99 protein-coding genes, 2 tRNA genes, 3 pseudogenes and 1 riboswitch (1 of these 105 running past the window's edge) are annotated in these 114344 nt (G+C 62.2%); of the genes and pseudogenes, 39 read left to right on the top strand and 65 right to left on the bottom strand.

What is annotated here, in order from left to right; genetic code table 11:
* Positions 1-3151 carry the 5' portion of a molybdopterin-dependent oxidoreductase gene (locus tag ACNFIC_RS22695; RefSeq protein ID WP_416782106.1) on the bottom strand. 863 nt of this gene lie to the left of the window's left edge, so only the first 3151 of its 4014 coding nucleotides appear in the window; the start codon lies at positions 3149-3151; its stop codon lies off the left edge, out of view.
* Positions 3152-3459: 308 nt separating this feature from the next.
* On the opposite strand from ACNFIC_RS22695, the gene ACNFIC_RS22690 reads away from it, so the two are divergent.
* The 4 genes from ACNFIC_RS22690 to ACNFIC_RS22675 are packed head-to-tail and all read left to right on the top strand — an operon-like array spanning position 3460 to position 7819.
* The gene (locus ACNFIC_RS22690; RefSeq protein WP_138219594.1) at positions 3460-3663 is read left to right on the top strand and encodes a ParD-like family protein; all 204 of its coding nucleotides are present in this window, start codon (positions 3460-3462) and stop codon (positions 3661-3663) included.
* Complete coding sequence (gene map / locus ACNFIC_RS22685) at positions 3660-4439, top strand: type I methionyl aminopeptidase (RefSeq protein ID WP_416782105.1); 780 nt, start codon at positions 3660-3662, stop codon at positions 4437-4439. Before ACNFIC_RS22690 ends, map begins: the two co-directional genes overlap by 4 nt.
* Positions 4440-4496: 57 nt before the next feature.
* Positions 4497-5189 carry a DUF1266 domain-containing protein gene (locus ACNFIC_RS22680; RefSeq protein WP_416782104.1) on the top strand — a complete coding sequence of 231 codons (693 nt, stop codon included), beginning with the start codon at positions 4497-4499 and terminating at the stop codon, positions 5187-5189.
* A complete protein-coding gene (locus ACNFIC_RS22675; protein ID WP_416782103.1) occupies positions 5186-7819 on the top strand; it encodes a molecular chaperone DnaJ in 2634 nt (877 codons plus the stop codon). The genes ACNFIC_RS22680 and ACNFIC_RS22675 overlap by 4 nt, the downstream gene beginning before the upstream one ends.
* On the opposite strand, the gene ACNFIC_RS22670 is transcribed toward ACNFIC_RS22675, so the two are convergent.
* From ACNFIC_RS22670 to ACNFIC_RS22660, 3 genes are all read right to left on the bottom strand, one after another.
* On the bottom strand, positions 7813-9519 hold the full coding sequence (locus ACNFIC_RS22670; protein WP_416782102.1) for an Hsp70 family protein: 1707 nt from the start codon (positions 9517-9519) through the stop codon (positions 7813-7815). The genes ACNFIC_RS22675 and ACNFIC_RS22670 overlap by 7 nt on opposite strands.
* Positions 9520-9675: 156 nt before the next feature.
* A tRNA-Asp gene (locus ACNFIC_RS22665) sits at positions 9676-9752 on the bottom strand.
* A gap of 13 nt (positions 9753-9765) precedes the next feature.
* Positions 9766-9841, bottom strand: a tRNA-Val gene (locus tag ACNFIC_RS22660).
* A gap of 206 nt (positions 9842-10047) precedes the next feature.
* Here ACNFIC_RS22660 and rdgC point away from each other — a divergent pair.
* Both rdgC and sugE read left to right on the top strand, forming a co-directional pair.
* Positions 10048-10968 carry a recombination-associated protein RdgC gene (gene rdgC, locus ACNFIC_RS22655; protein WP_138219599.1) on the top strand — a complete coding sequence of 307 codons (921 nt, stop codon included), beginning with the start codon at positions 10048-10050 and terminating at the stop codon, positions 10966-10968.
* 251 nt (positions 10969-11219) lie between these two features.
* Positions 11220-11537, top strand: a complete 318-nt coding sequence (gene sugE / locus ACNFIC_RS22650) for a quaternary ammonium compound efflux SMR transporter SugE (protein WP_138219600.1) — start codon at positions 11220-11222, stop codon at positions 11535-11537.
* 18 nt (positions 11538-11555) lie between these two features.
* On the opposite strand, the gene ACNFIC_RS22645 is transcribed toward sugE, so the two are convergent.
* A complete protein-coding gene (locus ACNFIC_RS22645) occupies positions 11556-13430 on the bottom strand; it encodes an MFS transporter (protein WP_416782101.1) in 1875 nt (624 codons plus the stop codon).
* Between the two features lie 268 nt (positions 13431-13698).
* Here ACNFIC_RS22645 and ACNFIC_RS22640 point away from each other — a divergent pair.
* Positions 13699-14763: pseudogene (locus ACNFIC_RS22640) on the top strand (methyl-accepting chemotaxis protein); the annotation flags it as partial.
* Positions 14755-15618, top strand: coding sequence for a methyl-accepting chemotaxis protein (locus ACNFIC_RS22635; RefSeq protein ID WP_416782123.1), 864 nt, complete (start codon positions 14755-14757; stop codon positions 15616-15618). The pseudogene ACNFIC_RS22640 and the gene ACNFIC_RS22635, both read left to right, overlap by 9 nt.
* Positions 15619-15677: 59 nt before the next feature.
* On the opposite strand, the gene ACNFIC_RS22630 is transcribed toward ACNFIC_RS22635, so the two are convergent.
* The 5 genes from ACNFIC_RS22630 to ACNFIC_RS22610 form a co-directional block, all read right to left on the bottom strand.
* Positions 15678-16514, bottom strand: a complete 837-nt coding sequence (locus tag ACNFIC_RS22630) for an amidohydrolase family protein (RefSeq protein ID WP_138219603.1) — start codon at positions 16512-16514, stop codon at positions 15678-15680.
* A gap of 133 nt (positions 16515-16647) precedes the next feature.
* The gene (locus tag ACNFIC_RS22625) at positions 16648-17922 is read right to left on the bottom strand and encodes an MFS transporter (RefSeq protein ID WP_138219604.1); all 1275 of its coding nucleotides are present in this window, start codon (positions 17920-17922) and stop codon (positions 16648-16650) included.
* Between the two features lie 132 nt (positions 17923-18054).
* Positions 18055-18786, bottom strand: coding sequence for a GntR family transcriptional regulator (locus tag ACNFIC_RS22620; protein ID WP_138219605.1), 732 nt, complete (start codon positions 18784-18786; stop codon positions 18055-18057).
* 166 nt (positions 18787-18952) lie between these two features.
* Positions 18953-20107 carry an alginate O-acetyltransferase AlgX-related protein gene (locus tag ACNFIC_RS22615; protein ID WP_416782100.1) on the bottom strand — a complete coding sequence of 385 codons (1155 nt, stop codon included), beginning with the start codon at positions 20105-20107 and terminating at the stop codon, positions 18953-18955.
* Between the two features lie 7 nt (positions 20108-20114).
* Positions 20115-21548 (bottom strand): MBOAT family O-acyltransferase, encoded by a 1434-nt coding sequence (locus tag ACNFIC_RS22610; RefSeq protein WP_416782098.1) that lies wholly within the window; start codon positions 21546-21548, stop codon positions 20115-20117.
* A 346-nt stretch (positions 21549-21894) separates the two neighbouring features.
* Between ACNFIC_RS22610 and ACNFIC_RS22605 the strand changes: the two genes are divergently transcribed.
* Complete coding sequence (locus ACNFIC_RS22605; RefSeq protein ID WP_416782096.1) at positions 21895-22890, top strand: glycosyltransferase family 2 protein; 996 nt, start codon at positions 21895-21897, stop codon at positions 22888-22890.
* Positions 22887-23225 (top strand): 4-amino-4-deoxy-L-arabinose-phospho-UDP flippase, encoded by a 339-nt coding sequence (locus ACNFIC_RS22600; protein ID WP_416782094.1) that lies wholly within the window; start codon positions 22887-22889, stop codon positions 23223-23225. The genes ACNFIC_RS22605 and ACNFIC_RS22600 overlap by 4 nt, the downstream gene beginning before the upstream one ends.
* 77 nt (positions 23226-23302) lie before the next feature.
* On the opposite strand, the gene ACNFIC_RS22595 is transcribed toward ACNFIC_RS22600, so the two are convergent.
* The 7 genes from ACNFIC_RS22595 to ACNFIC_RS22565 are packed head-to-tail and all read right to left on the bottom strand — an operon-like array spanning position 23303 to position 32183.
* Complete coding sequence (locus ACNFIC_RS22595; RefSeq protein WP_416782092.1) at positions 23303-24748, bottom strand: hypothetical protein; 1446 nt, start codon at positions 24746-24748, stop codon at positions 23303-23305.
* The gene (locus tag ACNFIC_RS22590; RefSeq protein WP_416782091.1) at positions 24745-26013 is read right to left on the bottom strand and encodes a glycosyl transferase; all 1269 of its coding nucleotides are present in this window, start codon (positions 26011-26013) and stop codon (positions 24745-24747) included. The genes ACNFIC_RS22595 and ACNFIC_RS22590 overlap by 4 nt, the downstream gene beginning before the upstream one ends.
* Positions 26010-27650, bottom strand: coding sequence for a hypothetical protein (locus ACNFIC_RS22585; protein WP_416782089.1), 1641 nt, complete (start codon positions 27648-27650; stop codon positions 26010-26012). Before ACNFIC_RS22585 ends, ACNFIC_RS22590 begins: the two co-directional genes overlap by 4 nt.
* 10 nt (positions 27651-27660) lie before the next feature.
* The gene (locus tag ACNFIC_RS22580) at positions 27661-29334 is read right to left on the bottom strand and encodes a hypothetical protein (protein ID WP_416782087.1); all 1674 of its coding nucleotides are present in this window, start codon (positions 29332-29334) and stop codon (positions 27661-27663) included.
* A complete protein-coding gene (locus ACNFIC_RS22575) occupies positions 29316-30020 on the bottom strand; it encodes a sulfotransferase family protein (protein WP_416782085.1) in 705 nt (234 codons plus the stop codon). The genes ACNFIC_RS22580 and ACNFIC_RS22575 overlap by 19 nt, the downstream gene beginning before the upstream one ends.
* 5 nt (positions 30021-30025) lie before the next feature.
* Positions 30026-31357 (bottom strand): ABC transporter ATP-binding protein, encoded by a 1332-nt coding sequence (locus ACNFIC_RS22570; protein WP_416782083.1) that lies wholly within the window; start codon positions 31355-31357, stop codon positions 30026-30028.
* A complete protein-coding gene (locus ACNFIC_RS22565) occupies positions 31347-32183 on the bottom strand; it encodes an ABC transporter permease (protein ID WP_416782081.1) in 837 nt (278 codons plus the stop codon). Before ACNFIC_RS22565 ends, ACNFIC_RS22570 begins: the two co-directional genes overlap by 11 nt.
* A 361-nt stretch (positions 32184-32544) precedes the next feature.
* Between ACNFIC_RS22565 and cysC the strand changes: the two genes are divergently transcribed.
* Together cysC and ACNFIC_RS22555 are read left to right on the top strand one after the other, a co-directional pair.
* Positions 32545-33144, top strand: coding sequence for an adenylyl-sulfate kinase (cysC, locus tag ACNFIC_RS22560; protein WP_416782079.1), 600 nt, complete (start codon positions 32545-32547; stop codon positions 33142-33144).
* A gap of 220 nt (positions 33145-33364) precedes the next feature.
* Positions 33365-34363, top strand: coding sequence for a glycosyltransferase family 2 protein (locus tag ACNFIC_RS22555; RefSeq protein ID WP_416782078.1), 999 nt, complete (start codon positions 33365-33367; stop codon positions 34361-34363).
* 155 nt (positions 34364-34518) lie between these two features.
* Here the strand turns inward: ACNFIC_RS22555 and ACNFIC_RS22550 are convergent, their stop codons facing one another.
* Positions 34519-35658: a TDT family transporter gene (locus tag ACNFIC_RS22550; protein WP_416782077.1), complete on the bottom strand. Its 1140-nt coding sequence runs from the start codon at positions 35656-35658 to the stop codon at positions 34519-34521.
* A gap of 161 nt (positions 35659-35819) precedes the next feature.
* Between ACNFIC_RS22550 and ACNFIC_RS22545 the strand changes: the two genes are divergently transcribed.
* On the top strand, positions 35820-37010 hold the full coding sequence (locus ACNFIC_RS22545) for an MFS transporter (protein ID WP_416782076.1): 1191 nt from the start codon (positions 35820-35822) through the stop codon (positions 37008-37010).
* 117 nt (positions 37011-37127) lie between these two features.
* Positions 37128-40604, top strand: coding sequence for a PAS domain-containing hybrid sensor histidine kinase/response regulator (locus ACNFIC_RS22540; protein ID WP_138219612.1), 3477 nt, complete (start codon positions 37128-37130; stop codon positions 40602-40604).
* On the opposite strand, the gene rmuC is transcribed toward ACNFIC_RS22540, so the two are convergent.
* Together rmuC and ACNFIC_RS22530 are read right to left on the bottom strand one after the other, a co-directional pair.
* Positions 40576-41934, bottom strand: a complete 1359-nt coding sequence (gene rmuC / locus ACNFIC_RS22535; protein WP_171030951.1) for a DNA recombination protein RmuC — start codon at positions 41932-41934, stop codon at positions 40576-40578. The two genes, ACNFIC_RS22540 and rmuC, sit on opposite strands and share 29 nt — an antisense overlap.
* A 186-nt stretch (positions 41935-42120) precedes the next feature.
* Positions 42121-42540 (bottom strand): tetratricopeptide repeat protein, encoded by a 420-nt coding sequence (locus ACNFIC_RS22530; protein ID WP_138219614.1) that lies wholly within the window; start codon positions 42538-42540, stop codon positions 42121-42123.
* 921 nt (positions 42541-43461) lie between these two features.
* Here ACNFIC_RS22530 and ACNFIC_RS22525 point away from each other — a divergent pair.
* The 3 genes from ACNFIC_RS22525 to ACNFIC_RS22515 all read left to right on the top strand — a co-directional run bounded on the left by ACNFIC_RS22525 (position 43462) and on the right by ACNFIC_RS22515 (position 45837).
* Positions 43462-43686, top strand: a complete 225-nt coding sequence (locus ACNFIC_RS22525; protein WP_138219615.1) for a hypothetical protein — start codon at positions 43462-43464, stop codon at positions 43684-43686.
* Between the two features lie 244 nt (positions 43687-43930).
* Positions 43931-44413 (top strand): hypothetical protein, encoded by a 483-nt coding sequence (locus ACNFIC_RS22520; protein ID WP_416782074.1) that lies wholly within the window; start codon positions 43931-43933, stop codon positions 44411-44413.
* Between the two features lie 146 nt (positions 44414-44559).
* Positions 44560-45837: an OmpP1/FadL family transporter gene (locus ACNFIC_RS22515; protein WP_138219617.1), complete on the top strand. Its 1278-nt coding sequence runs from the start codon at positions 44560-44562 to the stop codon at positions 45835-45837.
* 167 nt (positions 45838-46004) lie between these two features.
* On the opposite strand, the gene ACNFIC_RS22510 is transcribed toward ACNFIC_RS22515, so the two are convergent.
* A complete protein-coding gene (locus tag ACNFIC_RS22510; protein ID WP_416782072.1) occupies positions 46005-46934 on the bottom strand; it encodes a LysR family transcriptional regulator in 930 nt (309 codons plus the stop codon).
* A gap of 114 nt (positions 46935-47048) precedes the next feature.
* On the opposite strand from ACNFIC_RS22510, the gene ACNFIC_RS22505 reads away from it, so the two are divergent.
* Positions 47049-47309 (top strand): DUF2798 domain-containing protein, encoded by a 261-nt coding sequence (locus ACNFIC_RS22505; RefSeq protein ID WP_138219619.1) that lies wholly within the window; start codon positions 47049-47051, stop codon positions 47307-47309.
* Positions 47310-47321: 12 nt separating this feature from the next.
* Here ACNFIC_RS22505 and ACNFIC_RS22500 read toward each other — a convergent pair whose 3' ends face one another.
* The 14 genes from ACNFIC_RS22500 to cobO all read right to left on the bottom strand — a co-directional run bounded on the left by ACNFIC_RS22500 (position 47322) and on the right by cobO (position 58545).
* A complete protein-coding gene (locus tag ACNFIC_RS22500; protein WP_416782070.1) occupies positions 47322-47873 on the bottom strand; it encodes a glutathione peroxidase in 552 nt (183 codons plus the stop codon).
* 46 nt (positions 47874-47919) lie between these two features.
* Positions 47920-48042, bottom strand: a complete 123-nt coding sequence (locus tag ACNFIC_RS22495) for a hypothetical protein (RefSeq protein WP_276610554.1) — start codon at positions 48040-48042, stop codon at positions 47920-47922.
* Positions 48039-49241 carry an MFS transporter gene (locus ACNFIC_RS22490; protein ID WP_138219621.1) on the bottom strand — a complete coding sequence of 401 codons (1203 nt, stop codon included), beginning with the start codon at positions 49239-49241 and terminating at the stop codon, positions 48039-48041. Before ACNFIC_RS22490 ends, ACNFIC_RS22495 begins: the two co-directional genes overlap by 4 nt.
* A 64-nt stretch (positions 49242-49305) precedes the next feature.
* Positions 49306-49710 (bottom strand): MarR family winged helix-turn-helix transcriptional regulator, encoded by a 405-nt coding sequence (locus ACNFIC_RS22485; protein WP_138219622.1) that lies wholly within the window; start codon positions 49708-49710, stop codon positions 49306-49308.
* 75 nt (positions 49711-49785) lie between these two features.
* Entirely contained in the window at positions 49786-50514 is a 729-nt protein-coding gene (locus tag ACNFIC_RS22480; RefSeq protein ID WP_138219623.1) for an adenosylcobinamide-GDP ribazoletransferase, read from the bottom strand.
* A 1-nt stretch (position 50515) separates the two neighbouring features.
* Positions 50516-51085: an alpha-ribazole phosphatase family protein gene (gene cobC / locus ACNFIC_RS22475; RefSeq protein WP_138219624.1), complete on the bottom strand. Its 570-nt coding sequence runs from the start codon at positions 51083-51085 to the stop codon at positions 50516-50518.
* A complete protein-coding gene (gene cobT, locus ACNFIC_RS22470; protein WP_416782066.1) occupies positions 51082-52137 on the bottom strand; it encodes a nicotinate-nucleotide--dimethylbenzimidazole phosphoribosyltransferase in 1056 nt (351 codons plus the stop codon). Before cobT ends, cobC begins: the two co-directional genes overlap by 4 nt.
* Positions 52134-52655, bottom strand: coding sequence for a bifunctional adenosylcobinamide kinase/adenosylcobinamide-phosphate guanylyltransferase (gene cobU, locus ACNFIC_RS22465; protein WP_138219626.1), 522 nt, complete (start codon positions 52653-52655; stop codon positions 52134-52136). The genes cobT and cobU overlap by 4 nt, the downstream gene beginning before the upstream one ends.
* Entirely contained in the window at positions 52648-54108 is a 1461-nt protein-coding gene (locus ACNFIC_RS22460) for a cobyric acid synthase (protein ID WP_416782064.1), read from the bottom strand. Before ACNFIC_RS22460 ends, cobU begins: the two co-directional genes overlap by 8 nt.
* Positions 54105-55097: a threonine-phosphate decarboxylase CobD gene (gene cobD / locus ACNFIC_RS22455; RefSeq protein ID WP_416782063.1), complete on the bottom strand. Its 993-nt coding sequence runs from the start codon at positions 55095-55097 to the stop codon at positions 54105-54107. The genes ACNFIC_RS22460 and cobD overlap by 4 nt, the downstream gene beginning before the upstream one ends.
* Complete coding sequence (cbiB, locus tag ACNFIC_RS22450) at positions 55090-55998, bottom strand: adenosylcobinamide-phosphate synthase CbiB (RefSeq protein ID WP_416782061.1); 909 nt, start codon at positions 55996-55998, stop codon at positions 55090-55092. Before cbiB ends, cobD begins: the two co-directional genes overlap by 8 nt.
* Positions 55995-56645, bottom strand: coding sequence for a 5,6-dimethylbenzimidazole synthase (bluB, locus tag ACNFIC_RS22445; protein WP_138219630.1), 651 nt, complete (start codon positions 56643-56645; stop codon positions 55995-55997). Before bluB ends, cbiB begins: the two co-directional genes overlap by 4 nt.
* Positions 56642-57937, bottom strand: coding sequence for a cobyrinate a,c-diamide synthase (locus ACNFIC_RS22440; RefSeq protein ID WP_416782059.1), 1296 nt, complete (start codon positions 57935-57937; stop codon positions 56642-56644). Before ACNFIC_RS22440 ends, bluB begins: the two co-directional genes overlap by 4 nt.
* The gene (gene cobO / locus ACNFIC_RS22435) at positions 57934-58545 is read right to left on the bottom strand and encodes a cob(I)yrinic acid a,c-diamide adenosyltransferase (RefSeq protein ID WP_138219632.1); all 612 of its coding nucleotides are present in this window, start codon (positions 58543-58545) and stop codon (positions 57934-57936) included. Before cobO ends, ACNFIC_RS22440 begins: the two co-directional genes overlap by 4 nt.
* 110 nt (positions 58546-58655) lie before the next feature.
* Positions 58656-58876, bottom strand: a riboswitch (cobalamin riboswitch).
* A gap of 147 nt (positions 58877-59023) precedes the next feature.
* On the opposite strand from cobO, the gene ACNFIC_RS22430 reads away from it, so the two are divergent.
* Positions 59024-59602: a hypothetical protein gene (locus ACNFIC_RS22430; RefSeq protein WP_138219633.1), complete on the top strand. Its 579-nt coding sequence runs from the start codon at positions 59024-59026 to the stop codon at positions 59600-59602.
* A gap of 128 nt (positions 59603-59730) precedes the next feature.
* Here the strand turns inward: ACNFIC_RS22430 and ACNFIC_RS22425 are convergent, their stop codons facing one another.
* The 5 genes from ACNFIC_RS22425 to ACNFIC_RS22405 all read right to left on the bottom strand — a co-directional run bounded on the left by ACNFIC_RS22425 (position 59731) and on the right by ACNFIC_RS22405 (position 64156).
* Complete coding sequence (locus ACNFIC_RS22425; protein ID WP_138219634.1) at positions 59731-60264, bottom strand: C40 family peptidase; 534 nt, start codon at positions 60262-60264, stop codon at positions 59731-59733.
* Positions 60265-60409: 145 nt separating this feature from the next.
* Positions 60410-61048: a C40 family peptidase gene (locus tag ACNFIC_RS22420; RefSeq protein WP_138219635.1), complete on the bottom strand. Its 639-nt coding sequence runs from the start codon at positions 61046-61048 to the stop codon at positions 60410-60412.
* A 127-nt stretch (positions 61049-61175) separates the two neighbouring features.
* Positions 61176-61880 carry a DnaA regulatory inactivator Hda gene (hda, locus tag ACNFIC_RS22415; protein WP_138219636.1) on the bottom strand — a complete coding sequence of 235 codons (705 nt, stop codon included), beginning with the start codon at positions 61878-61880 and terminating at the stop codon, positions 61176-61178.
* Positions 61881-62023: 143 nt separating this feature from the next.
* Positions 62024-63097, bottom strand: coding sequence for an AI-2E family transporter (locus tag ACNFIC_RS22410; protein WP_416782057.1), 1074 nt, complete (start codon positions 63095-63097; stop codon positions 62024-62026).
* A 12-nt stretch (positions 63098-63109) separates the two neighbouring features.
* Positions 63110-64156 (bottom strand): DUF2066 domain-containing protein, encoded by a 1047-nt coding sequence (locus ACNFIC_RS22405; RefSeq protein WP_416782055.1) that lies wholly within the window; start codon positions 64154-64156, stop codon positions 63110-63112.
* A 321-nt stretch (positions 64157-64477) separates the two neighbouring features.
* Between ACNFIC_RS22405 and purM the strand changes: the two genes are divergently transcribed.
* The 4 genes from purM to ACNFIC_RS22385 all read left to right on the top strand — a co-directional run bounded on the left by purM (position 64478) and on the right by ACNFIC_RS22385 (position 67311).
* Positions 64478-65536: a phosphoribosylformylglycinamidine cyclo-ligase gene (purM, locus tag ACNFIC_RS22400; RefSeq protein WP_138219639.1), complete on the top strand. Its 1059-nt coding sequence runs from the start codon at positions 64478-64480 to the stop codon at positions 65534-65536.
* On the top strand, positions 65536-66189 hold the full coding sequence (purN, locus tag ACNFIC_RS22395; protein WP_416782054.1) for a phosphoribosylglycinamide formyltransferase: 654 nt from the start codon (positions 65536-65538) through the stop codon (positions 66187-66189). Before purM ends, purN begins: the two co-directional genes overlap by 1 nt.
* 8 nt (positions 66190-66197) lie before the next feature.
* On the top strand, positions 66198-66908 hold the full coding sequence (locus ACNFIC_RS22390) for a DUF3108 domain-containing protein (protein WP_416782053.1): 711 nt from the start codon (positions 66198-66200) through the stop codon (positions 66906-66908).
* Positions 66909-67128: 220 nt separating this feature from the next.
* Entirely contained in the window at positions 67129-67311 is a 183-nt protein-coding gene (locus tag ACNFIC_RS22385) for a hypothetical protein (protein WP_138219642.1), read from the top strand.
* 45 nt (positions 67312-67356) lie between these two features.
* Here the strand turns inward: ACNFIC_RS22385 and ACNFIC_RS22380 are convergent, their stop codons facing one another.
* The 7 genes from ACNFIC_RS22380 to ACNFIC_RS22350 form a co-directional block, all read right to left on the bottom strand.
* Positions 67357-67899 (bottom strand): DUF2058 domain-containing protein, encoded by a 543-nt coding sequence (locus ACNFIC_RS22380; RefSeq protein ID WP_138219643.1) that lies wholly within the window; start codon positions 67897-67899, stop codon positions 67357-67359.
* A 27-nt stretch (positions 67900-67926) separates the two neighbouring features.
* Positions 67927-68760: a nucleoside triphosphate pyrophosphohydrolase gene (mazG, locus tag ACNFIC_RS22375; protein ID WP_416782051.1), complete on the bottom strand. Its 834-nt coding sequence runs from the start codon at positions 68758-68760 to the stop codon at positions 67927-67929.
* Positions 68761-68824: 64 nt separating this feature from the next.
* A complete protein-coding gene (gene relA, locus ACNFIC_RS22370) occupies positions 68825-71065 on the bottom strand; it encodes a GTP diphosphokinase (protein WP_138219645.1) in 2241 nt (746 codons plus the stop codon).
* A 99-nt stretch (positions 71066-71164) separates the two neighbouring features.
* Positions 71165-72523 (bottom strand): 23S rRNA (uracil(1939)-C(5))-methyltransferase RlmD, encoded by a 1359-nt coding sequence (rlmD, locus tag ACNFIC_RS22365; RefSeq protein ID WP_138219646.1) that lies wholly within the window; start codon positions 72521-72523, stop codon positions 71165-71167.
* Entirely contained in the window at positions 72523-73422 is a 900-nt protein-coding gene (cysM, locus tag ACNFIC_RS22360; protein WP_138219647.1) for a cysteine synthase CysM, read from the bottom strand. Before cysM ends, rlmD begins: the two co-directional genes overlap by 1 nt.
* 953 nt (positions 73423-74375) lie before the next feature.
* Entirely contained in the window at positions 74376-75722 is a 1347-nt protein-coding gene (locus ACNFIC_RS22355; protein ID WP_138219648.1) for a sensor histidine kinase, read from the bottom strand.
* Between the two features lie 2 nt (positions 75723-75724).
* On the bottom strand, positions 75725-76444 hold the full coding sequence (locus tag ACNFIC_RS22350; RefSeq protein WP_138219649.1) for a response regulator transcription factor: 720 nt from the start codon (positions 76442-76444) through the stop codon (positions 75725-75727).
* A 246-nt stretch (positions 76445-76690) separates the two neighbouring features.
* Here ACNFIC_RS22350 and ACNFIC_RS22345 point away from each other — a divergent pair, with 246 nt between their 5' ends.
* The 4 genes from ACNFIC_RS22345 (at position 76691) to ACNFIC_RS22330 (ending at position 81416) form a co-directional block, all read left to right on the top strand.
* Positions 76691-79444, top strand: a complete 2754-nt coding sequence (locus ACNFIC_RS22345) for a response regulator (RefSeq protein ID WP_416782047.1) — start codon at positions 76691-76693, stop codon at positions 79442-79444.
* A gap of 111 nt (positions 79445-79555) precedes the next feature.
* Positions 79556-80545, top strand: coding sequence for a 2-hydroxyacid dehydrogenase (locus ACNFIC_RS22340; protein WP_138219651.1), 990 nt, complete (start codon positions 79556-79558; stop codon positions 80543-80545).
* 31 nt (positions 80546-80576) lie between these two features.
* Positions 80577-81011, top strand: coding sequence for a hypothetical protein (locus tag ACNFIC_RS22335; RefSeq protein WP_138219652.1), 435 nt, complete (start codon positions 80577-80579; stop codon positions 81009-81011).
* Positions 81012-81416: an META domain-containing protein gene (locus ACNFIC_RS22330; RefSeq protein WP_138219653.1), complete on the top strand. Its 405-nt coding sequence runs from the start codon at positions 81012-81014 to the stop codon at positions 81414-81416.
* An 82-nt stretch (positions 81417-81498) separates the two neighbouring features.
* On the opposite strand, the gene ACNFIC_RS22325 is transcribed toward ACNFIC_RS22330, so the two are convergent.
* The gene (locus tag ACNFIC_RS22325) at positions 81499-81966 is read right to left on the bottom strand and encodes a TlpA disulfide reductase family protein (RefSeq protein WP_138219654.1); all 468 of its coding nucleotides are present in this window, start codon (positions 81964-81966) and stop codon (positions 81499-81501) included.
* An 86-nt stretch (positions 81967-82052) separates the two neighbouring features.
* On the opposite strand from ACNFIC_RS22325, the gene arsC reads away from it, so the two are divergent.
* Genes arsC through ACNFIC_RS22310 form a run of 3 tightly spaced genes read left to right on the top strand, consistent with a single transcriptional unit; the run spans position 82053 to position 83408 of the window.
* Entirely contained in the window at positions 82053-82406 is a 354-nt protein-coding gene (gene arsC, locus ACNFIC_RS22320) for an arsenate reductase (glutaredoxin) (RefSeq protein WP_138219655.1), read from the top strand.
* Positions 82403-83008: an NAD(P)H:quinone oxidoreductase gene (gene wrbA, locus ACNFIC_RS22315; protein ID WP_138219656.1), complete on the top strand. Its 606-nt coding sequence runs from the start codon at positions 82403-82405 to the stop codon at positions 83006-83008. The genes arsC and wrbA overlap by 4 nt, the downstream gene beginning before the upstream one ends.
* Positions 83001-83408: a DUF2069 domain-containing protein gene (locus ACNFIC_RS22310; RefSeq protein ID WP_138219657.1), complete on the top strand. Its 408-nt coding sequence runs from the start codon at positions 83001-83003 to the stop codon at positions 83406-83408. Before wrbA ends, ACNFIC_RS22310 begins: the two co-directional genes overlap by 8 nt.
* Before the next feature lie 49 nt (positions 83409-83457).
* Here the strand turns inward: ACNFIC_RS22310 and ACNFIC_RS22305 are convergent, their stop codons facing one another.
* Together ACNFIC_RS22305 and ttcA are read right to left on the bottom strand one after the other, a co-directional pair.
* Positions 83458-84129: a DNA-3-methyladenine glycosylase I gene (locus tag ACNFIC_RS22305; RefSeq protein ID WP_416782043.1), complete on the bottom strand. Its 672-nt coding sequence runs from the start codon at positions 84127-84129 to the stop codon at positions 83458-83460.
* Positions 84130-84133: 4 nt separating this feature from the next.
* Complete coding sequence (gene ttcA, locus ACNFIC_RS22300; RefSeq protein WP_138219659.1) at positions 84134-84958, bottom strand: tRNA 2-thiocytidine(32) synthetase TtcA; 825 nt, start codon at positions 84956-84958, stop codon at positions 84134-84136.
* Positions 84959-85219: 261 nt separating this feature from the next.
* Between ttcA and ACNFIC_RS22295 the strand changes: the two genes are divergently transcribed.
* A complete protein-coding gene (locus ACNFIC_RS22295; protein WP_138219660.1) occupies positions 85220-85819 on the top strand; it encodes a Yip1 family protein in 600 nt (199 codons plus the stop codon).
* A gap of 174 nt (positions 85820-85993) precedes the next feature.
* Positions 85994-86488 (top strand): SprT family zinc-dependent metalloprotease, encoded by a 495-nt coding sequence (locus tag ACNFIC_RS22290; RefSeq protein ID WP_416782042.1) that lies wholly within the window; start codon positions 85994-85996, stop codon positions 86486-86488.
* Positions 86489-86506: 18 nt separating this feature from the next.
* Here the strand turns inward: ACNFIC_RS22290 and ACNFIC_RS22285 are convergent, their stop codons facing one another.
* The 5 genes from ACNFIC_RS22285 to ACNFIC_RS22265 all read right to left on the bottom strand — a co-directional run bounded on the left by ACNFIC_RS22285 (position 86507) and on the right by ACNFIC_RS22265 (position 93742).
* Positions 86507-88960 (bottom strand): M10 family metallopeptidase C-terminal domain-containing protein, encoded by a 2454-nt coding sequence (locus ACNFIC_RS22285; RefSeq protein WP_416782041.1) that lies wholly within the window; start codon positions 88958-88960, stop codon positions 86507-86509.
* A gap of 189 nt (positions 88961-89149) precedes the next feature.
* Positions 89150-90475: a dicarboxylate/amino acid:cation symporter gene (locus ACNFIC_RS22280; protein ID WP_138219663.1), complete on the bottom strand. Its 1326-nt coding sequence runs from the start codon at positions 90473-90475 to the stop codon at positions 89150-89152.
* A 532-nt stretch (positions 90476-91007) separates the two neighbouring features.
* Positions 91008-92354: an ATP-binding protein gene (locus tag ACNFIC_RS22275; RefSeq protein WP_416782040.1), complete on the bottom strand. Its 1347-nt coding sequence runs from the start codon at positions 92352-92354 to the stop codon at positions 91008-91010.
* Positions 92351-93028: a response regulator gene (locus ACNFIC_RS22270; protein WP_416782039.1), complete on the bottom strand. Its 678-nt coding sequence runs from the start codon at positions 93026-93028 to the stop codon at positions 92351-92353. Before ACNFIC_RS22270 ends, ACNFIC_RS22275 begins: the two co-directional genes overlap by 4 nt.
* A 108-nt stretch (positions 93029-93136) precedes the next feature.
* Positions 93137-93742, bottom strand: a complete 606-nt coding sequence (locus ACNFIC_RS22265) for an outer membrane protein (protein WP_416782038.1) — start codon at positions 93740-93742, stop codon at positions 93137-93139.
* 132 nt (positions 93743-93874) lie between these two features.
* On the opposite strand from ACNFIC_RS22265, the gene ACNFIC_RS22260 reads away from it, so the two are divergent.
* Entirely contained in the window at positions 93875-94666 is a 792-nt protein-coding gene (locus tag ACNFIC_RS22260; protein ID WP_138219667.1) for a dienelactone hydrolase family protein, read from the top strand.
* A gap of 55 nt (positions 94667-94721) precedes the next feature.
* Positions 94722-95417: a 4'-phosphopantetheinyl transferase family protein gene (locus ACNFIC_RS22255; protein WP_416782036.1), complete on the top strand. Its 696-nt coding sequence runs from the start codon at positions 94722-94724 to the stop codon at positions 95415-95417.
* On the opposite strand, the gene ACNFIC_RS22250 is transcribed toward ACNFIC_RS22255, so the two are convergent.
* Both ACNFIC_RS22250 and ACNFIC_RS22245 read right to left on the bottom strand, forming a co-directional pair.
* The gene (locus ACNFIC_RS22250) at positions 95414-97018 is read right to left on the bottom strand and encodes an ATP-binding protein (protein ID WP_416782034.1); all 1605 of its coding nucleotides are present in this window, start codon (positions 97016-97018) and stop codon (positions 95414-95416) included. The genes ACNFIC_RS22255 and ACNFIC_RS22250 overlap by 4 nt on opposite strands.
* A complete protein-coding gene (locus ACNFIC_RS22245) occupies positions 97015-97725 on the bottom strand; it encodes a response regulator transcription factor (protein ID WP_138219670.1) in 711 nt (236 codons plus the stop codon). Before ACNFIC_RS22245 ends, ACNFIC_RS22250 begins: the two co-directional genes overlap by 4 nt.
* Before the next feature lie 769 nt (positions 97726-98494).
* Between ACNFIC_RS22245 and ACNFIC_RS22240 the strand changes: the two genes are divergently transcribed.
* From ACNFIC_RS22240 to ACNFIC_RS22230, 3 genes are all read left to right on the top strand, one after another.
* Complete coding sequence (locus ACNFIC_RS22240; RefSeq protein ID WP_138219671.1) at positions 98495-101371, top strand: ribonucleoside-diphosphate reductase subunit alpha; 2877 nt, start codon at positions 98495-98497, stop codon at positions 101369-101371.
* 149 nt (positions 101372-101520) lie between these two features.
* Positions 101521-101652 (top strand): hypothetical protein, encoded by a 132-nt coding sequence (locus ACNFIC_RS22235; RefSeq protein WP_276610562.1) that lies wholly within the window; start codon positions 101521-101523, stop codon positions 101650-101652.
* A gap of 465 nt (positions 101653-102117) precedes the next feature.
* Positions 102118-103368, top strand: a complete 1251-nt coding sequence (locus ACNFIC_RS22230; protein WP_138219672.1) for a ribonucleotide-diphosphate reductase subunit beta — start codon at positions 102118-102120, stop codon at positions 103366-103368.
* Between the two features lie 229 nt (positions 103369-103597).
* Here the strand turns inward: ACNFIC_RS22230 and ACNFIC_RS22225 are convergent, their stop codons facing one another.
* The gene (locus ACNFIC_RS22225; RefSeq protein ID WP_416782032.1) at positions 103598-104200 is read right to left on the bottom strand and encodes a hypothetical protein; all 603 of its coding nucleotides are present in this window, start codon (positions 104198-104200) and stop codon (positions 103598-103600) included.
* Between the two features lie 419 nt (positions 104201-104619).
* Between ACNFIC_RS22225 and ACNFIC_RS22220 the strand changes: the two genes are divergently transcribed.
* Positions 104620-105159, top strand: coding sequence for a Bro-N domain-containing protein (locus ACNFIC_RS22220; RefSeq protein WP_416782031.1), 540 nt, complete (start codon positions 104620-104622; stop codon positions 105157-105159).
* A 425-nt stretch (positions 105160-105584) separates the two neighbouring features.
* Entirely contained in the window at positions 105585-105737 is a 153-nt protein-coding gene (locus ACNFIC_RS22215; protein ID WP_416782030.1) for a hypothetical protein, read from the top strand.
* A gap of 120 nt (positions 105738-105857) precedes the next feature.
* Here ACNFIC_RS22215 and ACNFIC_RS22210 read toward each other — a convergent pair whose 3' ends face one another.
* The 7 genes and pseudogenes from ACNFIC_RS22210 to ACNFIC_RS22180 all read right to left on the bottom strand — a co-directional run bounded on the left by ACNFIC_RS22210 (position 105858) and on the right by ACNFIC_RS22180 (position 113949).
* A complete protein-coding gene (locus ACNFIC_RS22210; RefSeq protein ID WP_138219679.1) occupies positions 105858-106757 on the bottom strand; it encodes a LysR family transcriptional regulator in 900 nt (299 codons plus the stop codon).
* Between the two features lie 81 nt (positions 106758-106838).
* Positions 106839-108854 (bottom strand): pyridoxamine 5'-phosphate oxidase family protein, encoded by a 2016-nt coding sequence (locus ACNFIC_RS22205; RefSeq protein WP_416782028.1) that lies wholly within the window; start codon positions 108852-108854, stop codon positions 106839-106841.
* Between the two features lie 27 nt (positions 108855-108881).
* Positions 108882-109511 (bottom strand): glutathione S-transferase family protein, encoded by a 630-nt coding sequence (locus ACNFIC_RS22200; protein WP_416782026.1) that lies wholly within the window; start codon positions 109509-109511, stop codon positions 108882-108884.
* A gap of 300 nt (positions 109512-109811) precedes the next feature.
* Complete coding sequence (locus ACNFIC_RS22195) at positions 109812-110366, bottom strand: UPF0149 family protein (protein WP_138219682.1); 555 nt, start codon at positions 110364-110366, stop codon at positions 109812-109814.
* Between the two features lie 66 nt (positions 110367-110432).
* A pseudogene (locus ACNFIC_RS22190) lies at positions 110433-111007 on the bottom strand (asparaginase domain-containing protein); the annotation flags it as partial.
* Positions 111007-112126, bottom strand: a pseudogene (locus tag ACNFIC_RS22185) (FAD-dependent oxidoreductase); the annotation flags it as partial. The pseudogenes ACNFIC_RS22190 and ACNFIC_RS22185, both read right to left, overlap by 1 nt.
* Before the next feature lie 179 nt (positions 112127-112305).
* A complete protein-coding gene (locus ACNFIC_RS22180) occupies positions 112306-113949 on the bottom strand; it encodes an acetolactate synthase large subunit (protein WP_138219684.1) in 1644 nt (547 codons plus the stop codon).
* Positions 113950-114344 lie beyond the last annotated feature (395 nt).

The following is a 114344-nucleotide window of genomic DNA, read 5'->3' as shown; positions in this document are numbered from 1 at the left end:
CGTGCCCCTTGAGTTCGACTTCAACGTGACCATCGAAGCCCATCAACCCCAGCAGCTCTTCGACCAGCGCCGGGCAGTTGCGCGGCCACACCCCCAGGGCATCGCCGGGCCTGTAGGTAAAACCACTGTCGCCAAGGTCGAACACCAACTGGCGGGTTTCCTTGTTGGAGCCGGGGCCATTGAGCAGGCGGTTTTCCACCAGCGGCGCCAGCAGCGGCTGGCGCTTGCTGAAAGCCGCACCCGGCGCTGACGTATCGGCGGCAGGTAGCGCGGTGCCCAGCTGCTTCGACAACTTCTCCAGCCAGCCGGCGAAGGCCTCGTCGAAGTCAGGCTCACAATCGACCCGCTCCAGCAGACGACGGGCACCCAGCGCGTCAAGGCGCTGATCGAGCTTGCGCCCAAAACCACAGAACTGGTCGTAGCTCGAATCCCCCAATGCCAGCACGGCGTAGGGCAACGCCGCGCAGTGACTCCCCTGCTCGCCTTGCAACGCTTGCCAGAACGCCGCGCCACTGTCGGGGGCATCGCCATCGCCGAACGTACTGGCGATCAACAGCACGCTGGCGGCTCCCTGCAACTGCGCAGGCGCAACCTCCTCCATGCTGCTGAGTTCGACGTTCAAGCCAGTGGCGCGCAGGTGTTCGGCGCAACGCTCGGCCAAGGCTTGGCCGTTGCCCGTCTGGGAGGCCCACAGGATGCGATGGACAGGCGTTGCCGTGGCCGCCAGGGTGGTACTGCTCGGCTGTGCGAACAGGCCAGCCAGCAGGCCATCGACGAACAGTCGTCGGCTCGGCGCCAGCGGTGCGCTGGCCGGCAGGCTCGGCACCCCCTCGGCACGCGCCTGGCCCAAGCCGAGTAGAAAGCCCTGCAGGTAGTGGCGCTCCTCTTCGGCCAGCACCGGTACCGGTAGTGTATCCAGGCCAAGCAAACGGGACAGGGTGGAGGTCGGCATAGCGGCAGGCTCCGTGGCGGGGGGCAGTTCAAGGGTTTCGATACGCTCGCCGGCAACCCGCTCCAAGGCCACCGCGCAATGCTTGAAGGCCGGTTGCAGCGACGTCGGGTCGACCGCATCGCAGGTCAGCGCATTGATCGCCAACTGCTCGCCGTACAGGTCGTTCCAGTGAAACGGCGCGAAGCAGTTACCCGCCTGCACGCGGTCGCTGAGCCGAGCGGGCAGCACGGCCTGGCCACGGCGCGAACGGATCGCCACCTGATCCTTGTCAACGATCCCCAGGCGTTTAGCGTCTTCGGGGTGTATCTCGACAAAGGGCCCCGGTTCGAGCTTGTTCAGGCTGGGCACCTTGCCGGTCTTGGTCAGGGTGTGCCACTGGTGCTGCACACGGCCAGTGTTGAGCACGAAGGGGAACGCCTCGTCTGGCAGTTCCGCAGGCGCCAGCCAGGGCCGGGCGAAAAACCGCGCCTTACCGCTTTGGGTAGGGAACGCCAGGGCGGGTACGTGGCCGTCGGCGTCACGCCACAATGTCTGGCTAACCCCGTCGTTGTGGTAGCGCAGCGGGCTGCGCTGATCCTCGCGCCCAGGTGCGCAGGGCCACTGGCGTGGCTGTTCGCGCAAGCCGGCATAGTCGATGCCGCGCAGGTCGTAGCCCGTGGCCGGGTTCCAGAAGCGCCGGATCTCATCGAACACCGCTTGCGCGTCGGGGTAGTCGAACGCTGCCTCATAGCCCATGGCACAGGCGATCTGAGCGATGATCCGCCAGTCCTCCAGGCTCTCGCCGGGAGGATCGACGGCCCGTGGCATAAGGGTCAGGTTGCGCTCGCTGTTGATCATCACGCCCTCGCCTTCGGCCCACAGTGCGGCGGGCAGGAGGATATCGGCATACCGGTTGGTCTCGCTATCAAGGAAGGCGTCCTGGCAAATCACCAGTTGTGCCTGGCGCAGGCCATCGATCACCTGCTGGCGATTGGCAACGCTAGCCACCGGATTGCTGCAGATGATCCAGCAGGCTTTGACCTCGCCGCTGTTGAGCTGCTCGAACAGCGCCACGGTGCCCTCGCCGGCTTCGCTGCGCAGGCTGCCGGCTGGCAATTGCCACTGTTGCTCGACGAAGGCGCGATCAGCCGCCACCTGCGCCGAACGCTGGCCCGGCAACCCCGCCCCCATGTAGCCCATTTCACGCCCGCCCATGGCGTTGGGCTGACCGGTCAGCGAGAACGGCCCGCTGCCTGGGCGGCAAATCGCCCCGGTGGCCAGGTGCAGGTTGCACAGCGCATTACTGTGCCAGGTGCCGTGGATACTCTGGTTCAGGCCCATGGTCCAGCAGCTCATCCATTCCCCGGCCTCGCCAATCAGGCGTGCGGCCTCGCGGATGGCGGCCGGCGTCAACCCAGTGATGGCGGCGACCCGCTCGGGGGTGTAGTCGGCCAGGAACGCCGGCAGGTCTTCCCAGCCTTCGGTGTGCCGGGCGATGAAACCAGGGTCGGTGTGACCGTTGGCATGCAGCAGGTGCAACAGGCCATTGAGCAACGCCAGGTCCGAGCCGGGGCGCAGTTGCAGGAACAGGTCGGCCTTGTCGGCGGTGGCGCTGCGCCGCGGGTCGACGACGATCAGCTTGGCGCCCGCCTTGAGGCGATCGAGCAGACGCAGGAACAGGATCGGGTGGCAATCAGCCATGTTCGCACCAATCACCAGGAACACCTCGGCGCGCTCGAAATCCTGGTAGCTGCCCGGCGGGCCATCGGCGCCCAACGACTGCTTGTAGCCACTGCCAGCACTGGCCATGCACAAGCGCGAGTTGGACTCGATGTGGCGGGTGCGGATAAAGCCCTTGGCCAGTTTGTTGGCCAAGTACTGCGCCTCCAACGACATCTGCCCGGACACGTACAGCGCCACGGCATCGGGGCCATGGGTGTCGATGATCGTCCGCAGTCGATGTGCCGACTCGGCAATGGCCGCCTGCACGGCACAACGCACCGGCGGTTGCTCGCGCTCGCGGCGCACGAAGGCCTGCGCCATGCGCCCGCTGTCCAGTGGCACGTGGGCGGTCAGGCCCTTGGTGCAGAGCCGCCCACGATTGCTCGGGTGCTGCTTGTCACCGCTGACCTTCACCACCTTGCCGTCGCGTACGCTCATCACGATGCCGCACCCCACCCCGCAATACGGGCAAACGCTGCGCACCTGGCTGTTGCTCATCGGCGATCTCCTGCAGATGAAAAACGACGAAGGCGCCGGCCACCCTGCCTGCATGCGCAAGCGGGGCAACACGGCGCCTTCGTCGTGATAGGAAGCGGCCATCGACGTTGATGGCCTGTATGCAGTCGTGCCAGCAAAACCTGGGCCAGTTCGGCGTCGCCCACCTCTCTGGGCGCAACGCCGTGATAGCAAGGTGTTCGGCGAGCTGCGATGCACCGAGACGGTGAGCCGCGCACCAACGGGTGGCACGCACGAGGATGACGAAGATATGCTTCGCATACGTTTCATATCATCGGATGGATTGCACCATGGGCATCGTCAAGATCTGCGACGACCTCCACGAAGACCTGCGCATCGCCAGCAGCGCCCTGTCGCGCTCGATCAACGCCCAGGCAGAGCACTGGATTCGCATCGGCATGCTGGCCGAACTGCATCCGCAAGCCACCTACCAGGAACTGCTACGTCAGTTGCTGCGCCAGGAACAGGCCAACCTCAAGGCGTACCTGCAATGAGCCAGGTGATACTCAAGAACGCTGCGCAACTGGCCCTGATGCGCCACGCCGGACACTTGCTGGCCCAGGTGTTCGAGCATCTGGATGGGTTCATCCGCCCCGGCGTGACCACCCTGCAGATCAACGACCGCGCCGAGGCGTTCATCGTCGATCAGCTCAAGGCTCGACCGGCCAGCAAGGGCCAGTACGGCTTTCCATATGCCCTGAACACCTCGGTGGACCATGTCGTCTGCCACGGCATGCCCAAGGCCGACGAGGTGCTGCGCGAGGGTTCGATCGTGAATGTCGATATCACCCTGGAACAGGGCGGCTACATTGCAGATTCATCGAAGATGTACGCCATCGGACACATCAGCGACGAGGCCCGGCGACTGGTGGATACCACCTATGAAGCCTTGTGCAAGGGCATCGCACAGGTGCGGCCGGGGGCCACGCTGGGAGATATCGGCCACGCGATCCAAGTGCATGCCGAAGCCGCTGGCTACAGCGTGGTACGCGAATACTGCGGGCATGGCATCGGGCAGCAGATGCACGAGGCGCCCGAGGTGTTGCACTACGGCCATCCGGGTATGGGGCTGCGGCTGCAAGCGGGGATGGTGTTCACCATCGAGCCAATGATTAACCAAGGCGGGCGTGGCACCCGGGGGTTGCGCGATGGCTGGACGGTGATCACCCGTGATCGCAGCCTGTCGGCGCAGTGGGAGCATACCGTGGCGGTCACCGAGCAGGGCTATGAGGTGCTGACACGGCGCCAGGAAGAGCGCCAGCTGTGGTGACAGCTTCCTTGCTTTACAATGCCCCGCCAGATCACCGGGCCCGAGGGAACACTGTTCATGGACGACACCGCGCAAAACTGGCTACATGCACTGTCCGCGCCGATGGCCGCGCTGAACGGCGCCAGCTATACCGCGCCTGACTTCTACGAAGGCGAAGACCATGCCGACCTCGAGCGCTGGTGGGGCATCACCACCCGCGCCCAACTGCTGGACACCCTGGGCATGGCCGACACCGGCCATGCCACCGAGCTGAGCGCAGCTTACTGGCAGTACCAGCGTCTTCTCCCCAGCCAGTGGCAAGCCCTGCTCGAGAGCCTGACGCCGCACCAACGCGTCCTGCATGAATACGCTGCGCGCACTTTCCCCGACTGCGGCCCGGGCGGCACCCGCGCCTGGGACCTGGGACGCATGAGCTACCTGCTGCGTACCGGGTTCAAGAAGGGCTTGATCACCCGCGAAGAAAGCCTCTACCTGCATTACCGCCTGGCCCTGCGCGCCCGCCACTACTACAACAGTTGGGACCGCTACCTGGCCGGTTACCTGTTCGGCAAGGCTCTGTGGAACCTGGGTAGCGAAGACACGCCGGGGCTGGCCGCCGACCTCGAACGACAGGGCAGCGATCACTGGAACCGCTGCATCATGCTCAACCTGCATCATGGCGCCCGCGAGCTGCTCATGGATCTGGCGTGGGACCTGTATCTACCTGAACCACCCCGCCCTGCCACGCTGGAAGAGGAATGCTGGTCATGAGTTGCTGGATTCGCCTGGGGATCGAGCCGACCCAGGACCTGGACGCTATTCGCCTGGCCTACCGTGGCCGCCTGCCAGCGCATCACCCCGAGACCGACCCGGAAGGTTTCCAGGCCCTGCGCGAGGCCTACGAACAAGCCCTGCGTCTGGCCCGCGAGCATGACCTGGCCAGCGCCAGCCAAGAGCAGCCGGCAGCAGACACCCCGCACCCTGCCCTGCTGCGCTTCTACCAATTGCTCGAAGCACCAGCCCTGCGCTTCGACCCGCAGGCCTGGCAGCGCTATATCCTCGAACTCGACGAGTTGCCCCTGGACGAGCTGGATCAGCTCAGCGGCCAGTTGCTGCATTGCCTGCACGACTGCGGGCCGCTGTCGCATCAATGCGCACGCTTGCTGGCCGAGCGCCTGGCCTGGGCCGACCAGTTGCTGCGCATGGACAATCCGCAAGCGGCCGAAGCCCTGCTCGAACGCCTGCAACAACCTGACCCGTTCGACACCGGGCTGATGCGCGACTGGCCAGCTATCGCACAAATGGAAACCCTTTGGTTCTTCCGCAGCCTGGAATACAGCTTCCACCAGCGCCCGCTGTTCGAGTACCAAGCGTTCGCCAACGTGCACACCTGCCTTGCGATTCCCGATGACCCGGCGCTGATCCAACGCGTGCTGGTGCAGTGCTGCCACGCCGGCGTTGCAAGCCCGACCTTCCATGCACAGTTGCTGGAACGCCAGGCGCAAGGCGAGGACACCCAGGACTTGCTCTACCTGCTGGCCCGCCAGGCCACACTGCTGGGCGCTGAGCAGGATGCACTGGCGCTCTGGCTGCGCCTGCACCAGGAACACCAGCACCCGCACGCCGAGCGCTGGCTGATCGACCTCTGCACACGCCAGCAGCCCCAGCGCCTGCCGCTGTTGATCCAGTCGCTGGACTGCCTGACGTCCCCCGCCAGTTGGCCAGACGATCTGGCCGATCCGGCCCAGGCCTGGGGCAGCCCGGGCCAGTCAGCGCAAACCTTGGCACGTTGGGCCGAAGCCGGACGTCACCCGCTGGAGGGCATCGCCCGCGTGTTCATCGAATGGCGCCTAGATGGCGACGATGAGCTGCCGTTACTCGCCTGGCTGCTCCAGGAGCAGGCAGACCACGACCTGCACCGGCTGTACTGGTACGCCTGGGCACTGCAACGCGGCGACACCGGGCTGCTGCACCTGATCCTGGCGCAGCAGCCCGGCGCGGGCCCGCTCGACGCGCTGATCCTCACCGGCTTCCAGCGTCAGGCGGCGCAACAACTGCATTGGCTGGAACACTCACCGGTGGCCCGGGCGCTGACGCACTACTGCGCCAACCTCGAGCCCGACACCCCGCTGCCAGCCGGCCTGCTCGCAGACCCTATCCGCCCACTGTGCCGCGAGTGGCTGCGGCGCATGCGCCAATACTCGGCCCAGGCCATCTACGCGCTCAACCAGCATTTCGACATGCAGCGTATGTTCACCACGCCGTTCACCCTGACCTTGCAAGGGCATATGGCTGAGGCAGGCCTGGTGCTGCCGCCGATGGCTTCCGGCGAAGCGCTGTGGGAGTGGCACCGCCAGCAGTTGTTCATGCTGGCCGCGCTCGACCAGCCAACACGCTGGCAAGCGATGATCGATCCGGCCCTGACCGAACAATTGCGCTACCCCGACGATCACCCGTTCGCTGCGACCCACGCGCTGCTACTGCGCCATCCGAACGGCGGCCTGCTGGGTAGCCTGGACCGCCAGGATCCGATGCAGACGTTCCTCGCCGCGCGCCTGTCGACTCTGCCGCGCGCCCTGGAGAGCGAACGCCTGCCTGACGCCGCGCAACTGTTTGATTGCCTGGACAACGATGACGGCAGCCTGCTCGAACATCACCCACTGGGCTATCTTCTGTTCTGCCTGACGCTGTACCACTGCCGCGCCCTGGGCGAGCAACAGCGCGCCGAACTGGGCGAGCGTCTGGCAGCAGTGAGCCTGCCTGGAGCTTGGTTCGAGCCCTGGCGCCAAGGGCTGATGGAGGGAAAAACCCGCCACCTGCCGGCCAAGGTGCTGAACGAACTGGGCCTGGAAAGCCGCCCGGTCAATGACTTGCTCGATGCCCTGGACCATCTGCTCAACCACGCCAGGCCACCCAAGACCCGAGCCCTGCGCGCCCTGCAGAAGGTCAAGGACGACCCGAACCAGGACCCCGGCCTGCGCTGCGCGATCATGGCGGTTTTGGGCTGGACCGAACGCATGCTGCTCAACGAACTGCAGCAGGCTCCAGCGCCGGCCTGGGCGTTCTGGACACTCAACAGCCGCCTGAACCGCACCGGCTTCGCCCTGCACCTGCTGGCTGCGGTTGGCTGCGTGAGCCTGTCCACCCAGTTACCGGCACTCAACGTGGTGATGGCCATACTGGTGATCAGCGGTGCGCTACGCCGGCTACGCGATTTCGGCCAGGGTGTGCCAACACTTGCGCTGCTGTTGGTGCTCAGCCGCGTCTTGCCAGCGGTGCCGTTGTTCCTGCTGGGCATGCCCGGTGACAAGCTGCCCAACCGTTATGGCCCGGTGCCAGGCCAAGGGGAAGCGCTCGAAGGTGGCCTGCAGGCCACCTTGCGCCGGTTCGATAATCAGTAGCGCAACTCGTCGAGCGCCTGGCTCAAGGCCTTGCGCTCACGCTCGATAGCGCTGGGCTGCTGCGCGGCAAGTATCTGGTTGAAGGCATCCATCCAGCTGGCGATCAGTGCACGCTCATCGCCCAGGCTCTGCATCCAGGCGCGCTCCAGGCGGGCCAGCAGGGTGCGGTTGGGCAGGCTGTCGCGCGGGTGGATCTTCAAGGTCGCCAGACGCGCCTGGCTGGCCTGGCGCGCCTCGGCATCCAGCCCGGTGGGGCTGCGGTCGATGCTGTGGCTATGCTTGCGGCCACTTTCGATGAAGGTCACGTCCACTTCGAGCAAGCCATTGATGTCGTAGCTGAAGCGCACATCCAGCGACTGGATCTCACCGGTCGGCTGCAACGGGACCTCGAAGCTGTCGACCAGAATATTGTCACGCACCCAAGGCCGTTCGCCCTGGTACACCGCGATACGGACCACCTTCTGCTCGGGATGGGCACTGTAGAAGCGCTGCACCTTGGAGGTGGGAATGATGGTATTGCGCTCGATGATCGGTGTGAATGCTCCGCTGACGTCCTCGCCACGGGACGATGCAATACCTAGGGTGTAGGGGCACACGTCGGTCAGGATCAGTTCGTCGATGGCCGCGTCACGGGCCTTGCAAGCCGCCTGGCTGGCCGCGCCGAGGGCGACCAGGGTATCCGGGTCCAGGTGCCGGTACGGCAGGCGACCGAACAGCTTGGCCACCAGTTGCTGCACCTGTGGCATGCGCGTGGCACCGCCCACCAGCACCAGGCTATCCAGCTCGCGCGGGCTCAGCCGGGCATCGCGCAGGGCCTGCTCGATAGGCGCGCGCACCCGCGCCAGCAAAGGCGCGAAGATCGTCTGCAAGGTGATTTCGTCGACCTGCCATTCACGCACCTGGCCAGCGCCGCTCCAACTCAGCGTGCCACCGCCCTCGCCCGCGTCGCGCTTGAGCTGCTCGATGGCATCGTACAGGCTGGCCAGGGCCTGGGGGGCGAGGTCTTCGGGCTTGAGCTGCCAGTCGCGCAAACAGGCCTGCAACAGGGCGTCGGTGAAATCCTCGCCGCCCAGGTAGTTATCGCCCGTGGAAGCATGCACCTCGATCAACGGCAGGGCGTATTCCAGGACCGTGACGTCGAAAGTGCCACCGCCCAGGTCGAACACCAAGGTGCGCTCGAACTTCTGCTCGTGCAGGCCGTAGGCCATGGCCGCAGCAGTGGGTTCGTTGATCAGGCGCTGCACCTTGAGGCCGGCGAGTTCGGCGGCGAACAGCGTGCGCTTGCGCTGCTCGTCGCTAAAATAGGCCGGCACCGAGATCACTGCCTCGTTCACCGGGCAGCCCAGGTACGCTTCGGCATCCTGCTTCAGGGCTCCGAGCACCAGGGCCGACAGCTCCTCGGGGGTGAAGCGCTGCTCGCCCAGAGTGAAATGCTTATCGCTGCCCATGAAGCGTTTGAACGCCGCCGCCGTATGCTGCGGGTGGGTGGTCAGGCGGGCGCGAGCGGCTTGGCCGACCAGCACGCTGCCGTCGCTGTCGACGCTGACCACCGACGGGGTCAGCACCTCGCCCATGGCATTCGGGATCAGGCGCGCGGCACCGTCCTGCCAGACGGCGATGAGGCTGTTGGTGGTGCCCAGGTCGATACCCAACAGTGGCATGGCGGGCGTTGCGGGGGGAGAGAGGCTGGCATCCTGCATGGTCGGTCTCTTGCTTGCGAAAAGACCCGGCGCATGACCTGCTGGCCGAATGCGGCGGGCAGGGCATTCTGACGCAATGCTGGAAACAAAAAAAGCGACCCTAAGGTCGCTTTTCTTGTAACTTCCGGGTGTTCAGTGGGCCCTGGAAGTTGAATATGGCGCGGCGGACGGGACTCGAACCCGCGACCCCCGGCGTGACAGGCCGGTATTCTAACCGACTGAACTACCGCCGCGCTATACATCGAGTGGTGGGTGATGACGGGATCGAACCGCCGACCCTCTGCTTGTAAGGCAGATGCTCTCCCGGCTGAGCTAATCACCCTTCGTCTCGGTGTGGCGCGCATTCTACGGAGGACCCTCTACCCTGGCAAGCACTTTTTCCAAATTTTTTTGAATATTTTTCAAGGACCTAGCTCGCCGCAGTTTTTCTTCCTTATAGGCAGGCTACTGGCCCTCTGACAGGGTTGGCCTGGAAGCACCGCTCGGAGAATAATGCCCGCCTTATGTATTAAGGAGAGATTCCCCCTCATGTGGTTCAAGAACCTGCTGACCTATCGCCTGACCCAGGATGTTCCATTCGAGCCTGAAGCACTGGAAGCCGCCCTGGCCAGCAAGCCGGCCCGCCCCTGCGCCAGCCAGGAACTGACCACCTACGGTTTCGTCGCCCCGTTCGGCAAGGGCGAAGACGCCCCGCTGGTGCACGTCAGCGGTGAATTCCTGCTGATCGCTGCGCGTAAAGAGGAGCGCATCCTGCCCAGCAGCGTGGTCAACGATGCGGTCAAGGAGAAGGTCGAGGAAATCGAGACCGAGCAGATGCGCAAGGTCTACAAGAAGGAACGCGACCAGATCAAGGACGAGATCATCCAGGCCTTCCTGCCGCGTGCGTTCATCCGCCGTTCGATGATCTTCGCCGCCATCGCCCCGCGTCAGGGACTGGTGCTGGTCAACTCGGCCAGCGCCAAGCGTGCCGAAGACCTGCTCTCCACCCTGCGTGAAGTGATGGGTTCGCTGCCGGTGCGCCCGGTCAGCGTGAAGATCGCACCGGTCGCGACCATGACCGATTGGGTCAAGTCGCAAAGCCCTGCCCCGGACTTCTTCGTACTCGACGAATGCGAGCTGCGTGACACTGCCGAAGACGGCGGCATCGTGCGTTGCAAGCGTCAGGACCTGACTGCCGAGGAAATCCAGCTGCACCTGAGCACCGGCAAGGTGGTCACGCAATTGGCCCTGGCCTGGCAGGACAAGCTGTCGTTCGTGCTGGACGACAAGACGGTGATCAAGCGCCTGAAGTTCGAGGAACTGCTACAGGAGCAGGCCGAGCAGGATGGCGGCGACGAGGCCGCGCAGCAATTCGATGCCAGCTTCCAGCTGATGATGATGACCTTCCGCGAATTCCTCCCGGCGCTGTTCGAGGCGCTGGGTGGCGAGGACATTCCGCAAGGCGTCTGAGCATAGCTGCAAGCTGCAAGCTGCAAGCTGCAAGCTGCAAGCTGCAAGCTGCAAGCAACATCAAAAGCCAGCGCGATGCTGAATGCAACACCGTCGCGCTTCAGCTTGGGGCTTGGGGCTTGAAGCCCTGGCTCTGACTTGCCCGCCAACCGCTAAATCGGCACCATGCACCGACAGTGGGGACGACCTCACGACGCACCGCGTGACCATTCCGGGGACGGCCCCATCCTTGAAAACGATGGAGACGTACCATGTCCTGGATCATCCTGTTCTTCGCCGGCCTGTTCGAGGTCGGCTGGGCGGTCGGCCTGAAATACACCGACGGCTTCAGCCGCCCACTGCCCACCGCCCTGACCATCGCCGCCATGGCCATCAGCCTCGGCTTGCTGGGCCTGGCCGTCAAAGAGCTGCCACTGGGCACCGCCTATGCCATCTGGACCGGCGTGGGCGCCGTGGGCACGGTCATCGCGGGGATCATTCTGTTCGGCGAGTCCATGGCCCTTGTCCGGCTACTCAGCGTGGCATTGATCGTCGCCGGGCTGATCGGGCTGAAGGTCAGCGCCAGCTGACCTTCTCCTTGGCGAGTCTCAGCGCAGATCGCCACGCAGCAGGCTCACCTGTTCACGCAGCGCATCCGGCTTGGCGGCCTCGGCCGGGACAGCCGGGCCCGCGACGAGGGTCACCCGCGACCATAGACGCTTGAACAATCCCTTGTTCGGATCGCGACTGAAGAAACTGCCCCACAGCCCCTGCAACGCCAGCGGAATCACCGGCACCGGAGTCTCCTTGAGGATGCGGTTGACCCCGCTCTTGAACACATCGATCTCACCATCGGCGCTGAGCTTGCCCTCGGGGAAAATGCACACCAGCTCGCCATCGGCCAGGTACTGGGCGATACGGGCAAAGGCTTGCTCGTAGGTGGCCGGGTCTTCGCGCAGACCGGCGATGGGGACGGCCCCGGCCGTGCGGAACACGAAGTTGAGCACCGGCAGGTTGTAGATCTTGTAGTACATGACGAAACGGATCGGCCGGCGAATGGAGCCGGCGATCAGCAACGCATCGACGAACGACACGTGGTTACACACCAGCAGCGCGGCGCCCGTGTCGGGGATGCGCTCAAGCTCACGGTGCTGCACCCGGTACATCGAGTGGCTGAGCAGCCAGATGAGAAAACGCATGGTGAATTCCGGCACGATGCGGAAAATATAGGCGTTGACCGCCACATTGAGCAGCGACACCACCAGGAACAGCTGCGGGATGCTCAGTTTGACGACGCTCAGCAGCACGATGGTGATGATCGCCGACACCACCATGAACAGCGCATTGAAGATGTTGTTGGCCGCGATTACCCGGGCACGCTCACCTTCGGCGGTGCGCGCCTGGATCAGCGCATACAGCGGCACAATGTAGAAGCCGCCGAACACCCCGAGGCCGATGATCGACAGCATGATCCACCAAGCTTCGCGCATGCCCAGCAGCGTCAACCAGCCGTGCGCGGTGCCGGTGTCGGGCACATCGCCCGAGTGCCACCACCACAACAGCCCGAACAGAGTCAGACCGAACGAGCCGAACGGCACCAGGCCGATCTCCACCTTGCGTCCGCTCAGGCGCTCGCACAGCAGTGAGCCGACGGCAATGCCGACCGAGAACAGTGTCAGCACCAGGGTCACCACGGTCTCGTCGCCGTGCAGCCAGTCCTTGGCATAGGCTGGGATCTGGGTGAGGTAGATGGCGCCGACGAACCAGAACCATGAGTTACCGACGATCGAACGCGACACCGCCGGGGTCTGCCTGAGCCCCAGGCGTAGCGTGGCCCACGACTGCCTGAAGATGTTCCAGTCCAGACGCATCTGCGGTGCAGCAGCCGTAGCCCGCGGGATCCAACGGCTGGCCAGGTAGCCCAGCACTGCTGTGCCGACCACCCCGCCCGCCACCACCGTGGCGTAGCTGGAGGAGGACATCATCACTCCGGCGCCAATCGTGCCCGCCAGAATCGCCAAGAAGGTGCCCATTTCCACCAGGCCGTTGCCACCTACCAGTTCTTCTTCGCGCAAGGCCTGCGGCAGGATCGAATACTTCACCGGGCCGAACAGTGCCGAGTGGGTGCCCATGGCGAACAACGCGATCAGCATCAACACCAGATGGCCGGTGACGAAGCCAACGGCGCCAGTGGCCATGATGACGATCTCGGCCAGCTTGATCGCGCGAATCAGCCGGTCCTTGGCGAATTTCTCACCGAACTGACCGGCCAGCGCCGAGAACAGGAAGAACGGCAGGATGAACAGCAAGGCGCACAGGTTGACCCAGATCGAGCGGTCGCCCTCGAGGCTGAGTTTGTACAGGATCGCCAGGATCAACGACTGCTTGAACAGGTTGTCATTGAAAGCACCCAACGATTGGGTGATGAAGAACGGCAAAAAGCGCCGCTTGCCGAGCAGGGTGAATTGCGAGGGGTGACTCATCGTCCGTGTACCTGATTGGGCTTTGTCATTGGAGGCACGCACAGCGCGTAAAGCCACAAATCTGCACGCGAAGCAGTGGTCAGGCAAGTCATGAAGCCAACGCATGGCACCCTTCAAACGCAGACAATATCAATGTGACATCATCTTTTCACACGTTTGGTTTCAGGTTTCGCGTATCCTTGCCGACAATTCATATAGATGACTACATCTAAAAAAGGAACAGACCTTCGGTCTCCTCCAATACCTCGGAAAAGGAGCTCAGCAGCATATGTTCAGGTGGTTCGGCGATTTGAAAATCGCGCACAAACTCGCCCTCGGCTTCGGGCTGGTGCTCGCGCTCGCCCTGGCGCAGTCGCTGGTCAGTTGGGACGGGCTTTCGAACCTGGTCCGACGCAGCGAGGTGGTGAATGCCGTCGCCGGACTCAACGATGCCCTGGGCGACTTGCGTGAGGCGCGGTTGCGCCACGCTATGAGCAACGGCGGCGAACCAGAGGCTGAGTCGCTGCAAAAAGCCCTCGACGCGTTCCAGACGCCGCTGGCCAAACTGCGCGCGCTCATTCGCACCCCAGAAAACCTGGCGATCCTGGGCAAAGCCGAGCAGCACCTGCAGACCTACGCTGGCAACCAGGCGTTGAGCGTCGAGGCCTATCGGAAAATGCGCGCGGCGCAAAAGGAAATGGGCAGCCTGGCCACCACCGCCTTCGCCGACATCGAGCAGATTCGCAAACAGGTACGCGCCCTACCCGACGCCGAGCAGCGTGCCGTGCGCATCGAGGCGATCAATCAGGTACGCGAGAACCTGATCCTGTTGCGCTACCACGTACGCGGCTACACCGGTAATACCAACGCCGAAACCGAAAAGCTGATGAATACGCAGATCGCCACCACGGTGAACGACCTGCCGACCCTCGTGGCGCGCTTCGACGGCAGCTATGCCGGGCAGTTCCAGCAGTTGCAAAACCAAGTTAGTACTTATGCCAGCGCCGTCGAAGCGTTTCGTGGTGAAGTCAGCAAACTGGTGGACTACCGAGCGGCCATGGGCGCTGACGTCGAAGGCTTGAACGTCTTGATCGGCCAGTTGCTCGACAGCCAGGCCAGGTTCGTGCGTGAGGACAGCCACTTCGCCAAGACCCTGCAACTGGCCACCACCGCCCTGGCCCTGCTGCTGGGCATCCTCGCCGCCGTGCTAATCGCCCGGCAGATCAGCCAACCGTTGCAACGCGTGCTGCAAGCCATGGAGCGCGTGGCCGCCGGTAACCTCACCGAGCAACCTGACAGCCCGCGTCGCGATGAACTGGGCCAGTTGCAGAACAGCCTGCGCAGCATGACCGCCAACCTTCGCCAACTGATCAGCGGCGTGCGCGACGGTATCGGCCAGATCACCAGTGCCACCGAAGCGCTGTCGGCGATCACCACGCAGACCAGCGCCGGGGCCAATAACCAGAAGATCGAGACCGACCAGGTGGCCACTGCCATGCAGGAAATGGCGGCTACCGTCCACGAAGTAGCGCGCAATGCCGGCGAGGCCTCGGTCGCCGCCAGTGCCACCGACCAGGAAGCCCGCGAGGGCGACAGCGTGGTCAACCGCGCCGTGGCGCAGATCGATCGCCTATCTAGCCAGGTGGACGCTACCAACCAGGCGATGGACGCCCTGCGTAGCGAGAGCCAGCGCATTGGCAAGGTAATGGACGTGATCAAGGCGGTGGCCGAGCAGACCAACCTGCTGGCGCTCAATGCTGCCATCGAAGCCGCACGTGCCGGCGAAGCCGGACGTGGCTTCGCCGTGGTCGCCGATGAAGTGCGTGGGCTGGCACAACGCACCCAGGCCTCCACCGAGGAGATCGAATCGGCGATCAGCAGCTTGGAGCAAGGCACCCGTTCGGTCAGCGACCTGATGGAGCAAAGCCAGAGCCTGACCGCCAGCAGCGTGGCGCTGGTGCGCGAAGCCGGCATGGCACTGGAGGGCATCACCCAGCGGGTTTCGGCAATCGAATCGATGAACCAGCAAATTGCCGCCGCCTCCGAGCAGCAGAGCGCCGTGGCCGAGCAGATCAGCCGCAGCGTGGTGACGGTGAGGGATATTTCCGAACAAACCGCCGAAGCCAGTCAGCAGACCTCGGTGTCCAGCGTGGAGCTGGCGCGCCTGGGAGGGCAGTTGCAGACGATGATCAGCCGGTTCCGCTTCTGATCGACACACACCATTACGGGGCACGCCAGCATGCTGACGTGCCCCGTAATACCTTCAGCTCAATCGAATCTGAACAATGCGCGCGCCGTGTCTACCAGCAGCGCCTGACGCAGCTGTGCCGAACACCCTAGCGCCTCGAACTGCTCCACCACCGAACTGAAGTTCACCGTAGACTCGTGCTGGGTGTGCGGCCAGTCGCTTCCCCACATCAGCCGCTCGGCGCCGTAGTGCGCCTCGAGCGCGCCCAGCGCCTGCTGGGCAAAACGCAGGTTCTCCCGTGGCGTACCTTCCAGGCGATAGATACCCGAGACCTTCAGCCACACCTTGCCCTCCCCGCCCAAGGTCAGCAATTCGGCGAAGCCCGGCTGCCCAAGGCCTCGACGGGCGTCGGCACGGCCAAAGTGGTCGATGACGATGTCCAGCCCGTACGGGCGCAACGCCCGCACCAGCGCTGGCAGGTCGGCCACCTGGCGATGCAGCTCCAGGTGCCAGCCTTGCTCGCCGATGCGCTCAAGCAGTGGCCGCCATTCGGCCGCCGTGAGGTCGGGCAACTGCACCTGGCCCATCAAGTTCAGGCGCACCCCGCGTACTCCCAGGCGCGCCATCTCATCAAGGGCTTCTCGCTCGACGTCCCGTTCGAGCATCACCACGCCACGTAGCTGTTCAGGCGCGGTGCGCAGCGCACTGAGCAGGTAGCGGTTGTCGGTGCCCAGAAAACTGGGCTGAACCAGCACGCCATGACTAAAGCCATGGCCGTGGAGTTGGGCAAGGTAGTCGCCCAGTGGCGCATCGTAGGCCGGTGCATAACGGCGCTCGGCCGCCAGTTGCAAACCTCGGCTAAAGACGTGTGCGTGGCTGTCGATGGCCGTGATCGGTGAAACAGGGACGTCAGGCATGGGGCTCTTCGGGAAACGGGGTTGAGGTCGACGTTTTCAGGATTGGGGCTGCTGCGCAATGCCGCTTCTACAGACGCATTCATCTGTAGGAGCGGCCTCGTGCCGCTAAGGGACCGCAAAGCGGTCTCAGGGTTTACTTGGCCAGCGCTCCAGCCACCACAGGCTCCGGCTTGGCTTCAAGGTTACGGCCACGGGTTTCCGGCAGGCACAGCGCGGCGATCACCGCCACGCCATAGGCGATGCCGGCATCGATGCCGATGGCCGCGCCCAGCGACATGGACTCGCTCATGTGGCCGACCAGGAACGGGAACACTGCCGACAGCACGCGGCCAAAGTTGTAGCAGAAACCCACACCAGCGCCGCGCACGTCGGCCGGGTACAGCTCGTTGAAGAACGCCCCGAGGCTGGCAGGGATGCCTGCGGCGAAGAAGCCCAGCGGGAAGCCCAGGAACAGCATCTGGGTGTTGCTCAGCGGGAAAAACACGTAGGCCTGCACGGTGAGTACGCAGCACACAGCGAACAGCAGGATGTTCTTGCGTCGGCCGATGCGGTCGATCAACAGGCCGCTGACCACACAGCCGCACCAGAAGGCAAAGATGATCACCGCCAGGTAGCCGCCGGAGTTGAGCACCGACAGGTTGCGCTCGGTCTTGAGGAAGGTCGGCAGCCAGGTCATCACCGCATGGTAGCCGCCGTGGGCGCCCAGACCGAGCAGACCGCCGAGCAGGGTCACACGCAGCAGTTCGGGGCGGAAGATGCCAGCCATGGACTTGAAGAAGCTGCCCGCAATGGCCTTTTCTTTTTGCAGGCGCTGGAAGCTGTCCGGCTCTGGCACATTGCGGCGCACCCAGATGATCAGCAGCGACGGCAGCAGGCCGACGAAGAACATCACCCGCCAGGCGAATTCCTGCGGCACCAGCGAGTAGATCAGGGTGAACAGCGCCACCGCCAGGCCCCAACCCACTGCCCAAGCGCTCTGCACCGTGCCCATGACCTTGCCGCGGTATTTCGGGTTGATGGTCTCGGCCATCAACACGGCGCCGGCGGCCCATTCACCGCCGATGCCGAAGCCTTGCATGGCCTTGACGAACAAAAGCGGGTAGAACCCGGTGACGAACGCCGAGAGGAAGGTGAACGTGGAGAACCAGAGAATCATCCACTGCAGGGTGCGCACCCGGCCGTAACGGTCGGACAGCGTACCGCCGAGCCAGCCACCGATCGCCGAGGTGACCAGGGTCACCGCGCTGATCAAACCGGCATCGCCTTTGCTGAGCGAGAACGCGGCGATCAACGCCGGGATGGCCAAGCCGAACATCTGCACTTCAAGTGCATCCAGCGACCAGCCGCCGAAACAGGCCCAGAACGTCTTGCGCTCCCGCGAGGTGATTTGGCGATACCAGCTGAACATGGTTGTTATCCTTCTAGTCGTGTTGTGTAGCGACCGGGCGCACCGAAGCTCTTGGCACGCGTCGGCCGGGCAGGCAGAACCACGGCGCCGTGCAGGCACGGCGCCGAACATCAAAGGGGGTAAAGCGTTTTCTTATCGAATGTCGATGCGGTAGCGGAAGTGCTGGGCATGACCGCGCGAACGCCGCCACTCCAGCGGCTTGCCTGCGTAGTCACGGGCCAGACGCTCGATCACCACCACCGGGCTGCCTTCGGGCAGTTGCAGCAGGCGCCCGTGCGCCGGGTCGACCGCTTCGGCGGTGAGGGTCTCCTCGGCAGCAGCCACGACCTGGCCGCACAGTTCTTCGTAGATCGGATAGAGCAGCGGGCCCTTGCGGTCTAGCTCGACCTCCAGCAGTGGCTGGAAGGTCTGGCGTGGCAACCAGATGTCTTCGGCCAGCACCGGCTGGGCGCCGAGCAGACGCAGGCGGATGATGTGGATGACCTCAGCCTCGGCTGGCAGCCCCAGGGCATGCGCCACCGCCGAGGGCGCGCGCATCGGGTCGATGGAAAGGATGCGGCTCTCCGGCACGGCGCGCTCGCCATTGGCCGACTCGAAACGGAAGAAGCGAAACAGCGAAGACTGGAATTGCGGCCGGCGAATGAAGGTGCCGCGACCCTGCTGACGTTCCAACACGCCCTCGGCTACCAACGCATCGACCGCCTTGCGCACGGTCCCGACCGACAGGTCGAACTCGGTGGCAAGCGCCGCCTCGGTGGGAATCGCCTCGCCCGGACGCCAACGGTTGTTGGCGATCTGCTCGACCAGGTGGTCGCGCAACTGTTGGTAACGGGGCAGGCGCGCATCGGCTGACAAGGCGTTCATGGGCGGCTCTCGGTGAATGTCATGTAGACATATATATGAATTTTTTCGAGAGTATTCCCCCTAGCAGGATGACTGTCAATCCTCCGGCTGTCGTCAGATTGGAAAGCCGCAGCCGGCACCCAGAAATTTTGATGGCCGCATAGCTGCCTATTTCTGGGTGCGCGGCTCAGGGTTGCAAGTCGGGGAGCGGGTTCATCACGAACCGGGCACCCGTTGAAATGATCTCAAGTATCACTGCATCGGGCTTGTAGCGCTCAACCAGGTCGGCGCGGAAGAAACCGTCCTGTGCATGCACCACGATGATGTTGCTGAAATGCGCCTTGAGGAACGGCAGCATTTCGTGGGAGAAGGAATCGCGAATCAACAACAGAGTCTTTCCCGACTTGGACTCGGTATGCAGGATAGCTGGCGCTGTCCAGTCATGGCGCTCACTCAAAAACGTAGTTTTGTCCGCCTCATGCTCAGGGACAGTTGCATAGGTCACGATAGAGGGCAGTCGATTCAAACCCAACATCAGAGCCATGTTTCTCGGTTGTTGCTCTGGCGGGATATTGACTGCCTTGAAGGCCGTGATCGGCAGCGGTGCCATATCTGGGAAATCTTCGGCCACTCGCGCCATAAGGGTCTTGTAACCGATGTATCCCCCTAGCCCGGTCCAATGGGTGTCATAACGCGAGTACAACTGCTCGATGTCCCCGCTGGCTAGCATTTCGGGACGCGGATCGACTAGTTGTGTGTAACCCGCTGCACGGGTGACCCGCAGGAAATCGTCGATTTCGGTGGTGACACGTCCCTCAGGCATCCAACCGGGGCGGTACTGCGCCAGAATGTCCTCCTTCACCGGCCCCATGATCATATAGAAAGGAATACCCCGGCCCTTGAGATATCTGACCCTCTGCTCGAAACCTTGCAACCAGATGGCAAGGTTGGCAGCGTCCATACGCACTTTACCGGCAGTAATCCCCAGATGGTCATCCGTATCGTAGAACAACCAGCCATCCTTACCCACAATGACTCGCTTGCTGCCACTGTATCCCAATTCGTAGCGGGCCATGTTGAGCGCCGAGATCAGGTAAGGACGGAGAGGGAAGTGGTCCGCCACATAACTGTCCAGCGTGGACGGAAGGCTAGCCCACTCCTTGATCGACGTCGGCAATGTCGGACGCTCGCTCAGCACCCGGTTCTCTTGAAGCTCGGGCGGCGTGAGCGGCAACAGCGGAAACACCAGCACCGCAATAACAATCGCGATCATGCTGAAAATGAGTGACCAGTCGCCCCTTTCTTGAGGCCGGCCCAGCGAAGATACGACAAAATTGTTCATCGTGGCCTCAGAATCGGAAGTAGAGGAAGGGATTGAGCGTGGTACTGGCCAACAAAGTCACACACAGGAGCAGACCAGTGATCAGGACCAGCGTTGGCAAGGCATGCACATAAACGGTTTCATGGCGTGCGGCAGGCAAAGAGGCTCCATGTATCTTTGGCATGCGTAGCTTTTCCAGCACTGCAGGTAGCACTGGGAAAGACAATAGGCAACCCAAAACAAGCGCGACCAATGTTTCGGGTGTCACCCACACCATCAACGGCTGCCAACTGGCAGGTTCGGCGCCAAATCCGGCGAGTGCCTTTACTACCATGCTGGCCTGCTGGAAATCGTGCGCACGGAAAAACACCCAGCCGACCATGATGACAGTCAGTGTGTAGAGACGCGCAATAATTTGTGGCGATGCTTCAAGTACACCTTTGAGTGCCACCCGCTCCAGAACCACGAAGAAGCCGTGGAACAGCCCCCAGAAGACGAAAGTCCACGCGGCGCCATGCCACAATCCAGTGACCAGGAAGACGATCAGCAAATTTCGAATGGTCTTCAACTCGCCGTAGCGGCTTCCTCCCAGAGGAATGTACACATAATCGCGGAACCAGAACGACAGCGACATGTGCCAGCGACGCCAGAACTCGGTAATTGATCGCGAGGCATAGGGATAGTCGAAGTTTCTGGGGAACCTGAAGCCCAGCATGAATGCCAGACCGATTGCCATGTTCGAGTAACCACAGAAGTCGAAATAAATCTGCAGCGTATAGGCCAACGTTCCGACCCAGGCCTCGAACGTGGTGATCTCCGACGAGGGCAACCCGAACAGGTGATCTGCGGCAGGTGCAACGCTGTTGGCAATCATGACTTTCTGGCACAAGCCAACGATGAAGTACTGAATCCCCACCGCGACGTGATGATGATTCATCGCACGGTGATGCAGTTCTTGCTGAATATCGACGTAGCGCACAATCGGGCCCGCGACCAGATGCGGGAACATCATCACATAGGTGGAGAGGCGCACAAAATTTCGCTCGGGCTCAATAGTGCCGCGATGTACTTCCACCAGGTAGGACACTAACTGGAAGATGAAGAACGAGATACCCAAGGGTAGATGCAAAGCAACATCGGGCGCCTGGAATTGCCCGACGCTGGCCGCGATATCCATCAGGAACTGGCTGTACTTGAAAACGGCAAGTACCAGTACGTTGCCCGTGACAGCAGCGGTGAGCAATGCGACCCGCACTCGACCACTCGCACCACCGATCAGCCGACCTGCGACACTGTTGAATGCCAGCAGTGCAATCAACAGAAAGATATAGTGGCCTTCACCCCAAACGTAGAAAATCGTACTGCCAGTCAGCAACACCGAGTTCCTGATGCCGGTCAAGTAGTAGAACAGCAAAAAAATCGGCAAGAAATAAAATATGAAGGCAACCGAGCTGAAAACCATAACCTCTCCATTTGTCGTCACTGGCACGTCAATGCCCGTGCTCGCCGCCCACCAGGGCTTGCGGCCACGGATGTTAACGCATTTGCCTTTTGCAAGAACAGAAATGGCGGCCCTGAAAACCGCTTACCTCCCCTTGCGATCACACGCAGCGGTTCAAGCCCGACAGGGACCCAAAAGGAATCCTGAGCAGGCACGCAGTGCTCCGCCATTGCCACCAGCAATTGCAACACTCTAGAATCCCCCCGGCACGGCAAGGCACCACTTCGACGGAACGAATTCATAACTCTGCTTACCCACCCGGTCATCGAGCACAGCGGTTTCCGGAGCAACGCAACGGCGTACCCCCATGACCCTCTCAGAAGCAAAAATTGCTGTCATTATTCCCTGCTACAAAGTCACCTCGCATATTTTGGGTGTCATTGACGAAATCGGCAGTGAGGTCATCAAGATCTACGCGGTGGATGATGCCTGTCCGGACCGCTCCGGAGACTTCATTGAGGCCCACTGCAGCGACCCGCGCGTCGTTGTCGTGCGCAACGCTCAAAACCAAGGTGTGGGCGGTGCGGTGATGGCCGGCTACCAGGCGGCGATTGCTGACGAGATGGACATCTTGGTCAAGATCGACGGCGACGGGCAGATGGACCCGAGCCTGCTACCGGACTTCGTCGCCCCGATCCTCTGTGGAGAAGCCGACTACACCAAAGGCAACCGCTTCTTCGACCTGGAAGAAATCCGCCAGATGCCGAAGGTTCGTTTGTTCGGCAACGCCGCCCTTTCGTTCTTGACCAAACTGTCATCCGGTTACTGGGATTTGTTCGACCCCACCAACGGCTATACCGCCATTCATCGTGACGCTGCCAGGCATCTGCCCTTCAACAAGATCAGCCGGCGCTACTTCTTCGAGACCGACATGTTGTTCCGCCTCAACACCTTGCGGGCCGTGGTCATCGACATCCCGATGGACGCAAGGTATGCCGACGAAGTCAGCAACCTGAAAATTTCGAAGATCGTTGGCGAGTTCCTCGTTAAACACATGCGCAACATGGGCAAGCGTATTTTCTACAGCTACTACTTGCGCGATATGTCACTGGCGTCCCTTCAGCTCCCATTGGGCCTACTGCTGGTGGGACTCGGCGGGCTGTTCGGGCTCTCTCACTGGATCAGCTCGATCAACTCGGGAGTACCCACGCCTGCCGGTACGGTCATGCTGTCCGCATTGCCAGTGATTCTAGGCACCCAGTTCATCCTGGCTTTCGTCGGCCACGATGTTCAAGCCGTCCCCAAGCGGGCATTTCATCTGCAACGCAAAAGCAAAGCCGCCAAAGAGCCGAAACTAAAATGACTTACTTCATTGCGCTCATCTGCGTCATCGGCATTGCCGCTGGTCAGATCCTGTTCAAGCTCAGCGCCGCCACCCTGCAACGTACCGGCAGTTTTTTCCACCTGAGCACGCTTTCGACGCTATTCGCTGCGTTCGCCCTGTACGGCATCACGACCATTGCCTGGGTCTGGGTGTTACAAAAAATCGAACTGGGCAAGGTGTACCCGCTGATGGCAATGGCTTTTGTCCTCGTTCCGATTGGCAGCCATCTGATATTTGGCGAGAAATTCCAAGTCCAATATTTCATCGGCGTGGCTGTCATCATCACGGGTATCCTCATTACCGTGAAGGCCTGAGGGCGCTCCCCCTCAGGAAACCCAAAAGGCCTACCAGATCAGATCTGACAGGCCTTTTGGGTTTTAGAGCGCTTGACTCAGATGCGCTTTCGAGCACCGCCCAGCAATACGACCAGCGCCAGCAACATGACCAGCGGAATCCCGCCGAATAGATACCTGAAATCGGCTGCAATCGCAGTCGGCAGATAAGAAGCGTATAGCAGCGACGCCGCCAGAGCGATCAATCCACCGATCACCAGCAGACGCCGTTGCAGGCACGCGACGGCACCCACGACGACAACCACCGCCAGTAAGCTGAACCAAAAGACATGGCGATAAAGCACAGTGGCAAAGAAGCCTCGAGCAATGTCATAGATCAACTGAGTGCGTTGATTACGCCCCTGCTCCATCCCCACCTGCGCCAAATAGTCGGCATTGCCCTCGACGCCGATGTGAATCGGCAAGGTTCCTTCGATACCGTCCAATCCCATCAACTTGGAATATGCAGCAAGCCGGTGCTTGAGATAGGCGCTGGGATTCTGCTTGAGCATAGCCCACCAAGCTTGCCTAACCTCGTCATTGGAGAGCCCGGAGAGCCATTCGTCGATGAATGGCGTATGACTAAGAGTATCCACGCGCTCTGGAGTATAAGCAGATCTGACCGCGTTCAACTGTTCGGGCGTAATCGGCAGTACATATTCTTCAGCGCTGCGGGACGACTGGCTGACCATACCCGCCAGATCGAAAGTCATTAGGCTACGTAAACCAACGGAAGATGCCACATACGCTGGCGGCTTAATTGCCTTGTCAACCGCACGCGACAACAGGCTCTCAACAGTCATGAACGCTCCAAACACAACGAGCGCCAGCACAATGCCCTGCCGCAACTGACCACGCCACAGCGCTGCTATCACAGCCAGTATTACCAGAGGAACCATGAAAACTCCCTGCTGGCGCGTGATCAACGCACCTGCCAGGAGCACCAAGGCAACCAGTGCACAAGCATATCGGCGAAAAGCACCGCCTGCGCTTGCTGCAATAGTGAAGGCACAGCCACTGGTCAGCAGCGAGGCAAACAACACATCCTTCCAGACAATACCCGCATACAGAAACACCATGGGGTTAAGAATCACCAGCAACGCCAGCGCTGCGCGCCATGTTGGCAGTGGACCCAAGCCACGTACTTCCCTCATGAGCGCAATCGAGACTGCCACCAGAGCAAAACTGCCGTATAACAGCACCGTGTTGATCATCACCAACAGCGAGGTGGCGACTGAGCCGCCCCCCAGCCAATGCAGCAATGCCGACATAAAGGGTGGATTGAAGCTGATCGACTGTCCGGTAAGTGCCTCGAATAGCTGTACGCTGGTGTCCATCGAAACTTGGCCAGGAGCATGCAGGGCAATCGTGAGGCACGCCATCATACCTGCGACAATTGCAACCATCACGGCAACCCTGCGTGATGAGACATAGGCTAGGCTCTGACGCCGCTCAATTCCGGCCAAGGTCACAGCCTCACCTTTCAACGGATGGCTGGCAGTCATTTCGAAACCCGTTTGACGATTCCAGAAACGCCTTCGGTGCGAAGCACTTCCCAGGTCCGGCGGGCAAGATGAGCCGCATGCAGGGGGTTGTCCATTACATTTCCAAGGTGCTCACGCACCCGGCCGGCATTCACCGTAGCCCCGCTGTTACCGGCCCGATAACCAGGTGTCAGTGCACGGGTCAAGCGAAGCATCGCCTCACCCTGCGTTTGCTCCTCGAACAGTTCAGGATACTCCACTCTTCCCTGGGACTCCCACCAACCCTTATAGCCACCATTGACGGTCGAGAACGGATCAGGGAACGCCTGCTGTAGGTCCAAGCGTTCGCGATAAACAAGACGAGCCGGCTTACTGATCGGGCTGCCGTCTTCGAATCGCGAGAACGCCCACACGACCTGGCTCAGCGGATCTTTGCCAAGTAATGCAATGGTTTCGGTATACCACTGGATCAGCGCTTGTACGGTTTCCTGCCCGGCTGCATTCTTGCGTGCCATGACGCGGTGATCGCCACTGTCAAAACCTGTGAAATGGTAAAAGCCCAATGGCTGGCCGTCGACCATGACAGCATCCGGCAACTGCCCAGTAATCTGTCGTGTGGTCATGTTCCAGGGAGCCACATTCAGACGCGAAGTACGCAGGATGCAGACACCATCAAAGAACGCGGGAACCAAATCGATCCAACGTTGGTCTGTAAACAGGCCATTGTGGATCTCAGCGCGACAGAAGTAGTACAGGCGATCAGACCACCACCGCGCAAACTGCTTGCCTACATCGGTCGGCGCAACAGCGACAAAACCAAGATTATAGATTCCATGCTTGAGACTGGAAATCTCGTTATCCATGATGGCAGTGAGCGTTGGCTCCGGGACAACCTGGTGTGGCGTTAGAGCGATGTTGGAATGACCGATCGCCTCAACAACATCATTCAAGGGCGAAAAGAGTACGGTATCCGGGTCCAGATAGATCACACCGGCACAATCATCCCGTTCCAGCAATTGCGCCAGTAGGAATGGCTTGATAGCCGTCGAAAGCTCGACAATCGTATGACAGAACGCCCACCCCACAGAATCGGCAATACCAAGACTGCTCAGAGGGTGAATTTCATCGAAGGGTTCGCCCGACAGATCGAGGCCGGCGGGAATTTCATCCGACAAAGCCAAGTGAACGACCCAATCAGGATGAAACTTGCGAATCGACTCGATAAGTGCACGAACCTTTGGGATGTAATTGCAAGCAGCGCTCGTGTAGACGTGAATTTTTTTCAAGAGAGAACCTTAAGACTAAGCGGATGTAAGTGGCGATCGAAGGCAATGAGTTCCTGCATTAATCCAGGCCCATCTTGCCGCAGCGCGACACGCCCTGCAGACTGGCTACGTGCAAGATCGGCTTGCGCACCCAAGTCCAGACACATAAACGGCAGCCCCATGGACACAATTTCATGGGCGACGTAGGAGAAAGTCTCAGGACAGATAGATGGTAAAAGGGCGATGTTTATTTTGTGCTTTTCAACGATCTTCGGTAGATCATCCTGCGCGTAAGGGCCTGTCTGACTGACTACACCAGGCGGACAGGCAGCATCCACACTGCCGATCACCACAATCTTCATCTCAACCCCTGCATCGATAATTGCATTGGCCAAATCAACCACCACGCTCGCGCCCTTGTGATAGGAAATTGAGCCAATCACACCCACCGTCAGACACGCCCGTTCCACCCGGGTATCGCGCACAGGTCTCAGCGGTTCGACCTCATGGGGAATGAGCGTAGCGCGCTCGGCAATGCGCGGATAAGCTCGCGCCAGCAACCGCCAAGTGGACTGGGAAAAACAACGGACTTCATCGGCCACGTCAAGAAGCTCGCCCCACAGTGCTCGCCAACTGCCCATTGAGCGTTCACCAGTCAGAGATACGAAGCCATCTTGATGGGCTGCCAAGCACTCATTGCAGCGATCGGAGGAAGGGATACCGCAGAACTTGCCGGCGTCGTCCAGCAGGAAGGGTGAAGGGCACACAAGGAAGTAATCATGCATCACCACAATCAAGTCGGCACGTGACCTGGACTTTATATCCAGCAACACTTGCTGCAACTGTCTAGGGCGTGGGAAAGACACTGCACAATTGAAGAAAATTTGCTTGATCGAGGCACTTTCGACAATTGGCCCCAGACTTTCCAGAGACTCTAGTTTCGACAGGATTGTACCCTGGCGATCACGCACCTCAATGAAAGCGATCATGGATGCCATACGAAAACTGACCAGCACGACGGTTTGCCCATCGGCCAACCATTGGGCGACCTGCGTCTCCCGGTAGTGGTTGGCACCGCCCCCCATGGAGTGATCAATCAGTATCAGGCAATCGCGCCCCTTGAGTCGGGCAGCCACGGCAGCCTCGTCGGCACTTCCGAAGCGCGGATTGCGACGACCATAGCCAATCGTTTTTCGCAGCAGAAGCCTAAACTTCCCCTGGCGCAAGTAAGCACAAGCGCGCCTGAAGAGATAACGATGCTCTGAAACACCTGCCCGCGGCGAGGACTCATCCGAAACCCTCACCAGATCCCTGCGCACCTCGCGTCCATCACCAAGCTTAAATACCAACTCAACGCTTTGCGGCGCATCGTCGGGCCAACCAGCCATCAGCATGAAGCCTGAATGAGCGGCTTGAGGATGATCCGAAAATGCGATTGCCACATCCTCACGAGCACGTCCAGTCGATACCTGAACTGTCTGGCGGGTTCCGTTGGCATGGCAGACCTCGAGCGAGGCCCGACAAAGAAGCCCCTGTGGGTCCAATGCCCAACCAAAGCCGAAAACCCCATGCGAATGCCAGGCAATATGGTCCACCTGGCAGATCAACGTGTCAGGCAACACCTGCGGCTGCAGTCCTTGCTCTATATCGGTAATCACTTACGTGCCTTTAAGTTTCCTGCGATACCGAATGCGTAGCAACCAGACGTTGTGCCTGAGCTAGCGAATCGGCTACCTGTTTCAACTCTTCGTTTAAACGATTGATTTGCTCAAGCCGGCTGAAAGCAAACTGCTCCGCTTGAGCCAGCCCGGCTGACAAAGCGCGCTCACGCTCAAGATGCTGGCGCCCCAACAACTCAATCTCTGCCTGTCGCTGCAAGGCAAGCCGCTCCAAATCCTGGATCTGGTTACGCTGGGAGGACAACTGGCAAGCCTGCTCCTCCACAATCTGGCGGGCATGCACCAAACCTTCTGTCGTACGACCTACCTGCTCATCAAGCGCCTGCATCTGCTCCAGCCGCTGATGAGCCAGTGTTTCGAGATCTGCTATACGCCTCTCTTGCACCGCGACCTGAGTGGATTGCATATTCACAACACATTGCTCAGCATGCGCCAACGCCGCGCCAGTAGCATGCAGTTGCGCATCCAATCGTTCTATAACTGCCAAACGTTCGAACGCAAGCGCTTCGCACCGCTCAAGACCGAACGAAAGCTGCTTAACGGTCTCTTCGAGGATTGCCTTATCATGGCTCCATGTAGTTGGCTGCTCAGCATGTTCAAGCATTTGCTGGCGATGCAAGGCCAACTGCTCTGCGAACGCCAACGCCCCACTGGTTTTTTTGAGTTGGCTATCGAGTTTTAGCACTTGATCGAGACGATCAAATGCCAGACGCTCCGATACCGCCAGCGCTTGGCTCAAACTCCCTATGCGACCTTCAAGAACAGAAAGCTGACTATCACCATCAAAGAATTGTCGAATTAGCGACAGACGCGGCAACACCAGCTCCTCAAATTCTCCTTGAATCGATAACCACTGGGGGTCAACCAAAGCTGCCGAGATAGAGCCCCGACAGGCTGCCACAGCCTGCCAGTAATCGAAAGCTCGCATCACCAGTGATGGTATCCGATCAGCGTAGCCAGCATCCCCGTGGCTCAACTGGGGAGCGATAAAATCCGATGCGAAGTGATTGATCGTCTCATGATCAGGTGTCAACCCCACCCACTCAGCCACACCAATCATCGTCGGTGCTGGAGAGCGCAACAACTCAGCAAAATCGATCATATATGAATCAGATCGCTCATCGACATATTGCAGGCTGCCGAGCAAATGAGTGAACCAAAGCCAGGCAGATCGCTCAACGGAGATACCATCTCGGCGCGCAAGCGAGTGAGCGACCTCAGCCGGGTTACGCAGCACCAGGAGCAATCGCGGAAAAATCTCTCGCGATGCCAGTAGCGGCTTCCAGAAAGCGCCCAGCAAGCACATGCGAGGGTCTTTGAAGCCCCATAGCGCGGCATCACCGAAAATATCGTCGAGCAAGTCAACGGCAGCGGCGTTCTCGCTCTGCCACACATGCGTCGCTTCAGGTCCAGGCAGCGTCACAGCATCCCAGCGCAATCCGCCAAGGCTAAGGAGGCGATTGTTGAACTCAACGATTCGCCTCTCCTCGAAGTAGCCTTTCGGATTCCACTCATCCGCCTGCAGCAATGCACTGCCCATCACTACGCCAAGCTGTTCGAGCCCGGCAGCCACCGCGCTGGTACCGCTGCGATGCATACCCAATACGAGCACCGAACGACCGCCCATGCCACCTTGACCGGCTATCAACGAATCTTCTTCCATTGCGAGAAGTCTTCTCCGAGAAACTGACTCAGAGCATCAATCTTATCAGCGTAAAGCTCAAGGAGCACTTCAGCCAGAGCAGCGCTCAACGCATGGCCTCCACCCTCAAATACGGGTCTGGACAACGCCTCTCGGTGGCTCTCATCAAAGAGATCATCCAAACCAATATGCCTCAGAACCTGGTTAGCCAGCGCCACAGGCTCATTGACGACCTCTTCGTATCGCGCCAGCAGAAACTGTTGTGCAGGATAAACCGCCATCCAATTTTTCAGACAGGTGGTGTAATCGCCACGTTTCAGCGAGCCCTGTGAGCGAAAATGATCGATGAACCATTGGTCCGAGGCTTCGGAAAACTCCATTTCAGCTCGACGAAGCGCCATCCGCGCCGATGACCATGCACGTTGAATCGGGTTACGCATCAGATAAACCAAGCGTAACTCCGGAAAATGCTGATGGATTTCCCGAATTGTTTCCGGAGCAAGGATCGCATAAGCAGGAGTGATATCACCATTACACCGATCAGCGCTGAACAATGCTTTGTACCAGGCCACACCATTTCTGTGATGCGCATCCCAGAAATGTACTTCTTTGCCACCAGGAAAACCGACCGATGGATGTTGGCTTAGCACTTCGTGCAACCAGCTCGTACCACTTTTCTGTGCGCCGATACCGACAAACTTCAACATCCCGCTTACCCCATTAGCGACCATTCCGGAGAACAGGAAAAATCCACAACACCAAGACCAAAACGGTCAGGTTGTGGATTGACTCTGAAACACAGCGCATCCACCAGTCTATGCAAATGGTGAAAGCCCTCTCCACAATCGCCCGAGACACCGGCATTGAGGAAGTACACGCCCTCATTCAATCTGCAAACGAAACTATACTCCATCAATAATACAGAACCCGCTTCAACATGAGAAATTCCGTCAAATACTTGCTTGGCCGAGGTAGCGCCACCCAGCTCAACACCCGTGGTAGTTTTGACCAACATGCCAAAGCGCACATTGTTCGCAGAGCGCTCGAATTTTACGAGATACTGATAGCGATAGCGCTCGCCAGCCTTGAGACAATTCACCTGCTGACCGTGAGCATTGATTATCATCGGACTGCTAATATATGCACCACGAGACTCGTAGGACAGAGCAGTTTTGGAGACCAAGTGAGGATCAAGATAATCCTCACCCGGCGCGGCGACCAACTCGCTGGACGCTCGCGGTAAGTCACCGCTGGGCACAACCTCACCCTGACCATCGAGCAAACGCTGACGTATTTCGCCTGCTTTGTCAGGAGGTGCATTGAGCAGACGTTGATACAACCCAACTACGGCCTTGGGCGAACCTTCACTGAGCTTGCGGCCAGCGTCTAGCAGAATGGCGCGGTCGCACAAACTCAATACGGTATTACTGGCATGGGAAACAAAGAGAATAGTCGCCCCCTGCGCTTTAATATTTTCGATGCGAGCATAGCATTTTCTTTGAAACAGCTCGTCACCGACTGCAAGTGCTTCATCAACGATCAGTATCTGCGGATCCACGTTGATGGCCACAGCGAAAGCCAGTCGAACTTTCATTCCACTTGAATAGTTTTTTACCGGCTGATCTATAAAATCACCAATCTCCGCAAAGGCTTCGATAGATGCAAAACGCTCTGCGATTTCAACGTCACTGAGCCCAAGTACCGCAGCATTCATAAAAACGTTTTCGCGACCACTGAAATCCGGGTTGAAGCCTGCTCCCAGTTCAAGCAAAGCTGCAATGCGCCCATGAGTCAAGACTTCGCCACTACTGGGCGTCAACGTCCCGCAGATGATCTGCAGTAACGTCGACTTTCCACTACCATTGCGTCCGACGATGCCAACTGTCTCACCCTTGTTGATGACCAACGACACACCGTCAAGCGCAACAAACTCTTTGTAGCACGGCTTCCTGCGAAAGGCCTGCATCAGGCGAGCCCGCGGACTATCGTATACTCGGAAGCGTTTACCAATATTGCTGACTTTTATCGCAACTTCAGAGGACATCGGCAAAACCTCGACGAGCTTTCTGGAAACAGATGAACCCCCCCCAGAACACACCCAAAGAACAGATAAAATACTGCAACAAACCAACAAAGTCAGGTAACTGCCCCCATATCAAAACCGCCCTGGACTGTTCAATAACGAATGTCAGGGGGTTGAGCATAATCAATGGACGCACACTAGCCGGCAGCGACTCGACAGGGTAGAACACCGGCGCCAAAAACAACAGTATGGTGGTGACAATAGATACCGTCTGACCGACATCTCGCAGGTATACGCCCATGGAAGCCAACACCCACGCAACCCCAATAGAAAGCAAAATCAACGGAGCGACTACTAGCGGAAAGAAAATCACCTGCCAAGCGGGCATACCGATGAGTACAACGTAAGCCAGTAACCATACGACGAGACTAACCAGTGCATGAAATGCTGCCACACCGGCAACCACCACAGGCAAAATTTCGAGCGGAAAGACAACTTTTTTTACATAATTTACATTATGGTTAATCACATCAGCAGCACGATTTAGAACTTCCGAAAACAAACCGTGCACAATCATGCCAACAAATAGCACAATTGCAAACATCACCTTACTTTCCTCTGCCGCATGCTCGCCCCCCCAGCGGGCCTTGAATGCGATGGAAAAGACAAACGTATAAACGCTCAACATAAGCAAGGGATAGACAAATGACCACCCCAACCCCAAAACCGAGCCCTTGTATCGACCAATAACGTCACGCCTGATCATACGAATAACCAATTGCCGGGAACGCCACAAACTTTCAACCATGGCACGAGGAGAAAGCGAAGGCAAAGCATGAGGATTCACTAATTTTCCGCTCCGAATACTGAAGCGCGGGGAATAGCATCGCCTCTGATAGAGATACACATCATGATGAAATCCAGTCCAATGTGTTCATACTGCTCGTTTCTGATTTGGGGCTACGCAGCCCAGCATGCTACTGACGCGCGAGGGGTGCAGGCTACTCATTACGCGTGCCGCCGTCATCCGTCCGGCACAGGAAACCCATATACGATACGTCTTTTTTTGCTCAAGTCCCAGCAAATTGCTGAGCGCCGCACGCGCTGTGGTAGGATGGTGCGGCAGCCCCTTAATACCAACGGCGCGGCTGATCGCGACAAGCATTTGTAGCGCAGCGAGCAGCAGACCGTGTAAAGCCAGCAGCCCCATGGAGAGGCACGTGTTGAGCGAAACCTACTACTATCAAACCTCGGTATCGCGAGATGCGAGAGCGCATCTCAAGCAGCAACGGCCCAGCGCAATATGGATGACGGGCCTCAGTGGCGCCGGCAAGTCGACGATAGCCAATGCACTCGAAGTGGCACTGGCTGCACAGCACAAACATACCTACCTGCTGGATGGAGACAACATCCGTAGCGGCTTGTGCCGTGACCTGGGCTTCAGCGATCAGGCGCGAGAAGAAAATATTCGCCGTGTTGCCGAGGTTGCCAAGTTGTTTGTCGACTCAGGCCTAATCGTCATTACAGCCTTCATTTCGCCCTTTCTGCAAAACCGAGCAGCAGCCCGGCAAATCATCGGCGATCGTGATTTTATCGAAGTTTTCATTGACACCCCACTTGAAGAGTGTGAGCGCCGAGACCCAAAAGGACTTTACAACAAGGCTAGAAACGGCCAGCTAAAAAGCTTCACCGGCATTGATTCAGACTATCAGCCGCCTCTGAATCCAGACATAAGAATTTGTACCGTCGAAGAATCCGTTGAGGATGCGGTCAGGCGTATCATGGATTTCCTAACAGCGCGCGCATGACGCCCCATGAGATGCAACAGACCATAATGCGCTCACCCCTTACGAAAAATTATACGCAATCAAGGCATCATGACTCAATCAAAAAATGGACGGCGCGAGAGAAAAGCCACTCTCCATTACATTCCAATAAAAATTATGCCTCCATTTAATAGCCGCCTTTCCGTCGGCACAAAATTAGCATCAGATAGGAAAATAGCCGACTCGCTACGGATGGCGCATCATGAATAGTGTTTACCATAGTACTGAGGGTGATTCATACAACACATCCGGCGAGCACCCCACAGGACCGACAGGCAACGTTGCGCATGTCGCGATCCTGATGTGCACGTACAATGGCGCCAAATTTTTACCACAGCAACTTGAGTCCTTTGTTCGGCAAACTCACACTCAATGGTCGCTGCACGTCTCTGACGATGGCTCATCGGACGAAACACTCTCTCTACTAGAAACCTATACCCTCTCCAATCGTCGGCAAAAATGCCAAGTGATCGAGGGACCTAGAGCGGGCTTCGTACGAAATTTTCTATCTTTAAGCTGCCGCTCGGACATTCAAGCAGACTACTACGCTTGGTCCGATCAAGACGATATATGGAAAGATGAAAAACTAGAGGTTGCCGTAAAGTGGATGCAGGAGGTGCCCCCACATATACCGGCCATTTATTGCGGACGCACCCAACTCATCGATGAGGATAATAGCCACATTGGCATGTCTCCGAATTTCTCTCGCCCGCCCCACTTCAAAAACGCTTTAATACAAAGTATTGCTGGAGGCAATACCATGCTTTTCAACAAAGCAGCGCGGGCGCTAATCGTTAAAGCCGGGGCACACCTTACCGTTCCTTCGCATGACTGGTGGTGCTATCAACTGGTCTGCGGGGCTGGGGGCATCGTGCACTACGACCCGGTCCCTCAGGTGCTCTACCGGCAGCATACCGGCAACATCATAGGTAGCAACGCCGACTGGCGGGCGCGAGCACAACGCCTTGTGATGGTTTTCGAGGGTCGATTTTATGACTGGAACACTCAAAATATAAAAGCGCTCGAATCGATGTGCCACCAACTTAGCGAGGAACACCGCAAAACACTCGCGCTCTTCAAACGCACTCGAAAACAGCGGCTGCCTGCACGCGTTTTGAATATGCTCAGGACAGGCCTTTATCGCCAGACACTCCTCGGTAACTTAGGGCTAGCCTTGGCGACACTGCTGCGGAAGATCTGACTTGGTCGCATGCAAGACGAGTAGCGAAAAAGAGTAGGCAGGCACACAGGCAACATATCTAACTTCGACTGACTGCGAGCGACCGGGAACTTTTCTCTTCTGAACTCCACCAGACCATTCTCTTTACCTTCAGCAATGCTACTGATAGCGCTACCTCAGCGCATGGCGATGCACGGCGAGACGAACAGCTCGCCGCACCATGCCCCGCGCACGGTACGGCTGGCCACCAGCACCCAAAGCATTGCCAGCGCCACCACCAGCACCTGAGCGAACACGCTGAAGAACCCAAGTCCCAGCCACTGAGCAAGCTTGAAGGTGGCCATGCAGTACACCCCAAGCGGAAAGGTGAAGCCCCACCAGCCCAGGTTGAACGGCATGCCCTGGCGCAGGTAGCGCAGGGTGATTAGCACCGCTGTCAGCAACCACCACAACCCCGCGCCCCACAGCACGATCCCCGCCACCAGGCCCAGGCCGCGGGCCACCTCGCCCAGGCTGCCCAGACCGTTGGCGGCGAACACCGCCGGGGCGTCGCTGCCGAGTACCAGCATACCCAGGGCACCGGTGCCGATCGGCCCCAAGGCCAGCCAGCTGGACGCCGCCATATTGGCCGGAGGCAGCTTGTGCAGCGCCATGCGCAGCATGAGGATGGTGAGGATGCTGAACGCCACCGGCAACGACACCGCCCACATCACGTAGCTGGTCACCAGCACCTGGAACTGCCGGTGCGCATCCGCCAGATGCGGCGCCAGCAGGCCACCGCTGGCGGCGGCCACCTCCGCCGCCACCACCGGCAGCAGCCACACGGCGGTCATCTGGTCGATGCTGTGCTCCTGGCGGGTGAACATCAGGTACGGAATCGCCACGCCGCACAGCAGTGCCAGGCCCACGTCCAGCCACCACAGCGCTTGCACCCATGGCACCACGGCTTCGCCCCAACGGGCTAGGCCGAACACCAGCGCACCGTTGAGCAAGGTGGCCAGGCCCATCGGGATGGTGCCGAAGAACATCGACACGGTGGAATGCGCGAAGATGCGCCGCGCCTCGTCGAAGAACAGCACCCAACGCGCGCCGTACAGCACGCAGAACAGAACGAACAGGCCGATGCTCAACCACCACAGGCCCTCGGCCAGACTATCGAGCAGCGGGATGCGCAACTGATGGAAGGCCAATGCCAGTACGCCGGTGCCCATGGTCGCGGCGAACCAGTTGGGGGTGAACTGGCGGATCACTTCGAGGGGATGGGCCAGTTGGCTGAAGGGGCGCCAACTGGCGGCGCGGGGCTGGGTGCAGGGCATGGGGTTGTCTCCGGCCTTTTGTAAGGTGGATTCATCTTATGCCGTAAAAGAATATCTATATAACGCGTATTTTCTCTAACTGTTATCTGCTTTACAGATATAGGCTTAACCCTGCGCCCTGGCATATGCTTGGGCCGGCTTTCCGCTCACAAGGATGCGTCATGCTTGCCGCTCTCAAAGGCTACCCCCAGCCAGTACGCCTGCTGCTGATCACCACCTTCACCCTGACCCTGGCGCGTGCACTCACCCTGCCCTACCTGGTGGCCTACCTGTCGGCACACATGGACCTGTCGGTCGCCCAGGTCGGCGTGCTGGTCGGCGGCGCGATGTTCGTCTCGTCGGCCTTGGCGCTGTATGGCGGGCACCTGGTCGATACCCTGCGCAACCACACGCTGATCGTCAGTTGCACGCTGCTGTTCGCCCTGTCTTTCGTGGGCATCGTGGCCAGCACCACGGCGCTGCCGTTCTTCTGCTTCCTGGTCCTGGCCTACCTGGCACAGACCGTGGTGGACCTGGCCGCCAAGGCTGGCTTCTGCGCCCTGCTGCCGGTCGAGGCACGCGGCGAGGTGTTCGCCATCAAGTACACCCTTAACAACATTGCCTGGGCCGGCGGGCCGATGCTTGGGGTGCTGCTGATCGAAGCCAGCGACCATCTGCCCTTCTACCTCTCGGCCCTGATCGGCCTGGGCCTTGGCCTGTTCTACCAACGCCTGGGCGAGCGCGAGCTGCTGAGCCGCACCGACGAAGCACCTGCGGCAGGCTTCGTGCAGGTCGCCTTGGTGCTGCTGCGCGATCGACGGCTGGTCTGCTTCACCTTGGGCGGCGTACTCAGCGCGGTGGTGTTCGGCCAGTTCACCGCCTATCTGTCGCAGTACCTGGTCGTGACCACCCAGGACCCGGCGCGTGTGGCACGCCTGGCCGGCTATCTGGTAAGCACCAACGCGGTCACGGTGATCGCCCTGCAATACCTGGTCGGCCGGCGCATCACCCGCCAACACTTGATGCCCTGGTTGCTGGCCGGAATGGGGTTGTTCATCGTCGGGCTGCTGGGATTCTCGGTGGCCGACTCGGTGCCGACCTGGTGCCTGGCCATGCTGGTGTTCACCCTCGGCGAGATCATCGTGATCCCGGCCGAGTTCATGTTCATCGACCTGATCGCGCCGGAGCCACTGCGCGGCATTTACTATGGCGCGCAGAACCTGTCCAATCTGGGGGCTGGGTTGGGGCCGATGCTGGTGGGCGCGACGCTGGGCTCGATGACGCCGCAGGCGGTGTTCTACCTATTGATCGGATCGGTGCTGATGGCGACGGTTTTCTATTGGCTAGGCACGCGCACCCCGTTAAAACGCTGAGGTCGGCGCGGACTGCGACGTCCTGCCACTGCGACCATGGTCTGCGCTGACGAACCCTGCGCTGCGTGCCAGACTGATTGATCGGGACCGCGTTCTATTCATTGCCTCGGAGTTTGCATGTCGTTGTCCAGCGGGCTGATCGCCGTGGTCGCCCTGGCCTATATGGCCATCATGTTCGCCATCGCCTTCTACGGTGACCGCCGCAGCACGCCGCTGCCGCCGCGCCTGCGCGCCTGGGTGTATAGCCTGTCGCTGGCGGTGTACTGCACCAGTTGGACCTTCTTCGGCGCGGTCGGCCAGGCCGCCGAGCAGCTCTGGGCGTTCCTGCCCATCTACCTGGGCCCGGTGCTGCTGCTGATGTTCGCGCCCTGGGTGCTGCAGAAAATGGTGCTGATCAGCAAACAGCAGAACATCACATCCATCGCCGACTTCATCGCCGCCCGCTACGGCAAGTCGCAGACCCTCGCGGTGGTGGTGGCACTGATCTGCCTGGTCGGCGTGCTGCCCTACATCGCCTTGCAGCTCAAGGGCATCGTGCTGGGTGTGAACCTGCTGATCGGCGCCAACGCCGACGCCACCGGCAGCCGCGTGCAGGACACCGCGCTGGTGGTGTCGCTGGTGCTGGCGCTGTTCGCCATCGTGTTCGGCACCCGTAGCCTGGACGTCACCGAGCACCACCGGGGCATGGTCCTGGCGATCGCCTTCGAATCGCTGGTCAAGCTGCTGGCCTTCCTCGCAGTCGGCGCCTTCGTGGTGTTCAACCTGTACGATGGCTTCGATGACCTGTTGACCCAGGCGCGCCATTCGGTGCACCTGGACAGCTACTGGCAAGAAACCATCAACTGGCCATCGATGGTGGTGCAGACCGCCGTGGCGATGATGGCAATCATCTGCCTGCCGCGTCAGTTCCACGTGACCGTGGTCGAGAACATCGAGCCCCAGGACATGCGCCTGGCGCGTTGGGTGTTCCCGCTGTACCTGGGGCTGGCGGCACTGTTCGTGGTGCCGATCGCCCTGGCCGGACAAATGCTGCTGCCCGGCACGGTGATCTCCGACTCCTTCGTGATCAGCCTGCCGCTGGCCGAGGCGCACCCGAGCCTGGCGCTGCTGGCATTCATCGGCGGCGCTTCGGCGGCCACCGGCATGGTCATCGTCGAGGCCGTGGCGCTCTCGACCATGGTTTCAAACGACATGCTGCTGCCCTGGCTGCTGCGGCGCAACAATGCCGAGCGGCCCTTCGAGGCGTTCCGCCACTGGATGCTGTCGGTGCGCCGGGTCACCATCGTGGTGATCCTGCTGCTGGCCTATGTCAGCTACCGACTGCTGGGGTCCACTGCAAGCCTGGCAACCATCGGCCAAATCGCCTTCGCTGCGGTCACCCAGCTCACACCCGCCATGCTCGGTGCGCTGTACTGGAAGCAAGCCAACCGCCGCGGGGTATTCGCTGGGCTTGCTGCCGGTATCTTCCTGTGGTTCTACACCTTGGTGCTGCCGATTGCCGCGCATAGCCTCGGCTGGTCGCTGAACGTGTTCCCGGGCCTGGCCTGGTTGCACGGCAACCCGCTGGACCTGCCGATCACCCCACTGACCCAGGGCGTGGTGCTGTCGCTGGCGGGTAACTTCACGCTGTTCGCCTGGGTTTCGATCCTGTCGCGTACACGGGTGTCCGAGCACTGGCAGGCCGGGGCCTTCATCGGCCAGCAGACCAGCGCCCGCCCCAGCAGCAAACCGCTGCTGGCGGTACAGATCGACGACCTGCTGAATCTGGCCGCACGTTTCGTCGGCGAAGAACGCGCCCGCCAGAGTTTCATCCGCTTCGCCTACCGCCAAGGCAGGGGCTTCAACCCCAACCAGAACGCCGATGGCGACTGGATCGAGCACACGGAACGGCTGCTGGCTGGCGTCCTGGGCACCTCCTCGACCCGTGCGGTGGTCAAGGCCGCCATCGAAGGCCGCGAGATGCAGCTCGAAGACGTGGTGCGCATCGCTGACGAAGCCAGCGAGGTGCTGCAGTTCAACCGTGCCTTGCTGCAAGGGGCGATCGAGAACATCAACCAGGGCATCAGCGTGGTCGACCAGAATTTGCACCTGGTCGCCTGGAACCGTCGTTACCTGGAACTGTTCAACTACCCGGACGGGCTGATCAGCGTTGGCCGGCCGATTGCCGACATCATCCGCTACAACGCCGAGCGCGGCCTGTGCGGCCCGGGCGAGGCACAAGTGCACGTGGCACGCCGCCTGCATTGGATGCGCCAGGGCCGCGCCCACTCCTCCGAGCGCCTGTTCCCCAACGGCCGGGTGATCGAGCTGATCGGCAACCCGATGCCCGGCGGTGGCTTCGTCATGAGCTTTACCGACATCACCCCGTTCCGCGAAGCCGAGCAGGCCCTGCGCGATGCCAACGAAAGCCTTGAACAACGGGTGGCCGAGCGCACCCACGAGCTGTCGCAGCTCAACCAGGCGCTGTCCGAGGCCAAAAGCCGCGCCGAAGCCGTAAGCCAGTCCAAGACCCGCTTCCTGGCCGCCGTCAGCCATGACCTGATGCAGCCGCTCAACGCCGCGCGGCTGTTCTCCGCAGCGCTGTCGCAGCAAGCCGAGGGCATGAACGAGGAGGCCCAGCAACTGGTGCAGCACATGGACAGCTCGCTGCGCTCGGCCGAAGAGCTGATCAGCGACCTGCTGGACATCTCGCGCCTGGAGAACGGCAAGATCACCCCGGATCCCAAGGCCTTCGCCCTCAACGATCTGTTCGACACCCTCGGCGCCGAGTTCAAGGTACTGGCGGCCGAGAAGGGCCTGACATTCCGCTTGCGTGGCAGCCGCCTACGCATCGAAAGCGACATGAAACTGCTACGCCGAGTGCTGCAGAACTTCCTCACCAACGCGTTGCGCTACGGCAAAGGGCCAATCCTGCTGGGCGCACGCCGCCAAGGCGGGCAACTGTGGCTGGAAGTCTGGGACCGCGGCCCGGGCATCGCCGACGACAAGCTGCAAGTGATCTTCCAGGAATTCAAGCGCCTGGACAGCCACCAGACCCGCGCTGAAAAAGGCCTGGGCCTGGGCCTGGCGATTGCCGACGGCCTGTGCCGGGTGCTCGGCCACCCGTTGCAAGTACGCTCATGGCCAGGCAAGGGCACGGTGTTCCGGGTCGGCGTGCCGATTGCCCGCAGCGCCGCCCCCGTGGCACCCGCGCCAGTCGAGCAGGCTGGCCAGCCGCTGGCCGGATTGCAGGTGCTGTGCGTGGACAACGAAGACAGCATCCTGATCGGCATGAACAGCCTGCTCAGCCGCTGGGGCTGCCAAGTGTCCACCGCGCGCAACCAGGCCGAATGCGAGGCGCTGCTGAGCAATGGGCTGCGTCCGCACCTGGCGCTGGTGGACTATCACCTGGACGATGGCGAGACCGGCACGGGACTCATGGGCTGGCTACGCGCGCGACTGGGCGAGCCTGTGCCGGGGGTGGTGATCAGCGCCGACGGGCGCAACGAAACCATCGCCCTGGTGCATGCTGCAGGCCTGGACTACCTGGCCAAGCCGGTCAAGCCGGCCGCCCTGCGCGCCTTGCTCAATCGGCATCTGAGCCTGGTGCAGTAAGCACTTCGTCGCTCAGGGCGCGCTCGATCAGCTCGCTCGGCAGGCTTTTACTGGCACGGGCGCCAAGCAGCTTGAGCTGCTCACTGCGACTGACCAGGTTGCCGCGCCCTTCGCAGAGCTTGTTACGTGCTGCCGCATAGGCCTTGTCCACCTGGGCCAGGCGGCTGCCCAGCTCGTCCAGATCCTGGATGAACAGCACGAACTTGTCGTACAGCCAGCCGGCGCGCTCAGCGATCTCACGCGCGTTCTGGCTTTGCCGCTCTTGTTTCCACAAGCTGTCGATCACCCGCAAGGTGGCCAATAGCGTGGTGGGGCTGACGATCACGATCTGCCGGTCGAAGGCTTCCTGGAACAGGTTCGGCTCGGCCTGCAAGGCTGCCGAGAACGCCGCTTCGATGGGCACGAACAGCAGCACGAAATCCAGGCTGTGCAGGCCATCGAGGCGGTTGTAGTCCTTGCTCGACAGCCCCTTCACGTGACTGCGTAGCGACTGCACGTGCTGCTTGAGGGCGGCCTCGTCATTGTTGGCGACGAACTGCTGATAGGCCGTGAGGCTGACCTTGGCGTCGACCACCACCTGCTTGTCGCCCGGCAGCATGATCAGCACATCGGGCTGGAAGCGCTCACCATCGGCGCTCTTGAGACTGACCTGAGTCTGGTACTCGCGGCCCTTCTCAAGCCCCGCGTGCTCCAGCACGCGCTCCAGAATCAGCTCGCCCCAGTTGCCCTGGGTCTTCTGGCCCTTGAGCGCCTGGGTCAGGTTGGTGGCTTCGTCGGACAGGCGCAGATTCAGCTGTTGCAGGCGCTCAAGCTCCTTGCTCAGCGAAAAACGCTCGCGGGCTTCTTGCTGATAGCTCTCCTCGACGCGCTTTTCGAAGGCCTGGATGCGCTCCTTGAGCGGATCGAGCAGTTGGCCCAGGTGCTGCTGGCTGGTCTGGGCGAAACGCTGCTCGCGTTCGTCGAAGATCTTGCCGGCCAGTTCGGCGAACTGAGCCCGAAGCGTATCGCGCGCGCCTTGCAGGTCTTCCAGACGCTGCTGGTGGCTGTCTTGCTGCTCGCGCAGCTCAGCCTCAAGGCGCGCGGCCTGGGCTTCGAGGCGGCGCAGTTCGGCTTCGCGGTTGGCCCGCTCCAGGTGCCAGGCGTGGGCGGCGTCACGGGCGTTGTCGCGGTCGATCTGCAACAGTTCCAGTTCCCGGCCTTGGGCGGCCAGTTGGGTCTGCTTGAGCGTATTGGCTTCGCTGAGGTCGCTGATCTCGTCGCGGCTGGCCTCCAGTTGCGCTTGCAGGCCCTCCTGGGCCAGCACCGCGCTGTTCAGGCGCTCTTCGAGCAGCGTCCGCTCAGCGCTGTGGGCGCCCTGGCGGCGTTGGACCTGCATGACCCACCCCAGACATGGCAAGACCCCCACCAATACGCCCAGCACAATGCTGGTCAGATCCACTGCCATGCTTACCCCGCACGATCATAGACGAATGCAGCGCAGCTTATCGGGCTGCCTGTTCGGGCGCCATCGCAGGCTTCAGTCCTGAGCGCCTTGCCTGAGCAACCGCCGCGCCTCTTGCGAGCCCTGGCCGGCTGCCAATTCCAGCCAGTAGCGCGCCTGCTCGGGCGCCTGGCCTTGGCACAGACGAGCGTACTCCAACTGGGCGCGGCGGTCGCCTGCACGGGCGGCCTGGCGCAACAGCTCATGGCCGATGCGCCGATCCCGCGCATTGCCACATTCACGACACAGCATCTGCCCCAGGCGACTCTGGGCCACGACCACACCTTGGCGTGCCGGCTGCTTGAGCATCCGTCCAGCCAGGTGCTTGACGCTGGGTTTGTCGCCCAGACGAGGGCTATCGAGCAGCCACAGGGCCACTTTCAAGGAGAAGTGTTTTTTTTCAGACCGTGTTGTACAGGCAACGGGACGTGCGTGGGGTTTACCGCGAAGCTTCATGACCGACAGCGATGATGACTCGAGAGGCGCGCCACTCTACGCCTTTTTCATGCGCTTGACCCGGCCGATGCACTGCCATGGACTTTTTTTTTCGATGGTTTTTTCTTGACGCCTGGATAGCAAGAATGCACATACGCAAGCCTGCGACCGATTGTCGGACATTTCTGCAAACAGCTGGCACGCCCGTGCTAGAGCAAGTGCTTTGGACAATCCACAGATCCTGTGGATAACTCGGTGGACAACCCCCTGCCATAGCCCGCAAACCCTTGCAAAATGGGGCTTACAGTCAAACTGACGATTTTTTCACCAGTCAAAATTAGTGTTTTTTTTCATTGACTTAAGCGGTCAGTCAAGGCATTGGCGAAGCATCCTTAGCGTGGTGCAAGCCGCTTACAACTGGCACGCCAAGTGTGTACAAGTGCACCGGCAAGCAGCACGTCCCTGCACGAAAACAGCACATTCACTGTGTTGAAACGGGGTTTTACCCGCTTCACAGCAGGCTGTGAAATCGGCATAATGGTCGGCTTAACGAAATCCGGCTAAAAAAGCTTGTCAGCTTAGCTACATTGCTGTAGGGTGCGTCTGGTTAGTACCCAGCTGAAAGTCAATTCAGGCCCCAAGGTCTTCGCAGCGACGCTGCCCCTCCCGACCGGCCCATTCGCTGATTCACTCCGCAGCACACTGCCCGAGCGCGAATCACGTATCAGATTGATCAGGATCTTCCCCGGCGCCTAGAACCCTGGCACCGGTGTGCTGCCTGCCTTTTGTCGTACCTACCAGCCAGCCCAGCGCCCACTTGATATGCGCCCCTCTGGCTGTCCTGTTCCAGTCAGGTTCTGCGTCTCCTTAATAAAGACGTCACTGGAACGTTTCTATTGTGCACGGATCGAAATCCGTGTCTTACGCAGGAACATCCAAACCATGAGCAAACAACAACAGATCCAAACCGCCTTCGGCACCCTCTCTCAGGCCTTCGCTCCACTGAAGTGCCTTATTGTCGCTCCACGCAAGGGCAGCTTCAGCTTTACCTTGGTCGATGAGCATGGCGTAGCCTGCCATACCGAGCGCCTGTACCCAGAGCAGTACAACCGCGCAGAACCCCTGCAGGCCGTGATCGAGCGTACCCGCCAATCCCTCACTGCATGAATGAATGGCGGCAAATTCACACCATGAATATAGGCCCGGCCACGCTGCCTGATGGTTCTTGGCGTAATTGCCAACGGGCATATCGCCCGTGCCGTCAGGCCGCAATCGATTTAAAAACAGCCCTTTACGCCACGCTTATCACACTACACTTCAACTCGAGCGGCATTGACCGCTTCCGGCGGGCCTGACCACTCACCAGCTGCCAAGCTCCAGCGCCCGTCGGCCCTTTTCAGATGAGGGCGCCATGGGTATCGCTGCGAACGAGTTGAGTCAATACGTCATCCGGCCAACGCTGATCTATCTGAATCGCCACTGCGAAAGCGCTGAAGCTTTGTTACTGGGGGTTGCAGCCAGCCAGTCCGCACTCGGCTCGGCTCTGCATGATCGGCGCGGCCATGGCCTGTACCGCATCACCGGTCAACGTCACCAGTTGTTATGGGACGATTACCTAGCCCGCGACCCCGAACTCGCCAGCCTGGTAAGAGGCCTGGCCAGTCAGCACGCCTTCCTCGGTGGTCCGCATCTGGAGCTAACCGTGAACCTACGCTACGCCACCGCCATCGCCTGGATGCTGATCGAGGCGCAAGCCACCGCGCTTCCCCCCGCCGATGACCTGATCGGTCTGGCGCGCATCTGGCGCCAGACCTTCAACCCCCAAGGGCGTCTGCGCGACTTCACCCGAGCCTGGCAACACTGTATCGAGCCTGCGCACGTTCTGGCCTCTTGAGAGCAACTCGCATCTACAACCGAAAAAAAGGGAATTTTGGTCGGATTGTCCTACAAAACCGCTCTATCTCCTGCGTTATGGCCTATAGCGTGGAGCGTGATTTGTTGGTAGCTTTTCGCCCCGGAGAACCCAAGGAGTTTCTAATAATGAAAAAAGTAATGCTCAAAACCTCCCTCGGCATCGCCGTTGCCGTCGCTTCCAGCCAACTGCTCGCCAGCGGTTTCGCTCTCAACGAACAAAGCATCAGCGGCATGGGAACAGGTTTCGCGGGTCGTTCTTCTTCTGCCGAAGATGCCAGCACCGTGTATGGCAACCCCGCTGGCATGTCGCGCCTCAAGCGCGAACAAATCACCGTCGGAGCCGCTGCGGTCATCGCCAAGTCCGATATCTCCGGGCCGGGCAGCAGCAAAGGGGGGGAAACCGACGGCGACATGGTCCCGCTCGTCGGTGTACCGATGGGCTACTACGTCAAACCACTGGATGATCACTGGAGCGTCGGTTTCGGCGTCTACGTGCCGTTCGGCCTGGTGACCGACTACGGTAGCGACGACGCTGCACGCTACTGGGGCAAGAAGAGCCACGTCGAGGTGGTGACCTTCCAGCCAACCGTGAGCTATGCCTTCAACGACAAAGTCTCGATCGGTTTCGGCCCGACCATCAACCGGATCAAGGGTGAACTGGGCTCGAACCTGGCTAGCATCTCGCCACTGGCGCCTGCCGATGGTGAAGTGAAGATCAAGGGTGACGACACTGCAGTCGGCTACAACATCGGTATCCTGGTTCAGGCCACCGACCGTACCCGCGTGGGCCTGACCTACCACTCGATGGTGGACTACAAGCTCGAAGGCAAGACCAAGATCAACTACCCGGTGCTCGGCCTGAACGACAGCAAGTTTGACGCGAGCCTGAAGATCAAGACCCCTGAATCGGTCGACTTCTCGATCACCCACGAACTGGATGACCGCTGGACCCTGTACGCCGGCAGCACCTGGACACGCTGGAGCCGTCTGGAAGCGATCACCGTCAACAACGAGGGGACCTCGGGCGCTTCGGCGCAGTTCGGCACCATCAGCGAAGAGCAGAACTGGCACGACACCTGGGCTCACGCCATCGGTGCTTCGTACAAGCTGAACAAGGAGTGGACCCTGCGCACCGGTTTCTCGGTCGACCAGTCGCCCACCAACAACACCAATCGCTCCCCACGCATCCCCACCGGCGATCGTAAGATCTTTAGCGTCGGTGCCGGCTGGAGTCCATCGGATGACCTGACCATCGACGTGGCCTACTCCTACCTGTGGGAAGAAGACACCAAGGTCAACAACCAGCCCGACAGCCCGATCGAAAACGCACTCAAGGGTAGCTACCAGGCCAAGTACGAGAACAGCGCCCACGGCGTTGGCGCGTCGCTGACCTACCGCTTCTAAGCGTTACCGCCTGAAAAAACCGGGGCCGCTGTGCGGCCCTTTCGCGGCACTAGGCCGCTTCTACACCGACCGCGCAAGCCAATGCGGGCGGACTCTGGAGGAGCGACCTCGCCGGAGCGCCGGACCGACCGCGAAAGGGCTGCGAAGCAGCCCCAAATGGCAGTTTTTCACGCCTGCACCCGCCAACTGTCGCCCAGGCAATCCTGTAGATAATCCATGAACACCCGCACCTTGCCCGTCATGGCGAAGCGGTCGGCCAGGCACAGGTACACGTCCATCGGCTCGGGCCGCGCATAGGCCAGGGCATCAGGGCTGAACTCGAACAGCGGTACCAGCCGGCCGGTATCCAGATACGGGCGGACGATGAACTCGGCCAGACGCGTAATACCGCCGTCATTCAGCGCCATTTGCGTCAAGGCGTCGATGTCATCGCTGATCAGGACCGGGCCGAATTGCGCCTCGAAACGCAGGCCGTCACGCATGAAGCCCCAGGTTAGAAAACGCCCATCGACCGGATAGCGAAACACCAGGCAGCGGTGCTCGCGCAGCGCCTCGGGCGTGGCCGGCCAACCCGCACTGGCGAGGTAACCGGGAGAGGCGCAGCAGATGAACGGAATCCGCGCGACATGCCGGGCCAGCAAGTGATCTTCCAACTGCGGGGTGATGCGCAGGCTGACATCGACATCTTCTCGTGCATGGTTCACCTTACGGTCAGTCATCATCAACTCTATCGAAAGCTGCGGATAACGGGCAGCGAAGGCGGGTATCAGCGGCGCCAGCACATGGCGGCCGAACGCCGAGCTGGAAGCAATGCATAGGCGCCCCTGTGGCTCGCTGTCGGGCGTGGTGACCGCCTGCTCAGCCATGGTCAAGTCCCGCTCGATATGCCTGACCCGCTCGTAGTACAGGCTGCCAGCCGGCGTCAGCGCCATGCTGCGGGTAGTGCGCGAGAGCAGACGCACCTGCAAGTGGGCCTCCAGGCGCGCCAGGTTCTGGCTCACGGCAGCGGGGCTCAACCCCAGCGCACGGGCGCCGCCGGCGATGCTGCCTGCCTCGACCACCTTGATGAAACTACGGATGGCATTGAGCAAGTCCATGCTGAGCCTCGGATTCGTAAGTTTTTCTTTATAAAGAACTCAGTCGCCAAGGTCTACAGGTGCTCACACAGGCATTGATAACCTGCGCCCTCACCTACCTGCACAGGAGCTAGCATGACCGAACTGTCCTCCGCCCGTAGCCGGCGCAAGCTGCGCCCAGGCGCCACGCCCTACGTCTTCGCGTTCTACATGTCGGCAATCATGGCACTGTTGATGAGCTTCGTGATCACGGCAGCCAATGCCGGCATCGACCCGCAGTACCTGAGCAACGTGCTCAAGGCCTACCAGTTGGCAATGCCGGTGGCGTTCGTCTGCGTGCTGATCGTAAGGCCGGTGGTGATCCGCCTGGTGGCATTGACCGTCCACCCGCACTGACGCGTCGCTCTGTCATGGCTTGGAGGCAATGGCTTTGTCGATGGCGGCGGTGAACGCTGGATCATCCGGTTTGGTCAAGCTGGAGAAGCTTGCGATGACCTTGCCCTGGCGGTCGACCACGTACTTGTAGAAGTTCCACTTCGGCGCGCTGCTCTGCTTCGCCAGCTCGGCGAACAGTGGGATCGCATCCTTGCCACGCACTGGCTGAGCCTTGGTCATGGTGAAGGTCACACCGTAGTTGGCATAGCATACCTTAGCGGTCTTCTCGGCGTCGGCGTCTTCCTGCTTGAAGTCGTTGGACGGCACGCCGAGCATCTCCAGGCCCTGCGCGTGGTACGCCTTGTAGGTACCCTCCAAGCCCTCGAACTGCGGGGCGAAGCCGCAATAACTGGCAGTATTGATAACCACCAGCGGTTTGCCGGCAAAACGCTGGCAAAGATCGATCTGCGCCTTGCCGCGCAACTCGGGCAGGCTGCCTTGCAGCAGTGCCGGGCAGTCCGCCGCCCAGCTCGAAGCACTGGCGGCCAGGGCCAGCACGGGAATCGTCAGCCAGGGTGCACGCATTGTCGGTTCTCCTCCAAGACGGTTACATGAAGGTGCAGGTTAGTCCTTAACACAGACTCATGCCCAACTGCATCAACGCCAGACCGCCCTGTTGCCATCCCCACCACACCAGGGCCAGCAGCAACAACGCCGCCAAGGCCAGCAGGCCACGCACGACAAAGCGGCTCATGCGGCCTGGGCCTGCAAGCGGGCCACTGGGCGTTCGCGTACGGGCCAATTGAGCGCAGCAGCCAACAGGCTGAGCAGGATCGAGATCTGCCAGACCAGGTCGTAGTTGCCGGTGTGGTCGTACACCACACCGCCCAACCAACCGCCCAGGAAGGCGCCCAACTGGTGCAACAGGAACACGATGCCACCGAGCATCGACAGGTTACGCACGCCGAACAGCGTGGCCACGGTGCCATTGGTCAACGGCACCGTGGACAACCACAGCAGGCCCATGGCGATGCCGAACAGGTAAGCGCTGAACTGGGTGACCGGCGCCCACAGGAACAGCACGATCACCACGGCGCGCAGCAGGTACAGCGCGGTCAACAGGCGCGGCTTGGACATCCGCCCGCCCAACCAGCCAGCGGTGTAGGTACCAACGATGTTAAACAACCCCACCAACGCCAGCACCGTGGTACCAGTGGTGGCCGGCAGGTGCTGGTCGACCAGGTAGGCGGGCAGGTGCACACCAATGAACACCACTTGGAAGCCGCACACGAAAAAGCCCAGGGCCAGCAACCAGAACCCGGAATGCGAGCAGGCTTCACGCAGCGCCTGGCCGAGGGTTTGCTCGGCGCCGTGGGCCGGCAGCGGCGTGTCCCGCAACAGACCGACAAAGGGCACGATCAGTGCCACCAACAGACCCAGTACCAACAGTGCCGCCGACCAGCCCAGCCATTGGATCAGGCCGAGGGTGCCAGGCAGCATGGCGAACTGGCCGAAGGAGCCCGCCGCACTGGCGATGCCCATGGCCATGCTGCGCTTCTGCGCCGGCACGGCGCGGCCCACCACGCCGAGAATCACCGAGAACGAAGTCCCTGACAGACCGATGCCGATCAACAGCCCCGCACTCAACGACAGCGACCAAGCCGAATCAGCCATGCCCATCATCACCAGGCCCGCCGTGTAGAGGATCCCGCCAATGATCACCACACGTGCCGCACCCAACCGATCAGCCAGGGCTCCGGCGAACGGCTGGGCCAGACCCCAGATCAGGTTCTGCAGGGCAATGGCAAAGGCGAACACCTCGCGCCCCCAGCCGAACTCCGCGCTCATCGGCGCGAGGAACAGGCCAAAGCCGTGTCGCACGCCCAACGACAGCGCGAGGATCAGCGCCGCCCCCAGTAACACCCAACCGCTGGTCCGCCACACGGAAGTCATTGTCGTTATCTCCAGCCCATCGCAAGGTTGATGCGGGTATATACCCGCTTAGGGTCGTTCATATTCAGGCCAGCTGTTCCAGCAAGCGCACCAATTCGTCACGCGGGCCTTCACCCAGGCGCGCCACCAACCCGGCCTGGGCCTGCTCCCACGCAGGCTGTGCCGCCAACAGCCGAGCCTTGCCCGCCGCGCTCAGCAGTACCACACGGTTGCGTTGGTCGTCGCCATCAGCCAGTTGCACCAGACCTTCGGCCTCCAGCACCCGCAGGTTGCGCCCCAGCGTGCTGCGCTCAAGGCCCATCGCCTCGGCCAGGCTGGTGATGCTCGGGCGGTCCAGCCGCTGCACACTGCGCAGCAGGGAAAACTGGGCGACATTGATGCCGAAGCCGGCCAGGGCTTCGTCATAGTGCCGGCTTACCCCTCGGGCGGCGCGGCGTAAATGGGTACAGATACATTCACTGGTCAGCATGAATACGTGTATATACCCGCACCTGGGATGTTGCAAGGAGTTTCAAACTTGTCGAGCAAACTGCCCCAGGGCTCATCAAGCAGCCAGCGCTACCACGACCGCCAACTCCAACAACTCCAGCAACGCGCCAGCAGTATCCCCGGTCGTTCCTCCCAGCCGCTGACACATCAGCCGACGCAGGCAAGCGAAGGCCACTAGCGCCAACGTCAGCGCCCACAGCGCCTGCATGCCTCCAAGCAGGACACAGGCCAGTCCACACCCCAGCAACACCCGGCCTGCTGCACGACGCGGCAAGTGCTCGGCCAGCGCGGCGCCCAAGCCGCCTTGACGCACGTAGGGCGTACTCAAGAACAAGCCCAGCATCGCCGCCCGTCCAACCACCGGTGCCAACACCAGCCAGGCCCCTGCGCCACGCTCGACCAACACCCACAACGCGCAGAACTTGAGCAGCAGCACCAACACCAGAGTCACGACGGCAATCGGCCCACTGCGCGGGTCCTTCATGATCTGCAAGGTCCGCTCGCGATCGCCGAAACCACCCAGCCAGGCGTCGGCGCTGTCGGCCAGGCCGTCCAGGTGCAAGCCACCACTGAGTAGCACCCAGAGCGCCAGCAGCAATGCCGCGTGCAGCGGCGCGGCCATACCGTGCATCAGGGTACTGGCCAACCAAAGCAGCATGCCGAACAGCGCACCCACCACGGGATAGAACAGCAACGAGCGGCCCATCTCGCGCGGCGCCGGCATACCCGGCAGGCTCACGGGCAAGCTGCTTAGAAATTGCAAGGCAATCCAGAACGGCAGCATCTCAACACGCCTCGTGCAGTTGCCCATCGAGCGCCACATGCAGGCGCACCAGCGCCGCATGCGCCACCTCGACCTGCAACAACTGCGCACGTGGCATCCCCCGGGCCTGGGCGAGCAACAGCCGCATCACCCCGCCATGGGTCACCAGAAGCACACGCTGCCCCGCGTACTCACCAGCCAGTCGCCGAATGCTATTCAACACCCGCTCGGCAAACGCGAGCACCGGCTCGCCGCCCGGCGGCGTAAAGGCATAGGGGTCATTCCAGAACTGCCCAAGGGCATCGGCCTGGGTTTGCATGATCTGCGCCGCACTGCGCCCTTCCCATTCACCGAAGTGCAACTCGCGTACCCCGGCCTCACGCTGTACCGGCAGACCCAGGCGTGCGCCCAGTTCGTCAGCGAACAAGCCACAGCGTTGCAGCGGCGAGCTGACCAGCACATCCCACGGGCCGGCCGCATCGACGGCCTGGCGCATCTGTGCCCAGCCATGCTCGGTCAGCGCATCGTCCAGGCTGCCGCGCAGCCCGCCGCCCAGTTCGGTCTCGCCATGACGCAGCAGGTCGAGGATCATGCCGGGCGGTCCGCCACCGCCGCTTCGGCGAAAGTCGCCATCTGCCCGTGCAGGGCACAGGCCAAACGCAGCAACGGCACGGCCAGGGCAGCGCCACTGCCCTCCCCCAGGCGCAGACCCAGCGCCAGCAATGGCTCAGCCTCGAGCGCTGCGAGCAAGGCCTTGTGACCAGGCTCGGCACCCTGGTGGGCGAACAGCAGCCAGGGTGCCAGCCCCGGGTTCAGGCGTACCGCCACCAACGCAGCGACGCTACAGATGAAACCGTCCACCAGCACCGCCACGCCATGCTGGGCGCAGGCCAGGTAGGCGCCTGCCAAGGCAGCGATTTCGAAGCCTCCGACACACCCCAAGGCCTGCAACGGCGCATCGGCACGCAGGCCATGCAGCACAAGCGCGCGCTCGATCACCTCGGCCTTGTGCCGTACCCCGGCACTGTCCAGGCCTGTGCCGGGCCCGCTCAGCTCACGCGCCGGGCATTCAAGCAAGATGCTGGCCAGGGCCGCAGCGGCGGTCGTGTTGCCGATCCCCATTTCACCGCCGATGAACAGCTGGGCACCATTGGCCACTGCGCGCAGGGCGCTGTCGCGACCGGCCTGCAGGGCGGCCAGCAACTGCTCCTCGCGCATCGCCGGCTGGCGCGCGAAGTTGGCGGTGCCAGCGCCCAGGCGCAGGTGGTGCACTCCCGGCAGCTCCAGCGTCGGGTCGATGGTGCCGAGGTCAACTACTTCCAGGCTGGCACCCAGCTGACGCGCCAGCACACTGATCGCCGCGCCACCACCGACGAAGTTGCGCAACATCTGCCCGGTCACCGCCTGCGGATAGGCCGAGATCCCCTCCTCCACCACGCCGTGGTCACCGGCAAAAATGCTGATGGCAACCCGTTCCAGCTGAGGACGTTCGAGGCCTTGCAAGCCCGCCAGGCGGATCGCCAAGCGTTCGAGCTGGCCAAGGGAGCCAGCGGGCTTGGTCAGTTGCTGCTGACGGGCACGCGCCTGATCCATGGCGGCGGTGTCGAGGGGTTGGCAGGCATCGAGCCACCACATCTGGGTCATAGAGCGGGTCCTTTGAGCATGAGAGGAAGGCCGGCCACGCTCAGCACCACGCGCTGGCAGCGTTCGGCAGCGGCCTGGTGCAAGAGGCCCGCCGCATCGACATAGCGGCGGGTCAACTCGCCCATGGGCACCACGCCCAGGCCGGTTTCGTTGCTGACCAGGATGATCGTGCCAGGCAACTGTTCAAGGCAATCGAGCAGCGCATCGCACTCCTCGGTCAGGCGCTGCGGGTCGTCGAGCATCAACAGGTTGGTCAGCCACAGGGTCAGACAGTCCACCAGTAGGCAGCGCTGCTCAGCGGCCTGGGCACGCAGCACGGCGGCCAGGGCTAGCGGTTCCTCGATCAGGCCCCACTCGGCAGGACGACGCTCGCGGTGCAGGCGCACGCGCTCGTTCATCTCGCTGTCTTGCGGCGCGCTGGTGGCAATGTAGGTGACCGGCAGGCCGCTGGCCACGGCCAGTTGCTCAGCCAGGCGACTCTTGCCCGAGCGGGCGCCGCCGAGGATCAGGTTACGCATGGGCGACTCCACACAGTTCGCGCAGGCGCGCGGTGTCCAGATGCTGTTCGATGAGATCGGCTAGGCGTTCGATATCGCGCTCGCGCAGGGCCTCGTAGTCGACAGGCTGAACCTCGGCGAGCCCTGCCCAGCGCAACAGCGCCGCGCACGACTGGCTGCCTTCGAACAGACCATGCAGGTAGGTGGCAAGGATCTGTCCGTCATCGCTGATGGCGCCGTCGCAACGGCCATCGGCCAATTGCAGCGCAGGCTGTGCAAGCGCAGGGCCTGTGGTGACCCCCGCGTGAATCTCATAGCCGACCACCGCTGCCTGCTCCAGTTCGAGGGTGCCGGTCACGTTGCGCAGTTGCTTCTCGGCTTCCAGCACCGTGACGTAGTCCAGCAGCCCGAGGCCATCACTGCTGCCGGCCGCCCCTTCCAGGCCCAGCGGATCGCAGACCTCGCGACCGAGCATCTGCAAGCCGCCACAAATACCGATCAACTTGCCGCCGTAACGCAGGTGTCGGGCAATCGCGCTGTCCCAGCCACGCGCGCGCAGTTGCGCCAGGTCCCCGCGCACACTCTTGGAGCCCGGCAGGATGATCAGGTCGGCAGGCGGAATCGGCTCACCTGGGCCAATGAACTGCAGATCAACCTGCGGGTGCAGGCGTAGCGGATCGAAATCGGTGTGGTTGCTGATACGCGGCAACACCGGAACGATCACCTTGAGCACCCGTTCACCCTTCTGGCCCTGGCGCCGGTCGATACCGTCCTCGGCCTCCAGGTGCAGGTCGGTAACAAACGGCAGCACGCCCAGTACCGGCTTGCCGGTGCGTTGCTCCAGCCAGTCCAGGCCCGGTTGCAGCAAGGCGATATCGCCCCTGAAGCGGTTGATGACGAAACCCTTGACCCGCGCCTGCTCGCTGGGTGACAGCAGCTCAAGGGTGCCAACCAGGTGGGCGAATACCCCGCCGCGGTTGATGTCGGCCACCAGGATCACCGGGCAGTCGACCGCCTCGGCAAAGCCCATGTTGGCGATGTCGCCGGCACGCAGGTTGATCTCGGCCGGAGAGCCTGCGCCCTCTACCATCACCACTTGATACGCCTCGCACAGGCGCGTGTGCGATTGCAGGACCGCCTGCATGGCGATGGCCTTGTAGTCGTGATAAGCCACCGCGTTCATGCTGGTCACGGCACGGCCATGCACGATCACCTGGGCACCGGTGTCGCTATTGGGTTTGAGCAGCACCGGGTTCATGTCGGTGTGCGGCGCCAGCCGGCAGGCTTGGGCCTGCACGGCCTGGGCACGGCCGATCTCGCCACCGTCGGCGGTCACCGCGCTGTTAAGTGCCATGTTCTGCGGTTTGAACGGCACCACGGCAATGCCTTGGCGCAGCAGCCACCGGCACAGGGCGGTCACCAGGGTGCTCTTGCCGGCATCGGACGTGGTGCCTTGCACCATGAGCGTGGTCATGTGGTTTCCTTGTGGTAGTCCGCCAGGGCCTGGGCCAGGCGCTGCTCGTCGGCCATGCTCGGAGCCAGGCCAAAACGCAGGGCCTGTGGCTGCTCGAACATGCGCACCAGAATGCCGCGACGGGCGAGAAAATCATGCAGGTGCGCGGCGCGTTCGCTGCGCACATATTGAAACAGCGCGCAGCCACCGCTCGGCGCCAACCCACTGGCGCTCAGCAGGTCAGCCAGGCGCTGGCTGGCGGCGGCGCAGCGTGCGATCTGCGCCTGCTGCTCGCGCTGATCGGCGTAGCAGGCCTGGCCCAGCACCCGGGTCGGGCCGCTGACGGTCCAGGGGCCGAGCACGTCGGCCAAACGCTGCAACAGCGCAGGCTCGGCGGCAACAAAGCCCAGGCGCACCCCGGCCAAACCGAAGAACTTGCCGAACGAACGCAACACGATCAGCCCTGGCTGCCCGGCCTGATCGACGATGCCATGCTCCGGGGTGTTGTCCATGAACGCTTCATCCACCAGCAGCCAGCCGCCGCGCGCGGCCAGGCGCGCATGCCAGGCCAGCAGCCGCGCGCGCGGCAGCGTGCGGCCAGTGGGGTTGTTGGGATTGACCAACAGCAGCACATCGAGGCTGTCGAGTTGCGCCTCGACCTGCTGCTCGTCCAGTTCGAGCAACGCATGACCGGCGCGCTGCCAGGCATGTGGGTGCTCGGCGTAGCACGGTGCCAGCACCCCGACACGCCCGGCTGGCCGCAGGTATGGCAGGGCCTGGATTGCCGCCTGGGAACCGGCCACCGCCAACAGTGGAGTGGCACCGTAATAGGTGCGAGCGGCCTGTTCGAGACCATCCTCGACCTCCGGCAGGCGCGCCCAGGCGTCCAGTGGGATCGGCGCAATCGGGAAGGCCCACGGTGCGATGCCACTGGACAGGTCCAGCCAGTGCTCGCGGGCAATACCGTATTGCTGCACCGCGCGCAGCAGACGACCGCCATGTTCAAGCATTCAGATAGCCCCCCAGGCAGATCACCAGCAGCCACAGCCAGACCCCGCGCTGCACCAGACTCCAGCCGCGCTCGATGGCGTCGGCATCGGCCATCGGTCCTTCGCCTAGGCGTGGCCGCTCGTGCAGCTCGCCGTGGTACACCGCAGGGCCGCCCAGCTCTACGGCCAGCGCGCCGGCACCGGCTGCCATCACCGGGCCCGCGTTGGGGCTGTCCCACAGCGGCCCTTGCTGGCGCCAGCAACGCAGCGCCAGACGGGTCTTGCCGAGCAGCGCGTAGGTCAGCGCCACGAGCCTTGCCGGCAGGTAGTTGAGCACATCGTCAATGCGCGCGGCGCACCAGCCAAAGCGTTCGAAACGTTGGTTGCGATAGCCCCACATTGCATCCAGGGTATTGCTCAGGCGGTACAGCACGACGCCCGGCGCACCTGCGACGATGAACCAGAACAGCGCCGCGAACACCGCGTCGCTGCCATTTTCCAGAACCGATTCAGTGGCCGCGCGGGCCACAGCGGGCTCATCCAGCTCGCGGGTTTCACGACTGACCAGGTAGCCCACGCGCAGGCGAGCTTCATCCAGGTCGCCCTGGCGCAGGGCCTGGGCCACCGGCAGCACATGCTCGCCCAGGCTGCGCAGGCCCAGGGCGCAATACAGCGCCAGGACATCGACCAGCCAGCCGATATACGGCAACCACGACAGCAGCAGCGCGACCAGCGTCAGTGGCACCACGGCGATGAACCAGGCGCTGACGCCATGGCTGCGCCAACCGCGCCCGCCCGCGTTCAATCGGCGTTCGAGGTGCTTGGCCAGGTTGCCGAACCCCACCAGCGGGTGGCGTCGTTTCGGCTCGCCGAGCAGCGCGTCCAGGGCCACACCTGCAACGGTCAACAGGGCCACGCTCATGGCCGTTCTCCCCAATGGTTTTCGTACAGCATTTCACTCAAGGGGCGCTCTTTGGCCCAGTGTTCCATCACCAACATCGGCGCCGGGTAGAACTCGATCACCGGGCCCAGGCACAACACCGCCACGGGTTTTGCCCCGGCAGGCATGCCCAGCAGCTCGGCCAGCGCCTGCGGGTCGAACAACGACACCCAGCCCATGCCCAGCCCTTCGGCGCGGGCCGCCAACCACAGGTTCTGGATCGCGCAGGATAGCGAAGCCAGATCCATTTCCGGCAAGGTACGCCGGCCAAAGATATGCGGCTCGCGGTTGTCCATGAGCGCGGCCACCAGCACCTCGGCGCAATCGCCGATACCTTCGACCTTGAGCTTCATGAAATCGTCGGAACGCTCGCCCAGCGCCTCGGCGGTCAGCACACGCTCCTGTTCCACCAAACCCTGGATGCGCTCGCGCAGCGCACGCTGGCTGATGCGGATGAAGCGCCACGGCTGCATCAGCCCCACGCTGGGGGCCTGGTGCGCAGCGGCCAGTAGGCGGCCAAGCAGCGCGGGGGCCACCTCCCCCCCGGCGAAGTGGCGCATGTCGCGGCGCTCGCCGATAGCCCGGTAGATCGCCGCGCGTTCGGCCTCGCTGTAGGCGTGATCGCTCATGGTCGCAACAGCGCCGCCGCCGCATCGGGATTGGACGGGAAGTAGAAGTGCACGTAGGAGGCAGTCAACCGGCCCAGGCGATAGACCGCCTCGTTGCCTCGCCCACCGTTGGGGCTCAGGCCTCGAGCGATGGGCTCCAGCACGGTGCTGGTCAGCGAGTGGTGGTAGGTGTGCCCACGCAGGGTGCCTTCGGGCAACTCGACCGCTTGCAGCGCCAGGGCAGCCAAACGCTTCTGCATGGTTGCCTCACCAGGCAGCACACCAAGCAGTTCGGCACGTTCACCGGCCACATCGGTCAGCGCGTCGAGTAGATACAGCATGCCGCCGCACTCTGCCAGCAGTGGCTTGTCCTGGTCATGGTGGGCGCGAATCGCTTCGAGCATCGGCGCGTTGGCCGACAGTGCACGGTGATGCAGTTCAGGGTAGCCACCAGGCAGGTACAGGCTGTCTACCAACGGCAGCTCGCGGTCGTGCAGCGGCGAGAAGAATTCCAGTTGCGCGCCAAGGCTACGCAGTACGTCGAGGTTGGCGCCGTAGAGAAACGCGAAGGCTTCGTCACGGGCCACGCCGATGCGTACGCCGGACAATGATGCCGCGTGGCTGAGGGGGGCGGGCGCAGCGAAGCTCACCGGCGGAGGCAACGTTGCGTCACAGCTGGCGCCCAAGGCTTCGGCGGCGGCGTCCAGGCGAGCGTCAAGGTCGTTCAGCTCGCTGGCCTGCACCAGCCCCAGGTGTCGGCTGGGCAGTTCGATGCCGCGCTCGCGGGACAACCCGCCATACCAGCGCAGGCCTTCAGTCAGGCTACCTTCGAGCAACTGTGCGTGGCGCAAGCTCCCGACGCGGTTGGCCAGCACCCCTGCAAAGGGCAAGTCCGGCTGATAACGCGCCAGGCCAAGGGCCAGGGCGCCAAAGGTCTGGGCCATGGCCGTGCCGTCGATCACCGCCAGCACCGGCACGCCGAAATGCCGGGCCAGGTCCGCGCTGGACGGGGTGCCGTCGAACAGCCCCATCACCCCTTCGATCAGGATCAGGTCGGCCTCCTCGGCCGCCTCCCAGAGCAAGCGGCGGCTCTCGTCAGCGCCGATCATCCACAAGTCGAGTTGGTACACCGGTGCGCCACTGGCACGTTCGAGGATCATCGGGTCAAGGAAGTCCGGCCCGCACTTGAACACCCGCACCTTGCGCCCGAGGTTGCGGTGCAGGCGCGCCAGGGCGGCAGTGACCGTGGTCTTGCCCTGGCCCGAGGCCGGGGCGGCGATCAGAACCGCAGGGCATTGACGCGGCTGACTCACAGTTCAACGCCCTTCTGCGCGCGGATACCGGCCTGGAAAGCGTGCTTGAGCATGCCCATCTCGGTGACGGTGTCGGCCATCTCGATCATTTCGGGCTTGGCCCCACGGCCGGTGACGATCACGTGCTGCATCGGCGGGCGGGCCTGGATGTCGGCCAGTACCTGGTCAAGGTCGAGGTAGCCGTGCTTGAGGGCGATGTTCAGCTCATCGAGCACCACGAACTGTACCGAGGCATCCTGCAACAGCTGGCGCGACACGGCCCAGGCAGCTTCGGCGGCGGCGATGTCACGGGCACGGTCCTGGGTCTCCCAGGTAAAGCCCTCGCCCATCACGTGGTAGCGCACCTGCTCGGGGAAACGGCGGAAGAACAGCTCTTCGCCAGTGCTGTTGCGGCCCTTGATGAACTGCACCACGCCGCACTGCATGCCATGCCCGAGCGCGCGGGCGAGCATGCCGAAGGCCGAGCTGCTCTTGCCCTTGCCGTTGCCGGTCAGTACCAGCAACAAGCCGCATTCGTTGGGGGAATTGGCGATGCGTTCGTCGATGATCGCCTTCTTGCGCTGCATGCGCGCCAGGTGACGTTCGTCGCGTTCGGGGGATTCGCTCATCAGGGGTCTCCGCTGTCTGGCGCCAGGCGGCGACAGGTGAAAGGCGGGCAAACGGAGAACGCGCAGGGGCCGTGGCACAGGCCACATCGCACCGCGCATCACCCTCCGTGATGCCGTTGGCAGTTGCAGGCCGGTCTCCGGGCTCATGAGCGGGCCACAGGCCCTGACCGCGCGCCTTCCCGGGCCTAGGGCCCAGTGGCCTTGCGCGGCCTTCGACTCACCTACCGTTGCGGGGGCAGCGCCGGAATCGCACCTTGCAGGCGCACACCGGCTTCCCAGTTTCACCCCACCAAGCCAAGGCTCGCGAGGCACCTGAAACACGCGGCGAAGGTTAGAGGGTTGCACCGGGAGCGTCAATGAACGAAGGCCCGACTGAACCGGACCAATGGCCAATCTACCGGCTTGTGCCACACTGAGGGCAGTGATATCACTTAGCCAGCACTTAGGCGAATATCAAAACAAGAACAAGGAGCGCTGCATGCAGGGTCTAATCATCAACAACCCGAACCTCGAATTCCTGCGCCCGGCACTGGAACGTTGGGTCGACTGCATCGACCGCTTCAACCAGTTCCAGGGCGATAACGATGCGCCCTACTGGCATGGCACCACGGCCAACGTGGGCTTGCTCGCCGCCGCCGCCTGGCAAGGTGAACTGGTGGCACTGCCGCAATCGACCAGCAAGAAACAGCGTGATGAAGGCGACCGCGAAGGCCGCTGCGACCTGACCCTCTGCAGCGCCGAGGCGACGATTCACCTGCATGCAGGTCAACGCTGGCCGCGCCTAGCCCGCCTGGACCTGTCCGCAGCACTGCTGGAAACGTCCCTGCAGGCCAAATGTATCGCCTACGCCAGCCAACTCAAGGCCGGTGCGCTGTTCGCCACGCCCTGGAAAGCCGGCCAGCACGCCAGTCCCGAGGAACTGCAAGACCTGGTCGACGACCTGCACAAGCACAGTGCCTGCGCGGTGGCCTGGTACTTCCCCTATGCCTATCGCAAGCTGCACAACGAATTGGGGCAATACTTCCCCGGCGTGGCGCTGCTGCTCAAGCAGGCCTGAAGGGAAACCGCGCGCAGGCTTGCGCAAAAACGGCGTGTCGTGCGCCGACCGCAGGCCTTGGCGGGTAGCGACGGGCTACGTGATCTGGTTCATCTGCCAGGCCCGAAGCACCTGGCAAGCGCGGAAACTTATGGGTTCTGCGCCAGATGCCCCGCAGGCAGCACGCGCTTGGCTTGCAAGTAAGCCTTCGACCAATAGCTGTTGGACAGATAATCCAGACGCACCGTGCCGCCGGTAGAAGGTGCGTGCACGAAACGGCCTTCGCCTACGTAGATGCCAGCATGGCTCACCTGCCCGCCGCCATTGGTGGCGAAGAACACCAGATCGCCAGATTGCAGGGCATTGATCGCCACGCTTGGCGCGCGCATGCCAATCATGTCACGGGTGGTGCGCGGCAAGCTGATGCCAGCGGCGTCGCGGTACACATAGCCGATCAGGCCGCTGCAGTCGAAACCCGAGTCCGGGGTATTACCGCCCCAACGATAGGGCGTTCCCACCAGACCAATCGCGCGAAACAGCACATCTTCGGCCACCGGCGAGGACGGTTGCGACTGATTGAAGGTGACGGGAGGATAGACCGGCGCCGGGGCCGGAACATGGCTGGAACAGGCCGCCAGCAGGGCCACCAGCCAAAGCAATGCGAAACGCGCCAACATCGCCATGATCGAACATCCTGTCGTGAATACTCCGGCCGCAGCCGAAGGCGAAAAGAGTTGAGAAATTAGATTAGACGCTTTCTGTAAATGCGCACGGCGGCGAGCTTTTCAGCTACGCCGCCGTGGCAGGGTACAGCATTTTGACATCAAATCAATTGCGCGAGAGCGTGGTGCTCGGGGCCATCGCCAGGGCGCGCTTGGCTTCGATGAAGGTCTTGCTCCAGTAGCGATCGCTCAGGTTGTCGATGCGCACACCACCGCTGCGGCGGCTGCTGGAGTGGATGAACTGGTTGTCGCCCAGGTAGATGCCGGCATGGCTGACGCGACCACGGCCGTTGGTGCTGAAGAACAGCAGGTCACCCGGCTTGAGCTTGTTGCGTGCGACCTTGGGGGCATCGACGTTGATCATTTCGCGAGTCGAGCGCGGCAGGTTCATGCCTGCTTCTTCGCGGAACAGGTAGCCGATGAAACCGCTGCAGTCGAAGCCGGACTTCTCGGAAGTACCGCCGAAGCGATAGCGGGTACCGATCAGCGACATACCACGCTCGAGGATGCTGTCGGCCAGCACCGGAAGCTGATAAGGCTTGCTGTTGCTGGAGAAGGCGTCGAGGTCTTCTTCATTAGCCAGCTCTTCCTCGGTGAATACGGAAGAGGTGGGCGCCTTGATCTTGGCCGATTGCTCGGCGACCAGGCGATGATCCTGTGATTGAGTGGCCGGACCTTGGGAGGCGCAACCGAACAGCAGGGTGGCAAGTGCAAGTGGCACGAGGGGTGCGAAGCGCTTCAGCATGGGCACGACCGTGTCTGTAGTCCTTTAGAAGGTGGAAACTATGCCCTCTATCGTGACCATTTGCAAATTTTATCGAAAAACATGTGACTTTTGCGTTTTTCCGCTCTGGTGCCGTGTTTTCAAGGGCTTACCAGCCCAGGGTTTCCTTGAGAAACGGAATGGTCAGCTTACGCTGGGCTTGCAACGAGGCCTGATCGAGGCGTTCGAGCAGGTCGAACAGTGCGCTCATGCTGCGCGTGCCACGGGTGAGGATGAAGTGGCCGACCTCGTCGGTCAGGTGCAGGCCGCGACGCGAGGCGCGCAGTTGCAGGGCACGCAGCTTGTCCTCGTCGGACATGCCGCGCATCTGGAAAATCAACGCCAGGGTAAGCCGTGACTTGAGGTCGGCCAGCTTGATCGGCAACTCGCGCGGCGAGCTGGAGGCGGCTAGCAACAGGCGCCTGCCACTGTCACGCAGGCGATTGAACAGGTGGAACATGGCCTCTTCCCAATCGGCCTTGCCGGCGATCACGTGCAGGTCGTCGATACACACCAATTCGTACTGTTCGAGGTGATCGAGCAGTTCGACGCCACGTTCGAGCAGTTGCGCCAGCGGCAGGTACACCGCCGGCTCGCCCAGTTGCTGGAAGCGCTGGGTGGCAGCTTGCAGCAGGTGGGTACGCCCCACGCCCTGCTTGCCCCACAGGTAGATGAGGCTTTCGGTCCAGCCGGCGTCGGCTTCGCACAGCCGCTCGACATAGCCCAATGCCGCGGCATTGGCGCCCGGGTAGTAGTTGATGAAGGTGGCGTCATCGCGCAGACGCACACCCAAGGGCAACTGGATCGGTTTCATGCTCGCGGGTGGTCGCAGGGACCACAGGGGGCCTTTGATGAACAGTGTGCAAAGTCTATACCCGCAACGCGGGCGGCACAATCGGGCAGCGCAAGAGCGTCAGTAAAATCAAGCAGTTGCGCATTACGATGCGTGCCGCGCGGTCAAAGGTCCGGATCGATTTGCCCCGCGTACATGTCCGACTCTTTATAGAGCGCGTGCACATGGCGCAGCAACACCATGATCACCGCCGCCACCGGCAGCGCCAGCAGCACGCCGGTGAAGCCGAACAGCTCACCGCCAGCAAGAATCGCGAAGATCACCGCAACGGGGTGCAGGCCGATGCGGTCCCCCACCAGCAGCGGCGTGAGCACCATGCCCTCGAGGGCCTGACCGACCATGAACACGGCCACGATACCCAGCATCGGGTACAACTCGCCGCCGAACTGGAACAATCCGGCGACGATGGCCGCGCCGATGCCAATGATGAACCCCATGTACGGCACGATGGCCGCCAGTCCCGCGAGCATCCCGATCAGCAGACCCAGCTCCAGCCCCACTAGCATCAGTCCGGTGGAATAGATGACGCCCAGCGCCAGCATCACCAGCAATTGCCCACGCACGAATGCCCCTAGCACCTCATGGCACTCCCCGGCCAGTGCCACCACCTGCGGCTCGCGCTGGCGCGGCAGCAAGCTGCGCAGCTTGGCCATCATCAGGTCCCAGTCGCGCAGCAGATAGAAGCCCACCACCGGGATCAGCACCAGGTTGGCCAGCCAGCCGATCAGCGCCAGGCTCGATGCGGTGGCCTGGGACAGCAGCATGCCGACGATATCGGTGGTTTGGCCGACGTGATCGCCGATGGCAGCCTTGATCTTGTCGAATTTCCAGAAGCCATCGGCCAGGCCCAGGCGACTCTGGACCCACGGCAGCGCCACATGTTGCAGCCAGTCGAGCATCTGCGGCGCCAACTCGTAGAGACGCACCAGTTGCTTGGCCAGCATCGGGATCAGTACCAGCAACAGGGCGAGCAAGACCAGGGTGAACAGGCCGAACACCACCACCACGCCCCAGGTGCGCGACAAGCCGATGCGCTCGAGGCGATCGACCAGCGGGTCGGCCAGATAGGCCAATAGAATACCCACCAGAAAAGGCGAGAGGATGTTGTGCAGCAGATACAGCAGCACGGCGCCCAGCAGGGCGGCGCCCAACCCAATCCAGCGACGCAGGTCAGTCATTGCAGGGCTTCCTCACCAACGAAAACGCAGGCCATCGAACGGTTTGGCGGCAGCGGCAGGCGCAGCGCCCGGCTCGGCCTGTGGCGCTGGGGCGACAGGCGCAGGCTCGGCGGGCAGCTCTTGCAGACGGGCCAGCGCCAACTGCGCGCGCAGTTGTTCGCGGTTGCCGCTGACGGCATAGGTCAAGGTGCCACCGTCGGCCATCTGCAAGCGCGCGCCGTAGGGCTCCAGCACGCGGCCAAGCTCGGCATAATGCGCAAGGTTCATGCCCTCGACCTGTACCAGCAGCTCGCTGCTGGCGCCTGGACGGGTCACATAGCGCGGCGCCAGACGATTACTCACTGCCAACAGCACGGCGTCGGCCAGGGCGGCTTGGTCAGCCCCCTCCGCACTGCCCTGCTCACGCTGCTCGCCCAACCACAGCTGCCACTTGCCCTGCCATTTGCCATCAGCTTCGTGGGCATGGACGGCCAGGAGCGCATCAGCCCCGTAGCGCTCGGAAGCCTCGCGCAGCGGTGCGGGATCGGCGCTGTCGATCTGCTTGGCATTGGCCACCAATTGCTCGGACAAGTCAGCCAACGGCAAGCGCAGCGGCAAGCCACGGTGCTGGGCTGCGCGGCGCAGCGGCTCGGCGCTGCTCTGGCCATCACCGACCAGACTGCTGCCCTCGACACTGTCGTTCAGCCACCAGCCGAGGATCGACGGCCGGTTGCTGCCCCATAGCGCCAGGCCCGCCTGACGCAAGGCGCGCTCGGTACTGCCCGGATCGAACTCCACCAGCACCGACTCCGGCGGCCCAGCTTCGGTGCCGACTTGGTTGACGATCGCTTGCGGGTCCTTGCGCAGGGTGGCCAGGGCTGGGCTTTGCGGTGCCTTGGCGTCACCGGTCAGGCGCAGCACCAGGGTATCGAACGCCCTGCTGGTAGCCTGGGCGCGTGCGTCGCTGCCCTGCCCCTGGAGCGGCTCGTGTACCTGATAGAGCCCAGAGACGGTTTCGGCCTGGCCGTTCAGGCAGACCAGCGCCAGGCAACCGGCCGCGAAGTGATTGAAAAGACGCATGGGGGATTCCTGTCCGGATGTGCTTCAAGCTTCGAGCTTCAAGCCTCGAGAAAGTGCAGGTGATGCCTCAAACTGCCTGCTTGCAGCTTGAAGCCCATGGCTTGCAGCTTATACAGAAGAGGCCGAACCAACCACCTGCACTGTTTTTTCGCCAGATTTACGCCCTGCCCGTCGGCCTGAGGATGGCCGCTGGGGGGCAACCCTGATAAAATCGCGCGCCTTCGCAGACCAGTGACGTTCAGACCGCCGCCGCTTCCTTGAGCCGGCCTTGGCCGTCCCGGTCGTTTTCTAAGAATCCCTCCCTCTTAAAGGCCTGGATCAATGAGCAAGCAACCCTCCCTGAGCTACAAAGACGCCGGTGTAGACATCGACGCCGGCGAAGCACTGGTCGAACGCATCAAGGGCGTCGCCAAGCGCACCGCACGCCCTGAAGTCATGGGTGGCCTGGGCGGCTTCGGCGCCCTCTGCGAAATCCCGGCCGGCTACAAGCAGCCGGTGCTGGTCTCCGGCACCGACGGCGTCGGCACCAAGCTGCGCCTGGCGCTGAACCTGAACAAGCACGACAGCATCGGCCAGGACCTGGTCGCAATGTGCGTCAACGACCTGGTGGTGTGCGGCGCCGAGCCGCTGTTCTTCCTCGACTACTACGCCACCGGCAAGCTCAACGTCGACGTCGCCGCCACCGTGGTCACCGGCATTGGTGCAGGTTGCGAACTGGCCGGCTGCTCGCTGGTCGGTGGTGAAACCGCCGAAATGCCAGGCATGTACGAAGGCGAAGACTACGACCTGGCTGGCTTCTGCGTCGGCGTAGTAGAAAAGGCCGAGATCATCGACGGCTCCAAGGTGGTCACCGGCGACGCCCTGATCGCCCTGCCCTCCTCCGGCCCGCACTCCAACGGCTACTCGCTGATCCGCAAGATCCTCGAAGTCTCCGGCACCGACATCGAGAACACCCAGCTCGACGGCAAGCCGCTGACCGACCTGCTGATGGCCCCAACCCGCATTTACGTCAAACCACTGCTGCAACTGATCAAGCAGACCGGCGCCGTCAAGGCCATGGCCCACATCACCGGTGGTGGCCTGCTGGACAACATCCCGCGCGTACTGCCCAAAGGCGCCCAGGCGGTGGTCGACGTGGCCAGCTGGCAGCGTCCGGCGGTGTTCGACTTCCTGCAAGAAAAAGGCAACGTCGACGAGCACGAAATGCACCGCGTCCTGAACTGCGGCGTGGGCATGGTCATCTGCGTGGCCCAGGATCAGGTCGAAGCCGCACTGAACGTACTGCGCGCCGAAGGTGAGCAACCGTGGGTGATCGGCCATATCGCCGTGGCCGCCGAAGGCGCCGCCCAGGTCGAGCTGCAGAACCTCAAGGCACACTGATGCCCGGCAAGACCTGCAATGTCGTGGTACTGCTGTCGGGCTCCGGCAGCAACCTGCAAGCCCTGATCGACAGCAGCCAAGGCGCCGACAGCCCGCTGCGCGTCGGTGCGGTGATTTCCAACCGCGCCGACGCCTACGGTCTGGAACGCGCCAAGGCAGCTGGCATAGACACCGCGGTGCTCGAACACACCGGTTTCGCAGGTCGTGAAGCCTTCGACGCGGCGCTGATGGCGCTGATCGACGGCTTCAACCCGGACCTGGTGGTACTGGCCGGCTTCATGCGCATCCTCAGTGGCGGCTTCGTGCGTCACTATCAAGGTCGCCTGCTGAACATACATCCGTCACTATTGCCCAAGTACAAAGGGCTGCACACCCACCAGCGCGCCCTGGAGGCCGGTGACACCGAGCACGGTTGCAGTGTGCACTTCGTCACCGAGGAACTCGATGGCGGGCCACTGGTCGTACAGGCTGTAGTTCCAGTAGCCGCAACTGACACCGCGCAGACGCTCGCCCAGCGGGTGCACCTGCAGGAACACCAGATCTACCCCCTGGCGGTACGCTGGTTCGCCGAAGGTCGCTTGTGCCTGGGCGAACACGGTGCGTTACTCGATGGACAGCCGCTGCCGGCCAGCGGTCATTTGATTCGATCCTAGGAGAATTTATGCGTCGCGCCCTGCTCTTGGCTCTCGCCGTGCTCGCCCTGCCGCTGCAGGCAGCTGATCTGAAGCCGTTCTCGGCCAGCTACACCGCCGACTGGAAGCAACTGCCCATGAGCGGCACTGCCGAGCGCAGCTTGGTCAAAAATGCCAACGGCAAGTGGGACCTGAACTTCAAGGCTTCCATGATGATCGCTAGCCTGACCGAGCAAAGCACCCTGCGCATGGACAACGACACCCTGCTGCCGCAAAAGTACCACTTCGAGCGCGGCGGCCTGGGCAAGGCCAAGAAAGTCGACCTGACCTTCGACTGGACCGGCAAGAAAGTCACCGGCACTGACCGGGGCGATGCCATCAGCCTGCCGATCAACCGCGGCGTGCTGGACAAGTCCTCGTACCAACTGGCCCTGCAGCATGACGTGGCCGCTGGCAAGAAGAGCATGACCTACCAGGTGGTCGACGGTGACGAAATCGATACCTACGACTTCCGCGTATTGGGCACTGAGAAAGTCAGCACCAAGAACGGCCAGGTCGAGGCGATCAAGGTCGAGCGCGTGCGCGACCCTAGCCAGAGCAAACGCATCACCGAGCTGTGGTTCGCCAAGGACTGGGACTACCTGCTGGTGCAACTGCGCCAGGTCGAGACCGACGGCAAGGAATACGTGATCGTGCTGCAAGATGGCACGGTCGACGGCAAGACGGTCAAGGGCAACTGACCTTCACCCAGACGTTGCACCCCAAGCCCCGCCATGTGCGGGGCTTTTTTTGCCCGCTGGAAATGTCCAGATTTGGCGGGCGGGCCGCCCCTACACCGCTCGCGAATGCGCTTCATGAACATTGTTTCATCGCCCGTTTATTTACTTAGCCTGCTAACAAACTTTATAAAGAAGACCTGCGACACAGCGCCGCAGCCAACCCTAGCAGTGGAGTTAAGCGATGACTGTCAAAGTAACCGAACGCGACGAATCGAAAATGTCCCACGAAGGCCTGGCCGCGGGTGTGCGGATCTGGGATGTGCACCAGCAAGGTCAGTTGGTAGGCATGTTCCACGACGAACACCTGGCCCAGCAGTATCGTAAAGAGCTCGAAGTGCTGGAAAACCAGCGCAATAGCCAATGACAGCGACTTCCCAAAAAAAACCCGCCTAGGCGGGTTTTTTCGTGTTTACCACATCAGATCATCCGGGATCTTGTAGGCGGCATACGGATCGTCGGCTTCGTCGGCTTCCTCTACATGGGTGTTGAGCAGCAAGATGCGCTGCGGGTCGCGCTCCTGGATCTTCACCGCCGCCTCGCGCGGGATCACTTCATAGCCGCCGCCATGGGCGACGATAGCCAAGGCGCCATTACTCAGCTTGCTGCGCATCAGGGCGTTGACGGCGATGCGCTTGACCTTCTTGTCATCAACGAAGTTGTAGTAATCCTCGGTGGTCAGCTTGGGCAGGCGGGTCGCTTCGATCAATTGCTTGATCTGTGCGGCACGGGCCTTCTGCTCGGCCTTTTCCTGAACCTGGCGGTTCAGTTCCTGGTCCTTCTTGGCCTTCTCGGCCATGGCTTCCTTGGCCAGGCGCTGCTGGGTGTCGTCCACCTCGACCTGGCCCTTGTGCTCCAGGCGTTTTTGTTTCTTCTGGGCTTTGTTGGTCTGCGAGACCTGTTTCTGGTTGACCAGGCCGGCTTTGAGCAATTGGTCGCGAAGGGAAAGGCTCATGGGGTGTTCACTCACTTAGGCATCGGCTCAGCCGCAGCTGGGCAGGTTCTTTTCCTGACGCTTGGCCTCGCCCCACAGGGCGTCCAGCTCGTCGAGGGTGCGATCTTGGATGTTCAGGCCCTGCTCGCGCAATGCCTGTTCGATAAATCGAAAACGCCGTTCGAACTTGCGGTTGGCGCGGCGCAAGGCGTTTTCCGGGTCGTGCTTGAGGTGGCGGGCCAGGTTGACGGTGGCGAACAGCAGGTCGCCGAGTTCGTCTTCGAGGGCATCGCTGTCGCCATCGGCCATAGCTTGCAGCACTTCGTCCAGCTCTTCGCGCACCTTGTCCAATACCGGCAACGCCGCTGGCCAGTCGAAGCCCACGGTGGCCGCGCGCTTTTGCAGTTTAGCCGCACGCGACAAGGCAGGTAGCGCCGCAGGCACGTCGTCGAGCAGCGAGAGCTGTTCGGGGTCGCTTTGCTCAGCGCGTTCCTCGGCCTTGATCTCTTCCCAGCGTGACTTGACCTGGGCCTCGCTCAGGGCCGGCGTGTCCAGCGGCGCGTACAGCTCACCGGTGGGAAACACGTGAGGGTGGCGACGAATCAGCTTGCGGGTGATCGAATCAACCACGCCGCTGAACTCGAAGCGCCCCTCTTCGCGGGCCAGCTGGCTGTAGTAGACCACCTGGAACAGCAAGTCACCCAACTCGCCCTGCAGATGGGCGAAGTCGCCGCGCTCGATGGTGTCGGCCACTTCATAGGCTTCTTCGAGGGTGTGCTGGACGATACTGGCGTAATCCTGCTTGAGGTCCCACGGGCAGCCGTACTGCGGGTCACGCAGGCGGGCCATGAGGTGCAGCAGGTCATCGAGGGTGCAAGTCATTTAGGCAGGTCCTTCGGCGGCGTCTGCATTCGCGGGCAAGCCCGCGAATGCAGACGCCGCGGTATCACGGTGTACGGTTACGCCGCGTCTCGATGATGTTCGGCAACTGCGAGATGCGTCCAAGCAAGCGTCCCAGGGCATCGAGCCCAGGAATCTCGATGGTCAGCGACATCAGCGCGGTGTTGTCTTCCTTGTTCGAGCGGGTGTTGACCGCCAGCACGTTGATCTTCTCGTTGAGCAACACCTGCGACACGTCGCGCAGCAGCCCTGGGCGGTCGTAGGCCCGGATGACGATATCCACCGGATAGGTCTGCACCGGGATCGGTCCCCAGCTGACCTGGATCATGCGCTCAGGTTCCTTGCCGGCCAGTTGCAACACCGAGGCGCAGTCCTGGCGGTGAATGCTCACGCCGCGGCCTTGGGTGATATAGCCGACGATGGCATCGCCCGGCAGCGGCTGGCAGCACCCGGCCATTTGCGTGAGCAGGTTGCCCACGCCCTGGATCTGGATGTCGCTGCGCTTGCCCGAGCGAATACCCCGGGCCTGACGCGGGATCAGTTCGACCTGCTCGCTACGCTCAGGCTCAAGCAACTGCTGGGCTGCGTTGACCATGTGCGCCAGGCGCAGGTCGCCGGCGCCGAGGGCGGCGAACATGTCCTCGGCGGTCTTGACGTTGGCCTTCTCGGCTAGGCGCTCGAAGTCCACCTGGGGCAGCCCCAGGCGGCTGAGTTCACGCTCGATCAGGGTCTTGCCGGCCGCCACGTTCTGATCGCGAGCCTGCAACTTGAACCAGTGGACGATCTTGGCACGAGCCCGCGAAGTGGTCACATAGCCCAGGTTGGAGTTCAGCCAGTCACGGCTGGGGCTGCCGTGCTTGCTGGTGATGATCTCCACCTGCTCGCCGGTCTGCAGGCTGTAGTTGAGCGGCACGATACGCCCATTGATCTTGGCACCACGGCAGTTGTGGCCGATCTCGGTGTGCACGCGGTAGGCGAAGTCCAGCGGCGTGGCGCCCTTGGGCAGGTCGATGGCATGGCCATCAGGGGTGAACACATAAACCCGGTCCGGCTCGATGTCCACGCGCAGTTGCTCGGCCAGACCGCCGATATCGCCCAGTTCCTCGTGCCACTCAAGCACCTGGCGCAACCAGGAGATTTTCTCTTCGTAGTGATTGGAGCCAGATTTGACGTCGGTGCCCTTGTAGCGCCAATGCGCGCACACGCCCAGCTCGGCTTCCTCGTGCATGGAATGGGTGCGGATCTGCACCTCCAGCACCTTGCCCTCAGGGCCGATCACCGCCGTGTGCAGCGAGCGGTAGCCGTTCTCCTTGGGGTTGGCGATGTAGTCGTCGAACTCTTTGGGAATATGCCGCCAGAGGGTGTGCACGATCCCCAGCGCGGTGTAGCAATCGCGCACCTCGGGAACCAGGACGCGCACGGCACGCACGTCGTAGATCTGGCTGAACTCCAGGCCTTTGCGCTGCATCTTGCGCCAGATCGAATAGATGTGTTTCGCCCGACCGCTGATGTCAGCCTTAACGCCCGTGGCCAGCAGCTCGTTCTGCAACTGGTTCATCACGTCGCTGATGAAACGCTCACGGTCCAGGCGGCGCTCGTGCAACAGCTTGGCGATCTGCTTGTACTGGTCAGGTTCGAGGTAGCGGAACGAGAGGTCTTCCAGCTCCCACTTGATGTGGCCGATACCCAGGCGGTGGGCCAGAGGTGCATAGATGTCGAACACCTCACGGGCCACGCGCAGGCGTTTTTCGTCATCGGCGGCCTTGACCGCACGGATCGCGCAGGTTCGCTCAGCCAGCTTGATCAACGCCACGCGCACATCGTCGACCATGGCCACGAGCATCTTGCGCAGGTTCTCCACCTGCGCCTGGGAGCCGAGCACCAGCGACTGGCGCGGGCTCAGGCTGGCGCTGATGGCCGCCATGCGCAGCACACCATCGATCAGCTTGGATACCACCGGACCAAAACGCTGACTCACTTCGGCCAACGTCACCTTGCCTTCGCGTACCGAGCGGTAGATCACTGCCGCCACCAACGAGTCCTGGTCAAGCTTGAGGTCGGCGAGGATTTCGGCGATCTCAAGCCCCGCCTGGAAACTCGAGGTACCGTCGGCCCACGAATGCTTGGCCGGGTTGCCCTTTTTCTCGACTTCCTGGGCGAACTCGCAAGCGTCCTTCAAGGCCACGCGATCGAGCAGCGAATCGACACTCACGACGTGGTCGAGCCATGCTTCGAGATTGATACTGCCGTCGTTATTGACCGGCTGGTGCACTCTCACCTGTACCATCTTTGTTTTACCTTTCCATACAGCGCACCACACCGGTGCACTGGCTATCACCTGTGCAGCCTTCGTTCCGTGAAGGCCGCACCAAGAGGACCAGCCTGGCTAGTCCGCTTCGAATAACGCCATGGCCTCGACATGCGCCGTCTGAGGAAACATGTCGAGAATCCCGGCCCTTTTTAACCGGTACCCCTGCCCTGCCAGCACCTGTGCGTCGCGCGCCAGTGTGGCCGGGTTGCACGAGACGTAGACCAACCGTTTCGCACCGAGCCGGTGGATGCCTTGCACCACCTCATAGGCCCCGTCCCGTGGTGGGTCCAAGAGTACCGCAGAAAAGCCTTCGGCGACCCATCCGGCGCCCACCAAAGGCTGCGATAAATCGGCCTGAAAAAACCGTGCGTTATGCACATCGTTGTCTCGGGCATTGGTTGCAGCGCGCTCGACCATGGCCTGCACGCCTTCCACCGCCACCACCTCGCGCGCAGCTCGGGCCAGCGGCAGGGCAAAATTACCCAGCCCGCAGAACAGGTCCAGGACCCGCTCGTGCGCCTGGGGCGCCAGCCAAGCCAGCGCCTGCTGGATCATCAAGGTGTTGACCTGAGCATTGACCTGGACAAAATCGCCCGGTCGCCAGGCCAGCTCCAACCCCCACGGTTCCAGGGCGAAGCCCAGCTTGCCAGCGGCATCCACTGGGGCCGGCTCGCCTTCACCTTGCAACCACAACTGCGCGCCCGCCTCCCGACAGAACGCGTCAAGACGCGCCAGGTCCTCGGCGGGCAGCGGCGCCACATGACGCAGCAACAGCGCCTCGGCGGTGCCGCTGAACAGCTCGACATGGCCGAGCGCCTGGGGCTTGTCCAGGCTGCGCAACACCGTGGGCAAGTGCCGCAGTAGGGTTTGCAAGGGTTGTACCAGCACCGCGCAGTCGTCGATGGCGATGATGTCCTGGCTGGCTTCGGCGCGGAACCCCACCTCCAGCTGACGGGCCTTGGGATCCCAGCGTACAGCCACCCGCGCACGGCGACGGTAGCCGAACTCCGGGCCACTCAGGGGCGCCGCCCACGCTTGCGGCTGTAGGCCAGCAACCCGTTGCAGTTGCTCGGCCAACAGGCGCTGCTTGAGCGCCAGCTGATCGGCGTGAGGCAGATGCTGCAAGTTGCAGCCGCCGCAGCGCTGGTAGTGTTTGCACGGTGCCTCACGGCGCTCGGCACTGGCCTGGAATACCCGTTCCAGGCGCGCGTCGACGATCTTGCCGCGGGCGCCGAGCACCCGGGCCTCGACATCTTCGCCGCCCAGCGCGCCACTGACGAACCACGTACGCCCTTCAAGGAAGGCGATACCACGGCCATCACCGGCTAGGCGCTCGATCTGCAAGCGCTGCTTCTTGCCCACGGGCACTTGCGCGGTACGGTTGCCGCCGGCTGGCTGGAAGCGCAGGCCGCCGTTGCTTTTCTTTCTGGACATCAGGTGGGATCGAACAGGCCGGTGGACAGGTAACGGTCGCCGCGGTCGCAGATGATCGCGACCATCACGGCGTTTTCGACTTCACGGGACAAGCGCAGCATCGCCGCGACCGCACCGCCCGAGGACACCCCACAGAAGATGCCTTCTTCACGGGCCAGGCGGCGGGTGGTGTCCTCGGCTTCCTGCTGGGACATGTCGACCACACGGTCGACCCGGGCTGCGTCGAAGATCTTCGGCAGGTACTCGTGGGGCCAGCGGCGAATGCCGGGAATGGCCGAGCCTTCCATCGGTTGCAGGCCGACGATCTGCACCGCCGGGTTTTGCTCCTTGAGGTACTGCGAGCAGCCCATGATGGTCCCGGTGGTGCCCATGGAACTGACGAAATGGGTGATGCTGCCTTGGGTCTGCTGCCAAATTTCCGGGCCGGTGCTGGTGTAGTGGGCGATCGGGTTGTCGCCGTTGGCGAACTGATCGAGCACCAGGCCGCGGCCTTCGGCTTGCAGTTTTTCGGCAAGGTCGCGTGCGCCTTCCATGCCCTCTTCCTTGGTCACCAGAATCAGCTCGGCGCCATACGCGGTCATGGCCGCCTTGCGTTCGGCCGTGGAGTTGTCGGGCATGATGAGGATCATCTTGTAGCCCTTGATCGCGGCGGCCATGGCCAGGGCGATACCGGTGTTGCCGGAGGTGGCCTCGATGAGCGTGTCACCGGGCTTGATCTGGCCACGTAGTTCGGCGCGGGTGATCATCGACAACGCCGGGCGGTCCTTGACCGAACCTGCCGGGTTGTTGCCTTCGAGCTTGAGCAAGAGGGTGTTGCTGGTTTCCCCGGCGAGGCGCTGCAGGCGAACCAGAGGCGTGTTGCCGACGCAATCGGCGATGGTTGGGTACTGCAGGGTCATGGGCGTTTTCGCAATCCGGACGGCAGGGGGGCCTATCATACCGGCAAACCCTGTCGGGCCATATCACGCAATTGTTGGGGGTTATAGCGGGTTGATATAAGGGTTCGGGTTCGATGGCCAGGGTGGTTGTTTTTGGAGACGTATGCGCATTCGTTGGCGATGTCGACGCTTAGTCACCTTTTCGCCCTTACGGCGACCTACTTTTGCTCTTGGGCAAAAGTAGGCAAAAACCGCTCGCTCCATCATCCGGCCCCTGCGCTGCGCGCAGGGGTTCCCTCGCTTCGGCGCCTTTCGGGCCCGCGCGGCCTCCGACTTGCTGCGCAAGTCTACATCTCGCGCCTTCGGCTACGCCGAAGGGTGCTACGCACCTGGCCCTACAGACGCCTATACTCGGCCTCCTGAAGTCGCAATTGGCGGCGCCTGGGCTATTGCGCGCTTAGAAGCAAGAGCAAGAGCAGCGGGTTTACCAGAGTGCCGGACCACTGCGAAGCAGGCGGCGCGGTGGATGGCACCGGCTACGCCGGTGTTCGCGGCACAAGGCCGCTCCTACAGGTGCAGCGCTGGGTTCAGGCTTGGCGCAGTCCTGTAACCCAGAGTTCCCACAACTGTAACTAGCGATTAGCTGCGCAAGTACAGGCGCCCCCCCTAACTTCGCGACTTCAGTAGGCCGAGCGAAGGTGACTGGAGGGCCAGGTGCGCAGCACCCTTCGGCGCAGCCGAAGGCGCGAGATGTAGACTTGCGCAGCAAGTCGGAGGCCGCGCGGGCCCGTAAGTCACCGCAGCGAGGGAACCCCGGAGCGAAGCGCAGGGGCCGAATGAATGGAGCGCCACGGCTTTGGTTACTTTGGCCACGACCAAAGTAACCCGCCGTAAGGGCGGAAAGGTGACTAAAAGTCGACAAAGCCAATGAATGCGAATACAACCATCAAAACAAACATCAACTAACCAACCAACTAACTGACCCCAACCGGCAACCGCATACACAACTGCAACCCACGCGCCCCGTTGACCGCCCATAGCACTCCACCCTGCCGCTGGATGGCACTGCGAGCGATACTCAACCCCAGGCCAAAGCCACCATCCCCCGGCCGCGACCCATCCAGCCGGGAAAACGGCGCAAAGATCCGCTCCAGATCCCCCTCGGCCACACCCCCGCCCTCGTCCTCCAGCACCAGCCGCCAATAGCCGCCGTCGCGCTGCCCACTCAGGCGTACCACGCCATTGGCAGGCGAATGGCGGATCGCGTTGCGCAGCATGTTCTCCAACGCCTGGGCCAAGTGATTGAGATTGCCCTGCACCCAGCAACTGGCCGGCAGCGTGCAATGCAGCCGCGCCAACGGCCAGCCGCTCTCGTAGCAGGCGTTCTCGCACAGCATGTCCCATAGCGCCTGCACCTGGATCGACTCCAACACCATTGATGCCCGCTCAGCATCCTGCCAAGCCAGTTGCAAAGTGCCCTCGACCAGTTGCTGCATGCCATCCACCTCGCGGTGTACCCGCTCACGCAGGCAGTGCAGGTCGGTTTCACCCTCGCACGCCACCCGCAGGCGGCTGAGCGGGGTGCGCATTTCATGGGATAGGTCACGCAACATCTGCTGCTGCAACGCCACCGTACCTTGCAAGCGCTCGGCCATCTGGTCGAACGCTCGAGCCAGCTCGCCCAGCTCATCCTGACGCGCAGTGGTACGCGAATCGAGCCGCGCCGTGAGTTGATCGGCGCGCCAGGCACTGGCCTGCTCGCGCAACTGGTTCAGCGGTACGATCAACATGCGGTAAAGGCCTACGCACAACAGCAAGGTGAACAGCCCGGGGATGATGCCGTTGGTGACCACCTGCCAGAACAACCGGTACTGGCCTGGGGTGAAGCGCCTGGGCAATTCCATCACCAGCATGCCCTGCTCGGGCAGAGTGGGGAACGGCAGGCGCAACCAAGGCTGGCCCACGCTGCGTCGGCTCATCGGCCAGTCCACCCCGCGCAAGCGCGTCAGGTGCTGGATCTGTTCGCCATTCAGGCCAATGCTGCCCAACGGTTGCAAGTCGCCATCCAGCACACCAGCCCAACCTGGCTCACGCGCCAACAAGCCTTCCAGCCAGCGGTCCACCCCTTCGCGCCCGCCCTCGCGCCAAGCCCGCTCGGCCTCGGCGGCATAACCGCGCAGCACATCGCGGGCGCCTTCATCGAGGAAAGCGTTGCGGGTTTCCATGTGCCGACCCCAGGTGTAGCTCAGGCCGATCATCAACAGGCAGAAGCCCACCAGCAAAATGGCCAGCTTCCAGAACAGCGAATGGCGATTGAGCACGTTCAGTTCGCCTCGCCCACGCCAAACACATAACCTTTGCCCCACACGGTACGCACCTGACGCTCGTGGTAGCCGATGGCTTTGAGCTTGCGGCGGATCTGGCTGACATGCATGTCCAGGCTGCGGTCATGCCGCACATAGGCCCGCTGCAGCACCTGCCGGTAAAGCAATGGCTTGCTCAGCACTTCGTCCTGGCTGCGATAGAGCGTGTCGAGCAGGCGAAACTCGCTCGGGGTAAGGCCCGCCCAGGCACCGGCCAGGCTGACATCGGCGCGCGCCTCGTCGAAGCGCAACTCGCCCGGGGCGATGACATCGCGCGGCACCAGGGCTCGACGCTCGAACGCCACGCGGCGCAGCAGCGCCTCGATGCGTACTCGAAGCTCGGCAAAGCTGAAAGGTTTGGGCAGGTAGTCGTCAGCCCCGCGCTCGAAGCCGCTGATGCGATCGGCCTCAGCGCCCAGTGCCGACATCAGGATCACCGGCGTGGCACTGTTGCGACGCAGCTTGACCAGCGCCTCCAAGCCATTGAGGCCAGGCAGCAGAATATCCAGCAGTACCAGGTCGAACACCTGGCGCCCTGCCACTTCCAGCCCTTCCAGGCCGTTACGGCACCAGGTCACCTGAAAACCGCCACGTTCAAGTTCTGCATGCAGGTAAGCACCCAACACCGGATCGTCTTCGATGGCGAGGATGTTGGAGGCATGAATGGGTTCGGGATTCATTGGCAACTGTCATTTATTCTCAGTTACGCAATTATTGTGTAAGCGCTGATGCCATGCAACGGGTCCACGCCCCATGTCACGCCGCCCTGCGCAAAACCCGTTGGCGCAGGGCTTTGCCGACCCGCTCATGGTCGCGCAGCGCAGGTGCAAAAAACTGACACAAACAAGTGCATTGCCATCCCACCCGGAGTAACGTTCCCGATTCAAGCGCCCAGCGCGCCCCTAGGCACATGACAGGAGATCGGTGTGCTCGACCGTTTGGGAATCCGCAGCCGCGTCCTGTTGCTGGCCCTGCTGCCCGCCAGCCTGATGGCCCTGGTACTGGGTAGCTACTTCACCTGGTTGCAGCAAAGCGAGCTGCGCACGCAACTGGTACAGCGTGGCAAGATGATCGCCGAACAACTCGCGCCATTGGCCGCCCCGGCCCTCGCCCGCCAGGCACCGGCGCAGTTGGAGCGGATTGCCGCACAGGCCCTGGAGCAGGCCGATGTACGCGCCGTGGCGTTCCTGGCCGCCGACCGCACGCGCCTGGCCCATGCCGGCCCCAGCATGCTCAATCAGCCGCCCAGCGGCGGTACCGGCACGCAGGTGCTGCAACGCACCGGCAATGATGCGACGCGCTACCTGATGCCGGTATTCGGTCATCATCGTGACTTGGCCACTGACGCCGTCCCCGCCGAAACCGAGCGGCTGCTGGGGTGGGTGGAGATCGAGCTGTCCCACGACGGCACCCTGCTGCGCGGCTACCGCAACTTGTTCACCAGCCTGTTGCTGATCCTGCTGGGGCTGGTCCTCACCGCGCTGCTGGCACTGCGCATGAGCCGCACCATCAACGGCCCGATCAACCGCATCAAGCACGCGGTCAACCAACTTAAGGACGGTCACCTCGAGGAACGCCTGCCGGCCATGGGCAGCCATGAGCTGGACGAACTGGCGGCCGGTATCAACCGCATGGCCGAAACCCTGCACAACGCCCACGAGGAGTTGCAGCACAGCATCGACCAGGCCACCGAGGACGTGCGCCAGAACCTCGAGACCATCGAGATTCAAAACATCGAGCTGGACATGGCGCGCAAGGAGGCCCTTGAGGCCAGCCGGATCAAGTCCGAATTCCTCGCCAACATGAGCCACGAGATCCGCACGCCGCTCAACGGCATCCTCGGCTTCACCCACCTGCTGCAGAAAAGCGAGCTGAGTCCGCGCCAGCTCGACTATCTCGGCACCATCGAAAAATCCGCCGACAACTTGCTGGGAATCATCAACGAAATCCTCGATTTTTCGAAGATCGAGGCCGGCAAGCTGGTGCTCGACAGCATCCCCTTCAACCTGCGTGACCTGATCCAGGACACTCTCACCATCCTCGCGCCAGCCGCACACGCCAAGCAGTTGGAGCTGCTCAGCCTGGTGTACCGCGACACCCCGCTGTCGCTGATAGGCGACCCGCTGCGGCTCAAGCAGATCCTCACCAACCTGGTGAGCAACGCGATCAAGTTCACCCGCGAGGGCACCATCGTCGTGCGCGCCATGCTCGAAGACGAAGGCGAAGACAGCGTACAACTACGCATCAGCGTGCAGGACACCGGCATCGGCCTGTCGCCCCAGGATGTCCGCACGTTGTTCCAGGCGTTCAGCCAGGCCGATAACTCGCTGTCACGCGAACCCGGTGGTACTGGCCTTGGACTGGTGATCTCCAAGCGCCTGATCGAGCAGATGGGCGGCGAAATCGGCGTCGACAGTACGCCCGGGGAAGGTTCGCAGTTCTGGATCAGCCTCAACCTGCCCCGCGCCCATGACGATGCCGAAGAGACGCCGTTGCAAGCGCTGCTCGGGCGTCGGGTGGCCATCGTCGACGGGCATGACCTGGCGCGCCAGGCACTGGAGCACCAACTGGAAGACTGCGGCTTGTCGGTCAGCCTGTTCTCCTCCTGCGACCAGTTGCTAGAGGCGGTGAACGCGGCTTACCAGGCCGGCCAGCCATTCGATTTCGCCGTGCTTGGCGCCAACCTGAGCAGCCTTGCGCCTGAGCAACTGGGCCAATACCACCCACAGCTCGAACGCCTGGGCTGCCAGTGCGTGGTGCTCTGCCCCACCACTGAACAGCCGCTCTACCACCCTTTCCTGCCTAACGCACACGGGCAATTGCTGGCCAAACCCACCTGCTCGCGCAAACTGCGCCGGCTGCTGCTGGAACTGGTACAGCCGCGCAGGCCGCTTGGTGAGGCGAGCATCGAGCATGGCAAGCGGCTGCCGAAAATCCTCTGCGTCGATGACAACCCGGCCAACCTGTTGCTGGTCAAGACCTTGCTGGAGGACATGGGCGCCGAAGTGGTGGCCGTGGACAACGGCTATGCGGCCGTACAAGCCGTTCAGGACGAGCCGTTCGACCTGGTACTGATGGACGTGCAAATGCCCGGTATGGATGGACGTGCCTGTACCGAGCAGATCCGCCTGTGGGAAAGCAGCCAAAGCGCCCCGGCGCTGCCGATCGTGGCACTCACCGCGCACGCCATGGCCAACGAAAAACGCGCCCTGCTGCACAGCGGCATGGACGACTACCTGACCAAGCCGATCAGCGAACGCCAACTGGGTCAGGTGGTGATGAAATGGACCGGCCTGAGCCTCGGCGTACCAACCCAGGAGCGCCGCGCCGAACACGTCGCGGACAGCGAACTGAAGGTGCTCGACCCCGAGGAAGGCCTACGCCTGGCCGCTGGCAAGCCAGACCTGGCCGCCGACATGCTGGCGATGCTGCTGGCCTCGCTGGATGCCGACCGTGAGTCCATTCGCTTGGCCCGCGAAGCCTGCGACCGCAACGCGCTGATCGAGCGCGTGCATCGCCTGAACGGTGCCTCGCGCTACTGCGGGGTGCCCCAGCTGCGCGCCGCCTGCCAACGCAGCGAAACGTTGCTCAAGCAGGACAGTCCACAAGCCCAGCAGGCGCTGGACGAACTGGACCAGGCCATTGCCCGCTTGGCTGAACAGGCGCGCCAGAGCGCTTGAGGCTAACCGGGCAAACCTTGCAAGGCGCTGCGCAGCGACACAGATCAAGGCCCACACCGGCCACTTGGCTAGACTGCCGAGGTTGCCCCTACAGGAAGCAGGAAGACTGCCATGCGCGCGTTGTTGTTCAGTTGCCAGCACTACGACCAGGAAAGCTTCGCCCGCGCCGCCAACGACAGCGCGCTTGACCTGCACTACCAGCCGGCCCGCCTGACCCTGGACACCGCTGCGCTGGCGCATGGCTTCGACGCGGTCTGTGCGTTCATCAACGACGAACTCGACGCCCAGGTACTCGAATGCCTGGCCAGCGGCGGCACGCGCCTGATCGCCCTGCGCTCGGCTGGCTACAACCATGTCGACCTGGCCGCGGCCCAGCGCCTGGGGCTGACGGTGGTGCGCGTGCCGGCCTACTCACCGCATGCCGTGGCCGAGCACGCCGTCGCCCTGATCCTGGCCCTCAACCGGCGCCTGCACCGTGCCTACAACCGTACCCGCGAAGGTGATTTCACCCTGCACGGCCTGACCGGCTTCGACCTGCATGGCAAGACGGTGGGTGTGGTCGGCACCGGGCAGATCGGCGCGGCCTTCGCCCGCATCATGGCCGGCTTCGGTTGCCAGTTGCTGGCCTATGACCCGCATCCCAACCCCGAACTTCTGGCCTTGGGCGCACGTTACCTGGAACTGCCGCAACTGCTGCGCGAGGCCCGCATCATCAGTCTGCATTGCCCGTTGACCGAACACACCCGGCACCTGATCAATGCGCGCAGCCTGGCCAGCCTGCAACCCGGCGCCATGCTCATCAACACCGGACGCGGTGCATTGGTCGATACCCCGGCCCTGATCGATGCGCTCAAAAGTGGCCAGCTCGGCTACCTGGGACTGGATGTCTATGAGGAAGAGGCCCAACTGTTTTTCGAAGACCGCTCCGACCAACCACTGCAGGACGATGTGCTGGCGCGTCTGCTGACCTTCCCCAACGTGATCGTGACCGCGCACCAGGCGTTTCTCACCCGCGAGGCACTGGATGCGATCGCCACCACCACGCTGGATAACATCACCCGCTGGGCGGCAGGCAATCCGCAGAATCTGGTCATCAAGTGATGCTAGGATACGCGGCATTTCTGGAGGACCCATGGTCGAGCACGATTTCCGCTACACCCTTTTCAACCCGCAACACACCCTGATCGAATGCCGCGCGCTGGTACCGGGCCGTTATCAGGTCACCGGCAACGGCGGTTCGATCCAGAAAGGCGACGTCCTGCTGGTATCGCTCAAAGGCAGCAAGAGCCTGTCGATGCGCCTGACCGTGGACACCGTACGCCACCTGATCAACCCGAGCGGCCAGTGGGTTGCCGTGGCCCAGGGCCCGGTGTTCAACGAGCTGGAAATCCTCGAATGGCAGGTCAAGTGCGACAGCTGCGACGCGGTGCTGGACTTCGAGTTCGCCGTCGAGGCCAAGTTGGGCAAGAAGGGCCATGCCCCTGCCGCCACCGCGCGCATCGCCGAGCTTGGCTGGAGCAGCCAGGGCGATGGCCACCTGTGCCCGAAGTGCCAGGAGCGTGGTTGAGTGAAACAGCTGTTGATTGCTGCGCTGATCGCTGGCGGCCTGGCCGGCTGCGCCTCTGAGCCTTCGCCGCTGCGCCAGGAGCAAAGCTATGTGCTGGAGTGGATCGGCGAACGCCCTTTGATGGACTACAGCCACCTCACGCTGACCCTGGCCAGCGACGGCCGTGCCTACGGCAATGCCGGCTGCAACCACTGGTTCGCGCCTTACACCCTGGACGGCGAGCACCTGAGCTTCGGCAAGGTCGGCAAGACTCGCAAGCTCTGCGCGCCGGCGGTGATGGAGCAGGAGAAACGCTTCCTCCAGGCGCTGGAGAACGTGCAGCGCTGGGATGTGTCGCCGGTCGAGCAGATCCGTTTCTGGCCCGCCGAAGGCAAGCCGCTGCGCTTCTGGCCTGAGGAAGGCTGACAGCCGCGGCAAGCTACGAGCTGCAAGCTACAAGAAGAGGCAAGGATCACGCCCTGCTCTTGCTTGTAGCTCGCCGCTGACCTCAGGCCCCGCCCTTGAGCGCCTTGATCTTGGCCTGCAACCCTTCGAGGGTCTGCTCACCCATCAACTGCTCACGCACCTTGCCCTTGTCGTCGATGATGTAGGTGACCGGCAGCGCCTCGCTGCGTGGCAGCTTGTAACGCTCGGCGGGGTCTTGCGCGAGCACCGTGAAGGTAATCCCCAGCGTATCGGCAGAGGCTTTCAAGTCCGCGCCTTGCAGGCCATCGTAGTTCACCCCCACCACCTTGATACCCTGGGCCTCCCACTGCTTGGCCGCCGCATTGAGTTCGGGGATTTCCGTGCGGCACGGGCCGCACCATTCGGCCCAGTAGTTGAGCACCAGCCAGTGCCCCTGGATCTGTTCGGCCTTCACCGTGTTGCCGTGCTGGTCCACGCCGTAATCGGCACCGCAGCCGCCGAGCAACAGGCTCGCGGTGATGGCCAGTACCGCTGCCAAACGCCTTGCCATGGGTCAATCCTTCTCGAAGTTTTCAAGCATTGAAGTCGGTCGCTGCGGTTAGAATAGCCGCCACACCTTGCTGGATGCGACCCGCCATGACCGAACTGACGCTCTATCATAACCCGCGCTGCTCCAAATCCCGCGGCGCCCTTGAGCTGCTCGAAGCCCGCGGCCTGACCCCCACCGTCGTGCGCTACCTGGAGACGCCACCAGATACCGCCACCCTCACGCAATTACTCGCCCGCCTCGGTATCCCGGCGCGTCAATTGCTGCGCAGCGGCGAAGACGAATACAAGGCCCTCGGCCTGGCCGATTCCTCGCTGAGCGAAGCCCAGCTGATCGAGGCGATGGTGCAGCACCCCAAACTCATCGAGCGCCCGATCCTGGTCGCTGGCGACAAGGCCGTCATCGGTCGTCCGCCTGAAAAAGTCCTGGAGATCCTGCCGTGAGCGCGCCCTACATCCTGGTGCTCTACTACAGCCGCCACGGCGCCACCAGCGAAATGGCCCGGCATATCGCCCGCGGCGTCGAGATGGCCGGCCTGGAGGCGCGTCTGCGCACGGTGCCGGCCATTTCTACCGAGTGCGAAGCGGTCGCCCCGGACATCCCGGCCAGCGGCGCGCTGTACGCCACCCTCGACGACCTGCGCCACTGCGCGGGCCTGGCCATGGGCAGCCCGACCCGCTTCGGCAACATGGCAGCACCACTGAAGTACTTCCTCGACGGTACCAGCAGCCTGTGGCTGGGTGGCGAGCTGGTAGGCAAGCCGGCTGCGGTGTTCACCTCCACCGCCAGCCTGCATGGCGGCCAGGAGACCACCCTGCTGTCGATGCTGCTGCCGCTGATGCACCACGGCATGCTGGTCACAGGCCTGCCCTACAGCGAATCGGCGCTGCTGGAGACCACCGGCGGCGGCACGCCCTATGGGGCCAGCCACCACGCAGGCGCAGATGGCAAGCGCGAGCTGGACACACACGAGATCGCCTTGTGCCGTGCCCTCGGCCAACGCCTGGCGAACACCGCCAAGGCCCTCGGTGGCCAACGTGGCTAGGAAGCCGAAGGTTTTGCCACCACTCGACTGGCTGCTGCCGCGCGTACGCACCACCCGCGCCTTGAGCCTGGCGTGTTTCTTCGGGCTGATCGTGTTGCTGGTGGTCAACAACCTGTGGTTCGCCAACCTGCATGGGGCGCGGGTCGAAGTGATCCTGGCGGTTGAGCTGGTGCCATTGGCGCTGCTGCTGCCGGGCATGCTGCGGGGCAGCGCCAGGGCGCACGCCTGGACCTGCTTCGTGGTGAACATCTACTTCATCAAGGGCGTACTGGCAGCGTTCGACCCATCACGGGCAATGTTCGGATGGGTCGAGGTGCTGGTGAGCCTGGGACTGTTCGTCAGCGGGCTGCTGTATGTGCGCTGGAAGTTCCAGCTTGAACGGCGCCTGGCGGGCGAATGAACCGCAGAAGGATCCCCCTGTAGGAGCGGCGGATTCAGGCGCGGCAAGGTCAGTGGTTGACGGTATGCGCCAGCATCACCGACAACTGGCACAGCGGCCGCCCACTCTGGGCCTGCCACTGGTTGAACGCCTGCTGCACCAACGCCAGGTCGCGCTGGCTGGTCGGTGGTTTGTCGATGATCTTCTGGGCGATCAGGGCCGCCGCCATGTCATCGGTAGGAATGAACGTATCCTTGCCCACCATGCGCAAGAAGCGCGGCGCCGACAGCCCCCCGAGCTGGTTGCCGTGCTTGGCCAGGTACTTCCACAGCCCGACGATATCGGTCGTGGGCCAGTCGGCGATGAACGCGCCGAAACTGCCGTGCTCCTTGACCACATCCAGCACCATCTGCGCATTGCGCGGCACGCTCTTGAGCTTGCCCAGGTGACGGATGATGCGCTCGTCGTGCATCAAGCGCTCCAGGTGCTCGGCGCCCATCAGCACGACCTTTTCTGGGTCGAAGCCGAAGAATGCCTGCTCGAACACTGGCCACTTGGCGTCCACCAGGCTGTGCTTGAGGCCCGCGCGGAACACCCGCAGGGCCAGCGTCGACAGGTAGCGGTCATCGCTGATGCCGCGCAGCTGCGCAGGCGTGCGCGGCTGCGGCAGGAAGGCTTCCAGCGCCTGGGCAGAGCCGAAGCGGTTCAGGCAGTATTCATACAGCCATTGATAATCGCGCATACGTTCAGATGTTCAGCACGTCGAGAAAGCGCGGCGTGGCGCTTTCGTCGATCTTCAGGCTGGTGAAGTCGAACAGATTGCGGTCGGCCAGTTGCGATGGCGCAACGTTCTGCAGGGCGCGGAAGATGCTTTCGGTACGACCTGGGTGCTTGCGCTCCCACTCCACCAGCATGTCCTTGACCACCTGGCGTTGCAGGTTCTCCTGCGAGCCGCACAGGTTGCACGGGATGATCGGGAACTCGCGCATGTCCGAGTAGGCCTGGATGTCCTTCTCGCTGCAGTAGGCCAGCGGGCGGATTACCACGTTGCGCCCATCGTCGGCGCGCAGCTTCGGCGGCATGCCCTTGAGCGAGCCGTTGAAGAACATGTTGAGGAAGAACGTCTCGACGATGTCGTCGCGGTGGTGACCCAGGGCCATCTTGGTCGCGCCGATTTCGTCGGCGAAGGTGTACAGCGTGCCACGGCGCAGGCGCGAACACAGCGAGCAGGTGGTCTTGCCTTCAGGCACCAGTTCCTTGACCACCGAGTAGGTATCCTTCTCGACGATGTGGTACTCGATGCCCAGCTCCTTGAGATACGCGGGCAGCACGTGCTCGGGGAAGCCTGGCTGCTTCTGGTCCATGTTCACCGCGACGATCTCGAACTGGATCGGCGCCACCTTCTGCAGGTGCAACAGAACATCGAGCATGGTGTAGCTGTCCTTGCCGCCGGACAGGCAGACCATGACCTTGTCGCCATCCTCGATCATGTTGTAGTCGGTGATGGCTTCGCCAGCGAGGCGACGCAGGCGTTTTTGCAGTTTGTTCTGGTTGACCGAAAGGGTGCCCATAGCGCTTGGATCCGCAAGGTGTGACAAAAGCCGACTATTTTACGCACAAACCGGTCACGGCAGTAGGAGATTCCGATAAAGACTTCAAGGGAATCAAGCCTGCGCTGGACAGTGCGATTTGCTCTAAAAACCGGGAATTATGCAGGGATGCGCTTCCTATACTGCGACATAAGGCCGCATTGTCGCCGCATCGGTGTCCTGGCCTCGGGCCGCTTGCGCTCCAGTTGGGGGCGGTTGGCAATATGCAGAGGAGTGACCGGCATGATTCATCACGTTGTGGGGCTGTTTACCCATCCCGACCAGGAGTGGCGGGAGATCCGTGGCGAGGAAGAAAGCATCAGCCACATGTACCTGACGCACACCTTGATCCTGGCGGCGATACCGGCCGTATCGGCGTTCATCGGCACCACCCAGGTCGGCTGGGTGATCGGTGAACGGCCAGCGGTGATGCTGACCCTGGAAAGCGCACTGTGGATGAGCATCATGTCGTACCTGGCAATGCTCGCCGGGGTGGCGGTGATGGGCGCCTTCATCCACTGGATGGCACGCACCTACGACGCCAATCCGAGCATGGCGCAATGTATCGCCTTCGCCACCTATACCGCCACACCGCTGTTCCTCGGCGGACTCGCAGCGCTGTATCCACACCTGTGGCTGGGCATGCTGATTGGCACGGCCGCCATCTGCTACACCGTGTACCTGCTTTACGTGGGGCTGCCGACGTTCATGAACATTCCCGCCGACGAAGGCTTTTTGTTCTCAAGTTCAGTGCTAGCGGTCGGGCTGGTGGTGCTGGTGGCGATCATGGCGGCCACGGTGATCATCTGGGGCTTGGGTGTGGGGCCTGTCTACACCAATTGACCCAGCAATCGGGGCTGCTTGGCAGCCCCTCGCCCTGCGCGGGTAAAACCCGCGACTATCGCGGCAATGCCGAGCTGGGCGAAGCCTTGCCCACGACGGGCCGAGCGTAGACCGACGGCTCGGCAACCCTGCGCCGCTTGCGGCATAATGGCTGGCCAGGAGAATCACCCCGCCATGCCCGAGCTGCTCAAACAACGCGTCGAAACCTGTTACCAGCAAGCCGAAACGTTCTTCAAACGTACCTTCCCGCGCCCGCAAGTGAGCTTCAAGCTGCGCGGCCAGAAAGCCGGCGTCGCGCACCTGCACGAAAACCTGCTGCGCTTCAACCTGCAACTGTACCGGGAAAACCAGGACGACTTCCTGCGCCAGACCGTGGCCCATGAGGTGGCACATCTGGTCGCCCACCAGTTGTTCGGCGACCGCATCCAGGCCCACGGCGAAGAGTGGCAACTGATCATGCGCGGGGTCTACGAACTGCCGCCCAACCGCTGCCACAACTACGCAGTGCAACGGCGCCAGGTGACGCGCTACATCTATACCTGTAGCTGCCCGGAACAGGAGTTTCCCTTTACCGCCCAGCGCCACACCCTGGTAGGCAGGGGGCGCCGCTACCTGTGCCGGCGCTGCCGGGCCACGTTGGCGTTCAGCGGGCAGACGCGGGTGGAATGATCCACCCGCCGCGCCGGGTCAGGCTGCCAGGTGGTCCTGGCTGAAGCTGGTCACGCCCACCAGCTTGATCTCGAAGTCAGCGGTGAACTTACCATCGCTGCCAAGCTTGGCGTCGATGTTGCCTGACAGGATCTCGTCGGCGAAACGCAGTTGCCCGGCGCCGGTGAAATCGCCCGAGCCGATGAAGGTGAATGCGTTGACCCCCTTGAGCAAGACGTTGGCATCGATCTTGGTCAAATCGATGCGGTCGCCCTCGGCGCCGTTGAAATCGGTGATCACGTCGCGCTTGTCACCCAAGCCCATTTCCTTGAGCAGGCTGAACACGAAGATGTCTGCGCCCTGGCCACCGGTCATGGTGTCGGTACCCAAGCCGCCGATAAGTACGTCGTTACCGGCGCCGCCATCGAGTACATCGTTACCAGCACCGCCGTTGAGGGTGTTGTTGCCCGCATTGCCGATGATCACGTTATTCAGCGTGTTGCCGGTGCCATTGAGGTTGTCCAGCCCGGTGAGGGTGAGGTTTTCGAGGTTAGCGCCGAGGGTCCAGTTGACCGACGCGCGTACGGTGTCGATACCGGCGTTGGCGCCTTCGATGACCACGTCACGCAGGTTGTCGACCACGTAGGTGTCGTTACCCTGGCCGCCGACCAGCGTGTCGATACCCTCGCCGCCGTCCAGCCAGTTGTCGCCAGCGTTACCGGTGATGCGGTTGTTCTGGGTATTGCCTGTTCCGTTGATGTTGTCGGTGCCGGTCAGGGTGAGGTTCTCGAGGTTGTCGCTCAAGGTCCAGTTGACCGAGGAAAAGACGTTGTCGATCTCCTTGACCGAGGTGCCGCCCTCGATGATCACGTCGTCGATGCTGTCGACATAGTAGGTGTCGTTGCCCAGGCCGCCGATCAAGGTGTCGGCGCCACCGCCACCGCGTAGCACGTTGGCGCCATCGTTGCCGGTGAGCACGTTGTCCAGGGCGTTGCCAGTGAGGCTGAGGTTGGCCTTGCCCAACAATTCACCGTCCTCGACATTGGCCGCCAGCACGTAGCTGACGGACGCCCGCACCAGGTCGCGGCCTTCAGCGGCGCCTTCGAGCTCGATCACCACATCGCGCAGGTTGTCGACGTAGTAGATGTCGTCGCCCTGCCCGCCGATCAGGGTGTCGATACCCGCGCCGCCGTCGAGCAGGTCGTTGCCCTCGCCGCCCTCCAGGCGATCGTTGCCGGCACCGCCGTACAGCGAGTCATTGCCAGCACCACCGACCAGCGTGTTGCTGCCGGCATTGCCGGTGATCACGTTGTCCAGCTCATTGCCGACACCGTTGAGGTTGGCATTGCCGGTCAGTACCAGATTCTCGACGTTTGCGCTCAGGGTATAACTGACCGAGGCGCGTACCGTGTCGATCTCGCTGGCCAGGGTACTCTCCTCGATGACCACATCACTGACGTTGTCGACGATATAGGTGTCATTGCCCAAGCCGCCCCTCATGATGTCGGCGCCACCGCGGCCGTCGAGCACGTTGTCCAGGGCATTGCCGATCAGGGTGTCGGCAAAGGCCGAACCGGTGGCGTTCTCGATCTTGGCGCCGTAGGCGATGGCTAGGCCGTTGTTGATCATTTCATTACGCGCATAGTCGTAGAACAGCGCGCCAATGTTGCTGAATTCACCTTCGTTCAGGTTGAGCAGCACGCCAGCGGTCTGGTTGCTGGCGTCGAGGGTGTCCGTGCCGCCGGCATCCCAAATGGTCTGGAACACCACTTGGCCGGGCTTGAAGCTGTAGGTGTTGTTGCCGGTTTGCCAAGTCATGTTGGCGCCGTACAGGTACTGGATCGCCGCGATGTCATACAACATCGGCGTGGTCGGTTCCACGTAGGCCGTCATCTGGGCGTTGTAGTAGTCGTTGCTGTAGCTCATCAGGGTGTAGCGCACATCGTCCAGCGCGTCGGGCAACACCGCACTGTTGTTGCTGGCACTCTCGAACGGATGCTTCAAGCCCAGGGCATGACCGATCTCGTGCATGAAGGTCATGTAGTCATAAGTACCGGCAACCGGCTTGGCCTGATTGGTGGCCGGGCCGATCCACACGTCTCCACCGCTGGGGCTGTTGGCCGGGTAGTAAGCCCAGGCAGCGGCGGTGTTGCCCATGCCACTGAAACCACCGAAGCGCAGGTCGCCCACCGACGTACTGGTTTCGGTCACCTGGGTGAAGCTGATGTTGGCCACGGCCGACCATGCGCCAAGCGCGCCCTTGACCGCGGTTTGCTGCGCGGCGCTCAAGTTGTAGGCGTTCAGGTACTCGCTGCTGTCGGAGTAACGGTTGTAGAACATCGATTTGCCCACCACGACGAAACTGTAGGACAAGGACGTCGTGCCGGTAGCCCAGGCATTGCCCCAGGCACTGCCGGCCAGGAGGCTATTGAGGAGTGTGCTGTTCGGCAGCGAAACGCTATGGGAGGCTGAATAGCCGGTTGGGCTTGGCATTGCACTACATTCCTGAATAGACCGTGAACATCCGTGTACTCAACGCCTGGCCGGTCCGTAATCCCAGGCAGCGATTTAAGTGCTGGCAATCTACCATTATTTTGACGTCAAACCTACGTTGCCGTCGAACAGTAGGGTACAAAAAAACCCATCCGAAGATGGGTTTCTTTGTGCATCAGGCCGACGCTATCAGCGGCTGGCCGGACCTTCCGCGACACCCAGGTCGTCGGTTGGACGGGTATCGATCAGTGGCGAACCACCCGAGGCCAGTTCGGCTTGCAGGGTATCGGTGTCCAGCTCCTTGACCCATTTGGCGACCACCACGGTAGCCACCGCGTTGCCGATCAGGTTGGTCAGGGCACGGGCTTCGGACATGAAGCGGTCGATACCCAGGATCAGCGCAAGGCCGGCAACCGGCAGGTGGCCCACGGCGGACAGGGTCGCAGCCAGGACGATGAAGCCCGAACCGGTTACGCCCGCAGCGCCTTTGGAGGCGACCAGCAGCACCAGCAGCAAGGTGATCTGGTGGGTGATGTCCATGGTGGTGTCGGTCGCCTGGGCGATGAACACAGCGGCCATGGTCAGGTAGATCGAGGTGCCGTCCAGGTTGAACGAGTAGCCGGTCGGAATCACCAGACCCACCACGGATTTCTTCGCACCCAGGCGCTCCATCTTGGCCAGCATGCGTGGCAGGGCCGACTCGGAAGACGAAGTGCCCAGCACGATCAGCAGCTCTTCACGGATGTAGCGGATCAGCTTGAGGACGCTGAAACCGTGGGCGCGGCAGATACCGCCCAGCACGATCAGGATGAACAGCAGGCAGGTGATGTAGAAGCAGGCCATCAGGTAGCCCAGCTGCACCAGCGAACCCACGCCGTACTGGCCGATGGTGAAGGCCATGGCACCGAAGGCACCGACCGGCGCCAGCTTCATGATCATGTTGATGATGTTGAACATCACATGCGCGAAGCGGTCGATCAGCTCCAGCACCGGCTTGCCGTAGCTGCCCAGGCGGTGCAGGGCGAAGCCGAACAGCACCGAGAACATCAGCACTTGCAGGATGTCGCCGTTGGCGAAGGCACCGACCACGGTGTTGGGGATGACGTTGAGCAGGAAGCCGACAGTGGTCTGCTGCGCGCCGGCGGCGGCGTAGGCAGCCACGCTGCTGGCGTTCAGGGTGCTGACGTCGACGTGCATGCCGGCACCCGGCTGCACCACATTGACCACGACCAGGCCGATGATCAGGGCGACGGTAGAGACGATCTCGAAGTACAGCAGTGCGTAGCCGCCGGTTTTGCCGACCGATTTCATGCTCTGCATGCCAGCGATGCCGCTGACCACGGTACAGAAGATGATCGGGGCGATGACCATCTTGATGAGTTTGACGAAGCCATCGCCGAGCGGCTTGAGGGCAACGCCGGTTTCTGGGTAGTAGTGGCCGAGCAGGATACCGATGGTGATCGCGACGATCACCTGGACATACAGCGATTTGTACAGCGGCTGACGAGTCGTCATGGCTAATTTTCCTCAAGTGTGCCGGCGCATCCTTCCCAGGATGTCGGGGCACCTGAATCGCGAACCCTCCTGCACCTGGAGGGATTTGTCGTTGTGTTCGAGCTGCCTGGCAGGCGTCTGCCCGGTCTCTACTCAGCTCAATAGCAAGGGCGATGCCAAAATGCCCGACCACGGTGCAAACCCAATGTTTACGGGATATTTTTGCCCTCGGACGGGGCGCTCGACGAGGTTTTGGCTGGCGGATTTCCGCCCGTTGGCGGGAATCGTACAAGGGGTGTGGCGGGAATCCGCCCGAAAGTAATGTTCACGCGGGTTTGGTCAGAGCGCTTTACCTGTAGGAGTCCACCCAGCCCTGCCGGGCCGCGCTGTCGCGCAGAGAACTGATTTCGCAAGCACGCTGCGTACCCTGTGGGAGCGGCTTTAGCCGCGAACACCGGCAAAGCCGGTGCCATTCACCGTGTCTGGTTGCTTCGCGGGTGAACCCGCTCCCACAGGTACAGCGCTCTACTCGGGTAATGCGCAAGCCAGTCAATCATTCGAGCCGGAAGACAATCTTGAACAACGCCCCGCCCAGTTCGGAATCCCCCAGGCTCAGCTCGGCGTCATAGCTGCCGACGATATCCTTGACCACCGCCAGCCCGATGCCCTGCCCTGGGTGCTGGCTGTCCAGGCGCTCGCCACGCTCCAGGATGCGCTCACGCTGGTCCGCCGGCACTCCAGGACCGTCGTCCTCGACGCACAGCTCGAGCTGCCCAACGGTTTGCCGCAGGCTCACCCGCACCTGGCCCAGGCACAAGCGGTAGGCATTCTCTAGCAGGTTGCCAAGCAGTTCGAGTAAGGCGCCCTGCTCCATCGGCACGCGCGCCTGGGCCGGGACGTCCAGGCTGACCTGCACGCGCTTGTCGCGGTAGACCTTGGCCAAGGTGCTGCACAGGCTGTCGAGCAGCGGTTCGAGTTGCACCTGATGGCGCACCAAGCCGCTCTTGCGCAGGCTGGCCCGTTGCAACTGGTAGTCGATCTGCTGGCTCATGCGTTCGATCTGGCTTTGCAGCACATGCGCCTGTTCAGGCTCGTAGCGCCCCTTCTCCAGACGCTCGCCCACCCCTTGCAACACCGCCAGGGGGGTCTTGAGGCTATGCGCCAGATCGTCCAGCGAATCGCGGTAGCGCTGGCGCTGTTCGCGCTCGCTGCGCAGCAGGCGGTTGAGCGAGCCGGTCAGGCGCAACAGCTCGCGCGGGTGCTCGCGGCTCAGCCCGTCACGCGCGCCCGCCTCGACCTGGTCGAGTTCGACACTGAGCCTGCGCAGCGAGCGCAGGCCCCAGGTCAACCCGGCCCAGAGCAGCACCAGCAACGCCAGCAAGGCCGCGCCAAAACCCAGGTAAAGCTTCTCGCGCAGGCCATGCAGGGTGTTCTGGTATTCACGCACCGGCTGCAACGCGACGATGCTGAACGCAGCGCTCTTGCCGCCGAGCAGCTTGACCTCGACGTCGTAGACGAAGAACTCCTCGCCATCACGCTGGTGAATGCGCGCGAATTCGTTGCCGCGCCCGTCATAGCGAGGCTGGTAGTTGATGTTCTGGTTACGCGTGGCACGCGATTGCCAGACCAAGTTGCCTTGCCGGTCGAAGATGTAGCCGAGCAGGCCGGTGTACGGCAGGTTGAAGCGCTCGTCCGGGAGCAAGGCCGGCATCTGTAGACGGCCCTGTTCGATGCGCGCAGCGGAGATCAAGGTGGTCACATCCGAGGCCAGGCGCTGCTCGATAGACTCCTGCAAGGCCAGGCTGAAGGCCTTCTGCAAGGCCGGCAACAACGCCAGCATGAACAGCAGCGCGAGCAGCGCCGCCGCCAGCATCAGGCGCACGCGCAGCGAGCGGATCAACGGCAACGCTCGGTGAACAGGTAGCCCAGGCCGCGCACCGTGTCGATGGGTTTGAAACCTGTGGTGCCTTCGAGCTTGCGTCGCAGGCGGCCGACCAACACTTCGATGACATTCGGGTCGCGCTCTTCATCGTCGGGATACAACTGCTCCATCAGCCGCTCCTTGGCCACCACCTGTTGGTGATGGCGCATGAGGTATTCAAGGATGCGGTATTCATAGGCCGTCAGCGCCAGCGGTGCGGCGTCGAGGCTGGCTTGCTTGCGGTTGAGGTCCAGCACCAGGGGGCCGGCAGCGATAGTCGCCTGGGTGAAACCGCTGGAGCGACGCAGCAAGGCATTCAGACGCGCTTCCAGTTCCTCGAACTGGAACGGCTTGACGACATAGTCGTCGGCACCAGCGGCCAGGCCTTCGACCTTGTCCTGCCAGTTGCCACGGGCAGTGAGGATGAGGATTGGGAACGTCTGGCCAAGGCTGCGCAACTGGCGGATCAGGTCCAACCCGCTCATGCCTGGCAGGCCCAGGTCGATCACAGCCAAGTCGTGGTTGTACTGCTCGGCCTGGTACAGGGCCTCTTCTGCGTTGGCCACCGCCTGTACCACGTGCCCGCTTTCGCCCAGGCGGGTGAACAGGTGATGGCGCAGCAGTGCCTCGTCCTCGACCACCAGCAATTTCATGCGCATCTCCTTCGATCCAATCGCGGCAGCGGCCTCAGCACAGGCTGTCGCGCAGCTGTGCGGCGCGGGCGACAACCTGTGATGAAGCCACTGCTGGCCACAGCATAATCAGAACTTGTAGGTGGCCGCCAGGTAAGTCTGGGCGCTGCTGGTCAGGCGCAGGGTACCGTCCTTCGGCCCGCCATGCTCGCCAATCTCGGTACTGGCATTGCTGCGCAGGTAACGGTAGCCGAGTTCGACCGAGGCTTGGTCGGTGACCTGCTGGATCACACCGGCCTGCAAGCCGACCGCGTAGCCGATATCGGTGTCGCGGCTGGCTCCAGGGGAATCCTGTGTGAGCTTGGTCATGCCCAGGCTACCGCCACCGAAAAGCTTGGTGGTATCTCCCAGCGGCAGGAACACATCATAGCTGCCCAGCAGGTTCTCCTGGCGCAGCTTGACCCCACCGTGATCGCCGGAGACGTTGTCGTAGGTCAGGTAGTAGCGGCCTTGCTCGTTGATCTTGCCCAGGCGTACACCCCAGGTGTCGTCCTTGCCAATGATGCCGTCGGCATTGAGGTTGTCGGTGTTGCTTTGCAGCAGGCCTGACTTGCGCACCTTGTCGCTGGTCTGGCCATAGGTGAGGCTGGCGAAGTTGTCATCGGCCTGGGCAGCGGTGGTGAGGCCAGCAGCGCACACCGCCATGGCGGCGATCAGGGTATTGAGCGATTTCATGGTTCAGGTACTCCGGTTGGGTGCGTTGTGTGTGTCTGCGGGCTAGAGTAGGGAGGGCGTCCTGAACCACCGCTGAACCCAGCCTGAACCTTCGCTGAACGAAGCGGCCACCGTCGTAAAAGGAGTTAGACCATGCGTTCCCTGCTTGCCCTGGCACTGTTGTGCTGTACCGCCCTTGCTCAAGCGGCGGTGCAGACCCGAGAAATCCGCTACCAGGATGCCGACGGCACCGCGCTGATCGGCTACTACGCCTATGACGATGCCATCGAAGGCAAGCGCCCCGGCATCGTCGTGGTGCATGAATGGTGGGGGCTGAACGATTACGCCAAGCGCCGTGCCCGCGACCTCGCCGCCTTGGGCTACAACGCCCTGGCCATCGACATGTACGGCGACGGCAAGCACACCGAGCACCCCCAGGACGCCCAGGCGTTCATGGCGGCGGCGATGAAAGACCCCGCCGCCGCCGCGCGACGCTTCGATGCCGGGCTAGAACTGCTGAAGCTGCAACCGAACACCAACAAGCACCAACTGGGCGCAGTGGGTTACTGCTTTGGCGGCAAGGTGGTACTCGACGCCGCGCGGCGTGGCGAGAAACTCGACGGAGTGGTGAGCTTCCATGGCGCCCTGGCCACCCAGACCCCGGCCAAGCCAGGCGTGGTGCGGGCGAAGATCCTGGTGGAGCACGGCGAGGCCGACAGCATGGTGACCCCGGAGCAGGTGGCGGCATTCAAGGCCGAAATGGACGCAGCCAAGGCCGACTACCGGTTCGTCGCGATTCCAGGGGCCAAGCATGGCTTCACCAACCCGGATGCCGACCGCCTGAGCCATGGCGCGCATGGTGGCCCGGATATCGGCTATGACAAGGCCGCGGACGAGAGTTCCTGGAAGGACATGCAGGCGTTCTTCAAGACCGCCTTCGACTGAGCAGCCAGCACCGGGCATGACTTGCACCCTGGCGCATGGCTGGCACAATACCGCCATGAACAGATTGCCCGCCTGCTGCACCCCGCCCCAGCACCACTGGCCCCTGCCCCGCCCGGTCGAGGGGGCGGTGCTGGTGAGCTGTACGTTCGATCCGGCGCGACTCGCCGCTGACGACTTCCAGCGTGCCGGGATTGTCCAGAGCGCCAGCCTGCAACGCTCGGTCGCCAAGCGCCAAGCTGAGTACCTGGCAGGCCGGGTGTGCGCCCGCGAGGCGCTGCGCCTACTCGATGGCCGTGACTATGTCCCCGCCACGGCAGAGGATCGCGCGCCGATCTGGCCTGCGGCCATTCATGGCTCGATTACCCATGGCCAGGGCTGGGCCGCCGCCGTGGTGGCCGCCCGAGGCACCGGCCTGGGCCTGGATCAGGAAACCCTGCTCAGCGACGAACGCGCCGAACGCCTGGCCAGCGAAATTCTGACCCCCGCCGAACTTGAACGCCTCGCTCCTGCTCAGCAGGCGCTGGCGGTGACGCTGACGTTCTCGCTCAAGGAAAGCCTGTTCAAGGCGCTCTACCCGATCACCCGTCAACGCTTTTATTTCGAGCATGCCGAGGTGCTGACCTGGTCCGCCGACGGCCACGCCCGCTTGCGCCTGCTCACCGACCTGTCAGCCCAGTGGCGCCACGGCGTGGAACTCGATGGCCAGTTCTGCGTGCAGGACGGCCACCTGTTGAGCCTGGTCAGCGTCTAGTCGCGAGGCTGCTCACGCGGCCAACTCAAGCTGAAGCGGGCCCCACCCAGCGACTCGCTATGCCCCACCAAGGCACGCCCGCCGTGCCAGTAGATGATCCGCCGCACGATCGACAAGCCCAAGCCATGGCCGCCCGAAGCGCGGGTTCGGCTATCGTCCAGGCGCGTGAAGGGGGTGAAGATGCGGTCCCACACGCCCTCGGGAATACCTGGGCCGTCGTCTTCCACATCGATTCGGCAACGCTGCTGGCCTAACTGGTAGCTCAAGCGCACCTCGGACTCGGCATGGCGCATGGCATTGCGCACCAGGTTCTGTAAGGCCCGGTGCAGGTAGCGCGGCTCGGCCTCGACCCAGGCACCCGCGCCCTCCAGGCCACGGCATGCTGCGCGCAGCACGCGCACCTCGGCGCGCAGCGGGGCCAGTTCGGCGATCACCCGGTCGAGCAGCGCATCCAGGTCCACGGCCTGGAACTGCAAGGCCGGCGTACCCTGCTCCAGGCGCGCGTAGGTCAGCATCTCGTCGACCAGCTTGTCCAGGTCCTGAATATCGCCATCCATGCCCGCCAGGTGCTTGGCACGCGCCTGCTCGGTGCTCGCGCTTTCGAGCATCTCCAGGCCGAAGCGCAGACGTGCCACCGGCGTACGCAGTTCATGGGACACCGCCCGCACCAGCTCGCGCTGCATGGTCAGCGAACGCTGCAGGTGCTCGGCCATACCGTTGAACGCTTCGGCCAGGCGCCCGACCGAGTCCGCACCACCGGCCGGCACACGGGTGTCGAGGCTGCCCTGGGCGAGGCGTGTCGCGGCCACCTCCAGCCCCGAGAGTCGGCGTTCCAGCCCTCGCACCAGCAGGTACACCACCAACCCGATCAGGCACAGGCCCAGGCAGGCAATCAAAATCAGCAATTGCGGCGGATACGGGTTGAGCTGGTGCAGCGGGCCGATCTCAAGCACCCAGGGCGAACCCGAAAGGCCTGAGAACACGCGGATCGAGTCGCCATCCTTGCCCAGCGCCATCACCGTGTCGCCCTCCTCTACCCGGCGACGCTGGTCGTCATCCAGGGCCGTGCGCTCGATGCGTTGCAGGGCAATGTCGAACCCAAAACCTTTGCTGCGCTTCAATTGCGCCAGACGCGCCTGTTGCTCGGTCACCGGGTAGCGCACCAACTCGTCGGCCAACAAATAAAGCGTGGCGCGCGCCAACTGCTCGCTGACCTGCTTGACCTCGGCCACCAGCAACAGGTCTTCACGGCCCACGCGGCGCAGCACTCGGGCAGCGTGGGGGCCGGTCTTCTCCACCACCACCAGGTCACGGTACAGACGTGCCCGCTGGCCGCCATCGAGGGTGAAAGCCGACATCGGCTGCAACTTCAACGGCACCCCGAGCAGGCGCTCCCACATCAACAGCGAACGCTTGCGCGCCACCTCGTTCTGCTGCGCCAGGTTGTCGGCCATCAGGCTGAAGGTGCCCTGGGCCAGGCCCTCGCGGTGCTGGCCGGCGCGCACCTCGTTGACCAGGTGCAAACTCAGCGCACCGAGCACGGCAACCAGCACCAACACGGCCAGCATGCCGCCGTAGATGCGCAGGAAGATCGCGTTCATGGCGCCAGCGCCTGGGCCGCCTCGCCAACGAACAGGTAGCCCTTGCTGCGCAGGGTCTTGATCAGCCGCGGGTTGAGCGGATCGTCACCGATTTTGGGGCGGATCTTGGAAATACGCACATCGATGGAGCGGTCCTGACCGTCATAGCCCACCCCACGCAGGGCGGTGAAGATCTGCTCACGCGACAGCACCCGCCCGGCGTGGCTGGCGAGCAGCCAGAGCAGGTCGAACTCGGCACCGGTCAGCTCGACCCGCTGGCCTTCCAAGCGTGCCTCGCGCAGGCGGTTGTCGATCTGCAACGCGCCAAATGCCAAGAGCTGCCGCCGCTCAGGCGCTTCGCTGCGCCGCAACAGGGCCTGGATTCGCGCCAGCAACAGGCGCGGGCGCACCGGCTTGCAGACGTAGTCGTCGGCGCCCTGGTCCAGGCCCTGCACCTGGTCGAGTTCATCGCTACGGGCCGTGAGCATCAGGATCGGGCCTGCATATTGGCCGCGTACGCGCCGGCAGATGCTCAGGCCGTCTTCACCGGGCAGCATCAGGTCGAGGATCACCAGGTCCGGCTGGCTGTCGATGATGCGCCGCACGGCGCGGGCGCCATCGCCTTCGACGCTGACCTCGTAGCCATTGGCCTGGAGGTACTCGGCGGTGAGTTCGGCGAGGCGCGGGTCGTCTTCGACGATGAGAATGCGGTTGCTGGGTTGATCCATTGCCCCTGCCTTCTAATTGTTATTGTCTGTCTTCTACTGCGGCCCTTTCGCGGGCGCTGTCAACCCAAGTCTCTGATCCCGATCAGGATTCACTTCACTAAAGCGCAATATCTGCCCCGGATACTACGTCCAGCCCCGCCCCCTGCCAACCACGCCGACGCAGCCCTCGACTGAAGCGTTTTTTGTGATAGGGTGCGCGCCCTTGAAAATCTGTCGCACCCTGAAGAAACCCGGAAATTTCGCGCAAACCAGTTAGCACAAGGCCTACAGCGAATACCCACCTAAGACTCACAAAGTACCCACAACTTATCCACAGGGCGCTCGCCTTGCAAAGCCCCTGATACCGCATTATCTTGTATCCCCATCGCGACGAACCACTAGATATTGGGGTTCGAGCAAAATCACAAACACAAGTCGACAGGCAAATTCAAGCGAATTTACCCACTGAACTTAGCGTGATTTCACCTGCCAAACCGCTCCTGCGGAGGCGACCGAGGCAAGCCCGTCCACGGCCTTGTTCGGGTATGAATGCTGCAGGCAACGCCGGGCACTCATCAGCAACCGTTTTTGGGCATGGCCCAGAACCTTTGACTTCGGCCAGGGAGCGGCAGATGCACTGCCCTAATTCCTGAGTCTGTCCCGAAGTTGGCAAGCCCGCGCGGCGGATGCACTGGCAGTGCGTCCCCACCCAGGCCACCAGACTGGCGGATGGAACGGTGGGCGCCCACAAGGCGCCTGAACACTATAGAAACTGTGGAGACACCCACCCATGCAAACCGACACAACTCGCGAGAACCCGCAGGCCCTGGCGCCGCAGGCCGAGTCCAATCAGGACCTGGCTGCCACCGCCCCAGGCCAACTGCGCGTGATCAAGCGCAACGGTACTGTCGTCGCCTACACCGACGACAAGATCACCGTGGCCATCACCAAGGCGTTCCTCGCAGTTGAAGGCGGCACCGCCGCTGCCTCGTCGCGCATCCACGACACCGTCGCGCGCCTGACCGAGCAGGTCACCGCCACGTTCAAGCGTCGCATGCCATCGGGTGGCACCATCCACATCGAGGAAATCCAGGACCAGGTCGAACTGGCCCTGATGCGTGCCGGCGAGCAGAAAGTCGCCCGCGACTACGTGATCTACCGTGAACAACGCGCCAAGGAGCGCGCCACCCGCGTAGCCAGCGAGAGCGTGGTCGAGCCGCACCCAAGCATCCGCATCACCCTGGCCGACGGCAGCCTGGCCCCTCTGGACATGGCCCGCCTGAACACCATCATCAGCGAAGCCTGCGAAGGCCTGGCCGAAGTCGATGGCGAGCTGATCCAGCGCGACACCCTGAAGAACCTGTACGACGGCGTGGCCATCAAGGACGTCAACACCGCCCTGGTGATGACCGCCCGTACCCTGGTCGAGCGTGAGCCGAACTACTCGTTCGTCACCGCCCGCCTGCTGATGGACACCCTGCGCGCCGAAGGCCTGGGCTTCCTCGGCGTGGCCGAAAGCGCCACCCACCACGAAATGGCCGAGCTGTACGCCAAGGCCCTGCCGGCCTACGTCGAAAAAGGCGTCGAGTTCGAGCTGCTCGACCCAGCACTCAAAGGCTATGACCTGGAGCGCATGGGCAAGGCGATCAACCACGAACGCGACCAACAGTTCACCTACCTGGGCCTGCAAACCCTCTACGACCGCTACTTCATCCACAAGGATGGCGTGCGCTTCGAGCTGCCGCAGGTCTTCTTCATGCGTGTGGCCATGGGCCTGGCGCTGGAAGAGAAAGACAAAGAAGCCCGTGCGATCGAGTTCTACAACCTGCTGTCCTCGTTCGACTACATGGCCTCGACCCCGACCCTGTTCAACGCTGGCACCCTGCGTCCACAGCTGTCGAGCTGCTACCTGACCACCGTGCCGGACGACCTGTCGGGCATCTACCACGCGATCCACGACAACGCCATGCTGTCGAAATTCGCCGGTGGCCTGGGCAACGACTGGACCCCGGTACGCGCCCTGGGCTCGTACATCAAGGGCACCAACGGTAAATCCCAAGGCGTCGTGCCGTTCCTGAAAGTGGTCAACGACACCGCCGTTGCGGTCAACCAGGGCGGCAAGCGCAAAGGCGCCGTGTGTGCCTACCTGGAAACCTGGCACCTGGACATCGAAGAGTTCATCGAGCTGCGCAAGAACACCGGTGATGACCGTCGTCGTACCCACGACATGAACACCGCCAACTGGATCCCTGACCTGTTCATGAAGCGTGTCTTCGATGACGGCAAGTGGACCCTGTTCTCGCCATCGGAAGTGCCTGATCTGCACGACCTGACCGGCAAGGCCTTCGAAGAGCGCTACGAGTACTACGAAGCCCTGACCGAGTACAACAAGATCAAGGTGTTCAAGACCGTCCAGGCCAAAGACCTTTGGCGCAAGATGCTGTCGATGCTGTTCGAGACCGGCCACCCATGGCTGACCTTCAAGGACCCATGCAACCTGCGCAGCCCGCAGCAGCACGTGGGCGTGGTCCACAGCTCGAACCTGTGCACCGAGATCACCTTGAACACCAACAAGGACGAAATCGCAGTCTGCAACCTGGGTTCGATCAACCTGCCGAACCACATTGTCGACGGCAAGCTGGACACCGCCAAGCTGCAACGCACCGTGAACACCGCCGTGCGCATGCTCGATAACGTGATCGACATCAACTACTACTCGGTGCCGCAAGCGCGCAACTCGAACTTCAAGCACCGCCCGGTCGGCCTGGGCATCATGGGCTTCCAGGACGCGCTGTACCTGCAGCACATCCCGTACGGCTCGGACGCTGCCGTCGAGTTCGCCGACAAGTCGATGGAAGCGGTCAGCTACTTCGCCATCCAGGCCTCGTGCGACCTGGCCGATGAGCGCGGCGCCTACGAGACGTTCCAGGGTTCGCTGTGGTCCAAAGGCATCCTGCCGCTGGATTCGCAACAGATCCTGATCGAAGCCCGTGGCCAGAAGTACATCGACGTCGACCTGACCGAGTCGCTGGATTGGGCACCGGTGCGCGAGCGCGTGAAAAAAGGTATTCGTAACTCGAACATCATGGCCATTGCGCCGACCGCGACCATCGCCAACATCACCGGCGTGTCGCAGTCGATCGAGCCGACCTACCAGAACCTGTACGTGAAATCGAACCTCTCGGGCGAATTCACCGTGATCAACCCGTACCTGGTCCGCGACCTGAAAGCCCGCGGCCTGTGGGACTCGGTAATGATCAACGACCTGAAGTACTACGACGGTTCCGTGCAGCAGATCGAGCGCATTCCGCAAGAGCTCAAAGACCTCTACGCCACCGCGTTCGAAGTCGAGACCAAGTGGATCGTCGATGCAGCCTCGCGTCGCCAGAAGTGGATCGACCAGGCGCAGTCGCTGAACCTGTACATCGCTGGCGCTTCGGGCAAGAAGCTGGACGTGACCTACCGCATGGCCTGGTACCGTGGTCTGAAGACCACCTACTACCTCCGTGCCCTGGCCGCGACCAGCACCGAGAAGTCGACCATCAACACCGGCAAGCTCAACGCCGTATCGAGCGGCGGCGACAGCGCCCCGGTCCAGGCAGCGGGCCCAGCGCCAGTGCCGAAGGCCTGCGCGATCGACGAGCCGGATTGCGAAGCCTGCCAATAAGGCGCAAGTAGCATGCTGATGCCGCAAGGGGTGCCCACGGGCGCCGCTTGCGGCATTTTTGTATCCACGCCGTAGAGAAGCGTTGCCCGTTTCCCGCCACGATCCAGGCTCGCTAAAAGGACAGGACCTCTTAACAAAGGACCTGACTCATGACGCGGAAAAAAGTGGCAACTCGCAAGATTGGTCGCAATGCCGAGACCGGCCGCTTCACCTCGGTCGAACAGGCGCGCAAGCACCCCAAGACCCATGTGGTCGAGACGCTGCACACACGCTGCGACTGATGGCTGCAGTCGGCGACTTTGCCGACAATTTCGGGGCCGCTTTGCGGCCCTTTCGCGACACAAGGCCGCTCCTACAAAGATCGCGCCAACCCAACATGATGTAGATCAAAAATAAAAAGGCACAATATGTAGTGCCTCTTGTGTTTTGCCGCTACACTCCCCTCCCGTAAAGAGGACACCTGATTCCGTGAACGGACGCGCGAAAAGCCGGTCGAAATTTTACCCTCGTCCGTAGGACTCGCGCCCCCGATCAAACACGAATTCCGGTATACTGCGGCCCCTCTGAAAAGGGCACCCCATCCATGTCCCTGGCCCCTCCCCGAGGCCTGGCCAGGCGCGAATCCAGATGTAACGAGAGTCAGCCTCTCGAGCTGACCATTTGCCCTTTGGCCGTGCGTCAGGCACCACATTCTTAAAATCCAACCGGTTGCCTTCAAGGCGACCCTCAAGCAGGAGCTGATTACCATGCTGAGCTGGGACGAATTCGACAAAGAAGACGGCGAAGTAGCCGCCAAGGGCACCACCCCCGCACAGGCCGCTGCCGCCGCCACCCTGGACAAGCTCGACAGCGCCGGCGGTGCCGCCGCCCTCGAAGCCCGCGCCGCCACCGCCTCGGACTCCGACGCGGTCAAGCGTGCCAAAGCCGCGCTGGATGCCCTGGACGTCGCCGAAGGCCTGGCCGAACTCGAAGGCTCCTCGGCCCGCGTCGCGGTCGATGAAAAGCGCATGATCAACTGCCGCGCCGACCTGAACCAGCTGGTTCCGTTCAAGTACGACTGGGCCTGGCAGAAGTACCTGGACGGCTGCGCCAACCACTGGATGCCGCAAGAGGTCAACATGACCGCCGACATCGCCCTGTGGAAGAGCATGGACGGCCTGACCGAAGACGAGCGCCGCATCGTGATGCGCAACCTCGGCTTCTTCTCCACCGCCGACTCGCTGGTGGCCAACAACCTGGCCCTGGCCGTGTACCGCCTGATCACCAACCCGGAGTGCCGCCAGTACATCCTGCGCCAGGCCTTCGAAGAGGCGATCCACACCCACGCCTACCAGTACTGCATCGAGTCGCTGGGCATGGATGAAGGCGAGATCTTCAACATGTACCACGAGATCCCATCGGTCGCTAAAAAGGCCGCCTGGGGCCTGAAGTACACCCGCGCGATCTCCGACCCGGAATTCAACACCGGCACCGTCGAGACCGACAAAGAGCTGCTGCGCAACCTGATCGCCTACTACTGCGTACTGGAAGGCATCTTCTTCTACTGCGGCTTCACCCAGATCCTGTCGATGGGCCGCCGCAACAAGATGACCGGCGTTGCCGAGCAGTTCCAGTACATCCTGCGTGACGAGTCCATGCACCTGAACTTCGGCATCGACGTGATCAACCAGATCAAGATCGAGAACCCGCACCTGTGGGACGCCGCGATGAAGGAAGAGGCGACCCAGATGATTCTGCAAGGGACTCAGCTGGAGATCGAATACGCGCGCGACACCATGCCACGCGGCGTGCTGGGCATGAACGCGGCGATGATGGAGGATTACCTCAAGTTCATTGCTAACCGTCGTTTGACTCAGATTGGTCTGAAGGAAGAGTATCCAGGGACTACCAACCCGTTCCCATGGATGAGCGAGATCATGGACTTGAAGAAAGAGAAGAACTTCTTTGAGACTCGGGTGATTGAGTATCAGACCGGTGGGGCGTTGAGCTGGGATTAATCGGTTTCCCTACCAAAGGGCTGCCTTAGGTCTAATGCAAGTCAGTTAAGCCAATGGGGCCGCTTTGCGGCCCTTTCGCGGCACAAGGCCGCTCCTACACGACCGTGCAAACCGGCATTCACCGGGCTCACGCGGAAATTTTAAGAGCGGCCTTGTGCCGCGATGGGCTGCACAGCAGCCCCCAATAGCTTGACTGACAGACATTGCCTCAGGCAGCCTTTTTTACAAATCAGGGATAATCTCTCCCACACTCTTCCCGTGAATAATCAACAATTGCTTCATGGATCAAATCCTGCAAATCCTTAGAGTAAAAGTCTCGCATCCCTATCTGAAAATGCGCACTCTTCAAGTAGACGGCATGATAGACAAGCTGAGCTTTAATCACTTGCCCCCATCGCCACTCAGAGCCCTTTAACTCCAATATTTGCTCGGCAGAAAACAGCATAAACGCTACAAAATTTTCGTACTCTTCATACTGCTTTGGCGATTTCTTGATTTTCTTCAGCCCTGCCTCTCCGCCGTAGCAAGATTGAGCCGAAATTTCCGGATGCTGCATAGCCAGCGATATATACTCTTTATAGATATCATTTGCTGACTGCGTTTTGGACTCCCGCAACTGGAGTGCGGCAGACCACTTTGACTCTTGCAACTGTGACCATGCCACCACCGCCGCCAAAACTGCTACCAACAATGCTAAAACTGCACAGAGAGCAGTTATTTTTTCTGGCAGTTTTCCTTCAGTGCTTGGCCTGAAAAAAACAATCAAACCACCCCCCAAAGAAAACAATATAAGAACAGCCACCGCAACATATATCACATCACAAAAATTCAAAACCGCCTCCCAGTGTTAGCCTTGCACCCGGTAGTCAATAAACCAAGCACACCCGATAAAAACAGAAACTTCCTACAAGGATATTATTGAAACCTAGTGACAACAAGGTTTAGTCTGAACCCGGCGCCTAAGAAACGCCTCACGTAGCGGTCATTCCGCCCCGATAGATGCGGATTTTTTGTGCCTGTGGTCTAATCCTGCGCGCAAAAAATGTGTTATGTCGGGAGTGGACCAATACAAGACCCGAAAGGGGAATACGTCCGGCCTCTACGTGGGTTTTCTTAACTCCCGACACCCAGCCCTAAGAAAGCTGGCAATCACGTAGAGGTAAAGGAAATGCCTACCGAAACTAGCGTTCACAGGCCTTTCGCACATGCGTCTCGCCTGCTCCAATCCCTCAGGATCCAAGGAGGCCAGCCATGACTGACCTCCACGCCCCCACCCTATTCACCCGCCACAACCGCCCTCTCCACACCCTCTGGCTCGAATCCCAAGCTTGGTTCTGCGCCCACGAACTCGGCCGGATGACCGGGCACTTCTTCGACGCACACTGCCTGCGCAAGCTCGACCCGGACCAGCATCGCACCGTGCGCCTGCTGCGCTACGGCCAGTACCAGGACACCAACATGGTCAGCGAGTCCGGGGCCTATACCTTGCTGGCACATCACCATGTTCCCGAGAACCGCCACCTGCGGCACTGGCTGACCCATGAGGTGGTGGCGGTGCTACGCGATGGGCAAGGCTCGGGGATGGATGACCTGCCGCGCCTCGGCAGGATGTGCTGGCCCGGTGGGCATACGGCGAGTTTGTTGTACTGGCAGAGCGAGGCTTGGGTACGGATGCGGGACATGCCGGTGGTAATGGCGGGGGAAGCGCCTTTGGCCGTGGCGGTGAAGCGCAAGCTGAGCTGGAAGGAATGTGCGCAGCGGGCGTTGCGCTTGCACGGGGTTGGGGATTGAAGATCCCAGTGGCGTACTGGGGCCGCTTTGCGGCCCATCGCGGGGCAAGCCCGCCCTCATAGAACTGCACATAACTTGTTGGTTTAGCGGGGACCTGTAGGAGCGGCTTTAGCCGCGAACACCGGCGAAGCCGATGCCATGCACCGCGTCTTCTGCTTCGCGGGCAAGCCCGCTCCCACAGGGTACGCGGCGCGCTTGCAAAATCAGTTCTCTGCGCGGCAGCGCAGCCCAAAGGGCTGGGTGATCTCATACAGAAAGCGGTGATTGCAGAAGGAGGGCTTGCCCTCGCCACAAAGGGCATCGATGTGCCGGACTGGAACATGCCAGTCAGGTGGTCGAGGGAAAGACTGTTTTTGAGCATAGGACGGGGCGTGAGTCGTGCCAGATGAGCTCGTCATCTAATGCAGGCAGGCTCAGGAGAACCGATGGTAACCGAACAGAAAAAGCAGCTCAGCGATGCCGTAATCGAGCGCCTGGAACACCAGATTCCCGACATGGCAGCCAAGGCAACCCGCCTTGCCTACTACCGCGCCGTCGCCGCAGGGCAAATAAATCTAGCCCTTAGGAAATTCTCATAGTCACTTCAACGATAGAAACTCAAGGCCTGGAACTCTAGGCAAACAGGCTAGAAAAAGCCTGCTAAGCAAAGAATTCCAGGCGCTATGAGAGCCACATTCAATGACCGCAACGCTCTCAGGTCAGCTCAGGTGCTCATGACTACGCAAATGCTCGGCGAGCATGTCGATGAAGGTGCGCACCTTGGTCGAGCCGTACTTGCTCTCGCGGTGCAGGATATGGATCGGCCAGGGGGCTTCTTCGTATTCGGCCAGGATCACTTGCAGGCTGCCGGCGGCGAGTTCGTCGGCGACCTGGTAGGACAGCAAGCGGGCAATGCCCAACCCGGCGCACGCGGCGGCGATGGCGGCGTCGTTGCTGGTGACGGTCAGGCGCGGCTTCATGCGGATCAGGGTGGGATCGTCGATAGCGCCGAAGCGCCAGTCGGTGCGCGGCGACAAGGTGCCCGTGGCGATTACGCTGTGGCCTTGCAGCTCGCTGGGGTGGCGCGGGGTGCCGTGTTGCGCCAGGTACTCGGGCGAGGCGCACAGCAGGCGGCGCATCGTGCCCACGCGCAGCGCCTTGAGGCCTGAGTCGGGAAGCTGGCCGATGCGCACGGCGACGTCCATGCCCTCCTCCACCAGGTTCACCACGCGGTCGAGGAAGAACGCCGATACATCCACCTCGGGATACTGCTTCAGGTAGCGAACGATGCACGGCATGACGAACTTCTTGCCGAACAGGATCGGCGCCGTGACGGACAGGTCGCCCCTGGGCGCCGCGTTGATGCCGGCGGCGGCTTCGTTGGCTTCGAGGATGCTGGCGAGGATATGCCGGGTGTCCTCAAGGTAGCGCCCACCGGCCTCAGTCAGGCGCACGCTGCGGGTGGTGCGTTGCAGCAGCTTGACCCCAAGCTGTTCTTCAAGGGCTGTGATGGCGCGGGTGACCGCCGCCGGCGAAATCGCCAGGCGACGGGCGGCCGCAGCGAAGCTTTCCAGCTCGCCAACGGCGACGAACACCTTCATCAGGTGAATCTGGTCCATGTCGAGTCCTGAGCCACAGTGGTCGGCGGATTATCCGACATCCTGGCGCATCGGTGTGAACGCAGGCGGGGCCGGTACCGCTCAGAGATCCAGCACCAGCGCCTGAACCCCTTCCTCGACCTGGGCTGGCACCGCGCAGCAGATCAGCGCTGTGCCTTGCTCAGGCAACTCAGCAGGCGGCTTCGGGTAATGCACCTGCCCGCTCAGCACCTTGGTCTTGCAGGTACCGCACGACCCACCTCGGCAACTGAAGTCTGGGGTTAACCCGTGGCTTTCGGCCAGCGCGAGCAGCGTGCCGCTCTCCGGCACCCAACGAGCGCCTTTCGCGGAGCCTGCGAAGTACACGGGCACCGCGTCGGTGGCGGCAGGAGGCTGTTGCAGCACGGGTTGGCTGTTATCGGCATGACGGCGCAGGGTCGAGGGGCCGAAGGCTTCGGCGTGAATACGCGCATCGGGCACATGCACGCCGCGCAGTCCTTCGTAAAGGTCCTGGGTGAAGCTGGCCGGGCCGCACAGGTAGAAGTCGTAGTCATCCAGCGCCAGCGCCGCCTTGACCTGGTCGATACCCAGGCGCCCGGCAAACGTATAGTCACGCCCCTGCACGGCATCGGCTTCAGGCTGGCTCAGCGCACGGTGAATGCGCAGCAGGCCACCGGCACCGCGCTCCAGTGCCGCAAGCTCCTGCTGGAATGGCAGTTCGGCCAGCGAGCGGCCGCCATGGAACAGGTACACAGGCCGGCGCTGAGCGCTGTTCAACTGCTCGCGGAGCATGGCGATCAACGGGGTGATGCCAACCCCGGCGCCGATCAGCACGATCGGGCGCTCGCTCGGCGGGGCCAGGGTGAAGTTGCCCATGGGCAGGCGCACGTCCAGCCGGTCGCCGACCTTGAGCTGCGCATGCAGATGCCGTGATGCCGGCCCCTGGGCCTTGACGCTGATCCGCAGGAAATCATCGGACGGGGCGCTGGACAGGCTGTAGGTGCGGATCAACGGCGCCTGGCCATCGAGCAGCACACGCAGCGGAATGTGTTGGCCAGGGGTGAAACTCACCGGCAGGCCATCTTCGGGCTGGAGGTAGAACGAGCGGATATCGCGGCTCTCCTGCTCGATACGAGCCACGCGCCAGCCCAACCACTGGCGCTGGCCTTCGCGCGCTTGCAAACGCTGCTCGGCCTCGGCCCAGGTGCCGGTCGTCAGGCTGCTGGGTGCGTACTCATGGAATGCCCAACGCAGCGAAACGCCAGCCGGGCGCAGGACCCCGTGCTCGACCTGCAACGTCCACAGCCGCTCGGCGCCCTCGAAGGCAGCCGTTAGCGGGCTGTCGAGCAGCACCTCGGCGCGACCGGACAGTTGCAGCACATCGCCACTGTTGAAGTCGACGAATAGCAGGCCGGCAACTGGGTTCGCCAGCAGGTTACCCAGCGTGTTGAAATGCAGGTTGCCAGCATAGTCGGGGATGCTCAGGCAATTACCTTCGACCTTGACGAAGCCGGGGCGGCCACCACGGTGCGAGACATCCACCGAGCGCTGGCCATCAGCGTGGGTGATGTAGCTGGCGACGAAGAACGTATCGGCCTGCTCGATGATGTCGAGCGCGCGAGCATCCAGCGTGGAGGCGTCGATGCGTCCCTGCGCCGGTTCATCGACCCGCGTGTACTGGCGCAACTGGATGTACTGCGGGCAGTTGCCGAAGGCCTGCTCGACTTGCACCTGCAACTGGCTGGCAGTGGTGGCGCTGATCAGGCCATTGATGCGGTTACGCCGACGGGTGTGCAACTCGATGCCAAGCAGGCCGATGGCCGCCCCCGCCACCCAGCCGGCAGTGGCTGGGTCGTCGGACGACGGCGTGGTGCCAATCAGCAGTTGCCTGGGGTCCGGCGAGCTGACGAAGCCTTCTGGGCCTTCGAGCAGCGTCGCCCACGGTTTGCCTTGCGCGTCCACCGCGCCTGCCACCATGAACGGCAATTGCTGGTAGAACGCGCGGTGCTGGTCGGGCATGTAGTCGCGGATGACCTTCGGCCCGAACACCGCCATGCGTTCGGCAACGCCGACGTGTGCCTGCAACCGTCTTTCACCTTCGTGCCAGGGAGAACGCATGGCGGCATGCCTCGTTTGAGTAGGCTGTTACAGGGTGGTTTGCAGGCCGATCACGGTACGCGGCATCGGCACGAAACCTGGCAGGGCTTCGATACGCGCGAGCCAGGCGCGCACATTGGGGTATGGCTGCAGCGACACATTGCCTTCCGGCGCATGGGCGATGTACGAGTAATTGGCGATATCGGCGATGGTGGCCTGCTCACCCACCAGGAACGGGGCCTTGCCCAGTTCGGCCTCGATCACCTTGAGCAGGGTGTGGGCGCGGTCGATCACTTCGTCGGCGTTGAACGAGGCGCCGAATACCGTCACCAGGCGTGCTGCGGCCGGGCCGAAGGCCAGGGGGCCGGCAGCGACCGACAGCCAACGCTGCACCCGCGCGGCGCCAAGCGGGTCCTCGGGGAGCCAGCGCTCGCCGCCGTAGGCCTTGGCCAGGTAGACCAGAATGGCGTTGGAATCGGCGACCACGGTGCCGTTGTCATCGATCACCGGCACTTGGCCGAAGGGGTTGAGGGCAAGAAACGCAGGCAGCTTGTGGGCGCCCTTGGCCAGGTCGACAAACACTTGCTCGGTGGGCAGGTTCAGCAACGACAGCATCAACTCGATGCGGTGGGCGTGGCCGGATTTGGGAAAGTTATAAAACTTGATCGCGGTGGTCATGGCGCTGGCTCCGGGGGTGGGTTGCTGCGGGCTATGCTGCGCTGATTCGCTGGGCAGCAGAATCCGTACACTGCGCAATCCATAATTTCGCAAGGCGTAATAATGGGTTTGGCAGCGCCCTGAAGGCGTACACCGTGGGAGGTCATCCAGGCTGGAGGAGCTGCCGTGCTTGGCGCGCAGCGAGCAGTCTGGAGCAGGTGCCGGAATCAGCACTCACCCCTGACGATTACCGCGCGCCGTTCACTCGGCGCGGAGCCAGCCCGGCAGGTGGCCAGGCTCAACGCTGGCCTCAATCAAGGGTCAGTGGCGTTGCTGTTTCTGGTAGTGGTACAGACCCCGGGCGGCCTCGACCACCAAGGGCACGCACGCCTGGTGTTCGTCGAAACTCATCGAGTCGAGCAGCTCGAAGTTATCTTCCAGACCATGCAGGGAAATCGCCTTGAGCAAACGGTCTTGCTCTGGTGGCAACTCGTCCCACTCGGCGACCTGGGTGCCACGCATGTAGCCAAAGCACCATTCCTCGAGAATGATCGTCGGCCCATGTTCACCGTGGCCTTCTTCGAACACCGGCTCGAAGTGTTGCAGGTCCTCGCTGAGCGCTTCGGCAACCTGATTGGCGTAACGCAGCAGCAAAGCGACGTAGGCTTCCTCGTGGGCGGGTTTCTTGAACTTGGGCACCTTGCCGCCGGCCACGCTGGGCAGCCATTTTTCCGGGGTGACGGGGTTGGGGGAACTGGCCAGGGCGGTAAACAGGCCATCGAGTTCGGCCAGGTTGAGCACCGAATAGTCGTTGCCGTAGGTCATCAGCAGGTCTTCAAGGCGATCAAGTTCTTTTTCGCTGAGCGCAGGGAGCATGGGCGGGGTGTCCTAGATTGAATATGCCTGCACCCTAGCACAGGCATATGCCGGCCTGCCTGCGGATCAACGCGCCAGCCAGGTATCCAGCTCGGCCGTTTGCGCCGTACCGAGCAACAGCCAGAGCAGGATGCGGCACTTGCGCGGGCACAGCGCCCCGGCCACGCGCATGCCTTTGCTCAGCAGGTCGATTTCACCACCGGCAAAGCCGTAGGTACTGCGGGCCGTTGCTCCGCTGCCGGTGCGCGTAGCCACGATCACCGGCATGCTTCGGGCGATGGCCGCCATGTGCGTAGCCCAGTCGAGCGAAACGTGATCTGCGCCGAAACCGGCGATGACACGCCTTCGTAGTCGAGATCAGGCAGGGCTTGCAGCAGCGCAGTGTCGCCATCGAGACACGCCTCCAGCAATGCGACGCGTTGATGGGTGCGCGAGGGCACCGGCAGCGTTCGCCGAGGCGACGCTGAGTGCAGGTAGATTGGCTGCCCCTCGACCACCTCCCCTGCCGGCCCGTGACCTGGCGACGCGAAGGCCGCCATCGCCAGGCTGGCGACCTTGCGTACGTGCCTGGCGCAGTGAATCTGGTCGTTGATCACCACCAGCCCCCCTCGCCCTCGACTGCCTTCTCCAAGCGCCACCTCAGGCCGTCTTCACGCGCCCGGAACTGTTCGTAGAGTGAAATCCCCTGCGTCTCAATCGGCATAAACAACAGACTTTCATCCAGGGCTGCTATCCCCAGATAAGCCGGAGCCTGAAACGGTAACCCTCTGCTATCGGGCACGCTTGCGAGCCCAGCCCTGGAACGGCAAGGGGCTGGCCCTGATCGTCCACCCTGCCGTGCACCAGTTGCAAATGGTTGCTGAAACCGAAAATAGCCGTACGCAAAGGATAGAGGCAGCAGACATCGTAAAACGCTCCCCAACTACCATCGCCAATACCAATAGCATAGAAAATCGCTGACTCATCGCTCGTCATCCCCAAACCGCCGAACTCACCGGGGTTATCGGCGCGCCACCCTTTCAGTTCAGGCAGGCGAACCAAGTCGCGGAACGATAGATGATGATAGCGCTCGACTATAGCCGACCACATCGCCTGCCATCCTGCGCTGCCGTAGAACGCCGCAACCTGTTCAGCAAAGCGTGTGGCGAAACGCTGCCATTTACCGTGGACACGCTGCAGCGTGCGCGTCGGAGGCGGCGCGTCGCCGTGCGGATTCTTCCAGATCAGCAACGTAGGATCGTCGTCCTCCTCCAACTGTCCTTCACGCAAGTAGATTCCGGTGGCATTGACCCACGGGGTACCGGGTTTGGAAAGTCCGAAAGGGTCAGATCGAACAACTCGGCGTAATAGGCCATCAGTGAGTGGCCGGCCTTGGGAGGCTCGCCGGTACGGTTGAAGAATGGCATACGCATGGCTCCCATCTCGAAGGGCGTGGAGCGGTGCTGGGCACTCCACGACTTGTTCGCCACCGTCAGGTGTCGACCACCAACGCGCTGGGACTGCTCGATGAGTGTGACCCGGGTAAAACCGCAGCGCAGCAGTTCACGTGCAGCTGTTAGGCCTGCCACGCCGGCCCCGACGATACAGATACGATGTTCAGGGGCTGTGGCTCGCGCTACTCCGCCGTCTTGCTCAAGCAGTCGGCGATAGTCAAAACACAGATCTGGCGGGTTGGGAAAACGAGCAGCCCAGGGCTCGAGCTCAGAGACTGGCTCGATCGCCAGATCGGCGGGATGATTGTGAGACGACCCGATTGTCATGGCAGTGGTGCGCCTTCAATGAAAGAACGGACGCGAAGCATGGTCAATCTAGGTATTTGAGCAGCGGTAATTAAAGCTGGCGGCAAAGCAAAGCGGGGCAAGACCACTCCCACACCAGGCAACGTCATGCTGCGCAACGTGTGGGAGCGGGCTTGCCCCGCGATTTTTACGGCTACGGCTTAAACGGCCAGCGCGCGCTCACGCAGCTCGCTGTTGAGGATGCGGTCGTTTTCGCTGTAATCGACCGGGCAGTCGATCACGTGCACGCCTGGGGTCTTGATGCAGTGCTCAAGCAACGGCAGGAACGCTTCGGCGCTTTCTACGCGGTGACCGTTGGCTCCGTAGGCTTCGGCGTATTTGACGAAGTCCGGGTTGCCGTAGTCCAGGCCGAAATCGGTGAAGCCCATGTTGGCCTGCTTCCAGCGGATCATGCCGTAGCCGTCGTCACGCAGGATCACCACGGTGATGTGCATGCCCAGACGTACTGCGGTTTCCAGCTCTTGGCTGTTCATCATGAAGCCGCCGTCCCCACACACGGAGATCACTGGACGGTCCGGGTACACCAGATGCGAAGCCATGGCCGATGGAAGGCCGGCCCCCATGGTTGCCAGGGCGTTGTCCAGCAGCACGGTGTTTGGTCTGTGCGCCTTGTAGTTACGCGCAAACCAAATCTTGTAGATGCCGTTGTCCAGGGCAACGATGCCTTCGGAAGGCAAGGCACGACGGATGTCGGCAACCATACGCTGCGGGTAGACCGGGAAGCGGTTGTCGTCGGCGCCTTCGATGATCTGCGCTTCGTTGGCTTCGCGGATGGCCATCAGGCGGGTGAAGTCCCAGTGGCTGGTGTCGGTCAGGGCTTCGCTGATCTGCCAGACGGCGTTGGCGATGTCACCGATCACTTCGACCTGCGGGAAGTAAACGGCATCCACCTCAGCCGAACGGAAGCTCACGTGGATCACCTCGGTACCACCACGAACCATGAAGAACGGTGGCTTCTCGATAACGTCGTGGCCGATATTGACGATCAGGTCAGCCGCCTCGACAGCGCGGTGCACGAAATCACCGGACGACAACGCAGCGTTGCCCAGGAAGCGCGGGTGGCGCTCGTCGACCACACCTTTACCCATCTGAGTGGTGATGAACGGAATGCCAGTTTTGTCGATCAGTTGCTTGAGAACCTTGGCGGTCATCTTGCGGTTCGCGCCGGCACCAATCACCAGAATCGGGTTACGGGCATTCTTCAGCTTCTGAACAGCGGCCTCGATGGCCACGTGCTCGGCCAGGGGACGACGGTGCAGACTGCGCGGGATCGGCAAGGCGTCGGTCTGCTCAGCGGCGATGTCTTCAGGCAGTTCCAGGTGCACGGCACCTGGCTTTTCTTCTTCAGCCAGGCGGAAGGCTTCACGCATACGCGCCGGGATGTTGTCGGCAGAGGCGAACTGGTGGGTGTACTTGGTGATGGGGTCCATCATGCCGCACACATCGATGATCTGGAAGCGGCCCTGTTTGGACTTCTTGATCGGCTTTTGGCCAGTGATCATCATCATCGGCATGCCGCCGAGGTAGGCGTAGGCGCTGGCAGTTACCAAGTTGGTGGCGCCAGGGCCCAGGGTCGACAGGCTGACGCCGGTTTTGCCGGTCAGGCGACCGTAGGTTGCAGCCATGAAGCCTGCGGATTGCTCGTGGCGGGTCAGTACCAGCTTGATCTTCGACTTGCGCAGGGACTCGAGCAGATCGAGGTTTTCCTCGCCTGGGATGCCGAACACATACTCGACACCTTCGTTTTCCAAGCATTGCACAACGACATCGGCGGCCTTGGCCATCTTGCTATCTACCTCAGTTATATAGGACGTTGAAAGTCCAGACATGCGCAGCACGGTACGCTGGCATCGCTCTGTTCAGGCGCGAGGATTGCCCCGAACCTAAGCCTTGACGCAGGGTAGGTACGGGTAAGTCACGTTAATTGAAGGTAATAATTGTCGCACCCTTCCGAACGGTTGAAGAGGTACGGAACGGGCAAAAGACCTTTGCCTCGGGACGGGATATTGAAGCAGGGCGTTTTCGAGATTTCTTAGAGACGCCAGAAAGACAAAACCCCTACCTGCTCACGCAGATAGGGGTTTTGCGAAATGAATCTTGACGATGACCTACTCTCACATGGGGAAGCCCCACACTACCATCGGCGATGCATCGTTTCACTACTGAGTTCGGGATGGGA

It is taken from the genome of Pseudomonas sp. NY15463, from assembly GCF_048068415.1.
GTDB classification, from domain to species: Bacteria; Pseudomonadota; Gammaproteobacteria; order Pseudomonadales; family Pseudomonadaceae; genus Aquipseudomonas; species Aquipseudomonas mosselii_C.
This window is presented reverse-complemented; position numbering and strand designations above follow the sequence as displayed.

Bases quoted from the DNA above. Each gene is read 5' to 3' on its own strand.
- ACNFIC_RS22405 (WP_416782055.1), bottom strand. From the start codon at position 64,156: ATGCGTCTTTTCAATCACTTCGCGGCCGGTTGCCTGGCGCTGGTCTGC.
- ACNFIC_RS22260 (WP_138219667.1), top strand. From the start codon at position 93,875: ATGCGTTCCCTGCTTGCCCTGGCACTGTTGTGCTGTACCGCCCTTGCT.
- ACNFIC_RS22550 (WP_416782077.1), bottom strand. From the start codon at position 35,658: ATGCCCTGCACCCAGCCCCGCGCCGCCAGTTGGCGCCCCTTCAGCCAA.
- ACNFIC_RS22510 (WP_416782072.1), bottom strand. From the start codon at position 46,934: ATGGACTTGCTCAATGCCATCCGTAGTTTCATCAAGGTGGTCGAGGCA.
- ACNFIC_RS22295 (WP_138219660.1), top strand. From the start codon at position 85,220: ATGATTCATCACGTTGTGGGGCTGTTTACCCATCCCGACCAGGAGTGG.
- ACNFIC_RS22255 (WP_416782036.1), top strand. From the start codon at position 94,722: ATGAACAGATTGCCCGCCTGCTGCACCCCGCCCCAGCACCACTGGCCC.
- ACNFIC_RS22430 (WP_138219633.1), top strand. From the start codon at position 59,024: ATGCAGGGTCTAATCATCAACAACCCGAACCTCGAATTCCTGCGCCCG.
- ACNFIC_RS22340 (WP_138219651.1), top strand. From the start codon at position 79,556: ATGCGCGCGTTGTTGTTCAGTTGCCAGCACTACGACCAGGAAAGCTTC.
- ACNFIC_RS22215 (WP_416782030.1), top strand. From the start codon at position 105,585: ATGGTAACCGAACAGAAAAAGCAGCTCAGCGATGCCGTAATCGAGCGC.
- ACNFIC_RS22210 (WP_138219679.1), bottom strand. From the start codon at position 106,757: ATGGACCAGATTCACCTGATGAAGGTGTTCGTCGCCGTTGGCGAGCTG.
- rdgC (WP_138219599.1), top strand. From the start codon at position 10,048: ATGTGGTTCAAGAACCTGCTGACCTATCGCCTGACCCAGGATGTTCCA.
- ACNFIC_RS22645 (WP_416782101.1), bottom strand. From the start codon at position 13,430: ATGAGTCACCCCTCGCAATTCACCCTGCTCGGCAAGCGGCGCTTTTTG.
- cobC (WP_138219624.1), bottom strand. From the start codon at position 51,085: ATGATCCTCGACCTGCTGCGTCATGGCGAGACCGAACTGGGCGGCGGG.
- ACNFIC_RS22575 (WP_416782085.1), bottom strand. From the start codon at position 30,020: ATGTTGAAGTTTGTCGGTATCGGCGCACAGAAAAGTGGTACGAGCTGG.
- relA (WP_138219645.1), bottom strand. From the start codon at position 71,065: ATGGTACAGGTGAGAGTGCACCAGCCGGTCAATAACGACGGCAGTATC.
- ACNFIC_RS22410 (WP_416782057.1), bottom strand. From the start codon at position 63,097: ATGACTGACCTGCGTCGCTGGATTGGGTTGGGCGCCGCCCTGCTGGGC.
- ACNFIC_RS22625 (WP_138219604.1), bottom strand. From the start codon at position 17,922: ATGTTCAGCTGGTATCGCCAAATCACCTCGCGGGAGCGCAAGACGTTC.
- ACNFIC_RS22245 (WP_138219670.1), bottom strand. From the start codon at position 97,725: ATGGATCAACCCAGCAACCGCATTCTCATCGTCGAAGACGACCCGCGC.
- ACNFIC_RS22385 (WP_138219642.1), top strand. From the start codon at position 67,129: ATGACTGTCAAAGTAACCGAACGCGACGAATCGAAAATGTCCCACGAA.
- ACNFIC_RS22635 (WP_416782123.1), top strand. From the start codon at position 14,755: ATGACCGCCAACCTTCGCCAACTGATCAGCGGCGTGCGCGACGGTATC.
- ACNFIC_RS22680 (WP_416782104.1), top strand. From the start codon at position 4,497: ATGGACGACACCGCGCAAAACTGGCTACATGCACTGTCCGCGCCGATG.
- purN (WP_416782054.1), top strand. From the start codon at position 65,536: ATGCCCGGCAAGACCTGCAATGTCGTGGTACTGCTGTCGGGCTCCGGC.
- cobO (WP_138219632.1), bottom strand. From the start codon at position 58,545: ATGAGCGAATCCCCCGAACGCGACGAACGTCACCTGGCGCGCATGCAG.
- ACNFIC_RS22555 (WP_416782078.1), top strand. From the start codon at position 33,365: ATGAATAGTGTTTACCATAGTACTGAGGGTGATTCATACAACACATCC.
- ACNFIC_RS22675 (WP_416782103.1), top strand. From the start codon at position 5,186: ATGAGTTGCTGGATTCGCCTGGGGATCGAGCCGACCCAGGACCTGGAC.
- ACNFIC_RS22290 (WP_416782042.1), top strand. From the start codon at position 85,994: ATGCCCGAGCTGCTCAAACAACGCGTCGAAACCTGTTACCAGCAAGCC.
- ACNFIC_RS22690 (WP_138219594.1), top strand. From the start codon at position 3,460: ATGGGCATCGTCAAGATCTGCGACGACCTCCACGAAGACCTGCGCATC.
- ACNFIC_RS22230 (WP_138219672.1), top strand. From the start codon at position 102,118: ATGCTGAGCTGGGACGAATTCGACAAAGAAGACGGCGAAGTAGCCGCC.
- cobD (WP_416782063.1), bottom strand. From the start codon at position 55,097: ATGCTTGAACATGGCGGTCGTCTGCTGCGCGCGGTGCAGCAATACGGT.
- ACNFIC_RS22480 (WP_138219623.1), bottom strand. From the start codon at position 50,514: ATGCTGCCGTTCTGGATTGCCTTGCAATTTCTAAGCAGCTTGCCCGTG.
- ACNFIC_RS22615 (WP_416782100.1), bottom strand. From the start codon at position 20,107: ATGAACAATTTTGTCGTATCTTCGCTGGGCCGGCCTCAAGAAAGGGGC.
- ACNFIC_RS22425 (WP_138219634.1), bottom strand. From the start codon at position 60,264: ATGGCGATGTTGGCGCGTTTCGCATTGCTTTGGCTGGTGGCCCTGCTG.
- arsC (WP_138219655.1), top strand. From the start codon at position 82,053: ATGACCGAACTGACGCTCTATCATAACCCGCGCTGCTCCAAATCCCGC.
- ACNFIC_RS22280 (WP_138219663.1), bottom strand. From the start codon at position 90,475: ATGACGACTCGTCAGCCGCTGTACAAATCGCTGTATGTCCAGGTGATC.
- ACNFIC_RS22580 (WP_416782087.1), bottom strand. From the start codon at position 29,334: ATGGAAGAAGATTCGTTGATAGCCGGTCAAGGTGGCATGGGCGGTCGT.
- ACNFIC_RS22495 (WP_276610554.1), bottom strand. From the start codon at position 48,042: ATGAGCCGCTTTGTCGTGCGTGGCCTGCTGGCCTTGGCGGCGTTGTTG.
- ACNFIC_RS22595 (WP_416782092.1), bottom strand. From the start codon at position 24,748: ATGACTGCCAGCCATCCGTTGAAAGGTGAGGCTGTGACCTTGGCCGGA.
- ACNFIC_RS22610 (WP_416782098.1), bottom strand. From the start codon at position 21,548: ATGGTTTTCAGCTCGGTTGCCTTCATATTTTATTTCTTGCCGATTTTT.
- ACNFIC_RS22335 (WP_138219652.1), top strand. From the start codon at position 80,577: ATGGTCGAGCACGATTTCCGCTACACCCTTTTCAACCCGCAACACACC.
- bluB (WP_138219630.1), bottom strand. From the start codon at position 56,645: ATGAGCGATCACGCCTACAGCGAGGCCGAACGCGCGGCGATCTACCGG.
- ACNFIC_RS22600 (WP_416782094.1), top strand. From the start codon at position 22,887: ATGACTTACTTCATTGCGCTCATCTGCGTCATCGGCATTGCCGCTGGT.
- ACNFIC_RS22500 (WP_416782070.1), bottom strand. From the start codon at position 47,873: ATGCGTGCACCCTGGCTGACGATTCCCGTGCTGGCCCTGGCCGCCAGT.
- ACNFIC_RS22240 (WP_138219671.1), top strand. From the start codon at position 98,495: ATGCAAACCGACACAACTCGCGAGAACCCGCAGGCCCTGGCGCCGCAG.
- ACNFIC_RS22205 (WP_416782028.1), bottom strand. From the start codon at position 108,854: ATGCGTTCTCCCTGGCACGAAGGTGAAAGACGGTTGCAGGCACACGTC.
- cobU (WP_138219626.1), bottom strand. From the start codon at position 52,655: ATGCGTAACCTGATCCTCGGCGGCGCCCGCTCGGGCAAGAGTCGCCTG.
- ACNFIC_RS22200 (WP_416782026.1), bottom strand. From the start codon at position 109,511: ATGACCACCGCGATCAAGTTTTATAACTTTCCCAAATCCGGCCACGCC.
- ACNFIC_RS22180 (WP_138219684.1), bottom strand. From the start codon at position 113,949: ATGGCCAAGGCCGCCGATGTCGTTGTGCAATGCTTGGAAAACGAAGGT.
- ACNFIC_RS22380 (WP_138219643.1), bottom strand. From the start codon at position 67,899: ATGAGCCTTTCCCTTCGCGACCAATTGCTCAAAGCCGGCCTGGTCAAC.
- ACNFIC_RS22235 (WP_276610562.1), top strand. From the start codon at position 101,521: ATGACGCGGAAAAAAGTGGCAACTCGCAAGATTGGTCGCAATGCCGAG.
- ACNFIC_RS22670 (WP_416782102.1), bottom strand. From the start codon at position 9,519: ATGCAGGATGCCAGCCTCTCTCCCCCCGCAACGCCCGCCATGCCACTG.
- rlmD (WP_138219646.1), bottom strand. From the start codon at position 72,523: ATGTCCAGAAAGAAAAGCAACGGCGGCCTGCGCTTCCAGCCAGCCGGC.
- ttcA (WP_138219659.1), bottom strand. From the start codon at position 84,958: ATGGGCACCCTTTCGGTCAACCAGAACAAACTGCAAAAACGCCTGCGT.
- cbiB (WP_416782061.1), bottom strand. From the start codon at position 55,998: ATGAGCGTGGCCCTGTTGACCGTTGCAGGTGTGGCCCTGGACGCGCTG.
- ACNFIC_RS22265 (WP_416782038.1), bottom strand. From the start codon at position 93,742: ATGAAATCGCTCAATACCCTGATCGCCGCCATGGCGGTGTGCGCTGCT.
- ACNFIC_RS22505 (WP_138219619.1), top strand. From the start codon at position 47,049: ATGACCGAACTGTCCTCCGCCCGTAGCCGGCGCAAGCTGCGCCCAGGC.
- ACNFIC_RS22530 (WP_138219614.1), bottom strand. From the start codon at position 42,540: ATGAAGCTTCGCGGTAAACCCCACGCACGTCCCGTTGCCTGTACAACA.
- purM (WP_138219639.1), top strand. From the start codon at position 64,478: ATGAGCAAGCAACCCTCCCTGAGCTACAAAGACGCCGGTGTAGACATC.
- ACNFIC_RS22570 (WP_416782083.1), bottom strand. From the start codon at position 31,357: ATGTCCTCTGAAGTTGCGATAAAAGTCAGCAATATTGGTAAACGCTTC.
- cysC (WP_416782079.1), top strand. From the start codon at position 32,545: ATGGAGAGGCACGTGTTGAGCGAAACCTACTACTATCAAACCTCGGTA.
- ACNFIC_RS22620 (WP_138219605.1), bottom strand. From the start codon at position 18,786: ATGAACGCCTTGTCAGCCGATGCGCGCCTGCCCCGTTACCAACAGTTG.
- ACNFIC_RS22250 (WP_416782034.1), bottom strand. From the start codon at position 97,018: ATGAACGCGATCTTCCTGCGCATCTACGGCGGCATGCTGGCCGTGTTG.
- sugE (WP_138219600.1), top strand. From the start codon at position 11,220: ATGTCCTGGATCATCCTGTTCTTCGCCGGCCTGTTCGAGGTCGGCTGG.
- ACNFIC_RS22460 (WP_416782064.1), bottom strand. From the start codon at position 54,108: ATGACCACGCTCATGGTGCAAGGCACCACGTCCGATGCCGGCAAGAGC.
- ACNFIC_RS22390 (WP_416782053.1), top strand. From the start codon at position 66,198: ATGCGTCGCGCCCTGCTCTTGGCTCTCGCCGTGCTCGCCCTGCCGCTG.
- ACNFIC_RS22285 (WP_416782041.1), bottom strand. From the start codon at position 88,960: ATGCCAAGCCCAACCGGCTATTCAGCCTCCCATAGCGTTTCGCTGCCG.
- mazG (WP_416782051.1), bottom strand. From the start codon at position 68,760: ATGACTTGCACCCTCGATGACCTGCTGCACCTCATGGCCCGCCTGCGT.
- cysM (WP_138219647.1), bottom strand. From the start codon at position 73,422: ATGACCCTGCAGTACCCAACCATCGCCGATTGCGTCGGCAACACGCCT.
- hda (WP_138219636.1), bottom strand. From the start codon at position 61,880: ATGAAACCGATCCAGTTGCCCTTGGGTGTGCGTCTGCGCGATGACGCC.
- ACNFIC_RS22630 (WP_138219603.1), bottom strand. From the start codon at position 16,514: ATGCCTGACGTCCCTGTTTCACCGATCACGGCCATCGACAGCCACGCA.
- ACNFIC_RS22520 (WP_416782074.1), top strand. From the start codon at position 43,931: ATGGGTATCGCTGCGAACGAGTTGAGTCAATACGTCATCCGGCCAACG.
- map (WP_416782105.1), top strand. From the start codon at position 3,660: ATGAGCCAGGTGATACTCAAGAACGCTGCGCAACTGGCCCTGATGCGC.
- ACNFIC_RS22350 (WP_138219649.1), bottom strand. From the start codon at position 76,444: ATGAATCCCGAACCCATTCATGCCTCCAACATCCTCGCCATCGAAGAC.
- ACNFIC_RS22270 (WP_416782039.1), bottom strand. From the start codon at position 93,028: ATGAAATTGCTGGTGGTCGAGGACGAGGCACTGCTGCGCCATCACCTG.
- ACNFIC_RS22525 (WP_138219615.1), top strand. From the start codon at position 43,462: ATGAGCAAACAACAACAGATCCAAACCGCCTTCGGCACCCTCTCTCAG.
- ACNFIC_RS22605 (WP_416782096.1), top strand. From the start codon at position 21,895: ATGACCCTCTCAGAAGCAAAAATTGCTGTCATTATTCCCTGCTACAAA.
- ACNFIC_RS22515 (WP_138219617.1), top strand. From the start codon at position 44,560: ATGAAAAAAGTAATGCTCAAAACCTCCCTCGGCATCGCCGTTGCCGTC.
- ACNFIC_RS22195 (WP_138219682.1), bottom strand. From the start codon at position 110,366: ATGCTCCCTGCGCTCAGCGAAAAAGAACTTGATCGCCTTGAAGACCTG.
- ACNFIC_RS22545 (WP_416782076.1), top strand. From the start codon at position 35,820: ATGCTTGCCGCTCTCAAAGGCTACCCCCAGCCAGTACGCCTGCTGCTG.
- ACNFIC_RS22540 (WP_138219612.1), top strand. From the start codon at position 37,128: ATGTCGTTGTCCAGCGGGCTGATCGCCGTGGTCGCCCTGGCCTATATG.
- ACNFIC_RS22485 (WP_138219622.1), bottom strand. From the start codon at position 49,710: ATGCTGACCAGTGAATGTATCTGTACCCATTTACGCCGCGCCGCCCGA.
- ACNFIC_RS22420 (WP_138219635.1), bottom strand. From the start codon at position 61,048: ATGCTGAAGCGCTTCGCACCCCTCGTGCCACTTGCACTTGCCACCCTG.
- ACNFIC_RS22220 (WP_416782031.1), top strand. From the start codon at position 104,620: ATGACTGACCTCCACGCCCCCACCCTATTCACCCGCCACAACCGCCCT.
- cobT (WP_416782066.1), bottom strand. From the start codon at position 52,137: ATGACCCAGATGTGGTGGCTCGATGCCTGCCAACCCCTCGACACCGCC.
- ACNFIC_RS22305 (WP_416782043.1), bottom strand. From the start codon at position 84,129: ATGCGCGATTATCAATGGCTGTATGAATACTGCCTGAACCGCTTCGGC.
- ACNFIC_RS22490 (WP_138219621.1), bottom strand. From the start codon at position 49,241: ATGACTTCCGTGTGGCGGACCAGCGGTTGGGTGTTACTGGGGGCGGCG.
- ACNFIC_RS22325 (WP_138219654.1), bottom strand. From the start codon at position 81,966: ATGGCAAGGCGTTTGGCAGCGGTACTGGCCATCACCGCGAGCCTGTTG.